Annotated in this window: 93 protein-coding genes, 1 tRNA gene and 2 pseudogenes; 33 read left to right on the plus strand and 63 right to left on the minus strand. The window is 62.3% G+C overall.

Features of this window, described 5'->3' with window-relative positions; all coding sequences use genetic code 11:
* Positions 1-106 precede the first annotated feature (106 nt).
* The 13 genes from ACODS1_RS18600 to ACODS1_RS18660 form a co-directional block, all read right to left on the minus strand.
* Entirely contained in the window at positions 107-406 is a 300-nt protein-coding gene (locus tag ACODS1_RS18600) for a cyd operon YbgE family protein (protein WP_489086830.1), read from the minus strand.
* Complete coding sequence (gene cydX / locus ACODS1_RS18605) at positions 390-503, minus strand: cytochrome bd-I oxidase subunit CydX (protein WP_322981163.1); 114 nt, start codon at positions 501-503, stop codon at positions 390-392. The genes ACODS1_RS18600 and cydX overlap by 17 nt, the downstream gene beginning before the upstream one ends.
* A gap of 11 nt (positions 504-514) precedes the next feature.
* The gene (gene cydB, locus ACODS1_RS18610; protein WP_489086831.1) at positions 515-1,654 is read right to left on the minus strand and encodes a cytochrome d ubiquinol oxidase subunit II; all 1,140 of its coding nucleotides are present in this window, start codon (positions 1,652-1,654) and stop codon (positions 515-517) included.
* 10 nt (positions 1,655-1,664) lie between these two features.
* Positions 1,665-3,230: a cytochrome ubiquinol oxidase subunit I gene (locus ACODS1_RS18615; protein WP_489086832.1), complete on the minus strand. Its 1,566-nt coding sequence runs from the start codon at positions 3,228-3,230 to the stop codon at positions 1,665-1,667.
* Entirely contained in the window at positions 3,227-3,439 is a 213-nt protein-coding gene (gene cydP, locus ACODS1_RS18620) for a cytochrome oxidase putative small subunit CydP (RefSeq protein ID WP_489086833.1), read from the minus strand. Before cydP ends, ACODS1_RS18615 begins: the two co-directional genes overlap by 4 nt.
* 164 nt (positions 3,440-3,603) lie before the next feature.
* Complete coding sequence (locus ACODS1_RS18625) at positions 3,604-3,984, minus strand: rhodanese-like domain-containing protein (RefSeq protein ID WP_489086834.1); 381 nt, start codon at positions 3,982-3,984, stop codon at positions 3,604-3,606.
* Positions 3,968-5,737 carry a SulP family inorganic anion transporter gene (locus tag ACODS1_RS18630; protein ID WP_489086835.1) on the minus strand — a complete coding sequence of 590 codons (1,770 nt, stop codon included), beginning with the start codon at positions 5,735-5,737 and terminating at the stop codon, positions 3,968-3,970. Before ACODS1_RS18630 ends, ACODS1_RS18625 begins: the two co-directional genes overlap by 17 nt.
* Positions 5,734-7,473: a bifunctional protein tyrosine phosphatase family protein/NAD(P)/FAD-dependent oxidoreductase gene (locus tag ACODS1_RS18635; RefSeq protein ID WP_489086836.1), complete on the minus strand. Its 1,740-nt coding sequence runs from the start codon at positions 7,471-7,473 to the stop codon at positions 5,734-5,736. The genes ACODS1_RS18630 and ACODS1_RS18635 overlap by 4 nt, the downstream gene beginning before the upstream one ends.
* A 10-nt stretch (positions 7,474-7,483) precedes the next feature.
* Positions 7,484-8,347, minus strand: a complete 864-nt coding sequence (locus ACODS1_RS18640; RefSeq protein WP_322981170.1) for an MBL fold metallo-hydrolase — start codon at positions 8,345-8,347, stop codon at positions 7,484-7,486.
* Between the two features lie 204 nt (positions 8,348-8,551).
* Positions 8,552-8,836 carry a metal-sensing transcriptional repressor gene (locus tag ACODS1_RS18645; RefSeq protein ID WP_322981171.1) on the minus strand — a complete coding sequence of 95 codons (285 nt, stop codon included), beginning with the start codon at positions 8,834-8,836 and terminating at the stop codon, positions 8,552-8,554.
* A complete protein-coding gene (locus tag ACODS1_RS18650; RefSeq protein ID WP_322981172.1) occupies positions 8,833-9,381 on the minus strand; it encodes a Tll0287-like domain-containing protein in 549 nt (182 codons plus the stop codon). The genes ACODS1_RS18645 and ACODS1_RS18650 overlap by 4 nt, the downstream gene beginning before the upstream one ends.
* Positions 9,382-9,486: 105 nt before the next feature.
* Positions 9,487-9,894: a PA2817 family protein gene (locus ACODS1_RS18655; RefSeq protein WP_322981173.1), complete on the minus strand. Its 408-nt coding sequence runs from the start codon at positions 9,892-9,894 to the stop codon at positions 9,487-9,489.
* 145 nt (positions 9,895-10,039) lie between these two features.
* Positions 10,040-12,487: an acyl-CoA dehydrogenase gene (locus tag ACODS1_RS18660; RefSeq protein WP_489086837.1), complete on the minus strand. Its 2,448-nt coding sequence runs from the start codon at positions 12,485-12,487 to the stop codon at positions 10,040-10,042.
* A 435-nt stretch (positions 12,488-12,922) separates the two neighbouring features.
* On the opposite strand from ACODS1_RS18660, the gene ACODS1_RS18665 reads away from it, so the two are divergent.
* From ACODS1_RS18665 to queF, 5 genes are all read left to right on the plus strand, one after another.
* A complete protein-coding gene (locus ACODS1_RS18665; RefSeq protein WP_489086838.1) occupies positions 12,923-13,855 on the plus strand; it encodes an ABC transporter ATP-binding protein in 933 nt (310 codons plus the stop codon).
* A complete protein-coding gene (locus tag ACODS1_RS18670; RefSeq protein ID WP_489086839.1) occupies positions 13,852-14,646 on the plus strand; it encodes an ABC transporter permease in 795 nt (264 codons plus the stop codon). The genes ACODS1_RS18665 and ACODS1_RS18670 overlap by 4 nt, the downstream gene beginning before the upstream one ends.
* Before the next feature lie 258 nt (positions 14,647-14,904).
* Positions 14,905-15,927 carry an efflux RND transporter periplasmic adaptor subunit gene (locus ACODS1_RS18675; RefSeq protein WP_489086840.1) on the plus strand — a complete coding sequence of 341 codons (1,023 nt, stop codon included), beginning with the start codon at positions 14,905-14,907 and terminating at the stop codon, positions 15,925-15,927.
* Positions 15,924-18,995, plus strand: coding sequence for an efflux RND transporter permease subunit (locus ACODS1_RS18680; RefSeq protein WP_489086841.1), 3,072 nt, complete (start codon positions 15,924-15,926; stop codon positions 18,993-18,995). The genes ACODS1_RS18675 and ACODS1_RS18680 overlap by 4 nt, the downstream gene beginning before the upstream one ends.
* A gap of 289 nt (positions 18,996-19,284) precedes the next feature.
* Positions 19,285-20,115 (plus strand): NADPH-dependent 7-cyano-7-deazaguanine reductase QueF, encoded by an 831-nt coding sequence (gene queF / locus ACODS1_RS18685; protein WP_489086842.1) that lies wholly within the window; start codon positions 19,285-19,287, stop codon positions 20,113-20,115.
* Positions 20,116-20,311: 196 nt separating this feature from the next.
* Here the strand turns inward: queF and ACODS1_RS18690 are convergent, their stop codons facing one another.
* From ACODS1_RS18690 to ACODS1_RS18700, 3 genes are all read right to left on the minus strand, one after another.
* Positions 20,312-20,578 (minus strand): DUF4404 family protein, encoded by a 267-nt coding sequence (locus tag ACODS1_RS18690; protein ID WP_037050680.1) that lies wholly within the window; start codon positions 20,576-20,578, stop codon positions 20,312-20,314.
* Between the two features lie 117 nt (positions 20,579-20,695).
* A complete protein-coding gene (pcrP, locus tag ACODS1_RS18695; protein WP_489086843.1) occupies positions 20,696-21,412 on the minus strand; it encodes an HAD superfamily inactivated hydrolase PcrP in 717 nt (238 codons plus the stop codon).
* A gap of 62 nt (positions 21,413-21,474) precedes the next feature.
* On the minus strand, positions 21,475-21,885 hold the full coding sequence (locus ACODS1_RS18700; protein WP_489086844.1) for an acyl-CoA thioesterase: 411 nt from the start codon (positions 21,883-21,885) through the stop codon (positions 21,475-21,477).
* 104 nt (positions 21,886-21,989) lie between these two features.
* On the opposite strand from ACODS1_RS18700, the gene ACODS1_RS18705 reads away from it, so the two are divergent.
* A complete protein-coding gene (locus ACODS1_RS18705; RefSeq protein WP_489086845.1) occupies positions 21,990-22,694 on the plus strand; it encodes an MlaA family lipoprotein in 705 nt (234 codons plus the stop codon).
* Positions 22,695-22,749: 55 nt separating this feature from the next.
* Here the strand turns inward: ACODS1_RS18705 and ACODS1_RS18710 are convergent, their stop codons facing one another.
* Complete coding sequence (locus ACODS1_RS18710) at positions 22,750-23,049, minus strand: PilZ domain-containing protein (protein WP_489086846.1); 300 nt, start codon at positions 23,047-23,049, stop codon at positions 22,750-22,752.
* A 210-nt stretch (positions 23,050-23,259) separates the two neighbouring features.
* Between ACODS1_RS18710 and rssB the strand changes: the two genes are divergently transcribed.
* Both rssB and rssC read left to right on the plus strand, forming a co-directional pair.
* Positions 23,260-24,444: a two-component system response regulator RssB gene (gene rssB, locus ACODS1_RS18715; RefSeq protein WP_322981184.1), complete on the plus strand. Its 1,185-nt coding sequence runs from the start codon at positions 23,260-23,262 to the stop codon at positions 24,442-24,444.
* 8 nt (positions 24,445-24,452) lie between these two features.
* A complete protein-coding gene (gene rssC / locus ACODS1_RS18720) occupies positions 24,453-24,935 on the plus strand; it encodes an anti-sigma factor antagonist RssC (RefSeq protein ID WP_322981280.1) in 483 nt (160 codons plus the stop codon).
* Positions 24,936-25,031: 96 nt separating this feature from the next.
* Here rssC and tal read toward each other — a convergent pair whose 3' ends face one another.
* The gene (gene tal / locus ACODS1_RS18725; protein WP_489086847.1) at positions 25,032-25,958 is read right to left on the minus strand and encodes a transaldolase; all 927 of its coding nucleotides are present in this window, start codon (positions 25,956-25,958) and stop codon (positions 25,032-25,034) included.
* Between the two features lie 193 nt (positions 25,959-26,151).
* Between tal and ACODS1_RS18730 the strand changes: the two genes are divergently transcribed.
* A complete protein-coding gene (locus ACODS1_RS18730; RefSeq protein WP_322981186.1) occupies positions 26,152-26,487 on the plus strand; it encodes a transcriptional repressor in 336 nt (111 codons plus the stop codon).
* Here ACODS1_RS18730 and dusA read toward each other — a convergent pair.
* From dusA to ACODS1_RS18745, 3 genes and pseudogenes are all read right to left on the minus strand, one after another.
* A complete protein-coding gene (gene dusA, locus ACODS1_RS18735; RefSeq protein WP_489086848.1) occupies positions 26,457-27,452 on the minus strand; it encodes a tRNA dihydrouridine(20/20a) synthase DusA in 996 nt (331 codons plus the stop codon). The genes ACODS1_RS18730 and dusA overlap by 31 nt on opposite strands.
* Before the next feature lie 218 nt (positions 27,453-27,670).
* Positions 27,671-28,186 (minus strand): annotated as a pseudogene (locus ACODS1_RS18740) (methyl-accepting chemotaxis protein); the annotation flags it as partial.
* Positions 28,187-28,576: 390 nt separating this feature from the next.
* Positions 28,577-29,809, minus strand: a pseudogene (locus tag ACODS1_RS18745) (methyl-accepting chemotaxis protein); the annotation flags it as partial.
* 354 nt (positions 29,810-30,163) lie between these two features.
* Between ACODS1_RS18745 and pqqF the strand changes: the two are divergent.
* The 4 genes from pqqF to nahK all read left to right on the plus strand — a co-directional run bounded on the left by pqqF (position 30,164) and on the right by nahK (position 38,003).
* On the plus strand, positions 30,164-32,524 hold the full coding sequence (gene pqqF / locus ACODS1_RS18750; RefSeq protein WP_489086849.1) for a pyrroloquinoline quinone biosynthesis protein PqqF: 2,361 nt from the start codon (positions 30,164-30,166) through the stop codon (positions 32,522-32,524).
* A 307-nt stretch (positions 32,525-32,831) separates the two neighbouring features.
* Positions 32,832-34,016: a porin gene (locus ACODS1_RS18755; protein ID WP_489086850.1), complete on the plus strand. Its 1,185-nt coding sequence runs from the start codon at positions 32,832-32,834 to the stop codon at positions 34,014-34,016.
* A 248-nt stretch (positions 34,017-34,264) separates the two neighbouring features.
* Positions 34,265-35,428, plus strand: coding sequence for a nitric oxide-sensing protein NosP (gene nosP, locus ACODS1_RS18760; protein ID WP_489086851.1), 1,164 nt, complete (start codon positions 34,265-34,267; stop codon positions 35,426-35,428).
* A complete protein-coding gene (nahK, locus tag ACODS1_RS18765; protein WP_489086852.1) occupies positions 35,358-38,003 on the plus strand; it encodes a hybrid sensor histidine kinase/response regulator NahK/ErcS' in 2,646 nt (881 codons plus the stop codon). Before nosP ends, nahK begins: the two co-directional genes overlap by 71 nt.
* A gap of 140 nt (positions 38,004-38,143) precedes the next feature.
* Here nahK and ACODS1_RS18770 read toward each other — a convergent pair whose 3' ends face one another.
* The 3 genes from ACODS1_RS18770 to fnr form a co-directional block, all read right to left on the minus strand.
* Positions 38,144-38,980, minus strand: a complete 837-nt coding sequence (locus ACODS1_RS18770; protein WP_489086853.1) for a metal-dependent hydrolase — start codon at positions 38,978-38,980, stop codon at positions 38,144-38,146.
* 211 nt (positions 38,981-39,191) lie between these two features.
* The gene (locus ACODS1_RS18775; RefSeq protein ID WP_489086854.1) at positions 39,192-39,740 is read right to left on the minus strand and encodes an adenine phosphoribosyltransferase; all 549 of its coding nucleotides are present in this window, start codon (positions 39,738-39,740) and stop codon (positions 39,192-39,194) included.
* 93 nt (positions 39,741-39,833) lie between these two features.
* A complete protein-coding gene (gene fnr / locus ACODS1_RS18780) occupies positions 39,834-40,568 on the minus strand; it encodes a fumarate/nitrate reduction transcriptional regulator Fnr (RefSeq protein WP_322981194.1) in 735 nt (244 codons plus the stop codon).
* A 152-nt stretch (positions 40,569-40,720) separates the two neighbouring features.
* On the opposite strand from fnr, the gene ACODS1_RS18785 reads away from it, so the two are divergent.
* Positions 40,721-41,167: a hypothetical protein gene (locus tag ACODS1_RS18785; RefSeq protein ID WP_489086855.1), complete on the plus strand. Its 447-nt coding sequence runs from the start codon at positions 40,721-40,723 to the stop codon at positions 41,165-41,167.
* Positions 41,168-41,200: 33 nt separating this feature from the next.
* Here the strand turns inward: ACODS1_RS18785 and hemN are convergent, their stop codons facing one another.
* The 15 genes from hemN to ccoN (ACODS1_RS18860) all read right to left on the minus strand — a co-directional run bounded on the left by hemN (position 41,201) and on the right by ccoN (ACODS1_RS18860) (position 55,526).
* Entirely contained in the window at positions 41,201-42,583 is a 1,383-nt protein-coding gene (gene hemN, locus ACODS1_RS18790; protein WP_489086856.1) for an oxygen-independent coproporphyrinogen III oxidase, read from the minus strand.
* A 145-nt stretch (positions 42,584-42,728) separates the two neighbouring features.
* On the minus strand, positions 42,729-43,259 hold the full coding sequence (locus ACODS1_RS18795) for a hypothetical protein (protein ID WP_489086857.1): 531 nt from the start codon (positions 43,257-43,259) through the stop codon (positions 42,729-42,731).
* A gap of 79 nt (positions 43,260-43,338) precedes the next feature.
* Positions 43,339-44,022 carry a sulfite exporter TauE/SafE family protein gene (locus ACODS1_RS18800; protein WP_489086858.1) on the minus strand — a complete coding sequence of 228 codons (684 nt, stop codon included), beginning with the start codon at positions 44,020-44,022 and terminating at the stop codon, positions 43,339-43,341.
* Positions 44,015-44,221, minus strand: a complete 207-nt coding sequence (ccoS, locus tag ACODS1_RS18805; RefSeq protein ID WP_489086859.1) for a cbb3-type cytochrome oxidase assembly protein CcoS — start codon at positions 44,219-44,221, stop codon at positions 44,015-44,017. Before ccoS ends, ACODS1_RS18800 begins: the two co-directional genes overlap by 8 nt.
* A 72-nt stretch (positions 44,222-44,293) precedes the next feature.
* Positions 44,294-46,690: a heavy metal translocating P-type ATPase gene (locus ACODS1_RS18810; RefSeq protein WP_489086860.1), complete on the minus strand. Its 2,397-nt coding sequence runs from the start codon at positions 46,688-46,690 to the stop codon at positions 44,294-44,296.
* 8 nt (positions 46,691-46,698) lie between these two features.
* Positions 46,699-47,217 carry a FixH family protein gene (locus ACODS1_RS18815; protein ID WP_322981201.1) on the minus strand — a complete coding sequence of 173 codons (519 nt, stop codon included), beginning with the start codon at positions 47,215-47,217 and terminating at the stop codon, positions 46,699-46,701.
* Positions 47,218-47,230: 13 nt separating this feature from the next.
* Positions 47,231-48,643: a cytochrome c oxidase accessory protein CcoG gene (gene ccoG, locus ACODS1_RS18820; protein WP_489086861.1), complete on the minus strand. Its 1,413-nt coding sequence runs from the start codon at positions 48,641-48,643 to the stop codon at positions 47,231-47,233.
* A gap of 159 nt (positions 48,644-48,802) precedes the next feature.
* Positions 48,803-49,798, minus strand: coding sequence for a cytochrome-c oxidase, cbb3-type subunit III (gene ccoP, locus ACODS1_RS18825; protein WP_322981203.1), 996 nt, complete (start codon positions 49,796-49,798; stop codon positions 48,803-48,805).
* Positions 49,795-49,977: a cbb3-type cytochrome oxidase subunit 3 gene (locus ACODS1_RS18830; RefSeq protein ID WP_159972978.1), complete on the minus strand. Its 183-nt coding sequence runs from the start codon at positions 49,975-49,977 to the stop codon at positions 49,795-49,797. Before ACODS1_RS18830 ends, ccoP (ACODS1_RS18825) begins: the two co-directional genes overlap by 4 nt.
* Positions 49,978-49,983: 6 nt before the next feature.
* Complete coding sequence (ccoO, locus tag ACODS1_RS18835) at positions 49,984-50,592, minus strand: cytochrome-c oxidase, cbb3-type subunit II (RefSeq protein WP_322981204.1); 609 nt, start codon at positions 50,590-50,592, stop codon at positions 49,984-49,986.
* The gene (ccoN, locus tag ACODS1_RS18840; RefSeq protein WP_322981205.1) at positions 50,592-52,034 is read right to left on the minus strand and encodes a cytochrome-c oxidase, cbb3-type subunit I; all 1,443 of its coding nucleotides are present in this window, start codon (positions 52,032-52,034) and stop codon (positions 50,592-50,594) included. The genes ccoO (ACODS1_RS18835) and ccoN (ACODS1_RS18840) overlap by 1 nt, the downstream gene beginning before the upstream one ends.
* 339 nt (positions 52,035-52,373) lie before the next feature.
* The gene (gene ccoP / locus ACODS1_RS18845) at positions 52,374-53,300 is read right to left on the minus strand and encodes a cytochrome-c oxidase, cbb3-type subunit III (RefSeq protein WP_322981206.1); all 927 of its coding nucleotides are present in this window, start codon (positions 53,298-53,300) and stop codon (positions 52,374-52,376) included.
* A complete protein-coding gene (locus tag ACODS1_RS18850; protein WP_322981207.1) occupies positions 53,297-53,473 on the minus strand; it encodes a cbb3-type cytochrome oxidase subunit 3 in 177 nt (58 codons plus the stop codon). Before ACODS1_RS18850 ends, ccoP (ACODS1_RS18845) begins: the two co-directional genes overlap by 4 nt.
* Positions 53,474-53,478: 5 nt before the next feature.
* Positions 53,479-54,087 carry a cytochrome-c oxidase, cbb3-type subunit II gene (gene ccoO, locus ACODS1_RS18855; protein ID WP_489086862.1) on the minus strand — a complete coding sequence of 203 codons (609 nt, stop codon included), beginning with the start codon at positions 54,085-54,087 and terminating at the stop codon, positions 53,479-53,481.
* Positions 54,087-55,526, minus strand: coding sequence for a cytochrome-c oxidase, cbb3-type subunit I (ccoN, locus tag ACODS1_RS18860; protein WP_322981209.1), 1,440 nt, complete (start codon positions 55,524-55,526; stop codon positions 54,087-54,089). The genes ccoO (ACODS1_RS18855) and ccoN (ACODS1_RS18860) overlap by 1 nt, the downstream gene beginning before the upstream one ends.
* Before the next feature lie 101 nt (positions 55,527-55,627).
* On the opposite strand from ccoN (ACODS1_RS18860), the gene ACODS1_RS18865 reads away from it, so the two are divergent.
* From ACODS1_RS18865 to ACODS1_RS18880, 4 genes are all read left to right on the plus strand, one after another.
* Entirely contained in the window at positions 55,628-56,311 is a 684-nt protein-coding gene (locus tag ACODS1_RS18865) for an alpha/beta family hydrolase (RefSeq protein ID WP_489086863.1), read from the plus strand.
* Between the two features lie 326 nt (positions 56,312-56,637).
* Positions 56,638-58,047: a circularly permuted type 2 ATP-grasp protein gene (locus tag ACODS1_RS18870; protein ID WP_489086864.1), complete on the plus strand. Its 1,410-nt coding sequence runs from the start codon at positions 56,638-56,640 to the stop codon at positions 58,045-58,047.
* 2 nt (positions 58,048-58,049) lie between these two features.
* Positions 58,050-59,000: an alpha-E domain-containing protein gene (locus ACODS1_RS18875; protein WP_017677196.1), complete on the plus strand. Its 951-nt coding sequence runs from the start codon at positions 58,050-58,052 to the stop codon at positions 58,998-59,000.
* Positions 58,997-59,794, plus strand: a complete 798-nt coding sequence (locus tag ACODS1_RS18880; protein WP_489086865.1) for a transglutaminase family protein — start codon at positions 58,997-58,999, stop codon at positions 59,792-59,794. Before ACODS1_RS18875 ends, ACODS1_RS18880 begins: the two co-directional genes overlap by 4 nt.
* A 16-nt stretch (positions 59,795-59,810) precedes the next feature.
* On the opposite strand, the gene ACODS1_RS18885 is transcribed toward ACODS1_RS18880, so the two are convergent.
* Both ACODS1_RS18885 and ACODS1_RS18890 read right to left on the minus strand, forming a co-directional pair.
* Entirely contained in the window at positions 59,811-60,119 is a 309-nt protein-coding gene (locus ACODS1_RS18885) for a hypothetical protein (protein WP_489086866.1), read from the minus strand.
* Between the two features lie 176 nt (positions 60,120-60,295).
* On the minus strand, positions 60,296-61,093 hold the full coding sequence (locus ACODS1_RS18890) for a cytochrome c (RefSeq protein ID WP_489086867.1): 798 nt from the start codon (positions 61,091-61,093) through the stop codon (positions 60,296-60,298).
* 611 nt (positions 61,094-61,704) lie between these two features.
* On the opposite strand from ACODS1_RS18890, the gene ACODS1_RS18895 reads away from it, so the two are divergent.
* Positions 61,705-62,910, plus strand: a complete 1,206-nt coding sequence (locus ACODS1_RS18895; protein ID WP_489086868.1) for an acetyl-CoA C-acetyltransferase — start codon at positions 61,705-61,707, stop codon at positions 62,908-62,910.
* An 80-nt stretch (positions 62,911-62,990) separates the two neighbouring features.
* Positions 62,991-65,135, plus strand: coding sequence for a 3-hydroxyacyl-CoA dehydrogenase NAD-binding domain-containing protein (locus tag ACODS1_RS18900; protein WP_489086869.1), 2,145 nt, complete (start codon positions 62,991-62,993; stop codon positions 65,133-65,135).
* A gap of 35 nt (positions 65,136-65,170) precedes the next feature.
* On the opposite strand, the gene ptrC is transcribed toward ACODS1_RS18900, so the two are convergent.
* Together ptrC and ACODS1_RS18910 are read right to left on the minus strand one after the other, a co-directional pair.
* A complete protein-coding gene (gene ptrC / locus ACODS1_RS18905) occupies positions 65,171-65,371 on the minus strand; it encodes a type III secretion system co-regulatory protein PtrC (protein ID WP_322981217.1) in 201 nt (66 codons plus the stop codon).
* Between the two features lie 23 nt (positions 65,372-65,394).
* A complete protein-coding gene (locus ACODS1_RS18910) occupies positions 65,395-65,502 on the minus strand; it encodes a PA2485 family small membrane protein (RefSeq protein ID WP_489086870.1) in 108 nt (35 codons plus the stop codon).
* Between the two features lie 285 nt (positions 65,503-65,787).
* On the opposite strand from ACODS1_RS18910, the gene ACODS1_RS18915 reads away from it, so the two are divergent.
* Positions 65,788-66,513, plus strand: a complete 726-nt coding sequence (locus ACODS1_RS18915) for an amidotransferase (protein WP_322981219.1) — start codon at positions 65,788-65,790, stop codon at positions 66,511-66,513.
* A 46-nt stretch (positions 66,514-66,559) separates the two neighbouring features.
* Here the strand turns inward: ACODS1_RS18915 and ACODS1_RS18920 are convergent, their stop codons facing one another.
* The 3 genes from ACODS1_RS18920 to ACODS1_RS18930 all read right to left on the minus strand — a co-directional run bounded on the left by ACODS1_RS18920 (position 66,560) and on the right by ACODS1_RS18930 (position 67,895).
* The gene (locus ACODS1_RS18920; protein WP_489086871.1) at positions 66,560-66,793 is read right to left on the minus strand and encodes a hypothetical protein; all 234 of its coding nucleotides are present in this window, start codon (positions 66,791-66,793) and stop codon (positions 66,560-66,562) included.
* 7 nt (positions 66,794-66,800) lie between these two features.
* A complete protein-coding gene (locus ACODS1_RS18925; RefSeq protein WP_489086872.1) occupies positions 66,801-66,992 on the minus strand; it encodes a hypothetical protein in 192 nt (63 codons plus the stop codon).
* Between the two features lie 213 nt (positions 66,993-67,205).
* Positions 67,206-67,895, minus strand: coding sequence for a crotonase/enoyl-CoA hydratase family protein (locus ACODS1_RS18930; RefSeq protein WP_489086873.1), 690 nt, complete (start codon positions 67,893-67,895; stop codon positions 67,206-67,208).
* Between the two features lie 185 nt (positions 67,896-68,080).
* On the opposite strand from ACODS1_RS18930, the gene ACODS1_RS18935 reads away from it, so the two are divergent.
* Both ACODS1_RS18935 and ACODS1_RS18940 read left to right on the plus strand, forming a co-directional pair.
* Positions 68,081-68,287, plus strand: a complete 207-nt coding sequence (locus tag ACODS1_RS18935) for a hypothetical protein (RefSeq protein ID WP_489086874.1) — start codon at positions 68,081-68,083, stop codon at positions 68,285-68,287.
* A gap of 93 nt (positions 68,288-68,380) precedes the next feature.
* Positions 68,381-68,470: transfer RNA gene (locus ACODS1_RS18940), tRNA-Ser, on the plus strand.
* A 55-nt stretch (positions 68,471-68,525) separates the two neighbouring features.
* Here the strand turns inward: ACODS1_RS18940 and ACODS1_RS18945 are convergent.
* From ACODS1_RS18945 to ACODS1_RS19005, 13 genes are all read right to left on the minus strand, one after another.
* Positions 68,526-69,533: a phage integrase gene (locus tag ACODS1_RS18945; RefSeq protein ID WP_489086875.1), complete on the minus strand. Its 1,008-nt coding sequence runs from the start codon at positions 69,531-69,533 to the stop codon at positions 68,526-68,528.
* The gene (locus ACODS1_RS18950) at positions 69,533-70,810 is read right to left on the minus strand and encodes a hypothetical protein (protein WP_489086876.1); all 1,278 of its coding nucleotides are present in this window, start codon (positions 70,808-70,810) and stop codon (positions 69,533-69,535) included. Before ACODS1_RS18950 ends, ACODS1_RS18945 begins: the two co-directional genes overlap by 1 nt.
* A gap of 165 nt (positions 70,811-70,975) precedes the next feature.
* Entirely contained in the window at positions 70,976-72,154 is a 1,179-nt protein-coding gene (locus ACODS1_RS18955; RefSeq protein ID WP_489086877.1) for a zonular occludens toxin domain-containing protein, read from the minus strand.
* On the minus strand, positions 72,154-72,474 hold the full coding sequence (locus ACODS1_RS18960; RefSeq protein WP_489086878.1) for a DUF2523 domain-containing protein: 321 nt from the start codon (positions 72,472-72,474) through the stop codon (positions 72,154-72,156). The genes ACODS1_RS18955 and ACODS1_RS18960 overlap by 1 nt, the downstream gene beginning before the upstream one ends.
* Before the next feature lies 1 nt (position 72,475).
* Positions 72,476-74,107 (minus strand): virulence factor TspB C-terminal domain-related protein, encoded by a 1,632-nt coding sequence (locus ACODS1_RS18965; RefSeq protein WP_489086879.1) that lies wholly within the window; start codon positions 74,105-74,107, stop codon positions 72,476-72,478.
* Positions 74,108-74,249: 142 nt separating this feature from the next.
* Complete coding sequence (locus ACODS1_RS18970) at positions 74,250-74,456, minus strand: major capsid protein (RefSeq protein WP_489086880.1); 207 nt, start codon at positions 74,454-74,456, stop codon at positions 74,250-74,252.
* Between the two features lie 11 nt (positions 74,457-74,467).
* A complete protein-coding gene (locus tag ACODS1_RS18975) occupies positions 74,468-74,671 on the minus strand; it encodes a hypothetical protein (protein ID WP_489086881.1) in 204 nt (67 codons plus the stop codon).
* Positions 74,672-74,682: 11 nt separating this feature from the next.
* Positions 74,683-74,862, minus strand: a complete 180-nt coding sequence (locus ACODS1_RS18980) for a hypothetical protein (protein ID WP_489086882.1) — start codon at positions 74,860-74,862, stop codon at positions 74,683-74,685.
* Positions 74,863-74,877: 15 nt separating this feature from the next.
* A complete protein-coding gene (locus ACODS1_RS18985) occupies positions 74,878-75,264 on the minus strand; it encodes a hypothetical protein (RefSeq protein WP_489086883.1) in 387 nt (128 codons plus the stop codon).
* A gap of 360 nt (positions 75,265-75,624) precedes the next feature.
* Complete coding sequence (locus ACODS1_RS18990) at positions 75,625-75,936, minus strand: hypothetical protein (RefSeq protein WP_489086884.1); 312 nt, start codon at positions 75,934-75,936, stop codon at positions 75,625-75,627.
* A 4-nt stretch (positions 75,937-75,940) separates the two neighbouring features.
* Entirely contained in the window at positions 75,941-76,312 is a 372-nt protein-coding gene (pflM, locus tag ACODS1_RS18995; RefSeq protein WP_489086885.1) for a lysogeny maintenance protein PflM, read from the minus strand.
* Positions 76,313-76,351: 39 nt separating this feature from the next.
* Positions 76,352-76,570, minus strand: coding sequence for a hypothetical protein (locus ACODS1_RS19000; protein ID WP_489086886.1), 219 nt, complete (start codon positions 76,568-76,570; stop codon positions 76,352-76,354).
* Complete coding sequence (locus tag ACODS1_RS19005) at positions 76,567-76,782, minus strand: DNA-binding protein (protein ID WP_489086887.1); 216 nt, start codon at positions 76,780-76,782, stop codon at positions 76,567-76,569. The genes ACODS1_RS19000 and ACODS1_RS19005 overlap by 4 nt, the downstream gene beginning before the upstream one ends.
* Before the next feature lie 127 nt (positions 76,783-76,909).
* Between ACODS1_RS19005 and ACODS1_RS19010 the strand changes: the two genes are divergently transcribed.
* From ACODS1_RS19010 to ACODS1_RS19025, 4 genes are all read left to right on the plus strand, one after another.
* The gene (locus ACODS1_RS19010; RefSeq protein ID WP_489086888.1) at positions 76,910-77,185 is read left to right on the plus strand and encodes a helix-turn-helix domain-containing protein; all 276 of its coding nucleotides are present in this window, start codon (positions 76,910-76,912) and stop codon (positions 77,183-77,185) included.
* 101 nt (positions 77,186-77,286) lie between these two features.
* Entirely contained in the window at positions 77,287-78,042 is a 756-nt protein-coding gene (locus ACODS1_RS19015) for a hypothetical protein (protein WP_489086889.1), read from the plus strand.
* A gap of 29 nt (positions 78,043-78,071) precedes the next feature.
* The gene (locus ACODS1_RS19020; RefSeq protein WP_489086890.1) at positions 78,072-78,842 is read left to right on the plus strand and encodes a hypothetical protein; all 771 of its coding nucleotides are present in this window, start codon (positions 78,072-78,074) and stop codon (positions 78,840-78,842) included.
* A gap of 31 nt (positions 78,843-78,873) precedes the next feature.
* Complete coding sequence (locus tag ACODS1_RS19025) at positions 78,874-79,485, plus strand: OmpH family outer membrane protein (RefSeq protein WP_489086891.1); 612 nt, start codon at positions 78,874-78,876, stop codon at positions 79,483-79,485.
* A 270-nt stretch (positions 79,486-79,755) separates the two neighbouring features.
* On the opposite strand, the gene ACODS1_RS19030 is transcribed toward ACODS1_RS19025, so the two are convergent.
* The gene (locus ACODS1_RS19030; RefSeq protein WP_489086892.1) at positions 79,756-80,502 is read right to left on the minus strand and encodes a siderophore-interacting protein; all 747 of its coding nucleotides are present in this window, start codon (positions 80,500-80,502) and stop codon (positions 79,756-79,758) included.
* A gap of 71 nt (positions 80,503-80,573) precedes the next feature.
* On the opposite strand from ACODS1_RS19030, the gene ACODS1_RS19035 reads away from it, so the two are divergent.
* Entirely contained in the window at positions 80,574-81,020 is a 447-nt protein-coding gene (locus tag ACODS1_RS19035; protein WP_489086893.1) for a MarR family winged helix-turn-helix transcriptional regulator, read from the plus strand.
* 27 nt (positions 81,021-81,047) lie between these two features.
* Here the strand turns inward: ACODS1_RS19035 and ACODS1_RS19040 are convergent, their stop codons facing one another.
* Complete coding sequence (locus tag ACODS1_RS19040) at positions 81,048-81,620, minus strand: TetR/AcrR family transcriptional regulator (protein ID WP_489086894.1); 573 nt, start codon at positions 81,618-81,620, stop codon at positions 81,048-81,050.
* A gap of 52 nt (positions 81,621-81,672) precedes the next feature.
* Positions 81,673-82,857 (minus strand): acetyl-CoA C-acyltransferase family protein, encoded by a 1,185-nt coding sequence (locus ACODS1_RS19045; RefSeq protein ID WP_489086895.1) that lies wholly within the window; start codon positions 82,855-82,857, stop codon positions 81,673-81,675.
* 143 nt (positions 82,858-83,000) lie between these two features.
* Between ACODS1_RS19045 and ACODS1_RS19050 the strand changes: the two genes are divergently transcribed.
* From ACODS1_RS19050 to efp, 4 genes are all read left to right on the plus strand, one after another.
* Positions 83,001-84,023, plus strand: a complete 1,023-nt coding sequence (locus ACODS1_RS19050; protein WP_489086899.1) for an AraC family transcriptional regulator — start codon at positions 83,001-83,003, stop codon at positions 84,021-84,023.
* Between the two features lie 98 nt (positions 84,024-84,121).
* Positions 84,122-84,331, plus strand: a complete 210-nt coding sequence (locus tag ACODS1_RS19055) for a hypothetical protein (RefSeq protein WP_322981231.1) — start codon at positions 84,122-84,124, stop codon at positions 84,329-84,331.
* Positions 84,332-84,577: 246 nt separating this feature from the next.
* The gene (gene earP / locus ACODS1_RS19060; RefSeq protein ID WP_489086896.1) at positions 84,578-85,711 is read left to right on the plus strand and encodes an elongation factor P maturation arginine rhamnosyltransferase EarP; all 1,134 of its coding nucleotides are present in this window, start codon (positions 84,578-84,580) and stop codon (positions 85,709-85,711) included.
* A gap of 43 nt (positions 85,712-85,754) precedes the next feature.
* Positions 85,755-86,327 carry an elongation factor P gene (efp, locus tag ACODS1_RS19065; RefSeq protein ID WP_322981233.1) on the plus strand — a complete coding sequence of 191 codons (573 nt, stop codon included), beginning with the start codon at positions 85,755-85,757 and terminating at the stop codon, positions 86,325-86,327.
* A gap of 64 nt (positions 86,328-86,391) precedes the next feature.
* Here efp and ACODS1_RS19070 read toward each other — a convergent pair whose 3' ends face one another.
* The gene (locus tag ACODS1_RS19070) at positions 86,392-87,354 is read right to left on the minus strand and encodes a LysR family transcriptional regulator (protein ID WP_489086897.1); all 963 of its coding nucleotides are present in this window, start codon (positions 87,352-87,354) and stop codon (positions 86,392-86,394) included.
* A 99-nt stretch (positions 87,355-87,453) separates the two neighbouring features.
* Between ACODS1_RS19070 and ACODS1_RS19075 the strand changes: the two genes are divergently transcribed.
* On the plus strand, positions 87,454-88,209 hold the full coding sequence (locus ACODS1_RS19075; protein ID WP_489086898.1) for a sulfite exporter TauE/SafE family protein: 756 nt from the start codon (positions 87,454-87,456) through the stop codon (positions 88,207-88,209).
* The last annotated feature ends 66 nt before the right edge of the window (positions 88,210-88,275 follow it).

Raw genomic sequence — 88,275 nt, forward strand, 5'->3', positions numbered from 1 at the left:
CACGACCTTGCCAAGGTCGGGGTCGCGAGTTCGAGTCTCGTTTCCCGCTCCAAATAAACGAAAACGCCGCTCAATCGAGCGGCGTTTTCGTTTCTGTCGTTTGCGTTCAGGCCGTTCGTGCCAGATACAGCAGGGCATAGCCCAGCCCGCACAATCCCCAGCCCAGCCAGGGCGAGAACAAGGCGCGCCACAGCCAGTGGCGCGGGGTGAAGCCGACGCCATGGATGAAGGCGCAGGATACGCCCCACATCACCAACATCAGCAGCGAATGGCTGTAGCGCCCCTGGCTGTCGAGCATGGCGCCAGGGTGGATCAACAGCAGCAGCGCCAGCGGTGTTGCCAGCAGCCAGGAGAGCACGCGCATGGGCGCGCGCTCGCTCAGGGCGATGTCACTCATGTTCGCCATCGGTATCGAGATCCTGTGTGGTTTCCAGCCACAGTGCGTTGATGATGCCGAAGCTGCTGGCCAGCAGCACGCCAAGAATCCAGGTGAAGTACCACATCGCGTTTCTCCTCAATACAGGCCGTGGGGGTTGGCTTCGATGCTGCGGTCGTTGAGCTTGCCCCACATCTTCACGTAGCCCCAGAGGGTGTAGATGAGGATGATCGGCACGAAGATGCAGGCGACGACGAACATGATGCCCAGGGTCTTGTGGCTCGATACCGCGTCCCACACCGTGAGGCTGGAGGCTGCATCGAGGCTGGACGGGAAAACGAAGGGGAACAGGGCGAAGCCGGCGGTGCAGATGGCGCCGACGATCATCAGGCTGCTGCCGATGAAGGCCAGGCCGGCGCGCCGCCAGGTGCTGGCGAGGATGGCCAGCAGTGCACCGACCACGCCCAGCGCCGGGGCGATCAGCGTCAGCGGATAGCGGCCGTAGTTACCGAGCCAGCCGGCATTGTCGGCCAGTACCTGCTTGTTCAGCGGGTTCAGCGCGGCGCCGGTATCGATTGCACTGACCAGGCTCATGCCTTTGATGCCAAGGGCCAGCCAGCTACCCGCCAGCAGGAAACCGATGAGGAAGACCAGTGCACTGATATAGGTGGCACGGCGCGAGCGTGCGGCCAGGTCACCTTCGGTGCGCATCATCAGCCAGGCGCCGCCGTGGCTGCAGAGCATGCTCAGGCTGACCACGCCGCAGAGCAGGGCGAAGGGGTTGAGCAGGGCGAAGAAGGAGCCGTGGTAGCTCGAGCGCATCATGTCATCGAGCTGAAACGGCAGGCCGAGAAACAGGTTGCCGAAGGCCACGCCGAATACCAGTGACGGTACCGCGCCGCCAACGAACAGGGCCCAGTCCCAGGCGCTGCGCCAGCGGGTGTTTTCCAGTTTGCTGCGGTAATCGAAGCCCACCGGGCGGCAGAACAGGGCGAACAGCACCAGCAGCATGGCCCAGTAAAGCCCGGAGAAGGCCACCGCGTAGACCATCGGCCAGGCGGCGAACAGCGCGCCGCCGGCGGTGATGAACCACACCTGGTTGCCGTCCCAGTGCGGGGCGATGGTGTTGATGGCGACGCGGCGCTCGTTGTCGGTCTTGCCGACGAAGGGCATCAGCGCCATGGCGCCCATGTCGAAGCCATCGGTGAGGGCGAAACCGATCAGCAGCACGCCGATCAGCACCCACCAGACGAGTTTCAGGGTTTCGTAGTCGAACATGACGAAGTCCTCAGGCGTGGGCCGGCTGCTGTTGTTCGAAGTGATAGCGTCCGCTGTGCAGGCTCGAGGGGCCGAGGCGGGCGAACTTGATCATCAGGTACATCTCCACCACCAGCAGCAGGCTGTAGAAGGCGATCAGCGCGGTCAGCGAACCCCAAATGTCGCCGGTCGACAGGCTGGAGGTGGACAGGTGAACGGGCAGCACTTCACCGATCGACCAGGGTTGGCGGCCATGTTCGGCCACGTACCAGCCGGTCTGCGCGGCGATCCACGGCAGTGGCAGGCTCCACAGTGCCCACTTGAGCAGCCAGGGTTTGCTCTCTTCGTTCTTCTTCGCCGAGGCCCAGAAGGCGCAGGCGAACAGCATCAGCATGAGGAAGCCGCTGGCGACCATGATGCGGAAGGTCCAGAACAGGCTGAACACGTTGGGGATGGTGTCCAGTGCTGCCTGACGGATCTGCGCTTCGCTGGCGTCGACCACATGCTCCGTGTACTTCTTCAGTAGCAGGCCATAACCCAGATCGCCCTTCACCTGATTGAAGGCGGCGATGGTTTCGGCCGACTTGTCGCCACCACGCAGTTGCTCCAGCAGCGCATAGGCCTGCATGCCCGTGCGGATGCGCGCCTCGTGCTCGACGAGCAGATCCTTGATGCCCTTGACCTCCTTGTCCAGCGAGCGGGTGGCGATCAGCCCCAGGGCGTAGGGAATCTTCACCGCGTAGTCGGTACGTTGTTCTTCCTGATTGGGCAGGCCGAACAGAGTGAAGCCGGCCGGTGCCGGATGGGTGTCCCATTCGGCCTCGATGGCAGCCAGCTTGGTCTTCTGCACGTCACCGATCTCGTAACCGGACTCGTCGCCGAGGATGATCACCGAGAGGATCGAGGCCAGGCCAAAAGCCGAGGCGATGGCGAAGGAACGGCGGGCGAAGCCCTGGTCGCGTTTCTTCAGCAGGTAGTAGCTGGAGATGGCCAGGACGAAGATCGAACCAGTAACGTAGCCTGCCGCCACGGTGTGCACGAACTTGACCTGCGCCACCGGGTTGAACAGCAGCGCGCCGAAGTCGGTCAGCTCCATGCGCATGGTCTCGAAGTTGAACTCGGCACCCACCGGGTTCTGCATCCAGCCGTTGGCGATGAGGATCCACAGTGCCGAGAGATTCGAGCCAATCGCCACCAGCCAGGTGACGGCCAGGTGCTGCACCTTCGACAGGCGATCCCAGCCGAAGAAGAACAGGCCGATGAAGGTGGATTCGAGGAAGAAGGCCATCAGCCCCTCGATGGCCAGCGGCGCACCGAAGATGTCACCGACATAGTGGCTGTAGTAGGCCCAGTTGGTGCCGAACTGGAACTCCATGGTCAGCCCGGTGGTGACGCCCAGGGCGAAGTTGATGCCGAACAGCTTGCCCCAGAACTTGACCATGTCCTTGTAGACCTGTTTGCCGGTCATCACGTAGACCGACTCCATGATCGCCAGCAGGAAGGCCATGCCCAGGGTCAGCGGCACGAAGATGAAGTGATACATCGCTGTCATGGCGAACTGCAGGCGTGACAGATCGACGACTGATTCCGAGATCATCTCGGTTTCTCCTCGGTGGGTATTGAAGACGGGGCGGGCTGACCGAACAGGTGCTGCTCAACGCGCTGCTGGCCGTCCTGGGGGACGGTCGGTGCGTTGAACCAGATGGCCTTGATGCCCAGTAACAGGGTCAGCTTGATCAGCAGGATGACGGCGATTTCGCGTACCAGCGGAATGCGCCAGGGGGAGGTGGGTGCGCGCTCGGGCATCTCGATGCTCCGCGTACGCCGGCGCAGGCGATTAGGCCGCGCCGGCAGAATGGATGTGTCCTAATGTTACAGGGTACCCGTAGGGGTATGTAGCGATGGGGATTGATGCAGATCAGGGGAATGTCGATTAGTGGATCAATGCCGCCTGCGGTAGCCCCAGAAACTCAATCGAACGCCGGCAGGTCGGGCGTTAGCAGTTCAAGACCGGCTGCTTGCCAGGCCTCGATACCACCGGCCAGAGACAGCACATTGCGATAGCCCATCTCCCGCAGCGCGTCGGCAGCCAGCGCCGAGCGACCGCTGTTCTTGCAATAGAGAACCAGCTTGAGCGTGCGCTCGGCCAGTTGCGCATCGTTGCTCAGCTTGAACTCCAGAAGACCGCGAGGAATGTTGATGGCGCCGGGAATGTGTGCGGCGCTGTATTCATCCGCCTCGCGCACGTCGATCAGCAGGTCGGCATCGCGGATGGCTGCTTCGGCCTGCGGCACAGCGACTTCGCTGATGCGGGTTTTGGCGGCGAGAACCAGGTCATGAGCGCTTTTCATGGGTATTACCTTGAGTGGGAAGTGGTTGAGAGGATGGCGAGGCGGCTGCAGGGGATAGCTGCTTGAGCGCCTCGAACTGGCTGATGAATACCTGGCCACCGAAGCGCTCCAGGAAGTCGGAGCGGCGTAGCTGATCCATTACCGGCCCCTTGACCTCGGACAGATGCAGTTGAACGCCTGCGGTATGCAGGCGCTCGGCGATGGCGTGCAGCGAATCCAGGGCGCTGGCGTCGATCAGGTTGACTCCCGAGCACATCAGCACCAGGTGGCGCACCTGCGGGCGGAAAGCGATCAGCTCGCCGATGCGCTCTTCCAGATAGCGGGCATTGGGGAAGTACAGGCTCTCGTCGACGCGCAGCGACAGCACGCTGGGGGACTCGATCACGGCGAAGCGCTCGACGTTGCGAAAATGCTCGCTGCCCGGCACCTGGCCGACCACAGCGATGTGTGGCTGGCTGGTGCGCCAGAGAAACAGCAGCAGCGACAAGCCGACGCCGAGCAGGATGCCGGCCTCGACGCCGATCAGCAGCACGCCGAGCAGGGTGGCGACCTGCGCGGCGCCGTCCTGGCGTGAATAACGCCAGGTGTGCCGGAGTGACTTGAGGTCGACCAGACTGAGCACGGCGACGATGATGGTGGCGGCTAGCACGGCTTGTGGCAGGTCGTGCAGCAGGGGCGTCAGCAGCATCACGCTGACGCCGATGCCGAGGGCGGTGAATACGCCAGCCATGGGTGTCTGCGCGCCGGCATCGTAGTTGACCACCGAACGGGCGAAGCCGCCGGTGACCGGGAAACCACCGCTGAACGCCGCGCTGATATTGGCGGCGCCGAGGCCGAGCAGTTCATTGTCCGGCTGGATACGTTGGCGCCGCTTGGCCGCCAGGGTCTGGCCGACCGATACCGATTCGACGAAGCCGACCAGGCTGATCAGCAGCGCCGCGGGCAGCAGCTGCACGGCCAGGTCGAAATCCAGCGTGGGCAGGGTCAGCCCCGGCAAGCCCTGGGGCACCAATCCGACTACCCGGACCCCGGCTTGCTCCAATTGCAGCAGGCCGACAGCGGTAATGGCCACGATGATCGCCAGCACCGGCCCGGCCTTGGCCAGATTGCCCGCCAGTTGTGGCGACAGGCCAAGGCGTTGCAGCAGGGGCTTGAGCTGGGTTCTGGCCCACCACAGCCAGGCCAGGCTGAGGGCGCCGATAAGCAGAGTCGGGCCGTGCGTGGCGGGCAGCGCAGCGAAAAGCTGTGGCAGCAGGTGCGGCAGGTTTTCCCCGGACGCCGAGACGCCGAGCAGGTGCTTGAGCTGGCCGACGGCGATGAGAATGCCGGAGGCGCTGATGAAGCCTGAGACCACCGGATGGCTGAGGAAGTTGGCGATAAAGCCCAGGCGCAGCATGGCCATGGCCGCCAACAGCAAGCCGGACAGCAGGGCCAGGAGCATGGCCGCGCCGGCATATTCGGCGCTGCCACTTGGGAACATGGGCGTGAGCGTGGCAGCCGTCATCAACGACACCACCGCCACCGGGCCAACGGCCAGGGTGCGGCTGGAGCCGAACAGGGCATAGGCCAGCAGCGGCAATATGCTGGCGTAGAGGCCCGTCACCGGTGGCAGACCCGCGAGCATGGCATAGGCCAGGCTCTGCGGAATCAGCATCAGGGTGACGATCAGTGCGGCGAGTCCATCCTGCGCTGCGCTGCCTCGGTCGTAGCGTCTGCCCCAGTCCAGGCAGGGCAGCCAGTGGCTCAGTTTCATTTCTGTTCCTTGCCGAAATCACAGGCAGCGGGCGCCTCGACCACCAGTGGCTGGTGCGGCAGGTGCTTGGGCTCGGCCATCCACTCGCGGCCGCGCAGCATCAGGTCGAAGTAGATGCTCGGCATCATCCGTACCTTGAGATCCCAGGCCAGGCGCCGTGGCACGGCCGGATCTAGCGGGAAGGTGGGCAGCAGTTTGCCGCCGTAGCCGAATTCGGCCAGTACCACCTTGCCGCGTTCCACGGTCAGGGGGCAGGAGCCATAACCATCGTAGATCGCCTGTGGGCCCTTGCCGGCCAGAACAGCCAGTACGTTCTCGGCAACCACGGGCGCCTGTTTACGCACCGCTGCAGCAGTCTTCGCATTCGGTGCGGCGCACACGTCGCCCAGACTGAACACGTTGCCGAAGCGCGGGTGGCGCAGGGTTTCGTGATCGGCCTCCACCCAGCCGTCGGCGCCGGCCAAGGGGCTCTGGCGGACGAATTCGGGCGCGCGCTGCGGCGGTACTGCGTGGAGGAAGTCGAAGGACTTTTCCAGCGTCTTGCTTTCGCCGCTGGCATCGGTCTGCTTGAACCAAGCGCGGCGACCCGGGCCATCGACGGCGATCAGGTTGGTGCTGAAGTTGAGGTGGGCGCCGTAGCGCTCGACGTACTGCATCAGCGGCGGTACGAAGGTCGGTACCCCGAACAAGACGGCGCCGGCTGAACACAGTTCGACATCGATCTGTGGCAGCACACCCTGCTTCAGCCACCAGTCGCAGGACAGGTACAGGGCCTTTTGCGGCGCGCCAGCACACTTGATTGGCATCGGTGGCTGGGTGAACAGTGCGCGGCCCTTGCGCAGGCTCTGCACCAGTTGCCAGGTGTAAGGTGCCAGTTCGAACTGGTAGTTGGATGTCACACCGTTCTTGCCCAGGGTTTCCTTGAGGCCTTCGATACCGTCCCAATGCAGGCTGAGGCCGGGGCAAACGATCAGGGCGCGATAGTTCACCCGGTTACCGTCTTCCAGCACCACGCGCTGCTGATCCGGCTCGAAGCCGGCCACCGCTGCACGGATCCAGTGCGCGCCATGGGGGATGCAGCGCGCCATCGGCCGTTCGGTGCGGGCGCGGTCGAAGATGCCGGCGCCCACCAATGTCCAGCCTGGTTGGTAATAGTGCTGCTCACGGGGTTCGATCACGGCGACGCGCAAGTCGGCATTGCGCTTGAGCAGGCTGGCGGTCACCGCGCAACCGGCGGCGCCACCACCTACCACCACCACGTCATAGCGTTGGGTAGGTGTGTTGCTCGGTTGCGCCTGGGTAAGCGGTGCCTGCTGCCAGCGTTGCTCCAGGCGCGGCGCCAGACCGCTGAGGTCGTAACCCTGTGCGCCTGCCGTGCTCAGCAATACCTGCGGGTCCAGATGGTGGGCTTCGCTCAGCGCCCACAGGCTGGTGGAGCGGGTACCTGTCCGGCAGAACGCCAGCAGTGGGCCACGTATTTCCCCGAGCAGGGCGCTGAAGGAGCTGACATCTTCATCGCTGATCTGCCCGGACGTTACCGGCAGGTAGTGGTAGTCGAGGCCGCTGGCCTTGGCCGCGGCAGCCATTTCGGCGGAGCTGGGTTGGCCTTCACCTTCACCATCTGGACGGTTGTTGATCACGCTGCGAAAGCCGGCAGCGGCGAGCATGCCCATGTCGCCAGGTTGTAACTGAGCAGCCACGGCAATGAAGGGCGTCAGACGCTTGAGTGATTCCATGGTGATGACCTCAGAGGACGTCCAGGGGGATCTTCAGGTAGCGGGTGCCGTTGTCTTCGGCAGGCGGCAGCTTTCCGGCGCGCATGTTGATCTGCACCGAAGGCAGTATCAGGTTGGGCATGCCCAGTGTGGCGTCACGCTGGCGCCGCATGGCGACGAAATCAGCTTCGGCGATGCCCTGGTGAACGTGGATGTTGTGCGCGCGTTCCTCGGCCACCGTGGTCTGATTGCGGAAGTCATCGCGGCCCGGCGCCTTGTAGTCGTGACACATGAACAGACGGGTTTCGCCGGGCAGGGCGAACAGCTTCTGGATCGACTGGTAAAGGATGTGCGCATCGCCGCCGGGGAAGTCGCAGCGCGCGGTGCCGTAGTCAGGCATGAACAGGGTGTCGCCGACGAAGCCGGCATCACCGATCAGGTAGGTCATACAGGCTGGGGTATGGCCGGGCGTATGGATGGCTCGCGCCTGCAACTCGCCGATGTGGAAGGAGTCGCCATCGTGGAACAGGCGGTCGAACTGGCTGCCATCGGTGGCGAATTCGCTGCCGGCGTTGAACAGCTTGCCGAAGGTGTTCTGCACCACGGTGATGTGCTCGCCGATGGCCAGCTTGCCGCCCAGCTCACGCTTGAGATAGGGCGCGGCGGACAGATGATCGGCGTGTACGTGGGTCTCCAGCAACCATTCGACGTGCAGGCCGCGCTCCTTGACGAAGGCGATGATGCGGTCTGCGCCGGCGTGTGAGGTGCGCCCGGAGGCCGGGTCATAGTCAAGCACCGAGTCGACGACCGCGCAGTGCTGCGTGGCAGGATCGATGACGACGTAGCTGTAGGTGTAGGTGGCAGGGTCGAAGAATTCGACGACATCGGGATGCATGGTCAGGCTCCTCTCTTATACCCGTGGGGGTATTTTAATTAAGAGTAAGCGTAACTGTTTTTTGGTTCTATGCTTAGATTAAAAATGAATAATAAAAGAGGCCTTGTTCGGGACGGCTATAACCGTCGGGCCAACTTGCCGCGGCGTCTGGCGCGTGAGGGATGGGCCAGATTCGGCGCGCGCGAGCGGCGCGCCGGGAGGGCATCAGGTGTACTTGGTAAAAATCTCGCGTACGCGCTGCAGTGAGGCCTCGGTGTCCTGCTCAGGGTCGAGCATGGCTTCTTCGATTAGGCAGGTCAGCATCAGCCGGTAGGACTTGTCCAGCGCGCTACGCGCCGCCGAGAACTGCTGGGCGATGGCGGCACAGTCCTCGCCGCGCTTGATCATCGCCTGGATGCCACGGATCTGTCCCTCGACCCGGGCCAGGCGCTTGAGCATCGCCTGCTGCTGTTCGAGCATGCGTGCGTGCAGGTCGGTAGTCTCGGTCATTGCGTTTCCTGTGCGAGGGGGTGAGTCAGGGTAAAGGCGCCGCGAAGTTCGCCGACCTTATAACCGCGGGCCTGATCGTGCGGATAATACTGGTCAATGGCCTCTTGTACCTCTGCTTTGATCGAGGTGCCATGACAGGCCATGCAAGGCTCGCCAACGGCAATGGCTTGCATGTAGCGATATTCGCCGTCGACTTCTTCGCCGTAGCGTAATTCCTTGATCGGCGTTCCGGCTGACGCGGCTTCGGCAAAACGCTCGAGCACATTGCGCTCCCAGGCATCAGGGGCATTGTTCGGGTTGCGTACCTTGAGTGAGGTGCGGCCCAGTTGCCAGGCTTGCTGGCTGTGCTCGCTGGCGATCTGTGGCGCCAGCGCCTGGCAGGCCTGTACTGCTGCAATCGGCCCGCCATCGGCGATGGCCTGGCGTACCGTGCCCAGCAAATGCTCGGCGAATGGTGGGATCTGTGCCGCGGCTTCGTCTTGCCAGGGGGCGGCGGCGTGTGCGGCGGTGCAGGCGAACAATGTGGCGAGCAGGATTGGGCGCATGATCAGGTCTCATAAATACTGGTGGGGGTATTTATGCATGAAAATGCAAAGCCTGTCATCGCAGTTGCCTGCGACATTCTGACCAGTGGAATGGTTAGCGGTTGATCAGTGCTTGGCGCCGTCGGTAGACAGCGCCAGCAGCTGTTTTTCCTGATTCCAGTCGAAGGGTTCGTCGTTCTCTTCGGCTTCGAAGCGACGCTCGTCGAGGGCCTGGTACAGGGCGATTTCCTCGTCGGGCATGAAGTGCAGGCAGTCGCCGCCGAAGAACCACAGCAGATCGCGTGGCACCAAGTGGGCGATCTGTGGGTAGCGGTGGAATACCTGGCTGATCAGATCCTGGCCCAGGTACTGGCTGGATACCGGGTCGCGCGGCAGTTCGGCGAGCAGTTCGTCGTAGCGCTCGAGGAACAGGGCGTGGCTGTCGTCGAGCACCTGTTCGGCTTCGCCCAGGGCGACGAGAATGCCGCGCAGGTGGTTGAGCAGGGCGAGGTGGTGGTCGAGGTGGCTGGCCATGGTGCGGTTTCCTGAAGGGTAAAACGGGCGCAGGAGTATAGAGTTCCTGGCGCCCGCTGTCCCGTTTGGGTGGCTTTCGTGGGAGAGGGGCTTCAGTTGCGACCAAAGAAAATCGCGGCTGAAGCCCCTCCCACGAAGCGCTGGGTTAGCGCACCTTGCCGCGGCTGAGCTTGAGCTCGTCCTTGGCGAAATCGTCGACATCGATGACCCGACGTCGCGCCGCTTCGGCTGCTTGCAGGTGCTGACCCTGTTCGCTGTCGAGGATGCCGGCGGCAATTGCCGCTTCGATGGCGTCCTGGCCCGGCACCGGTTGCAGGCTGCCGTCCTTGAGCGCCTGGTGCAGACGCTTGCGTGCGGCCTGGCTGGCCTGCACCAGGTTCATCGCATGCTGCAGGGCGCCGACCGAATCCTGATCGGCCTGCGGGCGATAGCAGCCTTCCAGCACCGACTCCAGTGCCGGGTCGCCGGCCTGACGGCCGATGATCGCCGCCACTTCGGCGTCCAGCGTATCGCTCGGGCCGTTATGACGACGGCCAAGCGGGAACACCAGCACCTTCAGCAGGCAGCCGAACAGGCGGTTGGGGAAGTTGCTCAGCAGGTCATCCAGCGCTTGCTCGGCGTGGTAGAGGTTTTCTTCCATGGCCCAGCGCAGCATCGGTCTCACGGCTTCCTGATAATCCAGGTCGTGGTAACGCTTGAGCGCGGCCGAGCCCAGGTAGAGGTGGCTGAGCACGTCGCCGAGGCGTGCTGACAGGCGTTCGCGCCGCTTCAGGTCTCCGCCGAGCAGCATCATGCTGCTGTCGGCACACAGGGCGAACGCCGCCGCAAGACGATTGAGCGCGCGGTAGTAGGGCTGGCTGAGACCGTCGCCGGGCACCGCGCCCAGGCGGCCCAGGGTCAGGCCGAGCAACAGACTGCTGGCGGCGTTGCCGACGGCGAAGCCGATATGGCTCATCAGCAGCGAATCGAATTCGGCCAGCGCTTGATCCTGGTCGTCGCGGTCGGCCAGGGCCATTTCCTTGAGCACGTACGGATGGCAGCGAATGGCACCCTGGCCGAAGATCATCAGGTTGCGCGAGAGGATGTTGGCGCCCTCGACGGTGATGAAGATCGGCGCCCCCTGCCAGGAGCGGCCCAGGTAGTTGTTCGGGCCCATGATGATGCCCTTGCCGCCGTGCACGTCCATGGCGTGGCCGATGCATTCGCGGCCGCGTTCGGTCAGGTGGTACTTGAGGATTGCCGACAGCACCGAGGGTTTTTCGCCCAGGTCGACGGCGTTGGCGGTGAGGATGCGTGCGCTGTCCATCAGCCAGGCGTTGCCGCCGATGCGCGCCAGCGCTTCCTGAATGCCCTCGAAGGCCGCCAGCGGCACATTGAACTGCTCACGCAGTTGCGCGTACTGACCGGTGACGAGGCTGGTGAACTTGGCGGCGCCAGTGCCGACCGCCGGCAGGGAGATGGAGCGGCCGACCGACAGGCAGTTCATCAGCATCATCCAGCCTTTGCCGAGGTACTCCTGGCCACCGATCAGGTAATCCAGCGGAATGAACACGTCCTTGCCCGAGTTCGGCCCGTTCATGAAGGCGGCGCCCAGCGGCAGGTGGCGACGGCCGATTTCCACACCGGGGGTATCGGTGGGGATCAGCGCCAGGCTGATGCCGAGGTCTTCCTTGTCGCCTAGCAGATGATCCGGGTCGTAGGCCTTGAAGGCCAGGCCGAGCAGGGTGGCCACCGGGCCGAGGGTGATGTAGCGCTTTTCCCAGTTCAGGCGCAGGCCGATCACTTCCTCGCCGTTGTACTGACCCTTGCAGATGATCCCGGTGTCCGGCATGGCGCCGGCATCGGAGCCGGCCAGCGGGCCGGTGAGGGCGAAGCAGGGAATGTCTTCACCGCGTGCCAGGCGTGGCAGATAGTGCCGGCGTTGCTCGTCGGTGCCGTAGTGCAGCAGCAGTTCGGCCGGGCCGAGGGAGTTGGGCACCATCACGGTGGAGGCCAGGTCGCCGCTACGGGTTGCCAGCTTCATCGCCACCTGCGAGTGGGCGTAGGCGGAAAAACCCTTGCCGCCGTATTCCTTGGGAATGATCAGGGCGAAGAAACCATGCTGCTTGATGTGCTCCCAGGCCTTCTCCGGCAGATCCATCTGCTGGCCGACCTGCCAGTCGCTGATCATCGCGCAGAGTTCTTCGGTGGGGCCGTCAAGGAAGGCTTGTTCCTCTTCGCTCAGCTTGGCCTTGGGGTAGGCCAGCAGCTTGTCCCAGTCGGGCTTGCCGCTGAACAGCTCGCCATCCCACCACACGGTGCCGGCTTCGATGGCGTCGCGTTCGGTGGCTGACATCGGCGGCAGCACGCGCTGGAACCAGGCGAACAGCGGGCTGGTGAACAGTTGCCGGCGCAGGTCGCTCAGCAGAACGAAGGCAGCGACGGCGCCGGTGACGATCCACAGCAGCAGTTGCAACCAGCCCGGCACCGGGCTGAACAATGCCATGGCGAGCAGATAGGCTGCGGTGATGCCGAGGGCGGGTAGGGCAGCGGTGCGGCTGTGGGCCAGGTAGGTGACCCCGAGCAGCAAAACCAGCAACCAGATGACGAGCATGTGCATTCCTCCATGATTCGAACGGGCGACGCACCGAGCATAGCCATAAATGGCGGCAGGGGCGCTGAGCTTGGCCGGATCGCCGTCAGCGTGGCGCAATGGCCAGGATTGGACTGCAGCGAACTTCAGGAGAACCCGTCATGCAGACCTGTCTACGCTCCGGCCGCTTCATTGACAGTGACCGCCCGGCGCTTGTCGAGTTCGCCGAACCTTGGTCTGGCCACGGTTTCCTGAGTATCGGGTCTGACGGCGTGCTGTGGGCCGACGGCTTTATCGACTCAGTCGATAATCAACATCGCCAGTACGGTCTTTTCTCCGCGCGTCCGGGTCGGTAGGGTGCATGCCAGCCAGAAGTGGGCGAAACACACGGTTGCAATCCTGTGCCATCGCCCACACCTTTAAGCACCTCTCTCTCGCGCGGGAAACCCCATCTTCATGAGCTCCGCCCTGACCATCCGCCAGTTGACCAAGACCTACGGAAACGGCTTCCAGGCCCTGCACGGTATCGATCTGGACGTCGCCGAAGGTGACTTCTTCGCCTTGCTCGGCCCCAATGGCGCCGGCAAATCCACTACCATCGGCGTGCTCTCCACGCTGGTGAACAAGAGCAGCGGCACGGTCAGCGTATTCGGTCACGACCTTGATCGTGAACCCTACGCGCTCAAGCGCTGCCTCGGCGTGGTGCCGCAGGAGTTCAACTTCAACCAGTTCGAGAAGGTGTTCGACATCGTCGTCACCCAGGCCGGCTACTACGGCATCCCGCGTTCCATCGCCAAGCAGCGCGCCGAGCAGTACCTGACTCAGTTGGGGCTGTGGGAAAAGCGTGACGTCGCTTCGCGCGAGCTGTCCGGCGGCATGAAGCGCCGGCTGATGATCGCCCGCGCCCTGGTACACCAGCCGCGTCTGCTGATCCTCGACGAACCGACTGCCGGCGTGGACATCGAGCTGCGCCGTTCGATGTGGAGCTTCCTCACCGAACTGAACAAGCAGGGCACCACTATCATTCTCACCACCCATTACCTGGAGGAGGCCGAGCAGCTCTGCCGCAACATAGGCATCATCGATCACGGCCGCATCGTCGAGCTGAGCAGCATGAAGGATCTGCTGAAAAAGCTGCATGTCGAGACCTTCCTGCTCGACCTCAAGGACTCCTACAACGAGGCGCCGAACCTGGTCGGCTACCCGGTGCGCCTGGTCGATCACCACACCCTGGAGGTGCAGGTGGAGAAGAGCCAGGGCCTCAATGCGCTGTTCCAGCAACTGGCGCAGCAGCAGGTGCAGGTACTTAGCCTGCGCAACAAGAGCAATCGCCTGGAGGAGCTGTTCGTCTCCCTGGTGGAAAAGAACCTGGCCAAGGTGGCGCAATGAATACCCCGTACCTCAACAGCGAATTTGCCGCCAACCTGGTGGCCCTGCGTACCATCGTTCACCGCGAAATCCGCCGCTTCGTGCGCATCTGGCCGCAGACCCTGCTGCCACCGGCGATCACCATGGTTCTGTACTTCGTCATCTTCGGCAACCTGATCGGCCGGCAGATTGGCGACATGGGTGGCTTCACCTACATGGAGTACATCGTGCCGGGGCTGATCATGATGTCGGTGATCACCAACAGCTACGGCAACGTGGTGTCGAGCTTCTTCGGCAGCAAGTTCCAGCGCAACGTCGAGGAATTGCTGGTGTCGCCGGTATCGCCGCACACCATCCTCATCGGCTTCGTCGTCGGTGGCGTGTTGCGCGGGCTGGCGGTGGGCGTGATCGTCACCTGCCTGTCGCTGTTCTTCACCCATCTGCAGGTGCATCACCTGGGTATCACCGTGCTGGTGGTACTGCTGACGGCGACCATCTTCTCCCTCGGCGGCTTCGTCAACGCCGTGTATGCGCGCAACTTCGACGATATCTCGATCATCCCGACCTTCGTGCTGACGCCTTTGACCTACCTGGGTGGGGTGTTCTACTCCATCTCCTTGCTGCCGCCGTTCTGGCAGACGGTGTCGCTGGGCAATCCGATCCTGCACATGGTCAACGCGTTCCGCTACGGCATCCTCGGCGTATCCGATATTCGTATCGGCGTGGCCATCGGTTTCATGCTGCTGGCGACTGCCGCGCTCTATACGCTGTGCATTCGTTTGCTGATCAGTGGCCGCGGCATGCGCCAGTGACGCTTTTGTGGGAGCGGATTCATCCGCGATTTTCGCGGCGCAACTGGGCTTAAACGTTAATGTGTAGCCCGGATGAAATCCGGGAGTCTTCCCGCACCATCCCCGGATTTCATCCGGGCTACGCTTGAGTGCTCGCGGCTGAAGCCGCTCCTACAGGATGTAGCGGCGACCGAAAAAACATAGCGAAATAACTTGCGTACCTGTCAGTGACACAGCAGCCGGTTAGACTCCGCCTCTACCAAGAAAAAGGGGCTGATCATGACCGTGCTGTTACGTGCGCTTCCATTGTGGTTGCTGGCTGCATTCGCTCTGCCAGTGAGTGCAGCCGAAGGCCCAATGGTCGAGGTCGTGCCGGTGCGGCAGATGGAGGTGCGCGACGAGCTGATTACCTTCGGCTCGCTGCGTTCCGACGAGTCGGTGATGATCCGCCCGGAAATCGAAGGGCGCCTGGCTACCCTGCATTTTCGTGAAGGCCAGGCGGTAACTGCGGGCGATCTGCTGGTCAGTCTCGACGACGCCATTGCCCGCGCCGAATTCGCTCAGGCCCGCGCCAACCTCGATCTGGCCGAGAAGAACCATCAACGGGCGCAGATGCTGTTCCAGCGTGGAGCCAGTAACGCCCAGGCGCTGGACGAAGCGCAAAGCCAGTTGCAGGCCGCTCGAGCCGCGCAGGCACTGGCCCAGGCGCGCCTCGACAAGACCCAGATCAAGGCGCCCTACGACGGCACGCTCGGCCTGCGCCAGGCCAGTGTCGGCGACTACCTCAGCGCCGGGCAGAACATCGTCAACCTGGAAGTGCTCGACCCGCTCAAGGTCGACTTCCGCATTCCGCAGAAGGCCGTGGCCCAGGTGCGTCTGGGGCAGACCGTTGAGATCACCCTCGATACCTTTCCGGGCGAGCGCTTTCGCGGCGAGATCTACGCCATCAACCCGCGCCTGGACGAAGCCGGACGCAGTCAGGCGATCCGCGCGCATATCGGCAACGCTGATCGCCGTCTGCGTCCGGGCCAGTTCGTCCGCGTTTCGGTGATTCTCGACGTGCGCTCCGACGCACTGGTGATCCCCGAGGAAGCGGTGATGCCGCAGGGTGACAAGCTGCTGGTCAATTTGCTGGTCGATGACAAGGTCGAGCGCCGCGAGGTGAAGCTGGGCAAGCGCTTCGATGGCCTGGTCGAGGTGCGTGAAGGCCTGCAGGGTGACGAGACCATCATCAGCGCCGGCTGGCAGCGGGTGCGCGAGGGCTTGGCCGTGCGCAGCAAGAGCGGGGAGCGCCAGCCGTGACGCTCTCTGATGTCTGCATCCGCAGGCCGGTATTCGCCACCGTCCTGTCGCTGATCGTCGTGCTGCTGGGGCTGATGGCCTACGACCGCCTCAACGTGCGCGAATACCCCAATATCGATGTACCCATCGTCACCGTGCAGGTCACCTATCCAGGGGCCAGCCCGGAGATCATGGAGTCGCAGGTGGCTCAGCCGGTGGAGGACGTGCTCTCCGGCATCGAGGGGCTGGATTTCGTCACCTCCATCAGTCGCGCGGAAAACACCCAGATCACCGCCCAGTTTCGCCTCGGACGCAGCGCCGACGAGGCGGCCAACGATGTGCGTGACCGTCTCGGCCGGGTGCGCAGCCTGCTGCCGGACGAGGTCGACGAGCCCATCGTGCAGAAGGTCGAGGCCGACGCCCAGCCGGTGATCTGGATTGCCTTCCATAGCCAGCAGCACAGCGCCATGGAGATCACCGATGTGTTGGAACGGGTGATCAAGGATCGCCTGCAGACCATTCCTGGCGTCTCCGAAGTGCAGGTGCGCGGTGCGCGTACCTTTTCCATGCGCATCTGGCTCGACCCGGAAAAGCTCGCCGCGCACAACCTCACCGTGCAGGACGTCGAGGATGCCCTGCGCCGGCAGAACGTGGAAATCCCGGCCGGGCGCATCGAGTCGCGCGAGCGCGAGTTCAGCGTGCTGTCGGAAACCGATCTGCGTACCCCACAGCAGTTCAACGAACTGATCCTGGATGACTCGCAAGGCTATCTGCTGCGCCTGTCCGATGTTGGCCGCGCCGAGATTGGCCCGCGTGACGAGCGTAGCGTCGTGCGCTTCAACGGCCTGCCGGCGGTGACCCTGGGCCTGGTCAAGCAGGCCACGGCCAACCCGCTGGATATTTCCGACGGGCTCCAGGCCGCCTGGCCCGAGATCAAGGCGTTGTTGCCCGACGGCATGAAGATGACCGTGGCCAACGACAACTCGCAATTCATCCGCGAGTCCATCGACAACGTCTTCACCACCATCTGGGAAGCCGTGGCGCTGGTTATCCTGATCATCTTCATCTTCCTGCGCTCGCTGCGTGCCACGCTGATCCCGCTGGTGACCATTCCGGTGTCGCTGATCGGCGCCTTCGCCCTGATGTCGCTGATGGGCTTCACCATCAACACCCTGACGCTGCTGGCCATGGTGTTGGCCATCGGCCTGGTGGTGGACGATGCCATCGTCATGCTGGAGAACATCCACCGCCATATCGAGGCGGGGATGAAACCCATGCAGGCAGCGTTCAAGGGCAGCCGCGAGATCGCCTTCGCGGTGATCGCCATGACCCTGACGCTAGCGGCAGTATTCGCGCCCATCGGTTTCATGCAGGGCACCACCGGCAAGTTGTTCACCGAGTTCGCCTGGACGCTGGCCGGCTCGGTATTGGTGTCGGGCTTCGTGGCTCTGACGCTGACGCCGATGATGTGTGCGGTGCTGCTCAGGTCGCACCAGCACGAGCCACGTCACGGTCGCGTGTACAACCTGATCGAAGGCTTCCTCAACAGCCTGACCTACAGCTACAAGCACAGCCTGGAGCGTGCATTGCAGGCCTGGCCGCTGGTGCTGGGCGTGCTGCTGGCGGCCTTCGTGCTCTGCGCCTGGCTGTTCGGTGGCCTGCGTTCGGAGCTGGCGCCGACCGAGGACACCGGCACCATCGTCGGCGTGTTCAATGGCCCGGATGGCGCCACCATCGACTACACCGCGCGCTATGCCCGCGAGGTCGAGGCGGCTTATGCGAGCATTCCAGAGGTCAACCGCTATCTGGTGGTGGCGGGGTTCCCCACGGTGGCACAGGGCATTTCCTTCATGAAGTTGGAGGATTGGGGGGATCGCGTGCGCACCCAGTTCGAAATCCGCAATGAACTGCTGCCGAAACTGCAGGACATCGCCGGCATGCGCGTCACGCCAGTCAACCGCCCGCCGCTGGGGCAGAGCGCGCGCAACCAGCCGATCAACTTCGTCATCCGCTCGTCCATGGAATATGCCGAGCTGCAGGGTTACGTCGACCAACTGATGGAGCGCGTACGTGACTATCCGGGGCTGGAAGGGCTCGACAGCGACCTCAAGCTCAACTCGCCGCAGCTCAAGATCACGGTCAATCGCGAGCAGGCCGTGGCGGTCGGTACCGACGTGTCGGTGATCGGGCGTAGCCTGGAAAGTCTGTTCGGCAGCCGTCAGGTGACGCGCTTCAAGCAGAACGGCGAGCAGTACGACGTGCTGGTGCAACTGCAGGACATCGATCGCAGCAACCCGCAGGATCTGGATCGCGTCTACGTGCGCGACCGTGATGGCGGCATGGTGCAGTTGTCCAACCTGATCGAAGTGCGCGAGACCGTGGCGCCGCGCGAGCTCAACCACTTCAACCAGTTGCGCGCGGTGACCATCAGCGCCAACGTCGGCACCGGCTACACCCTGGGCGAGGCCCTGAATCATCTGGAGGCGGCTGCACGCGAGGTGTTCCCGCCGGAGACGCAGTATGACTACACCGGCACCTCGCGGGATTTCAAGGAATCCAGCTCGGGCATCCTGCTGATCTTCGCCCTGGCGCTGGCCTTTATCTTCCTGGTGCTGGCCGCGCAGTTCGAAAGCTTCAGCGATCCGCTGATCATCCTGTTCAGCGTGCCTCTGTCGATGGCCGGCGCCTTGTTGGCGCTGACGCTGTTCGGTGGCACCTGGAACATCTATTCGCAGATAGGCCTGGTGACCCTGATCGGCCTGATCACCAAGCACGGCATCCTTATCGTCGAGTTCGCCAACCACCTGCTGCGCGAGGGCAAGGCCCTGCGTGAGTCGGTGATCGAGGCCTCGGTGCAGCGCCTGCGACCGATCCTGATGACCACCGGTGCCATGGTGCTGGGTTCGCTGCCGCTGGCTATCGCCACAGGCGCTGGGGCCGAAAGCCGCCAGCAGATTGGCCTGGTGATCGTCGGAGGGCTGCTGGTCGGTACCTTCTTCACGCTTTATGTGATCCCGACGCTCTATCTGCTGCTGCGTCGCTGGGCGCCGCTGCGCAAGATCGAGGAAGAACCGGTGGTGGTCGGCTGAATCCTGTAGGAGGCGCTTTAGCGGCGAGCTTTTGCAGCTGTTGCGGCTGCGACTGCGGGGATGCAGGAGGTAGAGCGGAGCAGGATGCCCGAGCCGAAAACCCCTCCCATGGGGCACTGCGCGACTGATCGTTGGGGTAGGAGCGAGCTTTTCTCGCGAAGCTTCTTGCTGTAAGGCAATTCGCGAGCAGAGCTCGCTCCGACAGGTGGCCGGCGTCGTGCTTCGCGGGTGCGGCGTCGCATTCAACCCGCTAAACTCGTGCGGTTTTAGCCACCCCGGATTGCGCACCATGCAGCACCCCGCCGAACATTCCCCGCTTGGTAAGTCCAGCCAGTACATCGCCGAGTACAGCCCCGAGTTGCTGTTCCCCATTTCGCGCACCACCAAGTGGGCTGAGCTGGGCCTCGACGGCACCAACCTGCCGTATCAGGGCGTGGACTACTGGAACTGCTACGAGCTGTCCTGGCTGCTGCCGTCCGGCAAGCCAGTGGTGGCCATCGGCGAGTTCGCCATCCCGGCCGACTCGCCGAACATCATCGAGTCGAAGTCCTTCAAGCTTTACCTCAACTCGCTGAATCAGTCGGCCTTCGCCACCTGGGACGACGTGCAGGCGACTCTGGTGCGAGACCTCTCGGCAGTGGCCGGCAAACCGGTGGCGGTGCGTCTGCGTTCGTTGAGTGAAGTGTCTGCTGAGGGCGTGGCGACACTGCCGGGGCAGTGCATCGATGAGCTGGATATCAGCGTCAGCCAGTACGATCACCCGCAACCCGAACTGCTGCGCTGCGATGCTGAGCGGGTGGTGGAGGAGAGCCTGCACAGCCATCTGCTCAAGTCCAACTGCCCGGTCACTGGCCAGCCGGACTGGGGCAGTTTGGTCGTCGAGTATCGCGGTGCCGCGCTGGATCACGCCAGCCTGCTGGCCTATCTGGTGAGCTTCCGCCAGCACGCCGATTTTCACGAGCAGTGCGTGGAGCGCATCTTCCTTGACCTGCAGCGCCTGCTGCAGCCGCAGTCACTGACCGTCTACGCGCGCTACGTGCGTCGCGGCGGGCTGGATATCAACCCTTACCGCAGCACCGAGGCGATCACGCCGGAAAATGGTCGTCTGGCGCGGCAGTGATCCATGAAAAATGCCGCTTGGACAATGCGGCCATTGTAGGAGCCCCGCACGGGGCGAGGCTTTTCCCGTCAGTTCCGGCCTGGTTCGCGGCGGGGCGCCGCTCCTACACCTTCGATGCGTCGAGGCTTGGCCAGGAGGCATTGGCTAGGCGGCGACATTGGGCTTGAAACGCCAGGTCTGAACCGGAGCAGGGCATTCAGATGCCCATGTTGGCCAGGCTCTGCATGATGTTGCGCAGGGTGCCGGCGAGGGTGGGGTGGCTGGCTTCGAAGCGTTCCACCGCCAGATTGACGCCATCGACCAGCGTGGCGTCGGGCGCTGCCGCCGCTTCGCGTGCCAGTTGCACTTCGATTTCCTGCGTCAGCAGGTAAAGCGAGGCGCGTTCTTCTTCACTGAGCGGCGTGTCCTGGGCCAGGTGTTGCTGGAGGGCTTCCAGTTGCTGCTGCAGGTCGCTTGCTGGCATAGATGTTCTCCTTGTCGAATCGGCATAGGCATTGACCCCCGGCACCGCCGGAAGTTTTCAGCCCGTACCTGAAGGTTAATCCAAGCCCGCCGGCTTTGCCTGATCCCGATCAAGCCCTCAGGGCTTTTCGCCCTTGCTTCTGCGCAGGCCGATGTCGTCCAGGCTCGCCTCGATCTCGCCCAGATGATCGACCACCGAATGCACGCCAAGGCGGTAAAGATGCAGCGTGGCTTCGGCCCGCAAGCGTTCCTGCTCGTTACTGGCCAGTGCCTGCCAGTCGGCTGCAGCATGGCCGCCCAGCACGCCACTGATTGCCAGGCCGATCGTCCAGCAGCCCGCATTGAGCCCCGCTTGCAACAGCAGCGGATTACCGCTGACCAGGATGCAGCCATCCAGGCGTTCAACTCCCAACTGGCTCAGCGCCTGCCAGCAGCTGTCCGGCGCCGGCCAGGCCCTGGCTTGGCGCGGCAGCACCGGCATGATCGAGCCCGGTAGCGCCTCTGCCAGGCAGGTGCTGGCGTCCGCAGGCAGGCTGTCGAGCCAGGCGCAGGGTATGCCTTGGGCGGCCAGGGCATCGAGCAAGCGTTCGGTGCCCGGTGTCGGCTCGGCATGTTCACAGGCCACTTCGCTCAACGCTTGCAGCAGCACTCGCAGTTGCTCGGCGGTAGCGGGTCTGCCCAGCGAGACATTCAGGGCCTGTTGCGGGCTGAGTAGAGAATCGGCAAATGTCGCGGCAGGATAGCGGCGCTGCAGGGCGACGGGCAGCGTGCGCGCACCGAAGTCGACCAGGCAGCCGGAAAGCTCGAAGAGTAGGGCGGTCGGAGGGCAGAGCATGGCATCGTCCGTGGCAGTGGCACGATCCAAGTTACTGCGTGTGGATGACCGAAAGATGACGGTCAGATGACGCTGAGCTGGGCACGCAGGTGTTCCGGCAAGGCCACGGACTTGCCGCTGGCATGGTCGATCCACACCAGTTTGCAATAGCCCTCTCCGTACAGGCTGAGAGGATCCTCCCGGGTGCTCAGCCGATGTTCGATCACCAGGCTGCTGCGCCCCACGGCGCCGGCCCTCAACTCGACCACCACGGTTGCGGGATGCACCACGGGTTTCAGGTAAGTGTGCTGGGTCTGCAGGATCACCGGGCCACAAGCGGCACCGCCCATCGCCACTCCAGCCTGTTCGAACCAGGCGACGCGAGCTTCCTCGAGGTACTGCATGTAGAGGATGTTGTTGACATGCCCATAGCTGTCCATGTCGCCCCAGCGAACGGGGATATGCGCGGTATGCAGAAGTGTCTTATCGGTCATCACAAATCTTCGCTATGCTGCCCAACCATGGCGCCTGGCTATATACTACGCGGCCTTCGGCCCGTTGGCGGTGGCCACATTATTCCCTCAAGGAGAGATTTCAAATGCATGTGATCGGTGCTCGCTGGATCGCGCGCCTTGGCGGCCTGATGGCCCTCGTTGGTCTGAGCCTGTTGCCTGCGATGAGTCAGGCCGCTTCCGAGGACGATCCGTGGGAAGGCTTCAACCGCCCCATCTTCCGCTTCAACGATACGGTCGACACCTATGCACTGAAGCCGATCGCGCAGGGCTACCGTGCCGTCACTCCGCAGTTTGTCGAAGATGGCGTGCATAACGTATTCGGCAACATCGGTGACGTTGGCAACCTGGCCAACAACCTGCTGCAGGGCAAGCTGCACAACGCCGGCGTCGACACCAGCCGCCTGATCTTCAACACCACCTTCGGCTTGCTGGGCTTCTTCGATGTGGCCAAGCACATGGGCTTGCGCAAGAGCGACGAAGACTTTGGCCAGACTCTCGGCGTCTGGGGGCTCGATAGCGGGCCTTATCTGGTCATCCCGTTCCTCGGCCCCAGCACCGTGCGTGATGCCGCCGGTCGGGTTCCAGATTCGTTCCTGCAACCCTATCCCTACATGGATCATGTCCCCACGCGTAACGTGACCATGGGTGTGGAAGTGATCGATACCCGCGCCAACCTGTTGCAGGCCGAGCGTCTGATCAGCGGTGACAAGTACATCTTCATCCGCAACGCCTACCTGCAGAGCCGCGAGTTCAAGGTCAAGGATGGTGAAGTCGAAGACGACTTCTGATTCCTGCGGGCATGAAAAAGGCGGCTTCGAGCCGCCTTTTTCGTTGCTATTGGTTTCAGCGCATCGACAGGATGGCCAGTCCCAGCGACTGCCGTCCGTCGTCCAGGTCGGTCACGCGCACCACCTCGGCCTCGGCGTCCAGCCCGGACAGCTCGTTGTGGTCGGAGGGAATATGAACACGCACCTTGTCACCCATCTGCAGGCTGATCTGCGCCTCGACTTGCATGCCGGTACTCGATAGATCCAGGCACATCGCGGGTGTTTCACCACCGGCATGGTGCAGTGTGACAGGGGCCTCCAACCGCATGCGGATGAAGTCGCGCTTCTCGCTGTACGCTCGATCATTCTGACTCATGGACGGCCATCCTCTTCTTGTGATCTATCCCGCGGCCCTTATACCCCCCGCCGATTTACCCTGTAAAGCCGCCTAACGACGACCGGCACCGGCTTGAATCGCTCGGCGGATGGGAGTACCGTCTGCCCCTTGAAATTGCCCTGGCCCCCTTCGTGGCGCTGCGCCACGGCTGCAACCCAATTGCTCCGGCGCAGTTTGCCTGGATTACCCATGCACAAAACCAGTGCCACTTTGCTGATCATCGACGACGACGATGTCGTGCGTGCTAGCCTCGCGGCTTATCTCGAAGACAGCGGTTTCGAGGTGCTGCAGGCCTCCAACGGCTTGCAGGGGCTGGAAGTGTTCCAGCAGTTCCATCCCGACCTGATGATCTGTGACCTGCGCATGCCGCAGGTCGACGGACTCGAGCTGATTCGCCGAATCAATGCCCTGGGTATCGAAGTGCCGGTCATCGTCGTGTCCGGTGCCGGCGTGATGAACGATGCCGTCGAGGCCCTGCGCCTGGGCGCTGCCGACTACCTGATTAAGCCGCTGGAAGACCTTGCCGTGCTTGAGCACTCGGTACGCCGTGCGCTCGACCGCTATCGTCTGCGCCAGGAAAACCAGCGTTATCGCGAGAAGCTCGAAGCCGCCAACCGCGAACTGCAGGCCAGCCTGCATCTGCTGCAGGAAGACCAGAACGCCGGTCGCCAGGTGCAGATGAACATGTTGCCGGTGACGCCCTGGCAGGTCGATGACCTGAACTTCGCCCACCAGATCATTCCGTCGCTGTACCTGTCCGGTGACTTCGTCGATTACTTTCGCATCGACGAGCGTCGCATTGCCTTCTATCTGGCCGATGTCTCCGGGCATGGCGCGTCCTCGGCATTCGTCACCGTGCTGCTCAAGTTCATGACCACGCGCTTGCTCTACGAGTGGCGTCGGGGCGGCACGCTGCCGGAGTTCAAACCGTCGGACGTGCTGGGCCATATCAACCGTGGCCTGATCAATTGCAGGCTGGGCAAGCACGTGACCATGCTCGGTGGCGTGATCGACCAGGAAAGCGGCACGTTGACCTACAGCATTGGCGGGCATTTGCCCTTGCCGGTGTTGTTCGAAAACGGCCAGGCACGTTATCTGGAAGGGCGTGGTTTGCCCGTCGGACTGTTCGAAGAGGCCGAATATGGCGACGCAGTCATGGCGCTGCCGGAGTCGTTCAGTCTGACCCTGCTGTCCGACGGCATTCTCGATCTGCTGCCAGGTGACACGCTCAAAGCCAAGGAACTGGCGTTGCCACAACTGGTTAGCCAGGCTGGTGGGACGCTCGATGGCTTGCGTCAAGTTCTCGGTCTGGCCAATCTGGGCGAGATGCCGGATGATATCGCCTTGCTGGTGTTGAGCAGGAACCTTGCATGAATCCTGGGATAAGCCCCGGTCGTATCCAATTTGCGGAACAGGACGGCACCTTCGTCCTGAAGTTCGTCGGGGAAGTTCGCCTGACGCTCTGTTCGGCGCTGGATGCCACGATTGAAAAGATTTTCACCGCGTTGAATTTTTCGGCCATCGTCATCGACCTGACCGAAACGCGCAGCATCGACAGCACGACCCTCGGCCTGCTGGCCAAGCTGTCGATCCTCTCGCGGCAAAAGGTCGGCTTGCTGCCGACCGTCGTCACCACCCATGACGACATCACGCGCTTGCTGCAATCCATGGGCTTCGACCAGGTGTTCAACATCGTCGAAGGCCCGGCGCCGTGCCTGGAGTGCCTGGATGACCTGCCCTCGCAGGATCAGTCCGAGGAGGTGGTGCGGGCCAAGGTGCTGGAGGCTCATCGCATTCTCATGGGGCTCAATGACTCCAACCGTGCCGCCTTCCATGATCTGGTCAGTGCACTGGAACGACACTGATCGACACGCTGAACATGAAAAAGGGGCGCCCGCATCAGCCGGCGCCCCTTTTCGTTTCATGCATCAGGAGCGGCACTGCCGCTCCTGCTCATCGGCTCAGGCTTTGGCGGTGAGTAGCGCCTCGAGCTTTTCCTGATCGCGGGCAAACAGACGGATGCCTTCGGCCAGCTTCTCGGTGGCCATGGCGTCCTCGTTCAGTGCCCAGCGGAAGGCGCTTTCATCGAGGCTCTGGCGTGGCTGGCTGGCAGCGCCGGGGGTCAGTTGGCGGCTCAGGGAACCGTCGTCTTCGGCCAGTTTCTGCAGCAGGTCGGGGCTGATGGTCAGGCGGTCGCAGCCGGCCAGCGCCTCGATCTGGCCGAGATTACGGAAGCTTGCGCCCATCACCACGGTGTCGTAGCCGTTGGCCTTGTAGTAATCGTAGATGCGGCTGACCGACTGCACGCCAGGATCCTCGGCGCCTGCGAAGTCGCGCCCTTCGGCCTTCTTGTACCAGTCATAGATACGGCCGACGAACGGCGAGATGAGGAAGACGCCGGCGTCGGCGCAGGCCTGCGCCTGGGCAAAGGCGAACAGCAGGGTGAGGTTGGTCTGCACGCCGGCCTTTTCCAGTTGCTCGGCAGCGCGGATGCCTTCCCAGGTCGAAGCGATCTTGATCAGCACGCGCTCACGGCCGATGCCGGCCTTTTCATACAGACCGATCAGGCGTTCGGCGCGGCGCAGCGTGGCCTCGGTGTCGAACGACAGACGTGCGTCGACCTCGGTGGAAATACGCCCGGGGATGACCTTGAGAATCTCCTGACCTACGGCGACGGCGAAGTGGTCGCAGGCCAGGCCCAGATCGCCCTTGCCGGCGCCGACGGCCTGGCTCAGCAACTCCGCGTAGCGGGGCAGGGCAGCCGCCTTGAGCAGCAGCGAAGGGTTGGTGGTGGCATCCACCGGTTGCAGACGGGCGATGGCGTCGAGGTCACCGGTATCGGCGACTACGGTGGTGAACTGCTTGAGTTGTTCCAGCTTGGAGGTCATGACGTGGCCTTGTCGTTGCAGATTGAGCGACCTTACCCGAGGCGCCGCAGGCGCTCAACGGGTAGGGCGTTGACACAAGATTTAGCATTTGCTGATGCGTTTTTTCCTGTCTCGTTCGTCTCTATTCAAGAGATTCGAAAAAACGCTCGAAGTCGGTGGAGTCCGGCTTTGTTACACGCCAAGGAGCCCGAACATGTCGACCCAGCACAACCCGTCTCGTTCACTGAACTCTGCCGAGCAGGCCCCGGACAGTCTCCAGTGCCGCGCCTTGCTGCAGGCCGTCGGGCTGCGTTTCAGCTTGCCGCGACAAAAGGTGGTGGAGGCCCTGTACGGCGCTGACGAGGAGGAAGGGATTTCCAGCCGTGAACTGCATCGGCAATTGAATCAGGCCGGCGAGCCGCTTTCCCTGGTGAGCGTGCGTCAGGTGCTGCGGCGCATGGAGGAAGGCGGCATGATCCAGGCGACGGGCCGTAGTCGCTACCGCCTGACCGGTGCTGCTCAGTGCCCGCGCAGCAGTTCGGCGGCCTGATCCAGCAGACCGAGCGGATCCTGAACCTTGTGGATGTCCACTGACAGCAATTGACGGAAGCGTCGTGCGCCAGGAAAACCCTGAGCCAGCCCAAGCACGTGGCGGCTGACGTGATGTAGGGTGCCGCCCTCGCGTATATGTTGTTCGACGTAGGGCTTGAGGGCGAGCAGGGCGTCCATGCGCGTGATGGGCGGCGTATCTGCCCCGAACAGCCGGTTGTCCACCTGGGCCAGGAGAAAGGGGTTGTGGTACGCCTCGCGGCCGAGCATCACACCGTCGAAGGTCTGCAGGTGCTGCTCGCATTCCTCCAGCGTCTTGATCCCTCCGTTGAGGATGATTTCCAGATCCGGGAAGTCCTGCTTGAGCTGCGCCGCCACGTCGTAGCGCAGCGGCGGAATCTCGCGGTTTTCCTTGGGCGACAGCCCTTCAAGGATGGCGATACGGGCATGCACGGTGAAGCTGCGGCAGCCAGCTTCGCGCACCTGGCCGACGAAGTCGCACAGCTCGGCATAGCTGTCGCGGCCGTTGATACCGATGCGGTGCTTGACCGTGATCGGAATATTTACGGCGTCCTGCATGGCCTTCACGCAGTCGGCCACCAGCGCCGGATGGCCCATCAGGCAGGCGCCGATCATGTTGTTCTGCACGCGGTCGCTGGGGCAGCCGACGTTCAGGTTCACCTCGTCATAGCCATGCTCTTCGGCCATCTTCGCGCAGGTCGCCAGATCCTGCGGATTGCTGCCGCCCAGTTGCAAGGCGATGTGGTGTTCGCAGTCGCTGTAGCGCAGGAAACGCTCGCGATCACCGTGAATCAGCGCGCCGGTGGTGACCATCTCGGTGTAGAGCAGGGCATGACGCGAAAGCTGGCGCAGGAAGTAGCGGCAATGACGATCGGTCCAATCCATCATCGGGGCGACGGAGAAGCGGCGGGACAAGGGCGCGGGTGTGAGCGGCTTCGAAGACATACGCAGATTGCTTGTTCAGGAGTGAAGGAGTTGGCCAGATGCTGTGGCCGAGCCCACTCGTTCGGTAGCAGCGGGCGGGCGATTCTAGCAAGGCGCGGCCATCTTCTCTCGAAAAACGGACAGCCGAGCGGATGAATGCCTGCTGGATGGGGTGAAGTCCGGGTTGGTGATGTATCAGGGCGCGGCAGGCCTTGCACCTTGCCGCGCGGCGTATCGTCCTACACCTTGAACTGATCCATAAGCTTCATCTGGTGATTGGCCAGGTTGTTGAGCTGGCTGCTGATTTTTGCCGACTCGGTGGCTTGTTCAGTAAGGGTTTCGGTCACGGTGCGGATGGCTGCAACGTTGCGGTTGACCTCTTCGGCCACGGCGCTCTGCTGTTCGGCAGCGCTGGCGATCTGCAGGTTCATGTCGCTGATCACCGACACCGCTTCGCTGATGCGCCCCAGGGCCTGGAAGGCATCTTGAATCTGCTCGACGTTGGTCTGTGCGTGTTGCTGACTGGCGTGCATGGTGCTCACTACACCGCGGGTTGCGCCCTGGATGCGTTCGATGACCTGGCGGATTTCCTCGACCGAGTCCTGGGTACGTCGCGCCAGGTTGCGCACTTCGTCAGCCACCACCGCGAAGCCTCGGCCGCTGTCGCCGGCACGGGCTGCTTCGATGGCGGCGTTCAGCGCCAACAGGTTGGTTTGCTCGGCGATGCTGCGGATCACTTCCAGTACCGAGCCGATCTGCTCGCTGTTGACAGCCAGGGCTTCGACTTCGCTGACCGCCTTGCTCACCTCATCGGCCAGCACACGAATGTCACGGCTGCTGCGTTCGATGAGGCTTTTGCTCTGCTGGGCAGATTCGTCGGCACCACGGGCGGCTTCAGCGGCACTGGAGGCGCTGCTGGCGACTTCCTGGGCCGTTGCGCTCATCTCGTTGGAGGCGGTGGCCACCTGATCGACTTCGCGGAACTGGATTTGCATGCCTTCGCTGGTCTGGCTGGCGATGTGCGAGGACTGATCAGCGGTACTGCGCGCCTCGGTGATGCTTTGCTTGATCTGCGCGACGGTCGGTTGCAGCTTGTCGAGGAAACGGTTGAACCAGCTGGCCAGTTCGCCCAGCTCATCGCGCTTGTTGTAGCGTAGGCGCTGGGTCAGGTCGCCTTCACCACTGGCGATGTCTTCGAGCATGTGCGCCACTTCGTTGATCGGTCGCGTCACGCCGGAGGCCGTCAGCCAGATCAGCACCAGGCCCGCCAGGCAGGCGACCAGTGCCATTGCTAGTGCCTTGACGGTGCCGCTGGTCTGGGCCTGGTCGAGCAGGTTCTGCAGCTTCACTGCATCGGCCAGCAGAATCTTTTCCGGCAGACCGATGGACACGCCCCAAGGCTTCGCATTGGCGATTGGGCTGACCGGGTAGATCGCGTAGATGAAATCGCCTTGGCTGAGGATGCCAGGGGCACTGCTGCCCAAGGCTGAGAGGATCTTCCGGCCTTCGTCGCCCTGGGCTTCACCGATGTTCTTGCCGATCTGGTTGTCATCGGTGCTGTAGGCCGCCAGGGTACCGCTGGGGGAGACGATCAACACGCGACCGGCATTATCGAACAGGCCGCGTTGAGCCTCGCTGGCAGCCGCCTGCAGGGAGGCGAGCTCAAGGTCTATGCCCATGGTGGCAATCACCTTGTCGCCGTCCATCAGCGGAATGGACAGCGAGGTCATCAAGACGCGCTCACCTTCCAGTGTGTCAGCATAGGGTTCCAGCAGGCAGGCACTCTTGCGCTCGCGGGGGCAGGTATACCAACTGTTATAAGGCGCGCCGCTGATACTCAGCTCGGTTTTCTTGATGTCGCCCTCAGTGATCATGATGTTCATCGGCTGCGGCGTGCTGCGCGTCCAGGCACTGGAGAAGCGGCCGGTTTCGTTGGCGCCGTGGGTACTGTCATCGACGAATGCGTTATCGCTGCCATCCAGAGCGTTGGGCTCGAACACCAGCCAGATGCCTAACACCTTGGTGTTGCGCTCGAAGGCAGTCTTGATGCTCTGGTTGATCGCCTCACGCAGTGATGCGCTTGGCATTCCGTTCTTTTCAGCCAGTCTCCGTAGGTCTTTGACCTGGTCGGCGAGACCGTTCACTACCAACAGGCTGTCACCAAAGGTACGTTGCAGATTCAACGCCTGCTCGGCTGCGCGTGCCTGGAGCAGACGCTCGACGCTGTCGGTCAACATATGGCGACTGGATGTACTGGTCAGTTGGTTATTCTGGCCACTCTGGTAAAGATTCATGCACACGATCAAGGCCGTTACTCCGAGCAGGCATAGACCGGAGAGCAGGACGATTTTCAGTCGAATGGACATGGCATTGAACATGGCGATATCTCTCTAATGAGCAGCAATCCAATGCGGCAAATGGATGTTAAAAGTGCTCGAATGGGGATTTTTTCTTGTATCGGCTCGCCACATGCTTTCATGAGCGAGGGCGGCGCATCCTGTCTGCAGTGCCATCATTGGACGTCCTGCTGTAGACATTAGCCGAGTAGTGCCATAGCGCCAGCCTCGAGCAGCCGCCATGGTGGGGTAAGCCGACCGAGGCGGTGAAGCGAGCGGGGTGAGACCAAGTGGCTATCGCCTTGCTACGAAAGAAGGATGACGGTCGACGGGCTATGATCGGGAATCTGTATGAGAGACTCACGAGCCGCTTCAATGCCTGTTCTAGCGCCATCTTTGCATAGTCGACGTCTGGCCAATGGCGCCGTGCTGCGCGTATTCCAGCAACCCTGGCCGCGACAGGCTGGCGCGTGTCTGCGCGTGGCCGCTGGCAGCCATGACGAGCCTGAGGCCTATCCCGGGCTGGCGCACTTTCTCGAACATCTGCTGTTTCTCGGCAGTCACGACTACCCCGTCGACCAGGGGCTAATGGCGTATGTGCGCCGTTGTGGCGGGCTGGTCAATGCCTCGACGCGCGCCCGCCATACCGATTTCGTCTGCCAGGTACCGGCAGGCGCCCTGGCGCCAACCTTGCAACGGCTGCAGAGCCTGCTGGCCAGGCCACTTTTCGAGATAGAGGCCCAGCGCCGCGAGCGTGAGGTGCTGCACGCCGAATACCAGGCGCGCAGCCAGGATGCCGACAGCCGTATCGAGCATGCTCTTGGCCAGGCGCTTGCGGCTGGGCATCGCTGTGCCGATTTCCTTGCGGGTGAGCGCGATAGCCTGCCGGTGGAACAGGGAGCTTTTCAGCAGGCCTTGTGGCGCTATCACCGCGAGCACTACCAGGCATGCAACATGAGCCTGGTGCTGGTCGGGCCGCAGCCGGTCGAAGAGCTGCTGGCTCTGGGTGAGGCCTGTCTGCTGGCGATGCCGGTGGTGGAGAGCTCTACGGTTCGACCCTGTGCGTCCTTGCTGCCGTTGCGCGCGCCTCGCTTGCTGTTGCAGCAGGCGGATACCGGCTTGATCCTGGGGCAGGCTTTGGAGCTGGACGAACCGGGCCTGGAGCCTGCACTGCAGCTGTGGCTCGATGCGTTGCACGATCCCGGGGCGGGTGGCCTGCAGGATCAGTTGCGTCGGGCGGGATTGTGCCATGGGCTGCAGGCCCGGCTGCTTTACCGTCACCAGGGGCAGCGCTTGCTGCGCATCGACTGCCCGGGCGCGACGGCGCAGGGAGGTGCTGCGCTGCAGGCCGAATGGCTGGCCTGGTTGCAGCGGCTGCGCGGCCATGCCGGTTGGCCCGAGCGGCTGCAGGCCTGGTCCAGGCTGCAGGCGCTACGCGGCGATGCGCTGGCACCCTTGGCCCTGGCGCAGGAGCTGCAGGATCAGCAGCCAGAAGCCGATGCGAGGGTGCTGTTGGCCTTGGACAAACTGCTGGAGCAGCTTGCCAGCGGTACCGGGCTGATCGAACTGCTGGCGTCGCCGGAGCCACAGCCCAATTGGCCCGCGGTCGGGCTCGACTTGCCGTTATTCGCCCTGCCTGCTCAGACATTGCCGCCAGCTCGGCTGCAGAGCACCCTGGCTGACGTGGCGGTTTTGCCATCGCCATCGGCGAAACGGCAATCGCTGCCACAGGTGGCCCTGCGCTGGCATACGGGGCCTGCCTATGGTGGCCCGGCCGCGCTGTATTGGCGGGCACCCCTGGTGGCGGCTGACATATCGCTACCGGCACGCCTGGCCATGCTGCAGGCGCGTATCGCGGAGCAGGCCAGTCTGTGCCAGCGCCATGGCGTCGAGCTGCATCTGCAGGTGGAGCCGGATGCCTGGTCGCTGGCGCTCTCCGGCGCGGGTGAGTGGCTGGCAGCCAGCAGTGCATGCCTGTTGCCGCTGCTGCTGGCGCCTCTGTCGGACGGTGCAGCGCCCGCGCCATCCGGGCTGCTGCTGCGCCAGTTGCTGCAGCACCTGCCACTCCTGGGTCAGGGCGAGACAGCCAGTTGCCTGCAAGGTCTGGGGGTTGGCCTGGACGGGGCCGCGCAGCGCCAGGTCGAGGCGCTGTTCATGCAGGTCGATGCGCTGGTGGATGCCGGTATGCCGATGCCACTGGCGGAGGCTATGCGCTGGCGTGAGCTGGCCTTGCCAGGCGAGGAGCGGGCGCTGTTGCTGTTTTGTCCATTGCCTTTCGCCGATGCCACGTACGAGGCCGCCTGGCGCCTGCTCGACCAATGTCTGCAGGAAGCCTTTTACCAGCGCCTGCGTGGCGAACTGCAGTTGGGCTACGCGCTGTTTTCCGGCTTTCGCCAGGTGCGCGGGCAGCGCGGGCTACTGTTCGGTGTGCAGTCGCCGCACTGCGAGGCGAGCGGTCTCTTCGCGCATATTCGCCACTTCCTCGAGCAGCAGCTGGCGCGCCTGGCCGAGCTGACGCCGACGGCGTTCGCCAGCGCGCGCGCGGCCCTGCAGCAGTCGTTGGAGCTGCCGCGCAGCCATGTCGAATGGGCCGACCAGCTGTGGCTGGCGTACCGCGCCGGGCTGCAGGCCGATCATCCCCTGCATCTGGTGCAGGCCGTGGCCAGCCTGGATCAGGCGGCCTTGCAGCGCGCCTGTCGCGATCTGCTGCTGGAGCGCGGCTGGCAGGTACTGGCCAGCGTCCCCAGCACCCGCTGAATCCCTGATTTCTCATGTCACCGGCCTGGAGCCGGCGCTGGTGTGTGCCCGTGCATACGACCTTGGATGGCGCTTGCGCCTTCAGGTGTAAGACCTGCGCCTATGCCACCTTGGTCGCCGGTGGTAGCGCGACCTTGCGCCTGCAACCGGTAGCGGGCCGGTAGCGCAACGCTTGATGCAGGCCGGCTGCCCTGCGCCAAAGCAGCGCAGATCCGCTGCCAAGGCAGCGTATGGCGGGGCTGGACGCCTTCCGATAATCGCCTCCGACACGACTGCCCCGGCGGTCGCCACTCAAGCGGAGAGCGTTATGCACAACAACAAGATCGCCATCACCCGGTTTCTGCCCCTGACCCTGGCCACCGCCGTCGCCCTAGCGACCGCTCAGCAGGCCGCCGCCGAGATCGTCCTGTACGACAAGGACGACACCACGTTTTCCACCGATGGCTATGTCAATGCCTTCTACGTCAACAGCGACGTCGACCGTGACGGCGAGCAGTTCGACCGCCGCCAGTCGCGGGTGAAGATGGGCTTTCTGCCCAACTGGATCGGTTTCAACTTCGGCAAGCAGGTCGATGATCTGAAGCTGGGTGCACGGGCTTCGTTCTGGGTGACCATCAACGACAGCGAAACCAACGGCACCGACACCGCCATCGACGTGCGCCAGTTCTATGGCACCGTCGCCAACCCCGAGTGGGGCGAGGTGCTGGTGGGCAAGGACTTCGGCCTGTTCTCGCGCTCCAACATCTTCCTCGATGAACTGCTGGCCGGTTATGGCAACGTCTCCGACACCCTTGGCCTGGTGGATGGCACGGGCGTGTCCTTCGGCAACATCGGCACCGGCTACCCCTATCCGTTCCCGACCTCGCAGATCACCTACCGCAACAACAACCTGGCTGAAGGCCTGCGTGTCGCGGTCGGCATCATGGATCCGGTGGATACAAACGACGACAGCGCCACCGGCAAGGCCTACCAGGAGAACCCGCGCTTCGAGTCGGAAGTCAGTTACCAGTTCGATGTCGGCGGTTCGACCATCTACACCTGGGTCAATGGCGCCTACCAGACCTCGGAGAACACCGACGACACCGTCGATACCGTCACCTCCAAAGGCCTCGGCTATGGCGTGCAGGCCAAGTTCGGCGGCCTGTCGCTGACCGGCTCGGGCTTCCAGGCCAAGGGTATCAACCCGTTCTTCACCAACAACCTGGGCGAGCCGACCCTGCGCGACATCGACAGCGACGGTTATCTGCTGCAGGGCTCCTACACCTGGGGCAAGAACCGCGTGGCGCTGTCCTATGGCAAGACCGAGGACGACGGCAACGGTCTGGGTGTGGCGGCGGATTACGAGACCCGCGGCATCGCCTACTTCCGCACCATCAACGACAACCTCAAGCTGGTCGCCGAGTACAACCAGTACCAGATCGATGCTGCCGAAGGCAGTGGCCTGAACGAAGACACCAATACCCTCGCGCTGGGTGCGGTGGTCAGCTGGTAATCATTGCAATAACGCGGGCCGGGCAGGGGTTGACCTCTGCCCGGCCTTTTTATTTGTGGCCTGTAGGGCGGGTGCAACCCGCCGTTATCCTTCTGGCGGGTTTCCCCCGCCCTACCTACTGAAAGGCTTGGCGTACTGCTTCGCGAGTACGCCCTACGGAGCGACTACCCAGTACTCAAGTAGCATGGGGCTGCCTGCGCCTGCTTCGTAGAATTTCCCCATGATCAGCAGGTGCATTGGGGCGTGATATGGCCTTGCAACAGTCCGAGGGCGTTCTTCGCGCCGTTTCCAGTACGAAGGACGTGGAGCAGGCCGCTCAGGAACTGGCACGCCAGTTGATCCACCCTTATCTCGGCTTCGTGCTGTTCTTCTGCTCTGCTGAATACGATCTTGAAGGCCTCGGCCAGGCGCTGGAGGCGCACTTCGGCGGGGTGAGCCTGGTCGGCTGCACCAGTGCCGGCGAGATCACCCCACAAGGCTACGGCCGTGGCTGCGTGGTGGCGCTGGGCTTTGACCTGCGCTGCTTCTCCATCGCCAGCGCGCTGATCGACGAGATGGAACGCTTCAACCTGCTCGACGCACAGCACCTGGTCGATGGCCTGGTGAAGGACTGTCGCAGCAACGAGCTGGCCTCGATCAAGGGCCACAGCTTCGCCCTGACCCTGCTCGACGGCCTGTCCAGCCGCGAAGAACTGGTGCTCGGCGCCCTCAGTGCTGCACTCGGCAGCATCCCGCACTTCGGCGGTTCGGCTGGCGACGATAATCACCTGACCCATACCCACGTCTACCACGACGGGCGTTTCCACAGCGGGGCGGCGGTGGTGGTGCTGTTCAATACCTGGCTGGACTTCGAGGTGTTCAGCACCCACCACATCCAGCCCAGTGGCGAAAAACTGGTGGTCACCCGCGCCGACAGCGCCAGCCGCCGGGTGTACGAGCTCAACGCCGCGCCGGCCGCGCAGGAGTACGCCGAGCTGATCGGCGTGCCACTCGATGCCCTCGATCACCGCGTGTTCGCCGCTTATCCGCTGGCCGTGCGCATCAGCGATCACTACTACGTGCGTTCGATCCAGCAGGTACACGACGACCTCAGCCTGACCTTCTACTGCGCGGTAGAGAACGGCATCGTCCTCACCGCCATGCGCCCTGGCCCTTTGCTGCCCAACCTGCAGCAGCTGTTCACCGGGTTGGAGCAGCGCCTCGGGCCACTGCTGCTGACCATCGGCTGCGACTGCTTCCTGCGGCGCCTGGAAATCGAGAACGAGGGAGGCGTCGAGCCGGTCGCCGAACTGCTGCGTCAGCAGCGGGTGATCGGTTTCAACACCTACGGAGAGCAGTTCAATGGCATGCACATCAACCAGACTTTTACCGGTGTCGCCATTGGTCGCCCCACTGGACGCAGCGAGCGCTGAGGTGCAGGCGCGTTGCGCTGCGCTGGAGCTGGAGAACGCCAAGCTCAAGCGCATCAACGCCGCGCTGATCGAACGGGTGGAGTCGATCCACTCGCGGGGCGACGATGCCTACGCCGCCTTCCAGCATTCGGTGGTACTGGCCGAGCAGGTGCGTGAGCGCACCGATGCGCTGAACCAGGCGATGGCCGAGCTGAAATCCAGCAATCAGTTGCTCAGCGATGCACGCCTGCGCGCCGAGACCGCCCACCACCATCTCATCGACGCCATCGAAAGCATTTCCGACGCCTTCGTGCTGTTCGACGATCGCCAGCGCATCGTGCTGTTCAACAGCCGTTTCAAGGCGTTGTGGGTACGCAGCCGGGCGCGTATCGCCACCGGTACGCGGCTGGAGGAAATCCGCCGCCTGAGCCGCAGCACCGGCCTGGTGGTCGAGGCGCAACTGGGCAAGGAGGGCGAGCCGAGCCTGCTGCGCCTGCAAGACGGTCGCTGGCTGCAGGTCAGCGAGCGGCCGACCCGCGAAGGCGGTCTGGTGATCCTCTACACCGACATCACCGAGGTGAAGCAGAGCGAGGCGCTGCGCCGCGAGCAGGCCCTGGCGCAGAAGTCGCGCCTGCTGCAGCGCGCGGTCGACAACCTGTCGCAAGGCATGGCCATGGTCAATGCCGACGGCGCGTTGGAGCTGTGGAACCATCGTTTCCTCGAACTCTGCGGGCTGGCGCCGATCAACGCCCATCGGCCGTTCGCCGAAGTGATGGCGGAAAGTGAATTGCAGCCGCTGACCCCGGACAGCCGCGACGCCGCTGGCAAACCGCTGCGCCAGGTGGAGGTGCGCCTGTTCGACGGGCGCATGCTTGAAGTGCGCACCCATCCGCTGCCCACCGGTGGCTTCGTCAACACCTTCACCGACATCACCGAGCGGCATCGCCAGGCCCAGGCGCTGAGCGAGAGCGAGCGCTGGATTCGCCTGATCACCGACCACGTACCTGCGCTGATCGCCTACCTGTCGGCCGACCTGGTCTACGAGTTCACCAACAAGGTCTACGAGGAATGGTACTGCTGGCCGCGCGGTGCCATGCTCGGCCAGAGCCTGCGCGAAGTGCACAGCGAGGAGCATTGCCTGCGTCTGGAACCGTACGTCGAGCGCGCCCTGTCCGGCGAGAGCGTGACCTTCGAGTTCGCCGAGACCAACCACAGCGGCCAGGAGCGCTACATGTTGCGTTCCTACGTGCCCAACCGCCAGGCCAGTGGTGAGGTGATCGGCATCTTCGTGCTGATCCGCGATATCACCGAGCGCCGCCGCACCGCCGAGGCCCTGCACCAGGCTTATCAGCACCTGGAGCAACGCGTGCGCGAGCGCACTGCCGAGCTGACCACGGTGAACGAACAACTGCGCCGCGAGATCGACGAGCGCACGCAAATGGAAGCGCGCCTGCGTGAGGCCAAGGGCGAGGCCGAGCAGGCCAACCTGTCCAAGACCAAGTTCCTCGCTGCTGTGAGCCATGACCTGCTGCAGCCGCTCAACGCGGCGCGGTTGTTCACCAGTGCGTTACTGGAGAAGGACGCGCTCAACGGCTGTGCGCCGCTGGTGCGTAACGTCAGCAATTCGCTGGATGACGTGGAGAGTCTGCTCGGTACGCTGGTCGATATTTCCAAGCTGGATGCCGGCGTGATCAAGGCCGATATCGCCCCGTTCGCCGTCAGCGAGCTGCTGCACAACCTCGCCGCCGAATACCACCAGATCGCCCGCAGCGAGGGCTTGCGCCTGGATTACCTGGCCAGCTCGGCGCTGGTGCGCAGCGATGTGCAGTTGCTGGCGCGGATCCTGCGCAATTTCCTCAGCAACGCCATTCGTTATACCGCCAGCGGGCGCATCCTGCTCGGCTGTCGGCGGCGCGGCAACAGCCTGTCCATCGAGGTGTGGGACACCGGCATCGGCATCGCTCAGGACAAGCTCGGCGAGATTTTTCAGGAGTTCAAGCGCGGCGATAACGTGCAGCGCAAGCAGGATCGCGGCCTGGGCCTGGGGCTGGCAATCGTCGACAAGATTGCCGGCATGCTCGGCCACCGTATCCGCGTGGCCTCGCAGCAGGGGCGAGGCTCGATGTTCGCCGTCGAGGTACCGCTGACCCGCCGTGCGCCCAGGGCGCGGCTGGAGCAGGCCAGCGCGCCGCCGTTGCTCGAACGGGTCAGTGGTGCGCGAGTATGGGTACTGGATAATGACGCGGCGATCTGCGCCGGCATGCGCACCCTGCTCGAAGGCTGGGGCTGCCAGGTGATCACCGCGCTTTCCGAAGAAGACCTGGCGCGCCAGGTGGACAACTACCACGCCGAGGCCGACCTGCTGATCGCCGATTACCACCTGGATGACGAGCGCAATGGCGTCGACGCCGTGGCGCAGATCAACGCGCGGCGTAGCGCCGCGCTACCGGCCTTGATGATCACTGCCAATTACAGCAACGAACTCAAGCAGCAGATGCGCGAACTTGGCCACAGCCTGCTGCACAAGCCGGTGCGGCCGATGAAGCTCAAGGCCGCGATGAATCACTTGCTCGAACGCGGCTCACCGCACGCTTAGCAGGCCGTTGAAAAACTACCTGCGTTGGCAATACTGCGTTAAAAACAGCCTCAAAATGCTCATTTACAGCGCGTAAACTGCGCTTTTTCGGCTGTTTTTGCCTTGTCTTGCCTGCCTCGCCTACGTTTTTCAATGGCCTGCTAGCCGGCGAAGCCCAGGCGCTGGCGCCAGCGGTTCTCCAGCTTCTCGGTGTCATGATCCATGGGGTGGAAGCCCGGGCGGTAGTAGTCGAGGTAGGGGCCGATCAGCTTGGTGAAGAAGCCGTGGCGCGGGCCGAACAGCTTCTTCAGGCCAAAGCCCCAGCTTCGCCAGTTGAACAACTGGCCATCCTTGCGCAGCAGGTGCAGCTGGAACCAGCCGATCACGCCGAGGAACATCACGGTGGTCAGCATCATCACCAGCACGCGGGTGAAGTAGCCGCCGTAGACCGTCTGGTAGACGTCGTAGCACACCGCCTTGTGCTCGTTCTCCTCGATCGCGTGCCACATCCACAGCTGGTACAGCTTGGGATCGTTCATCTGCGTGGTGAGGTCTTCGCGCTTTAGCAGTTGCTCGGCCATGGTCGCGGTGAAGTGCTCCAGCGCGCAGGTGGCCGCCAGGCGCTGCTTCTTGGTGCTGAAGCGGGTCGTCCATTCCAGCAGCACCTTGATGCGCAGCTCCAGACGCTCCAGGTCGATACCGTGCTCATTGGCGTAGTCGTTGTAGGCGGCGTGTTCCTTGGAGTGCATGGCCTCCTGACCGATGAAGGCGCTGATGTCCTTCTTCAACTGCGGTTCACTGACCTGGTCACGCACGGCGCGCACGCTGTCGACGAAGAACTTCTCGCCATAGGGAAACAGCGATGACAGGTTGTTCATGAACTGGCTCATGAAGGGGTCGTCGTAGAACCAGTACTTGGGCGTGGCGGTAAAGCTGAAGTCCATGCGGCGAACCGGGAAGCTGGATTTCGGCTGGGGCAGGGTGGCGCTTGCAGTCATCGTTCGAGTCCTCTTCTGGGAGTCGGGCTCCCGATTGTTGTGCGGCTCTGGGTAACGACACTCGGCTCGCGCAAACGCTGCAACGAGGCGAGTGTGTCTATGAACGATGTAACTATCGGACGTCGACAGCCTCGGGCGCTGCCAACTTTAGGCGGGAACTGCGTATGCGCGGCCGGCCCGAGGCGATTCCGGGCCGGTGCGTGCCAGCAGGTTATTGCTCGTCGAGGGCGAAGGCGGTGAGGCTGAAAGTGGGGATGCCGGCGTCCTGCAGCTTCTGCGAGCCGCCCAGCTCTGGCAGGTCGATGATCGCAGCGGCCTCGAAGACCTTGGCGCGCAGGCGGTGCACCAGGTTGGCGGCGGCGATCAGGGTACCGCCAGTGGCGATCAGGTCATCGAAGATCAGCACCGAATCGCCTTCGCACAGGCTGTCGGCATGCACTTCGAGGAAGGCTTCGCCGTATTCGGTCTGGTAGCCCTCGCTGAGCACGTCGGCCGGCAGCTTGCCCTGCTTGCGGAACAGCACCAGGGGCCTGTTCAGCTCATAGGCGATGATCGAGCCGATCAGGAAACCACGGGCGTCCATGGCGCCGATATGGCTGAACTCGGCTTCCACGTAACGCTGGATGAAGCTGTCGGCGACCAGGCGCAGTGCGCGCGGCGACTGAAACAGCGGGGTGATGTCGCGGAACACCACGCCAGGCTTGGGGAAGTCCACCACCGGGCGGATCAGGGTCTTGATGCTGAATTCGTCGAAAATCATGAGATGTCCTGCGTATTTCGGGCAAACGAAAGCGCCGCATGGGCGGCGCTGTCATGAAGGAGGCCGTCGGCGCCGACAGGGCGCCAGACGGGCTTAGATGTCGATATTGCCGCCGGCCAGGGCGCACAACTCGATCGGGTCGAGGATATGCACTTCCTTGCCTTCGGCTTCGAGCAGCTTGTTCTGCTGAAAGCGGGTGAACACGCGCGAGACGGTTTCCACGGCCAGGCCCAGGTAATTGCCGATCTCGTTACGCGACATGGCCAGGCGGAACTGGTTGGCCGAGAAGCCACGGGCGCGGAAGCGGGCCGAGAGGTTGACCAGGAAGGTGGCGATGCGCTCGTCTGCGGTCTTCTTCGACAGCAGGAGCATCATCTGCTGATCGTCGCGGATCTCGCGGCTCATGATGCGCATCAGCTGGCGGCGCAGTTGAGGTAGTTGCAGGGCCAGGTCATCGAGGCGCTCGAAGGGGATCTCGCACACCGAGGTGGTTTCCAGCGCCTGCGCCGAGACCGGGTAGCGCTCGCCATCGACGCCGGACAGGCCGACCAGCTCGCTGGGCAGGTGGAAGCCGGTGATCTGCTCCTCGCCGGAATCGCTCAGACCGAAGGTCTTCAGCGCACCCGAGCGTACGGCGAACACCGAGCCGAAGGCATCGCCCTGGCGGAACAGGAACTCGCCTTTCTTCAGGGGGCGGCCACGCTTGACGATTTCGTCGAGGGCGTCCATGTCCTCCAGGTTCAGCGAGATAGGCAGGCACAACGCAGCCAGGCTGCAATCCTTGCAATGGGCTTGGTGCTGCGTACGCAGCTTGATGTTCTCTGACATCGGTCGGCTTCCTGAGGGACACGCAATGCGGCTAAGGGTACCGCAGGGTGAGCAGGGCGACCAGTCGCATGAAAGCTGATCCTGCGCTCAAGTTCCGTCCAGGGCGGTCGATAGGTGATGCATCAAAAGGATCGGGAGCAGGGAGTAGCAAGATGCGCATCGAATCCAGTACCCCGCTGACGAACCTGGCCGCAGCGTCTCAGCGACAAAATACCGCAGCCGAGCAAACGCCCGAGCAGCAGCGCGAAGGCATACGGGTCAGCCTATCGGAGTTGAGCAAGAGCCTTTCTGCCAGCGCCGGTGAAAAGAACAAGGACATCGACGAGAGTGGCTTGCCGGACAGCACCAAGGATCTGTTGAAGATGATCCGCAAGCTGAAGGCCGAGATCGCTGCCAAGCAGGCCGAACTCAGGGAGTTGATGGCCGATCAGGGCATGGATCCCGAGACCAAGCGAGCCAAGGCCGATGGGTTACAGACCCAACTGGCCAGTCTCAACAGTGCACTCAGTTCGGCTAACGCCAATCTGATCAAGCAGATACGTGAGCAGGGCTTGAGCGGCGAGCAGGCGCAGGTCGCTTCTTCGCTGGCGATGGGGTAAGGGCTGGCCCCGGTTTACCGGGGCCGGAGCGCCTCAGATCACCCGCGAGAAGCGTTGCCGTACCTGATCATTGAGGTAGCGGTCGAACAGCATGCACAGCGAACGCACCAGTAGACGCCCGGCTGGGCGCACGCGGATAGCGCGCTCGCTCAGCTCGATCAGCCCATCGTCATGCAACTGCTGCAGATCCGCCCAGAGCTCGGCGAAATACGCGCGAAAGTCGATGCCGTAGGCCTGCTCGATACCGCGAAAATCCAGTTCGAAATGACAGATCAACTGTTGGATCACGGCCCTTCGCACGCGGTCGTCAGCATTGCAGTGCAGGCCGCGGCGGGTTGCCAGCTGGCCATTGCCCAGGCTCTGCTGGTAGTTGTTGATGTCACTGTCGTTCTGGCTGTACAGATCGCCGATCTGGCTGATGGCCGACACGCCGAGGCCGATCAGGTCGCAATGGCCGTGTGTGGTGTAGCCCTGGAAGTTGCGCTGCAGGGTACCTTCCTCCTGCGCCACGGCCAGCTCGTCGTCCGGCAGGGCGAAGTGATCCATGCCGATGTAACGGTAACCGGCCTTGGCCAGTTGCTCGATGCTGGCCTGCAGCATGGCCAGCTTGTCCGCCGCAGCCGGCAGATCCTCGCTGTTGATGCGCCGTTGTGGCATGAAGCGTTCGGGCAGGTGGGCGTAATTGAAGACCGAGAGACGATCGGGTTGCAGGGCGATCACTTCGGCCACGGTGCGGGCGAAGCGCTCCGGCGTCTGCTTGGGCAGGCCGTAGATCAGGTCGATGTTGATCGAGCGGAACTGCAGGGTGCGCGCGGCCTCGATGATGGCGCGGGTTTCCTCCAGCGTTTGCAGGCGGTTGACCGCACGCTGCACTTCCGGGTCGAGATCCTGCACGCCGAGGCTGACGCGGTTGAAGCCCAGTTCGCGCAGCAGGCCCATGGTCGACCAGTCCGCTTCGCGCGGGTCGATCTCGATGCTGTAGTCGCCGGAGTCGTCGTCGAGCAGGTTGAAGTGCTGGCGCAGGTGCTGCATCAGGCGGCGCAGTTCGTCGTGGCTGAGAAAGGTCGGCGTACCGCCACCGAAGTGCAGTTGCTCGATGACCTGTTCCTTGCCCACGTAGCGGCTGACGATCTCGATTTCACGCTCGAGCTTTTCCAGGTAGGGCAGGGCACGGCCGCGATCCTTGGTGATCACCTTGTTGCAGGCGCAGTAGTAGCAGATGTGCGCACAGAACGGCACGTGAATGTAGAGCGACAGTGGTCGGCCTGCCTTGCGGCTGTCGCGCAGCGCATGCAGCAGGTCGAATGGGCCGATGTCGTCGTGAAACTGCACGGCGGTCGGATAGGAGGTGTAGCGCGGGCCGGCGAGATCGTAGCGGCGGATCAGGTCGGCATCCCACTGGATGGCGTCGAGCATGGGAAAGAATCCTGGACAGGCTGTGTGGGCAGTCTAGGGATGCAGACGGGTGGGGGCCTTGACCTGAATCAAGGGGCATTGCAGGTTGCGCCACGCCGTGCCTTGCAGGCAGACGCCTGGTTCAGGTCAAGGCGTGGCAGGCACCCTAGCGCTCGAACAGGGTCTCGAAGGCATCTAGGCTCAGAAGGAATGAGGATTTGGCGTTGCCTTGGCTGTCGTCGTAGCGGTGCTTGTAGTGGTGTTCCTGCGCGCCGCTCTCGATCAGCCGAGCGACGCCGGCAAAGGGCAGGCGATAGATCCCGGCCAGGTGTTCGACCCGTCCGAACTGCGACTGTGTCTGCGTCCAGTCCACCCAGAAATAGATGTCGATGCCTGGGTAGAGCGTACGGTAGCGCTCGTAGTCCTTGCGATTGAAGGTGACGGTACGTCGCGGATCCATGCCGTAGCGGCTGGAGAGGAAGAAGGGAGTGTTCTGTACCTTCAGATCCGCCACGCGACCCGCCACGATCAGATCCGGCGCGTAGGGATCATGCTGTTTTTCGGGGTTTTCCTGCGCGGGCACGTTCAAACGGTCATTGCACAAGGCGACGAAGCGTCGTTCCAGTTCGAGCCCGTGATGACACCACCAGTGCTTGTCTTCGGTGTCGTGAATGATTCCATCGTTACGCTGCGTCATAGAGCCTCCATGCGATCCGTCGTCCATCGACAGGACAATCCTAGTGCATCGCGGGGAGCCTGACAGACGAAAGGTGCGCTCAGTGCCCCATCAGCCAGTGCTGGTGTGGGCCGGGTAGCGTCCAGATACCGAAGAGAATGACCAGCAGGCCGCCAGCGACGCGCACCCCTTGGCGACGTAGCAAGGCGGTGATGCGCTCGGCGGCCAGCCCGGTGGCCAGCAAGACGGGCCAGGTGCCAAGGCCGAACGCCAGCATCAGCAGGGCACTGTCCACTGCATTGCCCTGGCTCGATGCCCAGAGCAGGGTGCTGTAGACCAGCCCGCAGGGCAGCCAGCCCCATAACGCGCCCAACACCACGGCCTTGGGGATGCTGCTGACCGGCATGAAGCGCCGAGTCAGGGGCTGGATATGCCGCCATATGCCACGCCCCAGCGCTTCGATGCGCGTCAGCCCGCTCCACCAGCCGGCCAGGTACAGGCCCATGGCAATCAGCAGCAGGGCGGCGAGGCTGCGCATGACCACTTCGGCGCTACTGCCAGCCACGGCCCAGCCTGCCAGGCCGAGGAGCAGGCCGGCGGTGCTGTAGCTGAGAATGCGCCCGAGGTTGTAGGCCAGCAGCAGGCGCAGGCGCTTGCCGCGTTGCTCCGGGGGAATCGCCAGGGTCAGCGCGCCCATCAGCCCGCCGCACATGCCCAGGCAATGGCCGCCGCCCAGCAGGCCGAGAATCAGCGCCGAGACCAGCAGGGGGGCCAGTTCAAGCATCGGGTTTGTCCTGCTTGCCCTGTTCTTCGGCCTGCTCCACGCCTGCCTTGTGCAGCGGATCCTCGTCGTCGAAGAGGATGCTGTGCGCCGGGCTGTCGAGGTCGTCGTACTGGCCGCTGTCCACCGCCCAGAAGAACAGCCAGATGGCGAACGCGACCAGGGCGATGGCGACGGGAATCAGGATGTACAGGGCGGACATACGCTCTCCATGATGGCTGTAGGAGCGAGCTCTGCTCGCGAAGAAGCTGGTTGAGCTTCGTTTGCTTGCAGATTACCGGCTCAGGCGCAATGCGTTGAGCACCACCAGGAGTGAGCTGAACGACATGCCGACCGCGGCCCAGATGGGGGTGATCCAGCCAAATGCGGCAAACGGTAGAACCATGCCATTGTACAGTGTCGCCCAGCCCAGGTTCTCGATGATGATCCGGCGCGTGCGCTTGGCCATCTCCAGGCCCTGTACCAGGCTGCTCAGGCGGTTGGAGAGCAGCACCGCATCGGCGCTGGTCTTGGCCAGGTCGGAGGCCGAACCCATGGCCACGCTGATATCGGCCGCAGCCAATACCGGCACATCATTCACGCCGTCGCCGAGCATCAGTACCCGGCGGCCTGCGCCATGTAACTGCTTGAGTACGGCCAGCTTGGCATCCGGCGTGAGGCCGCCACGGGCATCCTCGATGCCCAGTTGGCGGGCGACTTCGCCGACCATGGGCGAGCTGTCGCCGGACAGCAGATGGATATGCCAGCCTCGGGCGCGTGCGGCGGCGATCAGTTCGGGCGCGTCTTCGCGCAGGCGGTCGTCGAGGACGAACCAGGCCAGCGGGCCCTGTTCGTCGCCCAGCAGCAGCCATTGGCCATGTTCGCTGGTGATGGTCGGTATGGCCTGGTTGCTCAGGGCACAGACGAAACCCGCTTCCCCGATGCGCAGCAGGCGGCCGTCGACGCGGCCCTGCAGACCCTGGCCAGGATGGCTGTCGACTGCTTCGGCAGCCCGTGGTGCCTGGCCGAAGGCGCGGGCGATGGGGTGTTCGGAGCGGTTTTCCAAGGCGGCGGCCAGTGCCAGGCAACTGTCCTGATTGAGTTCGCGCAGTGGCTGGATAGCACTGAGGGTCAGGCGGCCTTCGGTGAGCGTGCCGGTCTTGTCCAGCACCAGTGTGTCGATATGGTTGAGCCCTTCGAGCACGTGCCCACGGGTTAGCAACAGCCCCAGCTTGTGCAGGCTGCCGGTGGCGGTGGTCAGCGCCGTCGGCGTGGCCAGGGCCAGGGCGCAGGGGCAGGTGGCCACCAGCAGGGCGAGCACGACCCAGAAGGCGCGGCTGGAGTCGATTTCCCACCAGATGAAGCCGACCAAAGCAGCGGCCAGCAGGATGAATAGCAGGAACCACTGCGAAACCCGGTCGGCGATTTCCGCCAGGCGCGGTTTCTCACTTTGCGCACGCTCCAGCAGGCGGACGATGGCGGACAGGCGCGTGGCATCACCCAGGGCCTGCACTTCCAGCGTCAGCGGGCCTTCGACGTTGAGCGTGCCGGCCGTGACGCTATCGCCGACGCTACGCGGCTGCGGCAGGTATTCACCCGTGAGCAGGGATTCATCGACGCTGGATTGTCCATCGAGAATGCGCCCGTCTGCCGGGATCAGCGAGCCCGGCTGCACCAGCACGCGCTCGCCCTCGCGCAGTTCGCTGAGCAGGATGCGCTGGCTCTGGCCGTCGGCATCCAGGCGCAGGCAGGAGGCCGGCAGCAGCTTGACCAGTTGTGCGGTGGCCGCCGCCGTGCGTTCTCGGGCACGTCGCTCCAGGTAACGACCGGCGAGCAGGAACAGGGCGAACATGCCGACGGCATCGAAATACAGCTCGCCAACGCCGGTGACGGTCGACCAGATGCCGGCGATGTAGGCGCCGCCAATCGCCAGCGAGACGGAGATGTCCATGGTCAGGTGACGGGTGCGCAGGTCACGCAGGGCGCCACGGAAGAACTGGCCACAGCAGTAGAAGACGATCGGGGTGGTGAGGAACAGGCTGGTCCAGCGCAGAATCTTGTCCAGCTCGGGCGTCAGGTCGACGTTGAATTCCGGCCAGGTGGCCATGGCCGCCATCATCACCTGCATCCACAGCAGGCCGGCCACGCCCAGTTCGCGCATGCGCCGGCGGTTTTCCGCAGCCAGGCGCTCGGCGGCCTGGTCGGACTGCCAGGGATGGGCGGCATAGCCGATGCGGCGCAGCTCGGCGAGCAGCTTGCTCAGCGGCAGCTGGCTGTCCTGCCAGCGTACCTGCAGGCGGTGGTTGGACAGGTTCAGGTGCGCTTCGGCCACACCCGGCACGCCGCGCAGGTGCTTCTCGATCAGCCAGCCGCACGCGGCGCAACTGATGCCTTCGATCAGCAGTTGGGTCTCGCTCAGCTCGCCCTCGTGCTGGACGAAGGGTCGTTGCACGTCACTGCGATCGTAGAGTGCCAGCTCGTCAGGCAGCGCCTGTGGCAAGGCTTGCGGATTGGCAGAGTTCTCGCTGCGATGGCTGTAGTAATGCTCCAGCCCCCCGGCGACGATGGCTTCGGCGACGGCCTGGCAGCCTGGGCAGCAGAGTGCACGCTCTTCGCCGAGCACCACGGCATGAAAACGGCTGCCGGTGGGTACCGGCAAGCCGCAGTGATAGCAGGGAGTAGGGGAGGGCATCGGCAGGGTCAGTAGGACGGGTTGTCGCCGATCTTGATGATGCCACCGTCGGTGATGTTCTCTTCCTCGAACAGCCGCCAGTTCTGGCTGCCTTCCTGGCCGAGCAGTTCGACGAAGCGGCGACCGCTGACCTCGTCGACCATCTGCCCACGGTATTGACCGTCGGCGGCCGGTTGCAGGATGACGCGGCGATCACGCTCCGGCTGGGTCGGGGAAATCAGGTTGAGCACGATCTGCTGCGGCCGGCTGTTGCCTTGCAGGCTGAGCAGTGCGGTGCCGGTGGCGTTGTCCAGAACCAGCTCACCATGCAGTTGCAGGCGCTCGGCCAGCTTCTCGCGCTCCAGCGACTGGTTGATGCCCTTGCCGACGTCGTAGTAATCATCGGAAATCAGGCCCGGAGGATTCTTGCTGGCCAGGGTGAGCAGGGCCAGGCCCTGTACCACGGAATAGCCCAGCAGGGCGATGATGAACCAGGGCCAGAACTGCTTGTACCAGGGTTTGACTGGCGATGGTGCTTGCTCGGACATGCTCTTTCCGTTGTCAGCGGACGCTGGGGCCGATAAAGCGGCTGTCGGCGTCGTTCTTGATACTGGGGTCGTCTGCCGATTGTACGTGGAAGACGATGTTATTGGCGCTCGAGGGCAGTTTTTCCGGGGCGATGGACAGCTCCACCGGGAAGGAATACACCTCGCCTGCCAGGGCACGTACCTCGCGCTTGCCTTCATAGACCAGGCCGTCGAGACCGTCGGCGCTGATCACGTAGGTCATGTCGCGTTGCGCCTTGTTCATGATCTTCAGGGTGTAGACGTTCTCGATGTAACCGCGCTCGTTCTCGCGGAACAGCACGCGATCCTTGAGCACGTCCAGTTCCACGATCGGGCGATTGGCCACGGCCCAGGCGAACAGGCCGATCATGGCCACCAGCGCCACAGCGTAGCCGATCAGGCGCGGGCGCAGCAGATGGGTCTGGCGGCCGGACAGGTTGTGTTCAGTGGTGTAGCTGATCAGCCCCTTGGGATAGTTCATCTTCTCCATGATGCTGTCGCAGGCGTCGATGCAGGCGGCGCAGCCGATGCATTCGATCTGCAGGCCGTCACGGATGTCGATGCCGGTAGGGCAGACCTGCACGCACATCTTGCAGTCGATGCAGTCGCCCAGGCCCTGGGCCTTGTAGTCGGCGTCCTTCTTGCGCGGGCCGCGCGATTCGCCGCGGCGTGGATCGTAGGAGACGATCAGGGTGTCCTGGTCGAACATCACGCTCTGGAAGCGGGCGTAGGGACACATGTAGATGCATACCTGCTCGCGCAACCAGCCGGCGTTACCGTAGGTGGCGAGGGTGAAGAAACCGATCCAGAACACCGCCCAGCCGTTGGAGTCGAAGGCCAGCAGTTCCGGGATCAGCTCGCGAATCGGCGTGAAGTAGCCGACGAAGGTCAGTGCGGTGACCAGCGAGACCCCCAGCCAGATGGCGTGTTTGGCGGCCTTGCGCGCCAGCTTGTTGCCACTCATGGGCTGCTTGTCGAGTTTCATGCGCTGGTTGCGGTCGCCTTCGGTGACCTTTTCCGCCCACATGAACACCCAAGTGAACACGCTTTGCGGGCAGGTGTAGCCACACCAGACGCGCCCGGCGAACACGGTGATGAAGAACAGGCCAAAGGCGCAGATGATCAGCAGCCAGGACAGCAGCATGAAGTCCTGTGGCCAGTAGGTGGCGCCGAAAATGTGGAACTTGCGCTCCGGCAGGTTCCACCAGACGGCCTGGCGACCTTCCCAGTTCAACCACACGGTACCGAAGAACAAAACGAAGAGCAGGGCACCGCCGACGCGACGCAGATTGCGGAACAGGCCTGTGAAGGCGCGCGTATAGATCTTCTCGCGGCTGGCGTAGAGATCGACGCCGGCGTTCTTGCTTGAAGGAGGGGTGACGTCCTGGACGGGAATCTGTTCGCTCATCAATGCATACCACGGCAGTTGGTTGGCAGCCCGGGCCGATACGTGCCGGTCAGGGTCGTTTCACAGTGTCTATATGGTACGCCTGAAAGACAACGCCCGGGTGCGACGAGCAGTCGCGACCCGGGCGTTCATTGACCCTTGTCAAAAGAGTCGGTCGTGCTACTGCTCTTTGCTCTGGTGCGAGAGGCTGTACACGTAGGCAGCCAGCAGGTGCACCTTGTCGTTACCAAGGAATTCTTCCTGGGCCGGCATCTTGCCGTGACGACCGTAGCGGATGGTCTGCTGCAGTTGCGCGTAGCTGCTGCCGTAGATGAACGCTGCCGGGTTGGTCAGGTTCGGCGCGCCCATGGCAGGGGTACCCTTGCCGTCGGCGCCGTGGCAGGCGAAGCAGGTGCCGGAGAAGACTTTCTGGCCGGCAGCGATGTCGGCTTCCACGCCTTCCGGCAGTTGACGACCGCCCAGTTGGGTCAGCACGTAAGCCGCGACGTTGCGTACGCCGTCTTCGCCGATGGCCGGGCCTTGAGCCGGCATCGCGCCTTCACGACCCTTGAGGATGGTGGTCTTGATGGTTTCCGGCTCGCCGCCCCAGCGCCACTCGTTATCGGTCAGGTTGGGGAAGCCGTAGCTGCCCTTGGCATCGGAGCCGTGGCAGACCGAGCAGTTGGAGGCGAACAGGCGACCACCCATTTTCAGGGCTTGCTCGTCCTTGGCCACTTCCTCGATCGGCATGGCAGCGTACTTGGCGAACAGCGGGCCGTATTGCTCATCGGCGCGCGCCATTTCCTTCTCCCACTGGTGCACACCGGTCCAGCCGGCATGACGCATGGAGCCGTCAGCGATCTGTACGCCGGCGGCGAAGGGGGTCTGCTTCTCGCTGTCGACGTAGTCGTAGCCTGGCAGCAGGCCTTTCCAGTTGCCCAGGCCCGGGTACAGGGCCAGGTAGCCGAGGGCGAAGATGATGGTGGCGACGAACAGCATGAACCACCACTTGGGCAGCGGGTTGTCATACTCCTCGATGCCGTCGAAGCTGTGGCCGACGGTCTCGTCGGTCACTTCCTGGCGCTGGCCCTTGCGGGTGCCGAAGATCAGCCAGGTCAGGGCGAAGATGGTGCCCAGGGAGAGGATGGTTACGTACCAACTCCAGAACGTGGTCATTGGTTATTGCTCCTGGAAGAGTCTTGATCGCGCTTGGTTTCGGGATCATCGGCGAAAGGCAGGTTGGCGGCCTCGTCGAAGCTCGACTTGCGCTTGCTGCTGTAAGCCCAGAGCACCACGCTGATGAAAGCGATGAACACCACAGCCGTGCCGATTCCGCGAATAGTCCCGATATCCATGGCGTCTTACCGTTTGTTCTTGATGGAAGTGCCGAGAACCTGCAGGTACGCGACCAGCGCGTCCATTTCGGTCTTGCCTTTCACTGCATCACGGGCACCGGCGATGTCTTCGTCGGTGTAGGGGATGCCGAAGCCACGCATGACCTCCATCTTCTTGGCGGTGTCCTTGCCATCGAGCTTGTTCTCGACCAGCCAGGGGTAGGCCGGCATCTTCGACTCGGGCACGACGTTACGCGGGTTGTACAGGTGGGCGCGATGCCACTCGTCCGAGTAGCGGCCGCCGACGCGGGCCAGATCCGGGCCGGTACGCTTGGAACCCCACAGGAAGGGGTGATCCCAGACGCTTTCGCCAGCGACGGAGTAGTGGCCGTAGCGCTCGGTTTCGGCGCGGAACGGACGGATCATCTGCGAGTGGCAACCAACGCAGCCGTTGGCGATGTAGATGTCACGGCCTTCCAGTTGCAGCGCGGTGTAGGGCTTGAGGCCTTCGACCGGCTCGTTGGTAACGTCCTGGAAGAACAGCGGAACGATCTGGGTCAGGCCACCGATGCTGACGGCGATCACCATCAGCAGGGCCATCAGGCCGATATTCTTCTCGATGATTTCGTGTTTCATCAGTGAGCTACTCCGGCGGGAATCTGCGCAGCCGCATCGTATTCAGCCGGCTTGGCGGCACGCACGGTGCGGTAGGTGTTGTAGGCCATCAGCAGCATGCCGGTGACGAAGAAGGCGCCGCCGATCATGCGCACGATGTAGCCCGGGTGGCTGGCCTGCAGGGCTTCAACGAAGGAGTAGGTGAGGGTGCCGTCTTCGTTGACTGCGCGCCACATCAGGCCCTGGGTGATGCCGTTGACCCACATCGAGGCGATGTACAGCACGGTACCGATGGTAGCCAGCCAGAAGTGGGCGTTGATCAGGCCGATGCTGTGCATCTGCTGGCGACCGAACACCTTGGGAATCAGGTGGTACAGCGAGCCGATGGAGATCATCGCTACCCAGCCGAGGGCGCCAGCGTGCACGTGGCCGATGGTCCAGTCGGTGTAGTGGGACAGGGCGTTGACGGTCTTGATGGCCATCATCGGGCCTTCGAAGGTCGACATGCCGTAGAACGCCAGGGAGACCACGAGGAAGCGCAGGATCGGGTCGGTGCGCAGCTTATGCCAGGCGCCGGACAGGCTCATCATGCCGTTGATCATGCCGCCCCAGCTCGGTGCCAGCAGGATGACCGACATCGCCATGCCCAGGGACTGTGCCCAATCCGGCAGCGCGGTGTAGTGCAGGTGGTGCGGGCCGGCCCAGATGTACAGGGTGATCAGCGCCCAGAAGTGCACGATGGACAGGCGGTAGGAGTAGATCGGACGCTCGGCCTGCTTGGGTACGAAGTAGTACATCATCCCCAGGAAGCCGGTGGTCAGGAAGAAGCCCACGGCGTTGTGGCCGTACCACCACTGGATCATGGCGTCGGTGGCACCGGCATACATGGAGTAGGACTTGGTCAGGCTGACCGGCACTTCCATGCTGTTGACGATGTGCAGCATCGCGGTGACCAGGATGAACGCACCGAAGAACCAGTTGCCCACATAAATGTGCTTGGTCTTGCGCTTCATGATGGTGCCGAAGAACACCAGCAGATAGGTGATCCAGACGATACCCAGGAGGATGTCGACCGGCCACTCCAGCTCGGCGTACTCCTTGGAGCTGGTGTAACCCAGCGGCAGGGTGATCACGGCGAGCACGATCACGGCTTGCCAGCCCCAGAAGGTGAATGCAGCCAGACCGTCGGAGACCAGGCGCGTTTGGCAGGTGCGCTGGACGACGTAGTAAGAGGTGGCGAACAGTGCACATCCGCCGAAGGCGAAGATCACTGCGTTGGTGTGCAGCGGGCGCAGACGGCCGAAGCTGGTCCACGGCAGGCCTAGGTTGAGTTCCGGCCACACGAGTTGTGCGGCGATGAACACGCCTAGACCCATCCCAATGACCCCCCAGATCACCGTCATAATGGCGAACTGGCGGACCACCTTATAGTTATAAGCAGTCTGACTGATTGCTGTGCTCATGCTAGGGGTTCCACGGTTAATGGATTTTTATGGGGCAAAAATCGGCGGCAAGTATGGAGAAAGCAAGTAGCCATTGCAACGCAGCATGCCGACACGATCAGGGCTTCAGGGCCGTTCGGGAGCACCTTTTCAGGTCTCTGCGGTGACCGCTGAGAGCGTTTTGCGCAACCAGTTTGCGCAGCGCCAAGAAGGGATCGCCTTGTAGTTGTCAACGATGGCGACTGAAAGCGAGCTTAGCCCAGATCAAGGAATGTGCAGGGCTATTGGTCGGCTAGTGCGACACTGGGTCGCACAGAGGAGGGCCGGTGGCCGCGGATGCGACCACCGGTGGGGGCGGGGTTACTTCTCTTCGCTGTGGCTCAGCTTGTAGACGTAGGCGGCCAGCAGGTGGGCCTTGTCGTTGCCGAGGAAGTCTTCCTGGGCGGGCATGTTGCCGTTGCGACCATAGCGGATGGTCTGTTGCAGTTGTGCGAAGCTGCTGCCGTAGATGAACGCGGCCGGGTTGGTCAGGTTCGGGGCGCCCATGACCGGAGTGCCCTTGCCGTCGGCGCCGTGGCAGGCGAAGCAGGTGCTGGAGAAGATCTTCTGACCTGCGGCGACATCTGCCACTTCGCCTTCCGGCAGTTCGCGGCCACCCAGTTGGGTCAGCACGTAGGCGGCGACGTTGCGCACGCCGTCCTCGCCGATGGCGGCGCCTTGCGGCGGCATCATGGCATGGCGACCCTTGAGGATGGTGGTCTTGATGGTCTCCGGCTCGCCGCCCCAGCGCCAGCTGGTGTCGGCCAGGTTGGGGAAGCCGTAGCTGCCCTTGGCGTCGGAGCCATGGCACACCGCGCAGTTGGAGGCGAACAGACGGCCGCCCATTTTCAGCGCGCGCTCGTCCTTGGCCACTTCCTCGATGGGCATGGCCGCGTACTTGGCGAAGATCGGGCCGTACAGCTCATCGGCACGATCCATCTCGCGCTGCCACTGGTTGACCTGGGTCCAACCGTCCTTGTAGCCGGGCAGTACACCCTTGAAGTTACCCAGGCCCGGATAGAGCAGCAGGTAGGCTGCGCCGAACACCAGGGTGCCGAGGAACAGCATGAACCACCACTTGGGCAGCGGGTTGTCGTACTCCTCGATGCCGTCGAAGGCGTGGCCCATGGTCTGTTCGGTCGGGTTCTTGTGCACCTCGCTCTTGCGGGTGGCGAAGATCAGCCAGAACAGCGCGACCATCGTGCCGACGGTGAGCAGGGTGATGTAGATGCTCCAGAAGGCTGTCATGCTTCATTACTCCAGACATCGGGCTTGTCGTCGGCGAACGGCAGATTGGCCGCTGCGTTGAACTCGTCGCGGCGGTCGCCGCTATAGGCCCAGAAGGTGACTGCGGTGAAGGCGATCAGTACCAGTGCGGTACCCAAGCCGCGCAACGTACCCACATCGATGAACTCGAACATGGCGCTTACCTCTTGTTCTTCACGGCGGTGCCGAGCACCTGGAGGTAGGCGACCAGCGCGTCCATCTCGCTCTTGCCCTTGACCGCGTCGCTGGCGCCGGCGATGTCGGCGTCGCTGTAGGGCACGCCGAGGGTGCGCAGGGCACTCATCTTCTTGGCGGTGTCCTTGCCGTCGAGGGTGCCTTCCACCAGCCAGGGGTAGCCGGGCATCTTCGACTCGGGTACGACGTTGCGCGGGTTGTACAGGTGGGCGCGGTGCCACTCGTCCGAGTAACGGCTGCCGACGCGAGCCAGATCCGGGCCGGTACGCTTGGAGCCCCACAGGAAGGGGTGATCCCAGACGCTTTCGCCAGCGACGGAGTAGTGGCCGTAGCGTTCGGTCTCGGCGCGGAAGGGGCGGATCATCTGCGAGTGGCAGCCGACGCAGCCTTCGCGGATATAGATGTCGCGGCCTTCCAGTTGCAGGGCGGTGTAAGGCTTGAGGCCTTCGACCGGCTCGTTGGTGACGTCCTGAAAGAACAGCGGAACGATCTGGGTCAGGCCGCCGATGCTGACCGCCAGGATCATCACCAGCGCCATCAGGCCGATGTTCTTCTCGAGAATCTCGTGTTTCATCAGTGGGCTCCTTCTACCGAGAACTGCGCGGCCGCTTCCATTTCCACGGATTTGGCGCTACGCACGGTCAGCCAGACGTTCCAGGCCATCAGCAGCATGCCGCTGAAGAAGATGGCGCCGCCGATCACCCGCACCACGAAGCCGGGGTGGCTGGCTTCCAGCGCCTCGACGAAGGAGTAGGTGAGGGTGCCGTCTTCGTTGACTGCGCGCCACATCAGGCCCTGGGTGATGCCGTTGACCCACATCGAGGCGATGTAGAGCACGGTGCCGATGGTGGCCAGCCAGAAGTGGCCGTTGATCAGGCCGATGCTGTGCATCTGCTCGCGACCGAACACCTTCGGAATTAGGTGATACAGCGAGCCGATCGACACCATGGCCACCCAGCCGAGGGCGCCAGCGTGCACGTGGCCGATGGTCCAGTCGGTGTAGTGGGACAGGGCGTTGACGGTCTTGATGGCCATCATCGGGCCTTCGAAGGTCGACATCCCGTAGAACGCCAGCGACACCACGAGGAAGCGCAGGATCGGGTCGGTACGCAGTTTGTGCCAGGCACCGGAGAGGGTCATCATGCCGTTGATCATGCCGCCCCAGCTCGGAGCCAGGAGAATCAGCGACATCACCATGCCCAGGCTCTGCGCCCAATCCGGCAGCGCGGTGTAGTGCAGGTGGTGCGGGCCGGCCCAGATGTACACCGCGATCAGCGCCCAGAAGTGGACGATGGACAGGCGGTAGGAGTAGACCGGGCGACCGGCCTGCTTGGGCACGAAGTAGTACATCATCCCCAGGAAGCCTGCGGTGAGGAAGAAGCCCACGGCGTTGTGGCCGTACCACCACTGGATCATGGCATCGGTCGCACCCGCATACAGCGAGTAGGACTTGGTCAGGGTGACCGGGATTTCCATGTTGTTGACCAGGTGCAGGATGGCCACGGTGAGGATGAACCCGCCGAAGAACCAGTTACCTACATAGATGTGGCTGACCTTGCGCTGCATCACCGTGCCGAAGAAGACGATGGCGTAGGACACCCACACGATGGTGATCAGGATGTCGATCGGCCATTCCAGTTCGGCGTATTCCTTGGAGCTGGTGTAGCCCAGCGGCAGGCTGATGGCTGCAAGCAGGATCACCAGTTGCCAACCCCAGAAGGTGAAGGCCGCCAGTTTCGGTGCGAACAGCGTGGTCTGGCTGGTGCGTTGCACCGCGTAGTAGCTGGTGGCGAACAAGGCGCAGCCACCGAAGGCGAAGATCACTGCATTGGTATGCAGCGGGCGGAGCCGGCCGAAGCTGGTCCACGGCAGGTTGAAGTTCAGTTCGGGCCAGGCCAGCTGGGCAGCGATGAATACGCCGAGTCCCATGCCGACGATGCCCCAAACCACCGTCATAATGGCGAACTGGCGAACCACCCTGTAGTTGTAGGCGGAACGGGTTGTTGTGTTCATGTCTGGGCTTCCATCCACGGTTATGGCAGAGCGGCCGACATCCGTGGCACCCCTAGGCATGAGCAGGCCATGAACACCACGGATATCGACGCGAGGCAAGCATGAGCAAAGGGCCATTGGGGTTTATTGACGCGGGTCAATGTGAGGAGGGGCTGCCCTGGCTGTGGGACGAACCGTCGCAGGCAGCCTCCGGCACGCTGGTCCTGGCGCATGGTGCCGGTGCGCCGATGGACAGCCCGTTCATGCAGGCCATGGCGCAGGGGCTGGCAGCGCGCGGTGTGCGCGTGGTGCGGTTCGAATTCGCCTACATGGCCCAGCGCCGGGTGGATGGGCGCAAACGGCCACCCAATCCGCAGGCGCAACTGCTACAGCAATGGCGTGATGTGCATGCCCAGGTACGCCAGCGGGTCGCAGGCGCTGTGGCCATCGGTGGCAAGTCCATGGGCGGGCGCATGGCCAGCCTGTTGGCCGATGAGCTGGGTGCGTCTGCGCTGATCTGTCTGGGCTATCCCTTCTACGCGGCCGGCAAGCCGGAAAAGCCGCGCGTCGCCCATCTGGCCGCCCTGCACACGCCGACGCTGATCGTTCAGGGCGAGCGTGATGCCCTGGGCAATCACCAGGCCGTGGCGGGTTACGAGCTGTCGCCGGCCATTACCGTGCATTGGTTGCAGGCCGCCGATCACGATCTCAAGCCACTCAAGGCGTCCGGATTCAGTCACGAGCAACATCTGGATACGGCCGCACAGTGCATTGCCGAACATCTCCGCGCCTCGGTCTCGGTCTGAGTACGGTTTACAGGGCGGGCGCGACTGCTGCAAAGCGAAAGCGGTTGCGCTCGACTCGGCGGTCACGCAATGTGACAGCCAGACCGTCGAACAGCCCGCAGCGGCTGCTCTACAGGCGATTTGCCGACATGGCGGATCGCCAGGATGTTGTGCCGAGCAGGTCGTGCCATTAAATGGGGCGGCGTCTCGTGACGGAAAGATCGCAATGCACCACGTTGGTGCTTGTTGATTGGGATGTTTTGCTAATCGACTGATTTTAAAGGATTAATTGTGCTGGCTCGGGCCTTGCAGAGTGAGCTGCAAGTCCGGGTGACAAGGAGTACGGCATGGCCCGCACCTTTTATGACGAGATGTACGACGCGAGCGGCGCTGTCCGCCCGCACTACCGCGAATTTGCCCGCTGGTTGGCAGAAACGCCGGACGATCTGCTGGCCCAGCGCCGACGAGAAGCCGACCTTCTATTCCACCGTGCAGGCATTACCTTCACCCTCTACGGGGATGATCAGGGCACTGAGCGCCTGATTCCCTTCGACATCATTCCCCGCGCCATCCCCGCCAGCGAATGGCGCATCGTCGAGCGCGGCTGCATCCAGCGCGTTCAGGCGCTGAACCTGTTCCTCGCCGACCTTTATCACGACCAGCGCATCATCAAGGCGGGGATCATCCCGGCCGAGCAGGTGCTGGCCAACGAGGGCTACCAGATGGCGATGCAGGGCCTCGACCTGCACCGTGACATCTACGCGCACATCGCCGGGGTCGACCTAGTGCGTGATGGCGACGGCAGCTACTACGTGCTGGAAGACAACCTGCGCACGCCCAGCGGTGTGAGCTACATGCTCGAAGACCGCAAGATGATGATGCGCCTGTTCCCCGAGCTATTCGCCGCGCAGCGCGTGGCGCCAGTGGATCACTACCCGAACCTGCTGCTCGACGCGCTGAAGAGCTCCAGCCCACTGGACAACCCCACGGTGGTGGTACTGACCCCAGGCCGATTCAACAGCGCCTACTTCGAGCATGCCTTCCTCGCCCGTGAAATGGGTGTGGAACTGGTGGAAGGCGCCGATTTGTTCGTGCGTGACGACAAGGTCTACATGCGTACCACAGCAGGCGCCCGTCAGGTGGACGTGATCTATCGCCGCCTCGACGATGCCTTCCTCGATCCGCTGGCGTTCAACCCAGATTCGATGCTCGGCGTCGCCGGTCTGCTCTCGGCCTACCGTTCGCGTAACGTGGTGCTGGCCAACGCCATCGGCACTGGTGTGGCCGACGACAAGTCGATCTATCCCTACGTGGGCGACATGATCCGCTTCTATCTGGACGAGGAGCCGATCCTCAAGAACGTACCGACCTGGCAGTGCCGCAAGCCGGAGGAGCTGTCCCACGTGCTGGCCAATCTGTCCGAGCTGGTGGTCAAGGAAACCCAGGGCTCCGGCGGTTACGGCATGCTGGTTGGCCCGGCGGCGAGCAAGGCCGAGATCGAGAACTTCCGCGCCCGCCTGATCGCCAAGCCGGAGGCCTACATCGCCCAGCCGACCTTGTGCCTGTCGACCTGCCCGACCTTCGTCGAGCGCGGCATCGCACCGCGCCATATCGACCTGCGCCCATTCGTTCTCACCGGCCGTGAAACGCGCCTGGTGCCCGGTGGCCTGACCCGCGTGGCACTGCGCGAAGGCTCGCTGGTGGTCAACTCGTCGCAAGGCGGCGGTACCAAGGACACTTGGGTGGTGGAGGACTGAGTATGCTTTCGAGAACTGCCTCCGATCTGTACTGGATGTCGCGCTACCTGGAGCGTGCCGAGAACCTGGCACGCATGCTCGACGTCAGCTATTCGCTGTCATTGATGCCGCAGGATGGCCGCGGCGACGGCCTCGACGAACTGGCCATGCCGCTGCTGATCACCGGCACCCTGGATGACTACCTGGAACGCCACGGCCCGCTGCACGGCGAGCGCATGCTGCATTTCTTCGCCCTCGATGCGAGCAACCCAGGCAGCATCTACTGCTGTCTGCAGGCCGCGCGCAGCAATGCCCATGCGGTGCGCGGGCGGATCACCGCCGACATGTGGGAGAACATCAACGCCACCTGGCTGGAGATGCGCGGCATCGCCGAGCAGGGGCTGGGGCGTTACGGCATCAGCCGCTTCTGCGAGTGGGTCAAGGAGCGTTCGCACCTGTTCCGTGGCGCCACCTTCGGCACCATCATGCGTGGCGAGGCCTATCGCTTCATTCGCCTGGGCACCTTCATCGAGCGCGCCGACAACACGCTGCGTCTGCTCGATGCTCGTTATGAAATGCTCGGCGAGGAAATCGACGAACTGGAAGAACGCACCGCCCGCAGCTATTACCAGTGGAGTGCCTTGCTGCGCGCGCTGTCCTCGTTCGAGGCCTTCGCCGAGAGCTACCGAGGCTCGCCGCGCACGCGCAAGGTGGCCGAGTTGCTCTTGCTGCGCCCGGACGTGCCGCGCTCGCTGCGCGCCTGCATGGAAGAACTCAACCTGATGCTTTCCGGTCTACCCGGGGAGAACGGTCGCCCGGCCCAACGCCTGGCTGCCGAACTGGATGCCCGCCTGCGCTACACCAGCATCGATGAAGTGCTCGACGAAGGCCTGCATGCCTGGCTCACCGACTTCATTCTGCTGGTACGCCAGCTAGGCAACACCATCCACACGTCCTATCTGGAGGTCGCATGAGACTCTCGATCAGCCATGACACCACCTACCATTACGACGATCAGGTGCGCGCGAGCATCCAGTACCTGCGTCTGACCCCGCATGACAGCGAGCGCCAGCAGGTGCTCAGCTGGCAGCTCGACCTGCCACGCCCGGTGCATGCTCAGCTCGATCCCTACGGCAACATCCTGCATGTACTGACCCTGGACGAGCCGCACGAGTCCATCGTCATCGGCGCCCGTGGCCAGGTGGACATCGATGAAACCTGCGAAGCCGAGCACGAGCGCCAGTCGGCGCTGCCGTTCCTGCGCTTCACTCGCCTGACCCAGGCCGACGACGCCATCCGCGAGTTCGCCGCGCAACAGAGCAAGGCGCGTACCGATCGCAACGGCCTGATCGACCTGATGCATGCACTCAACGCCCATATCGCCTACCAGCCCGGCATCACCGCAGTGGACACCAGCGCTGCCGAGGCCTTCGCCGGTCGCCGAGGTGTCTGCCAGGATCACACCCACGCCTTCCTCGCCTGCGCGCGCAGCCTCGGCGTGCCGGCGCGTTACGTGTCGGGCTATCTCTACACCGACGATGCCGAGCACCTGGCCAGCCATGCCTGGGCCGAGGCCTGGGTCGGCGAAGCCTGGTATAGCTTCGACGTGACCAACTGCCTGGCGCGCCCGGAGCGTCACCTCAAGCTGGCCGTTGGCCTGGACTACCTCGATGCCTGCCCGGTACGCGGCATGCGCCGTGGTGGTGGTTGCGAACAGATGCACGCCCAGGTGCAGGTCGCGCCGTTGCTGCACGTGCGTCAGCAGTAACGCACAGCGGAGCGCGTCAACCGCGCTCCGATTCTTCTGCAGTGGTGCGTGCTTCGATCAGGCGCGCGACCTTGCGAAAGACATCAGCGTAGAGCGCCGAATACCTCAGCTCCTGCAGCATGCCCCAGAGCTGATAGCAAACCAGTGACAGTGCGCCTATGGCCAGCGCGTGCAATTGCTCGCTGAGCAGGCCATAGACGATGAACGCAATGCCTGGGCCCACCCAGGTCAGGTGACCGAGAATGCGTTCCAGCTTGCCCGCGCGCGTACTGGCCACGCCGAGTATCAGGGCGCGTTCTTCATCCGTGAAATCGATCTTGTCCATTCGTTGAGACCTTGGTGGTTAGGTTCTGTACGAAAAGTCGTCGAGCGAAGGTCAGGCGAGGCAAAAACAGGTGAGGAACGGACTGGGCTCGCATTCGAGTTTACGAGCTGTAAATGAGCATTCCGAACCTGTTTTTAACGAAGCATCACCGAGCGCAGGCACTTTTCGTACAGAACCTAGAGCGCTGTCTTGCGCTTGGCCATATGTTGCAGGTAGGCGATCAGTCGTTCCAGCTCCGCTGGCGGCAGCACCTGTTCGCTGAGCCCCGGCATACGCCCCTGCGGCCAGTGCCTTAGGCTTTGCGGGTCGCGGATGTATTGGCGCAGGAAGTCACTGGCAAAGTATTCGGTGGGGTTGTGCGGAATGTTCAGATCCGGGCCGAACTCGGTATCACCTGCGCCATTGAGGCGATGGCAGGCCATGCAGTTCTTCTGGTAGGCGGCGAAACCGGCTTGCACCTCGGCGCTGGAATCGGCTGCTGGCAGCAGGGCAGGGAAGCGTTGCGCGACCGGCGCCAACTGGCGGATCGTCGCGACCTGAAAGGGCCACTGCTCGGGGCCGATCTGGCTCGCTTGCGGGTTTGTCCAGACCAGATAGAAGGGCCCGGCGCTGGGCTTGCCCTTGGCCAGTGGCGGCCAAGGGTTCTTCGTGTCCTCCACGGCCAGCCAGGCGCGCGCGCCTTGTGTGGCCAGCAGAGTGGCTGCCGGTAGCTCGGCGGCAAAGCCATCCAGCGCCACCGCCTGCAGGTGATCGCCCGGGGCGATACGATCCAGCAGCACGGCTATCGGCACGGCGCGATAGTGCATGGTGCGTTTGTAGGCTACGTCAGCAGGGATTTCGATATCGCGTGCCTGGGGATGGCTCAGCAGTTCGGCACTGCTCCAGGTGTGACTGTGGTCACCCTGCGTCACCTGCAGTTCTGCGCTGTGCGCGCTCGCGGTCAGCAATAGCAGGCTGGCGAGAAGAAATTTCATCGGGCGGGCTCCGTTCAAGAAGCGCCAAGCATCGCTGGACGGAGCGCGGCGGTCTAGCCTGCGCGAATCGCCTCAACTGACCAGGCGGGTCAGGTTGGGCAGGATCAGAACGACGGCCGTGGCGAAGAGAATGATTCCGGCCTGGCGGATTTTCGGTTGTTTCAACATGGCCGCGTTCCTGCGTTGTTATTGGCTGTTACCGGATCTTGCTGCGTGGCTGGCAGTGCCGCGATTTTGGGATCGGGTCGTTGGCGTCGTCCCGGCATGACCCGGCGGCGACCTGAGCGTTCGAACGGCTGAACGCATGATTAACTCTAGGGTGACGTCAGCGTCTTTTTAGACGACTTGGTTGCAAGCAATGACGAGCTTGAATCTTCACGTTATGCCGCGCGATCTGATACGGGCAGTGAGCCCTGCGCCAGACGCATTCCTTGAGCCGAGAGGCGCAGTGACTTCGACATGACCGTTCGTCTGAGCTCAGTGGTCAACGGCACTGAGCGCTTCGGTCATTGAGCCCCAGCCCCTCGGCGCTATGGTAGGCAGGCTCAATATGAACATGCGTGGTCGGGGCAACCTGTTCCGCCTGCGCCGTATTAGTCTCCGAGGACGCCATGACCGAAGCCTATATTTTCGATGCACTGCGCACGCCCCGTGGCAAGGGCAAGAAGGACGGCGCGCTGTACAGCGTCAAGCCCGTTCAACTGGTTGCCGGCCTGCTGAATGCCCTACGGGTACGTAACGAGCTGGATACCAGCCAGGTGGACGACATCGTCCTCGGTTGCGTGACGCCCGTGGGCGATCAGGGCGCCGATATCGCCAAGACCGCCGCCATGGTCGCCGACTGGGACGTCAGCGTCGCCGGTGTGCAGCTCAACCGCTTCTGCGCCTCGGGCCTGGAGGCGGTGAACCTGGGGGCGATGAAGGTGCGCTCGGGCTTCGAGGATCTGGTGGTGGTCGGCGGCGTTGAATCCATGTCACGTGTGCCCATGGGCTCCGACGGGGGCGCCTGGGTCATGGATCCGCAAACCAACATCCACAGCAATTTCGTCCCGCAGGGCATCGGCGCCGACCTGATCGCCACCCTGGAAGGCTTCAGTCGCGCGGATGTCGATGCCTTTGCCTTGCGCTCGCAGCAGAAGGCGGCACGGGCCAGCGCCGATGGTTCGTTCGCCAAGTCGCTGATTCCGGTGGCCGACCAGAACGGCATCGTGCTGCTCGACCATGATGAATTCATCCGGGGTGACTCCACCCTCGAAGGCCTGGGCAAGCTCAAGCCGAGCTTCGAGATGATGGGGCAGATGGGCTTCGACGCCACCGCGCTGCGCGTCTACAGCCACGTCGAACGTATCGAGCACGTGCACACGCCCGGCAACAGTTCGGGCATCGTCGACGGCGCGGCGCTGATGCTGATCGGCTCCGAAGCCAAGGGCCGGGAGCTGGGCCTGAAGCCGCGCGCGCGCATCGTCGCCACCGCTGTGACCGGCACCGATCCGACCATCATGCTCACCGGGCCGGCCCCGGCCACGCGCAAGGCGCTGGCCAAGGCTGGGCTGTCCGTCGACGACATCGACCTGTTCGAGGTCAACGAGGCCTTCGCCTCGGTGGTGATGAAGTTCATGAAGGACATGGGCGTGAGCGAGAGCAAGGTCAACGTCAACGGCGGCTCCATCGCCATGGGCCATCCCCTGGGTGCGACTGGCTGCGCCATCCTCGGCACCCTGCTCGACGAGCTGGAGAAACGTCAGTTGCGCTATGGCCTGGCCACGCTCTGTGTCGGCGGCGGCATGGGTATAGCGACCATCATCGAACGAGTCTGACCGGTAGGGCGGGTGCAACCCGCCATCCGTGTTGGCGGGTTTCACCCGCCCTACGCAGCTTTGGGAAGAGAAGATAAAAAATGACTGACGCCATCCGTTACGAAAAGGGCCAGGACAATATCGTCGTCCTGACCATGGACATGCCCGGCCAGAGCGCCAACACCATGAACGCGGTCTACCGCGAAGCCATGGGCCAGATCGTCGACCGCCTGGAGGCGGAAAAGGATTCGATCACCGGGGTGATCGTCACCTCGGCGAAGAAGACCTTCTTCGCGGGCGGCGACCTCAACGAGCTGATCAAGGTCACCCAGGCCGAGGCCCAGGGTTTCTACGAGATGATCCTGAAGATCAAAAGCCAACTGCGCCGCCTGGAAACCCTCGGTAAGCCAGTGGTTGCAGCCATCAATGGCGCGGCGCTGGGCGGCGGCTGGGAAATTGCCCTGGCCTGTCACCACCGTATCGCCCTGAACGAAAGCCACGTGCAGCTCGGCCTGCCGGAGGTCACCCTGGGCCTGTTGCCTGGTGGCGGCGGGGTGGTGCGCATGGTGCGCCTGCTCGGTCTGGAAAAGGCGTTGCCGTATCTGGCCGAAGGCAAGAAGGTGCGCCCGGACGCGGCGCTCAAGGCCGGCTTGATTCATGACCTGGCCAGCGACCGTGAGGACATGCTGACCAAGGCCCGCGCCTGGATCGCCGCCAACCCGGCTGCCAAGCAACCGTGGGACGTGCAGGGCTACAAGATCCCCGGCGGCACGCCGAGCTCGCCGAACGTGGCGCAGATGCTGGCCATCGCACCGAGCGTTTTGCGCGACAAGACCAAGGGCTGCTTCCCGGCGCCGGAGAAGATCATGTGCGCTGCGGTCGAGGGTGCGCAGGTCGACTTCGATACCGCGCAGATCATCGAGGCGCGCTACTTCACCGAGCTGACCTGCGGTCAGGTGGCGAAGAACATGATCGGCACCTTCTGGTTCCAACTGAACGAGATCAACGCTGGCGGCTCGCGCCCACAGGGCTACCCGAAAACCCAGACGAAGAAAGTCGGCGTGCTCGGTGCCGGCATGATGGGCGCGGGCATCGCCTACGTATCGGCGGCGGCTGGTATCGAGGTGGTGCTCAAGGATGTCTCCCTCGAAGCGGCCGAGAAGGGCAAGGCCTACTCGGCCAAGCTGCTGGACAAGAAGGTCAGCAAGGGCCACATGACCGCCGAGCAGCGCGAGGCCTTCCTGGCGCTGATCAAGGCCACCGACAGCGAGGCGGATTTCGCCGGTTGCGACCTGATCATTGAAGCCGTGTTCGAGGATCGTGCACTCAAGGGCAAGGTCACAGCCGCTGCAGAAGCCGCTGCGCTGAGTGATGCGGTGATCGCCTCCAACACCTCGACGCTGCCGATCACCGGTCTTGCGACTGCCGTGGCCAGTCCGGAGAAATTCATCGGCCTGCATTTCTTCAGCCCGGTGGACAGGATGCCGCTGGTGGAGATCATCCGTGGCGAGAAGACCAGTGACGAGACCCTGGCGCGCGGCTTCGACTACGTCATGCAGATCAAGAAGACGCCCATCGTGGTCAACGACAGTCGCGGTTTCTTCACCTCAAGGGTGTTCGGCACCTTCACCAACGAAGGCCTGGCCATGCTCGGCGAAGGCGTCAATGCGGCGATGATCGAGAACGAGGCGCGCAAGGCCGGCATGCCGGTCGGGCCGCTGGCGATCAGTGACGAAGTGTCGATGAGCCTGATGAATCATATCCGCCAGCAGACCCTTGCGGATCTGGCGGCCGAGGGCAAGGCCATTCCCGAGCATCCGGCCTTCGCGGTGATTGATCTCATGCTCAATGAGTACAAGCGCCCGGGCAAGGCGGCCGGGAGAGGCTTCTACGATTACCCCGCAGGCGGCAAGAAGCACCTGTGGCCCGAACTCAAGGCGCGTTTCGAGAAAGCCGATGGGCAGATTTCGCCGGAAGACGTGCGCGACCGCATCCTGTTCATCCAGGCCATCGAGACGGTGCGCTGCGTAGAGGAGGGCGTACTGAAGTCAGTGGCCGACGCCAATATCGGCTCCATCTTCGGCATTGGCTTCGCAGCCTGGACCGGCGGTGCATTGCAGTTCATCAACCAGTACGGCGTGAAGGACTTCGTCGCCCGTGCGCAGTACCTGGCTGAGCAGTACGGCGAACGCTTCCTTCCGCCTGCGCTGCTGCTGGAGAAGGCCGCGCGGGGCGAGAGGTTCTAACGTCTTGCGTTCCTGATGCAACAGGCCGCCTGCTCTCAGGCGGCCTGGCACCAGCCCTGTTGCACGCACACCGCTTCGTGGATGGCGAGTATCTCGCTCTGGCGAGTGGGCATGCGCAGGGTAATCAGGCTGCCATCTTCCAGTTGCAGCGCAGCCTCGGTCTCGAATTGCAGGCCATCTTCGGCGAGACGGACATAAGTGATGCCATAGGCATCCTGGCTGAGTTGGTTGTGCATGATGCGATCTCCTTCGTTACGGCTCAGCGCGCCCGTGCATCGCGTGAGTCGGGCGATGCCGGGCGGCTTTGCTGGGTGCTGTTGAACGCGGATGCAGCGGCGAAGCTGGCGAGTGCGGCGTAGAGGCTCATGGTGATTTCCTGTCGTCAGTGTTGGCGCAAGGCCGATGTGGCGATCTTCACCGAGGCGGCGTCAGTGCAGAAGTGAAAGGCGTTCATGGTGACTATCGAGCCGCGTGATGGCTCTCGCTGTGCGCTTTTTGTCAATTTTTATTGACAACCGTTCATGCGCTTGAACACCCTCTGGGTCTTGCCAGCCGGCCGCTAATTAAGGCTCGGCTATTTCAATGCGCTGGTTGCTGTGTTAAGAAAAACACACGAATCACACCTCACTCCGTGTTCAACTCAGGAAACCTCATGTCACTGCGTATCTGCATCCTGGAAACTGACATTCTGCGCCCCGAGCTGGTCGACCAATACCAAGGGTACGGCCGCATGTTCGAACAATTGTTCGCCAAGCAACCGCTGGCCGCAGAGTTCAGTGTCTACAACGTAGTGGAGGGTAACTACCCGCCCGATAGCGAGCATTTCGACGCTTACCTGGTGACGGGCAGCAAGGCTGATTCCTTCGGTAGTGACCCCTGGATTCAAACGCTCAAGGACTATCTGCTCGATCGCTACAAGCGCGGCCACAAGCTACTGGGTATCTGTTTCGGCCACCAACTGCTGGCGTTGCTGCTGGGTGGCAAGACCGAGCGCGCCGAGCAGGGCTGGGGCGTGGGTGTGCACAACTACCGGATCGCCAGCCAGCCGCAGTGGATGGATCCGCCCCTGGATAACCTGCAACTGCTGATCAGCCACCAGGATCAGGTCACCCGACTGCCGGAGAATGCCACGCTGCTGGCTACCAGCGATTTCTGCCCGAACGCGGCCTACCACATCGATGATCAGGTGCTGTGCTTCCAGGGGCATCCCGAGTTTATTCACGACTACTCGCGCGCCTTGCTGGATCTGCGCCAGCAGCACCTGGGCGACAAGATCTACCAGAGCGGTATCGACAGCCTGCACCAGGAGCAGCAAGGCAGTACGGTGGCGCAGTGGATGATGCGCTTTGTCGCTCAGGGGCGCGATGCCAAAGCCTGATACTCTCCGCTGAAACGAAAAGCCCGGAGTTTGCTTCCGGGCTTTTTCATTTCTGCAGCATGACAAGTGGTGTCTTGATGTCAGGGCAAGGCGGCGCGTTCGCCGATTGGTGTGTCTGCGGGCCGGCCAAGCCGACGCGCTGCTGCAGTTGCTGGCTGCATTCGAGGTGTCGCGCCATCGTCCCTGCGGATCCTTTGCCAATGCCGAACAGTGTCAGGCCGGTGGTGAGCAGCGCCATGGCGATCAGCGGCAGCAAGGTATTGCGTTGGCTCTTCATCATCCAGCTCTCAGCGCAGGGTCAGGTTGCCGAGCAATTGCGGCAACAGTCGAGCGAGTGCCTGCAGCGGCGAGTCGGTGACCTGGACGATTGGCGAAACGCTGATGCCATAGCTCAAGGCCAGGGCAACCAGAATGACGATCAGATAGAGGCCGACGGCAGCCAGTGCTCCGTTGCGTGCGGCATAGGCGAGGCTGGACATGATCTGTGCTCCACGGGAACCGGAAAGGAAGTGGGCACAGCTTCAGTCATGTCGATTCGATTGAATAATGGATATCAGGCAGTTCAACTATCGATTGATTTGATGGTTGGCGCATGGCTTGGCGCCAAAAGCAATCGAAGTAGGTGAGGCAGGATGAAGGCGGGAGCAAGGCGGCGAAATGCCGTGGCCAGCACGGCATTTCCCTTCGGCGGGTCAGCCCAGATGCTGCTTGTCCAGGGCGATGGCGGCGTCCAGCGTTTCCAGCAGCGCCTTGCGCACCTTCAGTTTGGTGTTGCGGTGCGCGGTCATGTTGATTTTCTTGAACTGCTGCGCGACTGCCAGAGTGGTGGCTTGCAGGGCGTCGACCGGCACCACCTTGTCGAGAAAACCGGCTTCCAGCGCACCCAGAGGGTCGAACATCTCGCCATTGATCACCGAGCGATGGAAGGCCGACTTGCGCAGGCGATCACGTGCCAACTCGATGCCCACATGGTGCATGGTCATGCCGATCTGCACCTCGTTCAGGCCGATGCTGAACGGGCCTTCAACGCCAATGCGATAGTCCGCCGAGAGTAGAATGAAGGCGCCCTTGGCGACGGCGTGGCCAGGGCAGGCGACGATGATCGGATAAGGATGGGCGAGCATGCGCCGCGCCAGGGTGGAGCCAGCGGCAACCAGATCGATGGCGTTCTGCGGGCCGGAGGTCATCACCTTCAGATCGTAGCCGCCAGACAGAATGCCCGGCTGGCCGGTGATGACGACGATGGCACGATCTTGCTCGGCGCGATCCAGCGCAGCGTTGAAGGCGGCGATTACATCCGGGGAGATGGCATTGACCTTGCCATTGCTCAGGGTAAGGGTGGCAATGCCGTCGTCGAGTTGATAGCTGATCAGGTCGCTCATGGCTGTTTTCCTTATAGGGGCCTGCGGGCTGGGTGAGGCAGAAGGTACCCAGCCGACACAGCCTGGTAAAGCGCCGTGACTGACCGGTGAGTCAGCGAATCTGCCTATTGCGGCGATGGCCAATGACAATTGGCTGAAGCCCTGTATGGCCTCTAGGGTGTCTCTGTACTTGGAGACCCACCACCATGAATATCCTGATCAGCCTGGCACTCCTCATCGCCTTGTGCGCCTCGGTAGCTCTTAGCCTCGAGCCCCGCTTGCACACACCGGGCGGCGCGCTGTTGCTGTTCGGTGCCGGCCTGTTCGTCTCGGCCGGTTTCCTGCTGTTCGGCCGCCTGCGCCTCGACGAACTGCTCGCCAACCCAGCTTCTGAAGAACCTGCCAACCGATAAGCGTATGAATCCTTTAAAAAATATTTGCTTTCACGGAAACCTTCGACTACATTAGCGCGCCTCGACAGGCTACACGCAAAAACGTCGAGATCCGGTGAAGTGTCCGAGTGGTTGAAGGAGCACGCCTGGAAAGTGTGTATACGGGAAACCGTATCAAGAGTTCGAATCTCTTCTTCACCGCCACTTTCGCAATACCTAAAGCCCTGAAAGCTAACAAGTTTTCGGGGCTTTTTGCTTTTCAGCTTTCGGCAGGTGTCGAAGAAGTGTCGAAAAGCGGATTCAAGGTCAAAGCATCCTGCAAATGGTCGGGTGACAGGTGTGCATAGCGCATGGTCATTGCCAGCGATGTATGGCCCAGGATCTTCTGTAGCGTCAGGATATTCCCGCCTCGCATGACGAAGTGACTGGCGAAGGTGTGCCGCAGTACGTGCGTTGCCTGGCCAGCAGGCAGTTTGATCGAAGTCTTCTCCAGTACCCGGCTAAAGGTCAGCATGCAGTTGGTGAACAGGCCGTGCCGCTTGAAGTGGACGTGCAGTGCCTTTTCCAGCTTGCTATCGATAGGGATCGACCGGGTTCGCTTGGACTTGGTATTGGCGAACGTCACCATGCCGTTTCTGACACGCTCGGGCACCAGTGCTTGGGCCTCTCCCCAACGGGCACCGGTACTCAGGCAGACGCGAGCGATCAGGCCAAGCCCCGGACTGGTCTTGCGTTCGTCCAGTGCATCGAGCAGTTCGGCTATCTGGCAGTGAGACAGGAAGGAAATCGGGCGTTCCTGCAGGCGAAGCGGGCGAACCTTGGCCAGCGGGTTGGGATAGTCGATATCACCCAGGCGGTGCAGCTCGTTGAACATGGCTTTGAGGTAGCCAAGCCGGTTATTCAGCGTCTTGCCTTGGATGCCAGCCTTGAGCAGCTCGCTGCGTGTTTCACAGAAGGCATTGCCGGTGAGCTTGATTGCCACAGGATCGCCTAGATCCTTGGCCAGGTTCTGCAGCGTGCGGAGTATCGCGGCACCATCTGCCAGGGCATGGCCGTGCAGTTCGTGATAGCGGGTGCAGAGTTCGGAAAGGCGGCGACGGTCTTTCGGCTTGGGCGTCCAGGCTGGCGAGTCGATGCAATTGGCACGGCAGGTGGCTTCGAAGCGTTGAGCCTCACCCTTGGTCTTGAAGGTCTTGCGGAAGCGACGGCCCTTGATGGGTTCAACGTCGACTTTCCAGCGTCCGTCTGGCAGTTGCTCGATAGCCATTAGACGGCACGCCCCCAACGAATATGCCGTTCTTCCAGAATGCCTTTGATGTGCTTGTACAGCCCATCTTCATCCATGCCCTTGGCGGCGTAGTGGTCACGGATCACCGGCCAGCATTCCCAGTCCTTGAGCCGGTAAAAAGCCTTTCTAGCGCCCACTCGCTCCCGTGCCAGCAGGCTGACGAAGTTTCCCAGGAATAGCTCGACGTTCTTCCCCGAGAAGCCCCGCGAGGTCTTGTATTGGCGCTTGTACTCGGTTTCGTCCACCAGGGAGTCCACCGGCAGATCCACGCGCACGTCGTCACGGATCAGCGTCCAGATGGGTTCGAAGTAACCGGGGCGGGCAAGCAGCTTGAATTGGCGCAGGCCATAGCGCCACAGGCCGTCGAGGTGCGGTGAAAAGGCGGCGTAGCTGTCGGTTTCGATGGCGTTACCGCTGTGCAGATCCACGGAGCCAGAGGCAAATTGCTGGACGATGGAATGGTGATAGCGCAGCTCGACACGCCACACGTCTTGGTCGGGGTTGTAGTTGTCCGGGTCGGCTTCGTCGAAGCTGTCACGGCGACGCCAAACGCCTTCCCAATAGTCGAGCTTGTCGATGGCCCTGGCTTGTTCGGTCTTGTTGTAGATACCGAGCTGAACGCCACCGGCAGAGCCGAACAGGTAGGACTGGCCTTTGCCGTAGGTGGCAGACTCCAGCGTCCACTGAATTTCCTTGATGCCGGAAATGTCACGGGCTGCACGGGCGCGGCAGTGCATGCGGGCTACGAGGTCGGCAGGCGGTTGCCAGCCCTGCAGGTCTAGCGCGAGGTGGACGGCGCATTGGTTGCGCTCGACGTTGGTCAGGACGTGGCTGGCGTAGTAGTCCAGGCGCTCTTGCAGGCGCTCAGGCGAAAAGGTGTCGATGGCATGGGGAGACACTTCGATTTTCAGGTGTGGCCCGATGTTCTCGATTTTGGCGTTGAAGTTCTTGATCAGCAGGATGAAGCCAAGGTCTGCATTCTGCAGCTTGTATTGGTAGCCAGAATCCTTGCTGACGCGACCGGAGTGCCAACGCTGGCCAGCGAACTCGACGATGGTGCCGGGCTTGTCGAACAGGCACATGACCTCGGGGCGGATCAGACCACGGTACAACTGGCGGACGGTATCGACGCTGCAGGCGAGGATTCGGACGTTGGACAGGTCGGTTATACGGGCTGACTGATGGTCAAAGAACAGGCGTCCGGTCGGCGATTCCTTGAACTCACGGTTCACACGGAGTTGGTCTTTAACTGCCATTTTCTAATGCTCCAAATAGTGCCGAATTGACACGTTTAACCTTGGTTTATCTGACGTGCTACAGGGACGTCAGCGCCTGCGCGGCGGCGCACACGCGCGCTCGTGCCTCACGCGCAACTACGCCGCCGCACGGGGCTTTGCGTTGCTGCAGGCACTGAACGACGCTCACCACAGGAAGCGCCCCTTCTGATGCGGGACGATGGTGATTGGGGCTTGCTGGGGCTGCTGGGCTAGATCGGGGTAGGCACTGGGGGCGGATTGCTGTGCCGGGATCCTCTGGCCATCGGGTGGGAGGTTGGCCAGTCTGTCGGGCTTGGCCGGGTCGAATGCGCCTTCTTGAACGTAGGCCATGCAGGCGTCAAAGGACACCACCGCTCGGGTGCCTTGCTGGGTGTTGCAGCGACAACCGTGGATCCGGCCTTTGACGTAGCCGATGGCAAGTCGGTCGCGGTTACGGTCGACGAAGTACGGGTCTGCCGAGTAAATGCAAGAGAGCTTGGGGTAAGTCACCGGGCGGGTGACTTCGTCATAGATCGGCGCCGAGCTGGGAACGTCTGGAACACGCGGAACGCGCAGGGCGAGATATTCGGCTTCGCTGAGTGGCGCGACGGGGCCTTCACTCTGCGGAACGCCACCGTAAGGCTGGGCTGCTACTGTGGCCGCCTGCTGCGTAACCGGTTCGGGTTTGGGTTGAGACTGGGCAATGCGCCGCTGATAGATGTCGTAGCCGAAGTAGCCAATGCCCAGGACGCAGATGATCAACACGAAGAGGGCGCGGGGCGGCTTGAACTTCATGTGATGTTCGGAGCCTTCCGCGACGGACTGATAGACGCCGAAGTACTTCTTATCGAGCAGGATCCGCGTGGCCTGGCCGTCGGTGAAGTCGTTCTTCTTCTCCACGTCCATGTTCACGCGCTCGAATTCCCAGCGCTTGATCACCTTGCCTTTGTGGCCGCGAACGTAGTGGATGTGGGAGTTGCAGAGCTTGCGGAAGTGGGTATCGAGCAGCCCAGGATTTTGCGTGATGCAGTGCAGCTCATGGCCCCGGTGGCGCATGGTTTCCAGGGCGCTGGCGTACTCAGGCACCGCAGATCCAGCCGGGCGAACACGGAAGAAGCTTTGCGCTTCATCGATCACGATGATCGCGTTTTGCTCCAGCTTGAACCATTCCTGAGGCGCGTCGAATTCCGTCCAGACGGCCTCGAGCACTTCGGCGCTGGGATCGAAGCCGCGGATGTTGTGGTAGTAGACAGGGCGACCTTCTTTCGCGGCTTTGGCGTCCACTTCCTTGATGGTGTTGAGGGTCTTGCCGTTACCTTGCAGACCGGTGCGCAGGACGAACATCAACCACCTGCCTTGTTGAGCAGTGCCAACCCGGTGATGGTGCCGGTGACGCGATCCATGCCAGCCAGCAGCAGGCGTGCGATGACGGCGGCGATCATGATGTTGATGGCTACATCGAACTTGGCCAGGCCGAGGATGGCGGCCACTTCATGCGGGACGGCATTGAACAGGCTTTGCACGTAGCCTTTGACGGTGTCGATCAGTTGGCCAATGCCGACATAGGCCACGTAGGCGAAACCGAGCGAGGCGAGCACCCGAAAGGCCAGCCCCGCGACGATGGAGCCGAGGAAGGTGGCGAGTAGTGGTAACAGTAATGGCATATCAGCTTCCTTTGATTCCGCGACCAATGAAGACGGCGAAGAAGATCGAGGCCAGCGCGACAATCAGCGGCCCAATCGATTCGGCGAAGTGGCAGAGCGGTTCCCACTCGAAGCTGTAGGAGCGCCCCATGATGTTGATGCTGCGCGGGGCAGGGCAGGAGCCGGGGAGCCAACGACCTTGGTTCAGGGCCTCGGTGAAAAGAGAACCGACGCCGACCTGCTTTTCATCGAGCTGATAGCCAGGCCCGCTAAGGGTGGCCTCGACTTGAGCTTGCACCTCGGCGTCATACTTCCATTGGCAGACCTGATCCTTCTGTTTGCGCAGAATCGCGCATTGGATGGCGTCACCTTCGCAGCGCAGCTCTGTAGCGCAGGATTCACCGCCAACAGTTGAGGGCTTGGGTTCGCCTTCTTCGCCAGGCTTGCCACCACCGCCCCCACCACCGCCACCAGTGTTGCCGTTGCCGCCGGTTCCGCTTCCGCTGCCAGGTTTTGGCTTAGGCTTGGTGCCGTTGTCAGTACCACCCGGGCCGGCACCGCCAGAAACAGGTACACAGGCAAAACCGCCGTTGCCGTTGTTGATGGGGTAGGTGCCGGACTTGCAGGTAGGAGGGCCATAGCCTTCTGGCACACAGACCTTTTTCATTTCGCTGCCGGTGCCGACATAGCCGGGTGTTTCACCTGGCTTGCAGTCGTTATCAGCCGGTGGGGCATCGGGATCCGGCTGGCAGACCTTCTGTCCGTTTACCGTGCCGGAAAAACCCGTGGGGCAATCCGGGTCGGGCTCATTGAATGGCGGGACACAGACGGTTTCACCGCCCATATTGCCTACGGTGCCGTTAGGGCAATTGGGGTCTTCGGGCGGTTGGTTCGGAATGCAGACGTGTTCCAGGGTGTCGCCTTTGCCGACTGCGCCGTAGGTAGTGCCGGGCGGGCAGCGAGCCTCGCCCGAGCAGAATGGCCGGTAGCCGTTGTAATAGCCTTTGAAGTCGGGGCTGTCCGGGGTGCACTTGTCGTCTGCAGGCGGCATGCAGATGCGAAAGCCCTGAGCGTTGGAGAGCACGCCATCACCGTCGCAGACGCAATCCTTGAGTGTGGGCGACCAGTTGCTGCCGTCGGGGCACTGATCATCCTCAGGCCACTTGCAGGACTCGGTTTCAAAGTCCCAATACTGCCCCTCCGGGCACAGTGGAGGAGGTTCGCATTGCATGGTGACGTGGTTGGGAACGTTGGGTGCTTCGCACTCCAGGGCGCAGGTGCCATCGGGTTGTGCTACGGAGTCGCCGGGGCATTGAGGGGTGGGCGGAAGACACGCCGGTTTATCAGAGTTAGCGGGACAAGCGGTACGCTGAAAATCTTGACGAGTCGATGTGTAATAAAAGAAAGAACAACGCATAAGGTCTGCGTTAACTAATTGGTCTTTTCGAGTCTTGTCAATGATGCTAGAGCTGTTTGTATAGCGGGAATGAAAGTAATCACATGCAGCTTGAGCACTGGGAAATTCCATACCATAACCAGGAATACCGGAACGAATCCCAAGCCAATAGTAATCATCAGCCCTAGATAACTCAGAATAAAAGCCAGCCAGAATAACCAGCAGAAACAGCGCAATAAAAGACCGACCCCAGCGCATTTCAAACCCGCCCAAAGAACAGAGCCCAGAACGCCATAACGATGATGATGGTGGTCAGCATGTTGGCGTCGAGGTTCATGGTTGAAGTCCTGATGTGAAAAAGCCCGATAACGCGTTACCGGGCTGTTTGTGGTGCAGCGCCTTACAGCGCGCGGCGGATGAACTTGAACGCAGCGATGGCGATGATCACGCCGAGGACGATGCCCGCGACCTGAACACCATCGGTCTTGGCGCCATCCAGGGCATCGGTTACGCCAGTCGGCAGTTCGGCGTGAGCTTGCTGTACGGCCAGTAGGCCAACAGCGGCGGAGGCACCGAGCGAGCGGCGCAGGGTTTTGAGGTGTTGCATGGGTGTATCTCCTACAGGTTGAGTGCCTTTTTCAGCACGAGAGCGCCAAAGACGATGGCGAACAGCACCAGGGCGTGTTCCCGGATCTGCGCGTGATCCTCGGCAGTTAGCCCGGATGGGCTTATCTCACTGAGCGCGATGGTCGAGAGGGTGCCGTTGCAAACCGGGGTCTGCCCCACGCTTTCCCACACGCCGTCGCACACAATGAAATTCATGTGGCCCCCTGTTACTCAGCCAAGCTCGGGTCGCGGAGGACTTCGGCGAGGTCGAGGCAGTCGGGGCACAGGGTCAGGTGGGGCGCCTGGCGCAGATCTGGCAGCAGGTCGGGTTGCGGTGCTGGCTGGTTGTAGAGCTGGCCCATGGGCTGCCCGCAGCAGTCACACTTCACGCGATCAACGATCAGCACGGCGGCGCCCTCGGGTTAGGCCTTGGGCGCGTCCGGCTGGCTGCCGGTCGGCTTGGCTTGTTGTTGGGCAGCCAGCTTGCGAGCTTCGGCGGAGGTGTCAGCGGCACCGGTGACACGTGCAGGCTTGGCGGACTCGATGTGCAGGACGATGAACTTGCCTGCGTTCTTGGAGCCGCGTTCGATTTCCATGGTGACGTTGACGGTTTCGAGCACATGGAGGCCTTTGCAGGCGTTCCACACTTCTTCGCGAACGTCGTCGGCTACCTGCATCGAGAGTAGGGAGATGCCCAGGTCTTTCTCGCCGTCCGGTTCATCGCCCAGGTACAGCTTGACCAGATCCACGTTGTCGAACTTCACGCGCTCAGCGCTGATGAATGCCAGTTGAGTGGTAGTGCGTGCCATGTGTGTTTCCTCGTTTAAGTTGCGCCTTATTGCGCGGATTAACCTTTTGCGGGCCGAGTTAGCCCGAGCAGAGGAACTTGCTAAGTTCTTCACTGCCAGGGATTGCACGGTTTACAACGGGTTTGTGTGCTTAGTTATACGCCACTGAAAAGCTAAAAAATCACTCTTGCATAAATATCATGCGTAAAAGCTTATTGAGCCGAATAGCGACGCAATGAAACTTTTAACTTTGGTGATAATTAACTTTTGCTCATTAATCTGCTTAACACCAAGGGCTTTGCCCTTGTAATCCCACTCTTGCCGCCGAGGGCTCGGGAGCGCGGGGCGGTGGAGCTGCCCCACACTCCCCAGCCGAGGCTTTCAGGGGGGAGGGCGTTCAAGGGTTCGCTCTGCCCGTGCCTCCGTTTGTCCGAACGGTGGAGCGTGTTCGGACAAGCCGGGGGCGCGGCCCTTGACCGGATCAGCTTCGGCGATGGCGGTGAGTTCGTCGGGGGCGCACTGGTGAACGACCTTGGCCATGGCCTGATAGAAGTAGTCATCCACCGACTCCAGTAGCTCGACGGCTTGCCAGGTGCCGAACACGCAGCCCACGGCAAAACCGATGAAGCCCCAAGGCGCGGAATGCCAGAGCAGGGCGACCAGATAGCGGCCAACACGGAAGGAAACGGTCATGCCATCACCCCACCAGTTCGAACGGTTCGCGCAGGGGCACGAAAGGGGTGGGTTTGCCGGTGTCGCTGACAACGCTCCAGAACTTCGGCGGTCGGGGCGACGGCTTGTGTTTCTCGCAGTACGAGGCAGCTGTCACACAGTTCCGCCCATCGACCATGCGCCACTGTGCGGGGCGGCAGTCGGTGCATGGTGTGGACGGGGAGGCGGCGCGCTTCGGCGGTTGCCAGTTTCGGCGTGACCAGCAGACAGAGCAGTCGCAGCTCTCGGCGTGCGGGTGACGGCGAAAGGCGAACGTCTTGCCCTGCGGATTGCGGGCAAAGCAGCTCTGGCAGCCGCAGTCCTTCGGATGCGATAGCAGGTACTGGCTGGGATTCATAAGTCATGCCCTCACCAGGGAGGCCGGAGGCTTGGCGGATCATGCGGCAGCCCTCACACCACGGACGCGATAGAAGTCGCGGGCGCGTTCCTGGGTGAGCCCCCAATGACGACCAGGGCCGGACGGCAGATCAGCGATTACGCGCTCTATATAGGCAGCACAGTCGGCTTTGTTCGGGCCGGTGTGGACGCGGTGCCAGCGGCGTTGCTTGGTGGCTCCGTGGATGGTGCAGGTCTCGACAATGTATTGAGTCGTCATGCCGTCCACTCCTGTTCCAGCAGCCAGGAGCGGAGCAGGGCGCTGTTGACCATGCGGCGCTTGCCTAGCTTTACGGTGGGGAGAACGCTTTTTTGCGCCCAGGCACGCGCGGTGCCGTAGCTGACGCCATTTCGCTCAGCCCAGGACTCGACGGTTTCCACGTCCTGTTGCGGGCCTATCAGCTTCGAAGGTTCCAGCTCTTCCAGTTCCATGCTCGTTCCGTCACTATTCGTGTCAATGCCAGTTATTCAGCACTGCGTTATCCAAAATGGATCGTGTCGAAACGGATAATGCCATTGTTGATCCATATTGGATATATCAACTATAGATCAAGTGGCTATGATTAAAGAGCGCGTTATAACTATTTTGAAAAGCTCAGGGATTCGGCTTCCTGAGCTCGAGGAGCGCACTGGCATCAGTCGCTACACCTGGAACAACCTGAAGAACACCGCTAGAAAGCGCGAAATCAAGGCCGAAGAGATCGAAGCTATCGTTAAGCTTTTTCCTCAATATGCCTTGTGGGTGGTCAGTGGCGAGGTAGCGCCAGACGCAGGGCAGACAAGCCCCGAATACGATCAGGCCAATTCAAACTTGCCCAATCAAAACGCGGGATAGCGATTACAAAGGAAGTAGCTAGACGTTGGTACCCCAGCGTGGTTGGGAAGGGTTTTAAATAAAATTATTGCTCTTAGATTCTGATTGTGTGAGGACGCGTTTTGAAGAATATTAATTCTGCATATAGGGTTAAGGCGGTTCTCAGGAAGACTGTAAGCGCGGCAGAAACTAAACCTGCTGTAGAGGTTTGGGCTGATGTTCTTGGGGTGAATGGTTTAGAACCAAATAAAAAACAGTTCGCGGTCTCAAGGTTTCTATCTGATCTGCATGATGAAGTTGAGTTGACTAAAGAGCAGATGGAAGGCACGGGTTTCACTGAATCTCTATATTTGGGGGCTTTGACTAGATGCAATAATGTTTTTTCAGTACAGCATCTGGGTACACAGTGGGGGAGTGTCAAAAAGCAGATCAACAATGAAACATTGATTGTGCTGGGGTTTTGCTCGGAGATTCTACCCAGCGAAGAAAATGAGATAGATAAAGAAAAATTGCAAGAACTCGCCGGTTTGGTTGGAGAGTTGAAAGGCATGCTTGCTGATTCTGGGCTAGGTGTGAGTGCGAAAAGAATAATAGAGAAGCACGTGGCGAGAATAGAGGAGGCCCTAAGCAAATATCAGGCGGTAGGTGCCCGGGGCTTAGAGGACGCTCTACAGTCGGTTATAGGCGAGGCCGTGATTAACGAGTCAGAGCTTAAGGCTATGAAGGAGACTGAAGAGGCTGGAAAATTCATAGAAGTGATTCGCAAACTTAAAGATGCAGTAGTTTCCGCGTCTAACGTGAATCAACATGCTGACTCTCTATTAGGAGTAGCGGAAAAAGCTAATAAAGCTATAGGTTTCCTGCAGAATCTAATGTGATTTAATTTTTAGCGGGGCAAGGAAGCAATATGAAATCCGACTGGGAAGACGCACCAAACTATCTACGTAGCAAGAAAAAGCCCGGCCCATGGCGAATGGTGGCCATCCTGAGCGTGGGTTCCGCGATTACCTGGGGCGTGATCGCGTTGTTCGCCAAGCCAATCGTGATCAATGTAGATCAGCTCAAGCAGGCGATCCACATCGACGGCAAACCCCTGTTCAGCCAGCAACCGGCGGAACAGCCCTACAGCGAGCCGGAAGAGAACCTAAGGCTGCCATCCATTCCCCTCGATCCACCCGCGCAACGGGTTGCACACCAGTCGGCCAATCAGCCTCAGCCATACGCCTCGATGGAGTGGACAGAGGAAGAAAAGGCGAGGGCGGTTGCCAGTGCGCAGAATGTCTTCAATGACAACAATTACACACCCAAGCAGCCGGCCAGCACCTACACCCCGCCAGCAACCCACCGCATAGCCCAGGCACCCCAGCAGACGCAACAGCGCCAAGCCCAACAGGTAAGCCGCGAGCGTACAGCCATATGGATCAAGAGCTGGAACGGTGGGACGAACTACCTGGCGGAATGGCTATCGGTGAACAACTACATCGACGGCACCAGCGTCTGCGCCAACCACCGACGCGGATCAATCGACTACCGCGAATGCCGCAAGGCCGCCAAACAGCACTTTCACGAGGAGTGCAAAACCTGGCGTGCCCGCTATGACAGTGACCGCAAGACAAGTAGTGACCGCATGAAAACGCGCTATTGCTCTGCGGCGAGTAGCTTTAGTCCGATGGGTTAGATTTTTCTTAAAGATATGACTAGGAGTTGTTATGTTTCGATATGCAGCGTTATTTGTTGTTGCTGTAGGTGTTGCCGGTTGCGATATTAATTTATCAAGCCTTAGGCCAGTGAAGTGGGCGACTGTTGATGTCAACAAGGTTCGTGCAGTAGTGGCTGATGGTGTCAAAGCTGAAAATCCATATCCGGCAGAATTGGAAGGTGCGAATGGCTCGGATGAGGAGTACACAAGAACACGAAGCCAAATTGCTAGTCTGAGAAGTGCGGCATCTGAAAAGTGTCAGAAGTCCATCGTGCCTCCCGACGCCAAGGCTGCAGTTGGGTATGGCCAAGCTTTTTATGGTAGTAGGATTAGTTTGGATTCTGAATTTACAAAGTGCATGCGCTTAATTGATGAGGATCAGCTTATTGTTGACTTAAACTCAAAAATTCAAGCTTATGATAAGCGTCGTCAGCAAAAAGCGGTTCACGATCGAGAAGTGGCACGGAAAATTGAACAGCGCGTAAGAGACGTTATAGCCGTCTATGGCAAGTCGAATGGATATGAGTTGTTGATTGAAGAGCACGGCGCTGGAGTGATTTATAATTCGAGTGACTTAGTTGTTGATGTTACTGGTGGCGTTCTAGATAGCTTAAAGCGCTAGGTGGTAATAGCGCTGGGGTGATGGCTGCAATGAAGCAGATCGATGCAGGCTAGTGCGTTCAGGTGTCGAAAAAGTGTCGAAATCATAGTGCCGAATAGAGACGAAACGAGACGGTGAGTGGAGCGGAAAGCCCGTAACGAGCGGGTTTGGCACGAATTGGCACGCTACTGAAACGGGTTCGAATCTCTTCTTCACCGCCACTTTCGTAATACCAGAACCCCGAGAATCGAAAGATCCTCTGGGTTTTTTGTTTCCGATCGAGCGCTCTGTTCAGTCCGATTCCTTATCAGTCAGTTCTTCATGGAACCCCTCGGCGCCGTGGCGCCAGTAGGCGGCTACGCGCATGGCTTCCTTGGGGTGACCTTTTTCCATCGCCAGCGCCTTGCGGATGCGTTTCATCAAGCTGGCTTCACCGGCAGCCCAGGCGAAGCCTTCGCCGGCGGGTAGGGTGAGCGCCTGGACTGCAGCCAGCAGTTTTTCGCCATCGTCGAAGTGCTCAAGCGTCGCCGTGCCAGGCAAGGTGCGGGGCGGTACGGCGGCGTCGAGCAAGAGCATGACGTGTACCCGGCTGGTCGAGGGCAGTTCTTCGAGGCGGCGGGTGATGGCCGGCAGGGCGCTGGAGTCGCCGATCAGCAGGTGCCAGTCGTAATCCATGGGAATGATCATCGAACCCTTAGGGCCGCCGATGGTGGCTGGCATGCCGGGTTTTGCAGCGGCAGCCCAGTCGCTGGCCTGGCCGTGACCGTGCAGGGCGAATTCGATGGTCAGCTCGCGTTTGGCCGTATCGAAATGGCGCGGGGTGTAGTCGCGCATGACGGTCTCGCCCGCGGCATTGGTGAAGATGAACTTGATGTGGTCGTCGAACGAGGCCGAGTTGAAGTCGGCCAGGTCTTCGCCACTGAAGGTGATGCTGGCGAATCCATCGTCCAGGCGCTCGATGCGCTGGATCTGGACGTTGCGGCGGCGCAATTCGTGACGAACCCGCTGGACGCGGCGCTGTGGGTTGGTGGTGTTCATGGGTGTGCCCTGAGGTGATTAGTTGATAACATCAATCATCCTAAAAGCACATGGTTGATAAAGTCAACGATATGTCCGAAAAGCTTGCTGATGACGTCTTCGAGTCGATCCATTCCCTTATGCACCTGTATCGCGCCCAGCAATACCGGGTTTTGCGCGATGGGCCGCATGACCTCACGCATATGGAATACAAGGTGATGAGCTTTTTTGCTGCTCATCCGGATGCCACCTTGCGTGAGCTGGTGCAGCGCTCCGGGCGTGACAAGGCGCAACTGGCACGGTTGATCAAGGAGCTGCGTGACAAGGATCTGTTGCAAGGGCAGGTGGATGAGGAGGATCGCCGCATTACGCGCCTGCGATTGACGCCCGACGGGCAGGCCGTGCACGAGACGCTGCGGCGTCAGGGGCAGTTCCTCAACGAAGTCGCCGTGCAGGGGCTCTCCATCGAGGAGCGCGAGCAGTTGCTGGCATTGCTGGAGCGTGTCGGTGCGAACCTGCGCGGCTCATCAACGGAGTGAGTGGCATGGCCATGAGGGACTCAGGCTTCAAGCGGCGGCTACGCAGCCCTGCAACAGACTGAGCAGAGCATCGCGGCGCCTGGATGTGTACAGCGGGTAGTGCGCCAGCCAGGAGGGCAGGTGTTCGAGCAGCTCCAGTGCTGCGACTGCCTTGCTGCCAGAGGGGAGGTAGCCGACAGACGCGAGTAGCTCGTCGAGCCGTTCGCGCAATAGCTGGCGCTGCCCTTCGATATGCTGCCTCTGCTCCGGTGCCAGGCAGTGAAGTTCACGGTTGGCCAACTGGAAGTGCAGAGGATGGCTGGCGTGCAGTGTCAGCAGATCATCCAGCAATGCCGCCAGTCTGACCTCTGCCGACTGCTCGGCACGTGGCCGCTCGAACAGTGCCAGCAGGGCCATGTAGTGTTCTTCGATGAATTCCTGCAGCAGCTCTTCCTTGCTTGCGACGTGGTTGTACAGCGAGCCGGCTGACAGTTCCAGATGGCTGGCCAGTTCGCGCAGGCTGACCTGGGCGAAACCGCGTTGGGCAAAGAGTTCGAGCGCACGGTGGCGGTTGCGCTGGAAGCGAGAATTTCGCAGGTCGGGCAGGGTAGTCGTCATCATGCGCTCTCAGCTGCGGAAGGGGCGGCCAGGCTGATGCCCGGCCGCGAGCCATTCAGACGCGTTCGAAGATCACCGCGATGCCCTGGCCGCCGCCGATGCACATGGTCGCCAGCGCGTAGCGCCCCTGAACCCGGTGCAGCTCATGGATCGCCTTGGTGGCAATGATGGCACCGGAGGCGCCGATCGGATGGCCGAGAGAGATGCCGGAGCCGTTGGGGTTGACCTTCTCGGGGTCGAAGCCCAGCTCACGGGCGACGGCGCAGGCTTGGGCAGCGAAGGCTTCGTTGGACTCGATCACATCCAGATCGGCAACGCTGAGGCCGGCGCGTTGCAAGGCCAGGCGCGTTGCCGGCACGGGCCCTAGCCCCATCACGGTCGGTTCGACGCCGGCGTGGGCATACGCGACCAGGCGTGCGATCGGCTTGAGGTTCTGCGCGCGTACCGCGTCGCCGCTTGCCAGCAGCAGGGCGCTGGCGCCGTCGTTGAGGCCTGAGGCATTGCCGGCGGTTACGCTACCGCCTTCGGCAAAGGCAGGCCTCATCTTCGCCAGTTGCTCGATGGAGGCATCGGCACGTACGTGTTCGTCCACTTCGAAATGGGTCACGCCCTTGCGGGTTTTCAGTTCCACCGGGACGATCTGGCCGGCGAAGCGGCCTTCGGCGATGGCGCGTGCCGCACGCTGCTGGCTGAGCAGGGCGAGGGCGTCCTGGTCTTCACGGCTGATGTTGCACTGCTTGGCGATGTTTTCCGCGGTGATGCCCATGTGGATCTCGTGCAGCGGATCCTGCAGCGCGCCGAGCATGAAATCGAGCATCTTGGCATCGCCCATGCGCGCGCCCCAGCGTGCGCTCGGCACCAGGTAGCCCGCCTGGCTCATGCACTCGGCGCCGCCGGCGATGGCTACCTGGGAATCCCCCAGCAGCAGCCCCTGAGCGGCGCTGACGATGGCCTGCAGGCCCGAGCCGCACAGGCGATTGACGGTGAAGGCGGGCGCTTCCTTGGGGATGCCGGCCTGCAGCGCTGCTACGCGGCTTATATAGGCGTCCTTCGGTGTGGTAGGAATGACATGGCCAAACACTACATGCTCGACTCGCGCAGCTTCGCAGCCGGCACGTTCGAGGGCGGCGCGGGTGACCAGGGTCGCCAGTTGCGCTGGCGGGGTATCCTTGAGCGAGCCGCCAAAGGTGCCGATGGCGGTACGAACGGCGCTGACGACGAAGACTTCGGGTGTGTGCATGGCGACCTCCAGGTTGAATGGCGCAAGAGTCTAGGACGCACCTGCCGGCTGTTCCATGCCCGAATTGCGCAGGTGTCGGTGACGGATTTGGATATTGCGATGAAGTGGAAAACGATATGACGGCCATCGGCGACAACGGCAGCTTGCGCAAGCGAGATTCGGTGGCTGCCTACCTGGTCAGTGCCGCCATTCACCGCTTGCAGGATGATCCGCAGCAGGCCGAGCAGTTGCTCAGGGCGGTCGATATCGATCCGGCCTTGCTGGGCGATCCGCTGAACCGTGTGCCGGCCGATGCGGTGGTGCGCCTGTGGCTGCGATTGACCGAGCTATTGGGTGACGAATTCTTCGCCTTCGATTCCGCCGGGTTGCCACGCGGCGCGTTCGCCATGATTTGCCGCAGCCTGTTGCATGAGCCGGATCTGGGGCGCGCACTGCGCCAGTGCCTCAGCGGGCTCAACCTGTTCCTCAAGGACATCCGTGGCGAATTGCTGGTGCGCGGCAAGCGCGCGGCCATCGTGCTGCGTACGACGATCAGCGACGTACGCATCCGTGGCGTGGCAGAGGAGATCTACCTCAGTCTGGTGATCGGCGTGGCGTGTTGGCTGGTCGGCAGGCGCATCGATCTCGATCACACCCAGTTCGGCCATCCCCGACCGCCACATGGCGCAGACCCGTTGCTCTGGGGGCCGTGGATCGAGTTCGAGTGTACGCAGACAGCGGTGGAGTTCGACGCGGCCCAGTTGGCGCTACCGGTGGTGCGCAACTTCGCCAGCCTCAAGCAGTTTCTACGCCAGGCCCCCGAAGGGCTGGTGGTGCGCTTTCGCAACCGCGACGGCTTGTCGGCTCAGGTTTATCGCTTGCTCAAGGAGGCCTGTGACATGCAGTGGCCGGCGCAGATCGAGATGGCCGCTCGCCTCGGGCTCAGCGAGTCGGCCTTTCGTCGCCAGCTGGAGCGTGAGGGCTTTTCCTACCAGGCACTCAAGCATGAAGTGCGCAAGGCGCTGGCGTTCGAATACCTCAACGACGCTGCGCTGAGCATCGCCGAGATCGCGGCGCGCTGCGGTTTTCAGGAGCCCAGCGCCTTCCATCGTGCCTTCCGCCAGTGGACTGGCATGAGCCCCGGGCGTTACCGCTCTGCGCTTTGCGGCGAGCCTGCCAACCATTGATTGCGCCCATGGCGACTATCGAAAGCGCTGATTTCTGCTGAGGTCGCCCCCGGCCTAAGCTCACCGGCAACGAAACGCTCAAACCGTTGGAGGTGGCTATGCCGCGCATCGATGTGGTTTCCCTGGTGGGCAGTGCGGTGCCTGCCGAACTCAAGTCCGATGGCCATATGGCTTGCTGGTTGCTGCTGGTCGATGGCCAGCCCAAGGCCGGCCCCTTCGCCTCACGGGAGGCAGCCCTGGCCTGCCAGGCGATCTGGCAGCTCAGTACTGCCGTTCGTGGTGACGCGAGTTCCAGCTTCCTGGCCTGATCGATTTTCCGCGCCTGCTTTGCGCTCCCTTTGGCCCGCCTCTATCAGACTGTGTGAAAACTACTGCGCTCGGCCATGCTGCGTTAAAAAACGGCTCAAAATGCTCATTTACAGCTCGTAAACTGCGCTTTTTCGCCGTTTTTTGCCTTGCCTGACCTTCGCTCGCTACGTTTTCACACGGTCTGTCTATGGCGGGCATTTCTTTTATCTGTGCAGGTAAACTGGCGCTTTTCCCGGTCGGGGTAGGTGGGCGTGAAGTGGGACATTTTCTGCGCCGTGGTGGACAACTACGGCGATATCGGCGTGACCTGGCGTCTGGCCCGGCAACTGGTGACCGAGCACGGATTGGCGGTGCGCCTGTGGGTGGATGACCTCACGGCCTTCGCGCCTCTGTGCCCCACGCTTGATCCGCAGTTGGCCATACAGCAGCAGGCTGGGGTGGAGGTGCGGCACTGGCCACGTGCCTGGCAACCCGTCGAGGTGCCCGATGTGGTGATCGAGGCGTTTGCCTGCAATTTGCCTGAGCAGTATGTCGAGGCGATGGCGGCGCGTGAGCGCCGGCCGTTGTGGCTGAATCTGGAATACCTCAGCGCCGAGGACTGGGTGGCCGGTTGCCACGGATTGCCTTCGCCGCAGCCGGGCGGGTTGCAGAAGTTTTTCTTCTTTCCTGGTTTCGTCGAGGGCACTGGTGGTCTATTGCGTGAGGCCGATCTGCTCGATGAGCGGGATCGTCTGCAGGCCGATGATGAGGCGCAAGCCGCCTTCCTGGCGCGATTGGGCGTGGTACGGCAGGAGCAGGCGCAATTGATCTCGCTCTTCGCCTATGAAAATGCTGGTCTGGGCGAGTGGCTGGATGTTCTTTCCACCGCTGAACAGCTCACGCAACTGCTGGTGCCGCAAGGGCGCATTCTTGCCGATATGCAGGCCTGGCTCGGAGAACCGTTGGCACCTGGCGATCGCTGCCAGCGTGGCAATCTGTATCTGCAGGTGCTGCCCTTCATGGCGCAGGCCGACTACGACCGGCTGTTGTGGTGCTGTGATTTCAATGCCGTGCGCGGCGAGGATTCCTTCATCCGCGCGCAGTGGGCGGCAAGGCCCTTGCTCTGGCATATCTATCGGCAGGAGGAGGGCGCGCATTGGGACAAGCTGCACGCCTTCCTTGCGCTCTATCGCCTGGGGCTCAGCGCTTCAGCTGATGCCGCTCTGGTGAAGTTGTGGACGGCCTGGAATGCCGGAGAGAGCATGGCAGAAGCCTGGAGTGAGGTACAGCGCAACTGGCAGGAGCTGCAGAAACATGCCCGGCGCTGGTGCACACAGCAGGCCGCTCGGCCGGATCTTGCCTCGGCACTGGTGCAGTTTCATCGAAATTGGCTATCATAGCGGGCTTAGAATTCTGTACCTCCCGCATATTTCGGATATTCGCATGAAAACTGCACAGGAAATGAGAGTCAACAGCGTGGCCCTGATCGACGGCCAGCCGTGGCTGATTCAGAAGGCCGAGTTCACCAAGTCCGGTCGTAACAGCGCCATCGTCAAGATGAAGCTGAAGAACCTGCTCAATGGCTCCAAGACCGAAACCGTCTACAAAGCCGACGACAAGATGGAGCCGGTGATTCTCGAGCGCAAGGAAGTGACCCTGTCCTACATCAGCGGTGACGACTATGTGTTCATGGATCCGGAGTACAACTCCTACGAGCTGCGCGCCGAAGATCTGGAAAGCGTTCTGCCGTTCATCGAAGAAGGCATGAGCGACATCTGCGAAGCCGTGTTCTTCGAAGGTAAAGTCATTTCCGTTGACCTGCCGACCACCATCGTGCGTCAGGTTGTCTACACCGAGAACGCTGCTCGTGGCGACACTTCCGGCAAGGTGATGAAGCCTGCCAAGCTGCGCAACGGCACCGAGATCAAGGTTGCCGAGTTCGTCGACATCGACGACTGGATCGAGATCGACACCCGCGACGCTTCCTACAAGGGTCGCACCCAGGCGCCGGCTTAAGCCCGAGCGTTTCGAAAAACCCGGCCTGCGCGCCGGGTTTTTTGTGGGCGCAGGTTTTGTGTGCTCATTCGTCCGCGCGGGGCAGGCTGGCCTGCAGCGCCTGATCCCAGGGCGGCGGAAAACCGAAGCGCTGCTGCAGGAAACTCAGCAAGAGACGAATGCGCGGGCTGCCTTCACGCTCCAGACGCAAGGCGTAGATGGTGCTGGGCTCGGTCGGCGGCAAGCCGTTCTCGCAGAACAGTGGCACCAGTTCGCCACGTTGCAGATGCTCGCTGCTCATCCAGGTCGGCAGGTGGGCAATACCCAGCCCGGCAATCGCGCTGAACAGCAGGGTTTCGGCGTTGTTGGTGACCATCCGTAGGCGTTTGGGTTTGCACTGCTGCAGTTTGCCGTCGATGGCGAAGCGCCAGGCATAGGGTGGCGCGAGGCTGTCCCAGTCGAGACCGTCATGCTGGTCGAGTTCCAGCGGGCTAAGCGGGATGCCGCGACGGCGCAGGTAGTCCGGGCTGGCGCAGACGATACGCAGCATCGAGGCCAGCGGTGTGGCCACCAGGCGGCTGTCCGGCAAGGGGCCGATGCGTACCACCACGTCCACTTCGCCCAGGTGTTCACCATGCAGATCGGTGAAGCTGTCGATCAGGCGCAGTTGCACGTCCAGGCCAGGGTTGGCGGCGAGGAAGTCGGCGATGGCCGGGGCGAGATGGCGGCGACCGAAGGGGGTCGGTGCATCGATGCGGATCAGGCCTTCCGGCGCGCTGCTCAGCGACACGGCTTCGGCGCGGGCCAGGTGCAGTTCATTGAGAATGCGCCGGGCGCGCTCGGCGAAGGCCAGACCGGCGGGGGTGACCCGCACGGCATGGGTGGTGCGGCTGAACAGACTGCTGCCAATGGCGCGCTCCAGGGCATCGATACGCCGCGCTACCGCTGAAGGCGTGAGCGGGTGGCGGCGAGCGGCCGCCGAGAAACTGCCGGTTTCCAGCACATCGAGGAAGAGCTCCAGCTGGTCGGTCAAGGCATCCGGGTTCATATGTGCTCGCCTGTGCGTTATATGCAAAGCCATTGTGCGCGGTTGTGCGTTTCCATACTAGCCGCAGGCTTCTACCATGCGCACAACCTTGGAGGTGTCATGAGCCTGTTCGATCTGTTGCTGAATCTGTTGCTGGGTGTCGCGCTGGGTACCGTGGGCGGTCTGTTCGGGATCGGCGGTGGCCTGATCGCCATTCCGGTACTCGGTGTGCTGTTCGGGCTCGATCAGCAACTGGCGCAGGGCACGGCGCTGGTGATGGTGGTACCGAACGTGATGCTGGCCATCTGGCGTTACCACCAGCGTAACCGTATCGATCTTCGGCATGCCCTGTTGCTCGGCGTCACCAGCTTCTTTTGCGCCTGGTTGGCCTCGCTCTACGCCGTGGGGGTGGATGCGCGCACCATGCGCTGGGCCTTTGTTGGCTTCCTGCTGGCGCTGGCAGCCTACAACCTGTTGCGCATGCTGATGCAGCAGACCGCGCCCAGCGGCGAGTTGCGCTATCCCTGGGGCTGGTTCGGTGTGCTCGGCGGTGTCGCCGGCGCCATGGGCGGGTTGTTCGGCGTGGGTGGGGCGGTGGTGGCCACGCCGGTGCTGACCAGCGTGTTCGGCACCACGCAGGTGGTGGCGCAGGGGCTGTCGTTGTCGCTGGCGCTGCCCAGCACCGCCGTGACGCTGTTTACCTATTCGATGCACCAGCACGTCAACTGGTGGATGGGCATACCGCTGGCCATTGGCGGGCTGCTCAGCATCAGTTGGGGCGTGCGCCTGGCGCATGCGCTGCCGGAGCGCCTGCTGCGCAGCCTGTTCTGCGGCTTTCTGCTGGTTTGCGCGGTGCTGTTGGCGTTGGAGCTGTAGCAGGCCGTTGAAAAAACGTAGGCGAGGCAGCCAGTGCAAGGCAAAAACAGCCGAAAAAGCGCAGTT

Source organism: Pseudomonas sp. FG29 (assembly GCF_057809355.1).

Excerpts from the sequence above, each read along its gene's own strand:
- ACODS1_RS18890 (WP_489086867.1), bottom strand. The coding sequence starts at position 61,093 with ATGAAATTTCTTCTCGCCAGCCTGCTATTGCTGACCGCGAGCGCGCAC.
- rssB (WP_322981184.1), top strand. The coding sequence starts at position 23,260 with ATGCACAAAACCAGTGCCACTTTGCTGATCATCGACGACGACGATGTC.
- ACODS1_RS18930 (WP_489086873.1), bottom strand. The coding sequence starts at position 67,895 with ATGAGCGACCTGATCAGCTATCAACTCGACGACGGCATTGCCACCCTT.
- ACODS1_RS18960 (WP_489086878.1), bottom strand. The coding sequence starts at position 72,474 with ATGCCATTACTGTTACCACTACTCGCCACCTTCCTCGGCTCCATCGTC.
- ACODS1_RS18910 (WP_489086870.1), bottom strand. The coding sequence starts at position 65,502 with ATGAGCCTCTACGCCGCACTCGCCAGCTTCGCCGCTGCATCCGCGTTC.
- ACODS1_RS18615 (WP_489086832.1), bottom strand. The coding sequence starts at position 3,230 with ATGATCTCGGAATCAGTCGTCGATCTGTCACGCCTGCAGTTCGCCATG.
- ACODS1_RS18730 (WP_322981186.1), top strand. The coding sequence starts at position 26,152 with ATGTCGACCCAGCACAACCCGTCTCGTTCACTGAACTCTGCCGAGCAG.
- ACODS1_RS19000 (WP_489086886.1), bottom strand. The coding sequence starts at position 76,570 with ATGACGACTCAATACATTGTCGAGACCTGCACCATCCACGGAGCCACC.
- ACODS1_RS18965 (WP_489086879.1), bottom strand. The coding sequence starts at position 74,107 with ATGCGCTGGGGTCGGTCTTTTATTGCGCTGTTTCTGCTGGTTATTCTG.
- pcrP (WP_489086843.1), bottom strand. The coding sequence starts at position 21,412 with ATGCTCTGCCCTCCGACCGCCCTACTCTTCGAGCTTTCCGGCTGCCTG.
- ACODS1_RS18925 (WP_489086872.1), bottom strand. The coding sequence starts at position 66,992 with ATGTCCAGCCTCGCCTATGCCGCACGCAACGGAGCACTGGCTGCCGTC.
- ccoP (WP_322981203.1), bottom strand. The coding sequence starts at position 49,798 with ATGACCACGTTCTGGAGTTGGTACGTAACCATCCTCTCCCTGGGCACC.
- ACODS1_RS18950 (WP_489086876.1), bottom strand. The coding sequence starts at position 70,810 with ATGGCAGTTAAAGACCAACTCCGTGTGAACCGTGAGTTCAAGGAATCG.
- ACODS1_RS18670 (WP_489086839.1), top strand. The coding sequence starts at position 13,852 with ATGAATACCCCGTACCTCAACAGCGAATTTGCCGCCAACCTGGTGGCC.
- ACODS1_RS19025 (WP_489086891.1), top strand. The coding sequence starts at position 78,874 with ATGTTTCGATATGCAGCGTTATTTGTTGTTGCTGTAGGTGTTGCCGGT.
- ACODS1_RS18775 (WP_489086854.1), bottom strand. The coding sequence starts at position 39,740 with ATGATTTTCGACGAATTCAGCATCAAGACCCTGATCCGCCCGGTGGTG.
- dusA (WP_489086848.1), bottom strand. The coding sequence starts at position 27,452 with ATGTCTTCGAAGCCGCTCACACCCGCGCCCTTGTCCCGCCGCTTCTCC.
- cydP (WP_489086833.1), bottom strand. The coding sequence starts at position 3,439 with ATGCCCGAGCGCGCACCCACCTCCCCCTGGCGCATTCCGCTGGTACGC.
- ACODS1_RS19035 (WP_489086893.1), top strand. The coding sequence starts at position 80,574 with ATGTCCGAAAAGCTTGCTGATGACGTCTTCGAGTCGATCCATTCCCTT.
- ACODS1_RS19070 (WP_489086897.1), bottom strand. The coding sequence starts at position 87,354 with ATGAACCCGGATGCCTTGACCGACCAGCTGGAGCTCTTCCTCGATGTG.
- ACODS1_RS18650 (WP_322981172.1), bottom strand. The coding sequence starts at position 9,381 with ATGCGCCCAATCCTGCTCGCCACATTGTTCGCCTGCACCGCCGCACAC.
- ptrC (WP_322981217.1), bottom strand. The coding sequence starts at position 65,371 with ATGCACAACCAACTCAGCCAGGATGCCTATGGCATCACTTATGTCCGT.
- ACODS1_RS18870 (WP_489086864.1), top strand. The coding sequence starts at position 56,638 with ATGGCCCGCACCTTTTATGACGAGATGTACGACGCGAGCGGCGCTGTC.
- ACODS1_RS18635 (WP_489086836.1), bottom strand. The coding sequence starts at position 7,473 with ATGGAATCACTCAAGCGTCTGACGCCCTTCATTGCCGTGGCTGCTCAG.
- ACODS1_RS18785 (WP_489086855.1), top strand. The coding sequence starts at position 40,721 with ATGCGCATCGAATCCAGTACCCCGCTGACGAACCTGGCCGCAGCGTCT.
- ACODS1_RS18920 (WP_489086871.1), bottom strand. The coding sequence starts at position 66,793 with ATGATGAAGAGCCAACGCAATACCTTGCTGCCGCTGATCGCCATGGCG.
- ACODS1_RS18700 (WP_489086844.1), bottom strand. The coding sequence starts at position 21,885 with ATGACCGATAAGACACTTCTGCATACCGCGCATATCCCCGTTCGCTGG.
- ACODS1_RS18600 (WP_489086830.1), bottom strand. The coding sequence starts at position 406 with ATGGCGAACATGAGTGACATCGCCCTGAGCGAGCGCGCGCCCATGCGC.
- tal (WP_489086847.1), bottom strand. The coding sequence starts at position 25,958 with ATGACCTCCAAGCTGGAACAACTCAAGCAGTTCACCACCGTAGTCGCC.
- ccoG (WP_489086861.1), bottom strand. The coding sequence starts at position 48,643 with ATGAGCGAACAGATTCCCGTCCAGGACGTCACCCCTCCTTCAAGCAAG.
- ACODS1_RS18800 (WP_489086858.1), bottom strand. The coding sequence starts at position 44,022 with ATGCTTGAACTGGCCCCCCTGCTGGTCTCGGCGCTGATTCTCGGCCTG.
- ACODS1_RS18690 (WP_037050680.1), bottom strand. The coding sequence starts at position 20,578 with ATGCCAGCAAGCGACCTGCAGCAGCAACTGGAAGCCCTCCAGCAACAC.
- pflM (WP_489086885.1), bottom strand. The coding sequence starts at position 76,312 with ATGAATCCCAGCCAGTACCTGCTATCGCATCCGAAGGACTGCGGCTGC.
- ACODS1_RS19040 (WP_489086894.1), bottom strand. The coding sequence starts at position 81,620 with ATGATGACGACTACCCTGCCCGACCTGCGAAATTCTCGCTTCCAGCGC.
- ACODS1_RS19010 (WP_489086888.1), top strand. The coding sequence starts at position 76,910 with ATGATTAAAGAGCGCGTTATAACTATTTTGAAAAGCTCAGGGATTCGG.
- ccoO (WP_322981204.1), bottom strand. The coding sequence starts at position 50,592 with ATGAAACACGAAATCATCGAGAAGAATATCGGCCTGATGGCCCTGCTG.
- ACODS1_RS19045 (WP_489086895.1), bottom strand. The coding sequence starts at position 82,857 with ATGCACACACCCGAAGTCTTCGTCGTCAGCGCCGTTCGTACCGCCATC.
- nahK (WP_489086852.1), top strand. The coding sequence starts at position 35,358 with ATGGCATGCACATCAACCAGACTTTTACCGGTGTCGCCATTGGTCGCC.
- ccoP (WP_322981206.1), bottom strand. The coding sequence starts at position 53,300 with ATGACAGCCTTCTGGAGCATCTACATCACCCTGCTCACCGTCGGCACG.
- ACODS1_RS18630 (WP_489086835.1), bottom strand. The coding sequence starts at position 5,737 with ATGAAACTGAGCCACTGGCTGCCCTGCCTGGACTGGGGCAGACGCTAC.
- ACODS1_RS18935 (WP_489086874.1), top strand. The coding sequence starts at position 68,081 with ATGAATATCCTGATCAGCCTGGCACTCCTCATCGCCTTGTGCGCCTCG.
- ACODS1_RS19055 (WP_322981231.1), top strand. The coding sequence starts at position 84,122 with ATGCCGCGCATCGATGTGGTTTCCCTGGTGGGCAGTGCGGTGCCTGCC.
- ACODS1_RS18665 (WP_489086838.1), top strand. The coding sequence starts at position 12,923 with ATGAGCTCCGCCCTGACCATCCGCCAGTTGACCAAGACCTACGGAAAC.
- ACODS1_RS18865 (WP_489086863.1), top strand. The coding sequence starts at position 55,628 with ATGAGCAAAGGGCCATTGGGGTTTATTGACGCGGGTCAATGTGAGGAG.
- ACODS1_RS18675 (WP_489086840.1), top strand. The coding sequence starts at position 14,905 with ATGACCGTGCTGTTACGTGCGCTTCCATTGTGGTTGCTGGCTGCATTC.
- queF (WP_489086842.1), top strand. The coding sequence starts at position 19,285 with ATGCAGCACCCCGCCGAACATTCCCCGCTTGGTAAGTCCAGCCAGTAC.
- ccoS (WP_489086859.1), bottom strand. The coding sequence starts at position 44,221 with ATGTCCGCCCTGTACATCCTGATTCCCGTCGCCATCGCCCTGGTCGCG.
- ACODS1_RS18660 (WP_489086837.1), bottom strand. The coding sequence starts at position 12,487 with ATGCTCGTCATCTGGTTGCTGGTTTTGCTGCTCGGGGTCACCTACCTG.
- ACODS1_RS19075 (WP_489086898.1), top strand. The coding sequence starts at position 87,454 with ATGAGCCTGTTCGATCTGTTGCTGAATCTGTTGCTGGGTGTCGCGCTG.
- ACODS1_RS18880 (WP_489086865.1), top strand. The coding sequence starts at position 58,997 with ATGAGACTCTCGATCAGCCATGACACCACCTACCATTACGACGATCAG.
- ACODS1_RS18955 (WP_489086877.1), bottom strand. The coding sequence starts at position 72,154 with ATGTTCGTCCTGCGCACCGGTCTGCAAGGTAACGGCAAGACCCTCAAC.
- ACODS1_RS19030 (WP_489086892.1), bottom strand. The coding sequence starts at position 80,502 with ATGAACACCACCAACCCACAGCGCCGCGTCCAGCGGGTTCGTCACGAA.
- ACODS1_RS18990 (WP_489086884.1), bottom strand. The coding sequence starts at position 75,936 with ATGACCGTTTCCTTCCGTGTTGGCCGCTATCTGGTCGCCCTGCTCTGG.
- ACODS1_RS18770 (WP_489086853.1), bottom strand. The coding sequence starts at position 38,980 with ATGACTGCAAGCGCCACCCTGCCCCAGCCGAAATCCAGCTTCCCGGTT.
- cydB (WP_489086831.1), bottom strand. The coding sequence starts at position 1,654 with ATGTTCGACTACGAAACCCTGAAACTCGTCTGGTGGGTGCTGATCGGC.
- ccoN (WP_322981209.1), bottom strand. The coding sequence starts at position 55,526 with ATGAACACAACAACCCGTTCCGCCTACAACTACAGGGTGGTTCGCCAG.
- ACODS1_RS19020 (WP_489086890.1), top strand. The coding sequence starts at position 78,072 with ATGAAATCCGACTGGGAAGACGCACCAAACTATCTACGTAGCAAGAAA.
- ACODS1_RS18710 (WP_489086846.1), bottom strand. The coding sequence starts at position 23,049 with ATGAGTCAGAATGATCGAGCGTACAGCGAGAAGCGCGACTTCATCCGC.
- ACODS1_RS18640 (WP_322981170.1), bottom strand. The coding sequence starts at position 8,347 with ATGCATCCCGATGTCGTCGAATTCTTCGACCCTGCCACCTACACCTAC.
- ACODS1_RS18895 (WP_489086868.1), top strand. The coding sequence starts at position 61,705 with ATGACCGAAGCCTATATTTTCGATGCACTGCGCACGCCCCGTGGCAAG.
- ACODS1_RS18705 (WP_489086845.1), top strand. The coding sequence starts at position 21,990 with ATGCATGTGATCGGTGCTCGCTGGATCGCGCGCCTTGGCGGCCTGATG.
- ACODS1_RS18900 (WP_489086869.1), top strand. The coding sequence starts at position 62,991 with ATGACTGACGCCATCCGTTACGAAAAGGGCCAGGACAATATCGTCGTC.
- ccoN (WP_322981205.1), bottom strand. The coding sequence starts at position 52,034 with ATGAGCACAGCAATCAGTCAGACTGCTTATAACTATAAGGTGGTCCGC.
- ACODS1_RS18975 (WP_489086881.1), bottom strand. The coding sequence starts at position 74,671 with ATGAATTTCATTGTGTGCGACGGCGTGTGGGAAAGCGTGGGGCAGACC.
- ACODS1_RS18945 (WP_489086875.1), bottom strand. The coding sequence starts at position 69,533 with ATGGCTATCGAGCAACTGCCAGACGGACGCTGGAAAGTCGACGTTGAA.
- ccoO (WP_489086862.1), bottom strand. The coding sequence starts at position 54,087 with ATGAAACACGAGATTCTCGAGAAGAACATCGGCCTGATGGCGCTGGTG.
- fnr (WP_322981194.1), bottom strand. The coding sequence starts at position 40,568 with ATGTCAGAGAACATCAAGCTGCGTACGCAGCACCAAGCCCATTGCAAG.
- ACODS1_RS18970 (WP_489086880.1), bottom strand. The coding sequence starts at position 74,456 with ATGCAACACCTCAAAACCCTGCGCCGCTCGCTCGGTGCCTCCGCCGCT.
- ACODS1_RS18915 (WP_322981219.1), top strand. The coding sequence starts at position 65,788 with ATGTCACTGCGTATCTGCATCCTGGAAACTGACATTCTGCGCCCCGAG.
- ACODS1_RS18815 (WP_322981201.1), bottom strand. The coding sequence starts at position 47,217 with ATGTCCGAGCAAGCACCATCGCCAGTCAAACCCTGGTACAAGCAGTTC.
- nosP (WP_489086851.1), top strand. The coding sequence starts at position 34,265 with ATGGCCTTGCAACAGTCCGAGGGCGTTCTTCGCGCCGTTTCCAGTACG.
- ACODS1_RS18625 (WP_489086834.1), bottom strand. The coding sequence starts at position 3,984 with ATGAAAAGCGCTCATGACCTGGTTCTCGCCGCCAAAACCCGCATCAGC.
- ACODS1_RS18850 (WP_322981207.1), bottom strand. The coding sequence starts at position 53,473 with ATGTTCGAGTTCATCGATGTGGGTACGTTGCGCGGCTTGGGTACCGCA.
- ACODS1_RS18795 (WP_489086857.1), bottom strand. The coding sequence starts at position 43,259 with ATGACGCAGCGTAACGATGGAATCATTCACGACACCGAAGACAAGCAC.
- ACODS1_RS18645 (WP_322981171.1), bottom strand. The coding sequence starts at position 8,836 with ATGACCGAGACTACCGACCTGCACGCACGCATGCTCGAACAGCAGCAG.
- ACODS1_RS18655 (WP_322981173.1), bottom strand. The coding sequence starts at position 9,894 with ATGGCCAGCCACCTCGACCACCACCTCGCCCTGCTCAACCACCTGCGC.
- ACODS1_RS18755 (WP_489086850.1), top strand. The coding sequence starts at position 32,832 with ATGCACAACAACAAGATCGCCATCACCCGGTTTCTGCCCCTGACCCTG.
- ACODS1_RS19005 (WP_489086887.1), bottom strand. The coding sequence starts at position 76,782 with ATGGAACTGGAAGAGCTGGAACCTTCGAAGCTGATAGGCCCGCAACAG.
- ACODS1_RS18830 (WP_159972978.1), bottom strand. The coding sequence starts at position 49,977 with ATGGATATCGGGACTATTCGCGGAATCGGCACGGCTGTGGTGTTCATC.
- ACODS1_RS18810 (WP_489086860.1), bottom strand. The coding sequence starts at position 46,690 with ATGCCCTCCCCTACTCCCTGCTATCACTGCGGCTTGCCGGTACCCACC.
- ACODS1_RS18985 (WP_489086883.1), bottom strand. The coding sequence starts at position 75,264 with ATGGCACGCACTACCACTCAACTGGCATTCATCAGCGCTGAGCGCGTG.
- ACODS1_RS18885 (WP_489086866.1), bottom strand. The coding sequence starts at position 60,119 with ATGGACAAGATCGATTTCACGGATGAAGAACGCGCCCTGATACTCGGC.
- efp (WP_322981233.1), top strand. The coding sequence starts at position 85,755 with ATGAAAACTGCACAGGAAATGAGAGTCAACAGCGTGGCCCTGATCGAC.
- ACODS1_RS18875 (WP_017677196.1), top strand. The coding sequence starts at position 58,050 with ATGCTTTCGAGAACTGCCTCCGATCTGTACTGGATGTCGCGCTACCTG.
- cydX (WP_322981163.1), bottom strand. The coding sequence starts at position 503 with ATGTGGTACTTCACCTGGATTCTTGGCGTGCTGCTGGCCAGCAGCTTC.
- hemN (WP_489086856.1), bottom strand. The coding sequence starts at position 42,583 with ATGCTCGACGCCATCCAGTGGGATGCCGACCTGATCCGCCGCTACGAT.